The organism is Terrabacter sp. C0L_2, assembly GCF_036352015.1.
GTDB classification, from domain to species: Bacteria; Actinomycetota; Actinomycetes; order Actinomycetales; family Dermatophilaceae; genus Terrabacter; species Terrabacter tumescens.
The window spans coordinates 1,298,210-1,410,549 of sequence record NZ_CP143557.1 but is presented as its reverse complement, the minus strand read 5'-3'; the positions used below and the strand labels follow the sequence as shown (position 1 = coordinate 1,410,549).

Annotated in this window: 106 protein-coding genes, 1 pseudogene and 3 riboswitches (1 of these 110 cut by a window edge); of the genes and pseudogenes, 53 read left to right on the top strand and 54 right to left on the bottom strand. The window is 72.6% G+C overall.

Features of this window, described 5'->3' with window-relative positions:
- Window positions 1-39 precede the first annotated feature (39 nt).
- Window positions 40-825 carry an Ltp family lipoprotein gene (locus U5C87_RS06585; protein WP_330475821.1) on the top strand — a complete coding sequence of 262 codons (786 nt, stop codon included), beginning with the start codon at window positions 40-42 and terminating at the stop codon, window positions 823-825.
- A gap of 75 nt (window positions 826-900) precedes the next feature.
- Here the strand turns inward: U5C87_RS06585 and U5C87_RS06580 are convergent, their stop codons facing one another.
- The 7 genes from U5C87_RS06580 to U5C87_RS06550 form a co-directional block, all read right to left on the bottom strand.
- A complete protein-coding gene (locus U5C87_RS06580) occupies window positions 901-2,259 on the bottom strand; it encodes an MFS transporter (RefSeq protein WP_330475820.1) in 1,359 nt (452 codons plus the stop codon).
- 130 nt (window positions 2,260-2,389) lie between these two features.
- Window positions 2,390-3,394 carry a Gfo/Idh/MocA family protein gene (locus tag U5C87_RS06575; protein WP_330475819.1) on the bottom strand — a complete coding sequence of 335 codons (1,005 nt, stop codon included), beginning with the start codon at window positions 3,392-3,394 and terminating at the stop codon, window positions 2,390-2,392.
- Entirely contained in the window at window positions 3,391-5,343 is a 1,953-nt protein-coding gene (iolD, locus tag U5C87_RS06570) for a 3D-(3,5/4)-trihydroxycyclohexane-1,2-dione acylhydrolase (decyclizing) (protein ID WP_330475818.1), read from the bottom strand. Before iolD ends, U5C87_RS06575 begins: the two co-directional genes overlap by 4 nt.
- On the bottom strand, window positions 5,340-6,251 hold the full coding sequence (gene iolB / locus U5C87_RS06565; RefSeq protein WP_330475817.1) for a 5-deoxy-glucuronate isomerase: 912 nt from the start codon (window positions 6,249-6,251) through the stop codon (window positions 5,340-5,342). Before iolB ends, iolD begins: the two co-directional genes overlap by 4 nt.
- Window positions 6,248-7,150, bottom strand: a complete 903-nt coding sequence (locus U5C87_RS06560; RefSeq protein WP_330475816.1) for a Cgl0159 family (beta/alpha)8-fold protein — start codon at window positions 7,148-7,150, stop codon at window positions 6,248-6,250. The genes iolB and U5C87_RS06560 overlap by 4 nt, the downstream gene beginning before the upstream one ends.
- On the bottom strand, window positions 7,147-8,178 hold the full coding sequence (iolC, locus tag U5C87_RS06555; protein WP_330475815.1) for a 5-dehydro-2-deoxygluconokinase: 1,032 nt from the start codon (window positions 8,176-8,178) through the stop codon (window positions 7,147-7,149). Before iolC ends, U5C87_RS06560 begins: the two co-directional genes overlap by 4 nt.
- Window positions 8,178-10,151, bottom strand: coding sequence for a TIM barrel protein (locus tag U5C87_RS06550; RefSeq protein WP_330475814.1), 1,974 nt, complete (start codon window positions 10,149-10,151; stop codon window positions 8,178-8,180). The genes iolC and U5C87_RS06550 overlap by 1 nt, the downstream gene beginning before the upstream one ends.
- 131 nt (window positions 10,152-10,282) lie before the next feature.
- Between U5C87_RS06550 and U5C87_RS06545 the strand changes: the two genes are divergently transcribed.
- Window positions 10,283-11,020, top strand: coding sequence for a GntR family transcriptional regulator (locus U5C87_RS06545; protein ID WP_330475813.1), 738 nt, complete (start codon window positions 10,283-10,285; stop codon window positions 11,018-11,020).
- Window positions 11,021-11,042: 22 nt separating this feature from the next.
- Here the strand turns inward: U5C87_RS06545 and serS are convergent, their stop codons facing one another.
- Entirely contained in the window at window positions 11,043-12,368 is a 1,326-nt protein-coding gene (serS, locus tag U5C87_RS06540; protein WP_330475812.1) for a serine--tRNA ligase, read from the bottom strand.
- 65 nt (window positions 12,369-12,433) lie between these two features.
- Window positions 12,434-12,982 (bottom strand): hypothetical protein, encoded by a 549-nt coding sequence (locus tag U5C87_RS06535; protein ID WP_330475811.1) that lies wholly within the window; start codon window positions 12,980-12,982, stop codon window positions 12,434-12,436.
- A 67-nt stretch (window positions 12,983-13,049) separates the two neighbouring features.
- On the opposite strand from U5C87_RS06535, the gene U5C87_RS06530 reads away from it, so the two are divergent.
- On the top strand, window positions 13,050-14,636 hold the full coding sequence (locus tag U5C87_RS06530) for a catalase (protein ID WP_330475810.1): 1,587 nt from the start codon (window positions 13,050-13,052) through the stop codon (window positions 14,634-14,636).
- 85 nt (window positions 14,637-14,721) lie between these two features.
- On the opposite strand, the gene U5C87_RS06525 is transcribed toward U5C87_RS06530, so the two are convergent.
- Window positions 14,722-15,588 (bottom strand): ABC transporter permease, encoded by an 867-nt coding sequence (locus U5C87_RS06525; RefSeq protein WP_330475809.1) that lies wholly within the window; start codon window positions 15,586-15,588, stop codon window positions 14,722-14,724.
- Window positions 15,585-16,484, bottom strand: coding sequence for an ABC transporter ATP-binding protein (locus U5C87_RS06520; protein WP_030202693.1), 900 nt, complete (start codon window positions 16,482-16,484; stop codon window positions 15,585-15,587). The genes U5C87_RS06525 and U5C87_RS06520 overlap by 4 nt, the downstream gene beginning before the upstream one ends.
- A 186-nt stretch (window positions 16,485-16,670) precedes the next feature.
- Between U5C87_RS06520 and U5C87_RS06515 the strand changes: the two genes are divergently transcribed.
- From U5C87_RS06515 to U5C87_RS06505, 3 genes are all read left to right on the top strand, one after another.
- Window positions 16,671-17,906, top strand: coding sequence for a sensor histidine kinase (locus tag U5C87_RS06515; protein ID WP_330475808.1), 1,236 nt, complete (start codon window positions 16,671-16,673; stop codon window positions 17,904-17,906).
- The gene (locus U5C87_RS06510) at window positions 17,903-18,613 is read left to right on the top strand and encodes a response regulator transcription factor (RefSeq protein WP_330475807.1); all 711 of its coding nucleotides are present in this window, start codon (window positions 17,903-17,905) and stop codon (window positions 18,611-18,613) included. The genes U5C87_RS06515 and U5C87_RS06510 overlap by 4 nt, the downstream gene beginning before the upstream one ends.
- Before the next feature lie 154 nt (window positions 18,614-18,767).
- Window positions 18,768-20,426, top strand: coding sequence for an ABC-F family ATP-binding cassette domain-containing protein (locus U5C87_RS06505; protein WP_330475806.1), 1,659 nt, complete (start codon window positions 18,768-18,770; stop codon window positions 20,424-20,426).
- 7 nt (window positions 20,427-20,433) lie between these two features.
- Here the strand turns inward: U5C87_RS06505 and U5C87_RS06500 are convergent, their stop codons facing one another.
- Window positions 20,434-20,697 carry a GlsB/YeaQ/YmgE family stress response membrane protein gene (locus tag U5C87_RS06500; RefSeq protein WP_330475805.1) on the bottom strand — a complete coding sequence of 88 codons (264 nt, stop codon included), beginning with the start codon at window positions 20,695-20,697 and terminating at the stop codon, window positions 20,434-20,436.
- A gap of 27 nt (window positions 20,698-20,724) precedes the next feature.
- The gene (locus U5C87_RS06495) at window positions 20,725-21,705 is read right to left on the bottom strand and encodes a YihY/virulence factor BrkB family protein (protein WP_330475804.1); all 981 of its coding nucleotides are present in this window, start codon (window positions 21,703-21,705) and stop codon (window positions 20,725-20,727) included.
- 97 nt (window positions 21,706-21,802) lie between these two features.
- Between U5C87_RS06495 and zwf the strand changes: the two genes are divergently transcribed.
- Together zwf and U5C87_RS06485 are read left to right on the top strand one after the other, a co-directional pair.
- Window positions 21,803-23,236 (top strand): glucose-6-phosphate dehydrogenase, encoded by a 1,434-nt coding sequence (gene zwf, locus U5C87_RS06490; RefSeq protein WP_330475803.1) that lies wholly within the window; start codon window positions 21,803-21,805, stop codon window positions 23,234-23,236.
- Between the two features lie 217 nt (window positions 23,237-23,453).
- Window positions 23,454-24,365, top strand: a pseudogene (locus tag U5C87_RS06485) (IS5 family transposase).
- A gap of 69 nt (window positions 24,366-24,434) precedes the next feature.
- Here U5C87_RS06485 and U5C87_RS06480 read toward each other — a convergent pair.
- Window positions 24,435-25,766, bottom strand: a complete 1,332-nt coding sequence (locus tag U5C87_RS06480) for a hypothetical protein (RefSeq protein WP_330475802.1) — start codon at window positions 25,764-25,766, stop codon at window positions 24,435-24,437.
- Window positions 25,767-26,335: 569 nt separating this feature from the next.
- Here U5C87_RS06480 and U5C87_RS06475 point away from each other — a divergent pair.
- The 3 genes from U5C87_RS06475 (at window position 26,336) to U5C87_RS06465 (ending at window position 28,578) form a co-directional block, all read left to right on the top strand.
- Window positions 26,336-27,121, top strand: a complete 786-nt coding sequence (locus U5C87_RS06475; RefSeq protein WP_330475801.1) for a helix-turn-helix domain-containing protein — start codon at window positions 26,336-26,338, stop codon at window positions 27,119-27,121.
- Complete coding sequence (locus U5C87_RS06470; protein ID WP_330475800.1) at window positions 27,118-27,855, top strand: hypothetical protein; 738 nt, start codon at window positions 27,118-27,120, stop codon at window positions 27,853-27,855. Before U5C87_RS06475 ends, U5C87_RS06470 begins: the two co-directional genes overlap by 4 nt.
- A gap of 258 nt (window positions 27,856-28,113) precedes the next feature.
- The gene (locus U5C87_RS06465; RefSeq protein ID WP_330475799.1) at window positions 28,114-28,578 is read left to right on the top strand and encodes a cupin domain-containing protein; all 465 of its coding nucleotides are present in this window, start codon (window positions 28,114-28,116) and stop codon (window positions 28,576-28,578) included.
- Window positions 28,579-28,590: 12 nt separating this feature from the next.
- Here the strand turns inward: U5C87_RS06465 and U5C87_RS06460 are convergent, their stop codons facing one another.
- Together U5C87_RS06460 and U5C87_RS06455 are read right to left on the bottom strand one after the other, a co-directional pair.
- Entirely contained in the window at window positions 28,591-28,974 is a 384-nt protein-coding gene (locus U5C87_RS06460; RefSeq protein WP_330475798.1) for a hypothetical protein, read from the bottom strand.
- Window positions 28,971-29,513, bottom strand: coding sequence for a hypothetical protein (locus U5C87_RS06455; protein WP_330475797.1), 543 nt, complete (start codon window positions 29,511-29,513; stop codon window positions 28,971-28,973). The genes U5C87_RS06460 and U5C87_RS06455 overlap by 4 nt, the downstream gene beginning before the upstream one ends.
- Window positions 29,514-29,724: 211 nt before the next feature.
- Between U5C87_RS06455 and U5C87_RS06450 the strand changes: the two genes are divergently transcribed.
- Window positions 29,725-29,901, top strand: a complete 177-nt coding sequence (locus U5C87_RS06450) for a hypothetical protein (protein ID WP_330475796.1) — start codon at window positions 29,725-29,727, stop codon at window positions 29,899-29,901.
- A 45-nt stretch (window positions 29,902-29,946) separates the two neighbouring features.
- Window positions 29,947-30,912, top strand: coding sequence for an ATP-grasp domain-containing protein (locus tag U5C87_RS06445; protein WP_330475795.1), 966 nt, complete (start codon window positions 29,947-29,949; stop codon window positions 30,910-30,912).
- A gap of 96 nt (window positions 30,913-31,008) precedes the next feature.
- On the opposite strand, the gene U5C87_RS06440 is transcribed toward U5C87_RS06445, so the two are convergent.
- From U5C87_RS06440 to U5C87_RS06430, 3 genes are all read right to left on the bottom strand, one after another.
- A complete protein-coding gene (locus U5C87_RS06440; RefSeq protein ID WP_330475794.1) occupies window positions 31,009-31,506 on the bottom strand; it encodes a hypothetical protein in 498 nt (165 codons plus the stop codon).
- 86 nt (window positions 31,507-31,592) lie between these two features.
- Window positions 31,593-32,648 (bottom strand): Gfo/Idh/MocA family protein, encoded by a 1,056-nt coding sequence (locus tag U5C87_RS06435; protein WP_330475793.1) that lies wholly within the window; start codon window positions 32,646-32,648, stop codon window positions 31,593-31,595.
- Window positions 32,645-33,193, bottom strand: coding sequence for a DinB family protein (locus U5C87_RS06430; protein WP_330475792.1), 549 nt, complete (start codon window positions 33,191-33,193; stop codon window positions 32,645-32,647). The genes U5C87_RS06435 and U5C87_RS06430 overlap by 4 nt, the downstream gene beginning before the upstream one ends.
- 79 nt (window positions 33,194-33,272) lie before the next feature.
- On the opposite strand from U5C87_RS06430, the gene U5C87_RS06425 reads away from it, so the two are divergent.
- Window positions 33,273-34,373, top strand: coding sequence for a diacylglycerol/lipid kinase family protein (locus U5C87_RS06425; protein WP_330475791.1), 1,101 nt, complete (start codon window positions 33,273-33,275; stop codon window positions 34,371-34,373).
- 16 nt (window positions 34,374-34,389) lie between these two features.
- On the opposite strand, the gene efeB is transcribed toward U5C87_RS06425, so the two are convergent.
- The 3 genes from efeB to efeU are packed head-to-tail and all read right to left on the bottom strand — an operon-like array spanning window position 34,390 to window position 37,766.
- Window positions 34,390-35,685: an iron uptake transporter deferrochelatase/peroxidase subunit gene (gene efeB, locus U5C87_RS06420; RefSeq protein ID WP_330475790.1), complete on the bottom strand. Its 1,296-nt coding sequence runs from the start codon at window positions 35,683-35,685 to the stop codon at window positions 34,390-34,392.
- On the bottom strand, window positions 35,682-36,848 hold the full coding sequence (gene efeO / locus U5C87_RS06415; protein WP_330475789.1) for an iron uptake system protein EfeO: 1,167 nt from the start codon (window positions 36,846-36,848) through the stop codon (window positions 35,682-35,684). Before efeO ends, efeB begins: the two co-directional genes overlap by 4 nt.
- Before the next feature lie 54 nt (window positions 36,849-36,902).
- On the bottom strand, window positions 36,903-37,766 hold the full coding sequence (gene efeU / locus U5C87_RS06410; RefSeq protein WP_330475788.1) for an iron uptake transporter permease EfeU: 864 nt from the start codon (window positions 37,764-37,766) through the stop codon (window positions 36,903-36,905).
- Window positions 37,767-37,878: 112 nt separating this feature from the next.
- Between efeU and U5C87_RS06405 the strand changes: the two genes are divergently transcribed.
- Window positions 37,879-38,562, top strand: a complete 684-nt coding sequence (locus U5C87_RS06405; protein ID WP_330475787.1) for a DUF2461 domain-containing protein — start codon at window positions 37,879-37,881, stop codon at window positions 38,560-38,562.
- A gap of 34 nt (window positions 38,563-38,596) precedes the next feature.
- On the opposite strand, the gene U5C87_RS06400 is transcribed toward U5C87_RS06405, so the two are convergent.
- Window positions 38,597-39,484 carry a methyltransferase domain-containing protein gene (locus U5C87_RS06400; protein ID WP_330475786.1) on the bottom strand — a complete coding sequence of 296 codons (888 nt, stop codon included), beginning with the start codon at window positions 39,482-39,484 and terminating at the stop codon, window positions 38,597-38,599.
- A gap of 79 nt (window positions 39,485-39,563) precedes the next feature.
- On the opposite strand from U5C87_RS06400, the gene U5C87_RS06395 reads away from it, so the two are divergent.
- Window positions 39,564-40,745, top strand: coding sequence for a flavin-containing monooxygenase (locus U5C87_RS06395; protein ID WP_330475785.1), 1,182 nt, complete (start codon window positions 39,564-39,566; stop codon window positions 40,743-40,745).
- A 132-nt stretch (window positions 40,746-40,877) separates the two neighbouring features.
- On the opposite strand, the gene U5C87_RS06390 is transcribed toward U5C87_RS06395, so the two are convergent.
- The 4 genes from U5C87_RS06390 to U5C87_RS06375 form a co-directional block, all read right to left on the bottom strand.
- A complete protein-coding gene (locus U5C87_RS06390) occupies window positions 40,878-43,451 on the bottom strand; it encodes a CHAT domain-containing protein (protein WP_330475784.1) in 2,574 nt (857 codons plus the stop codon).
- A 106-nt stretch (window positions 43,452-43,557) separates the two neighbouring features.
- Entirely contained in the window at window positions 43,558-44,055 is a 498-nt protein-coding gene (locus U5C87_RS06385) for a hypothetical protein (RefSeq protein ID WP_330475783.1), read from the bottom strand.
- A gap of 1 nt (window position 44,056) precedes the next feature.
- Window positions 44,057-44,638, bottom strand: a complete 582-nt coding sequence (locus U5C87_RS06380; protein WP_030202604.1) for an RNA polymerase sigma factor — start codon at window positions 44,636-44,638, stop codon at window positions 44,057-44,059.
- Complete coding sequence (locus tag U5C87_RS06375; RefSeq protein WP_330475782.1) at window positions 44,635-46,215, bottom strand: S8/S53 family peptidase; 1,581 nt, start codon at window positions 46,213-46,215, stop codon at window positions 44,635-44,637. The genes U5C87_RS06380 and U5C87_RS06375 overlap by 4 nt, the downstream gene beginning before the upstream one ends.
- Window positions 46,216-46,674: 459 nt before the next feature.
- Here U5C87_RS06375 and U5C87_RS06370 point away from each other — a divergent pair, with 459 nt between their 5' ends.
- The gene (locus tag U5C87_RS06370) at window positions 46,675-47,469 is read left to right on the top strand and encodes a peptidoglycan-binding domain-containing protein (RefSeq protein ID WP_330475781.1); all 795 of its coding nucleotides are present in this window, start codon (window positions 46,675-46,677) and stop codon (window positions 47,467-47,469) included.
- Window positions 47,470-47,496: 27 nt separating this feature from the next.
- On the opposite strand, the gene pheA is transcribed toward U5C87_RS06370, so the two are convergent.
- Window positions 47,497-48,372: a prephenate dehydratase gene (pheA, locus tag U5C87_RS06365; protein WP_443082125.1), complete on the bottom strand. Its 876-nt coding sequence runs from the start codon at window positions 48,370-48,372 to the stop codon at window positions 47,497-47,499.
- A gap of 68 nt (window positions 48,373-48,440) precedes the next feature.
- A complete protein-coding gene (locus U5C87_RS06360) occupies window positions 48,441-48,941 on the bottom strand; it encodes a DUF4446 family protein (protein ID WP_330475779.1) in 501 nt (166 codons plus the stop codon).
- 97 nt (window positions 48,942-49,038) lie between these two features.
- On the opposite strand from U5C87_RS06360, the gene U5C87_RS06355 reads away from it, so the two are divergent.
- Complete coding sequence (locus tag U5C87_RS06355; protein WP_330475778.1) at window positions 49,039-51,231, top strand: hypothetical protein; 2,193 nt, start codon at window positions 49,039-49,041, stop codon at window positions 51,229-51,231.
- 10 nt (window positions 51,232-51,241) lie between these two features.
- Complete coding sequence (locus U5C87_RS06350; RefSeq protein WP_330475777.1) at window positions 51,242-51,814, top strand: orotate phosphoribosyltransferase; 573 nt, start codon at window positions 51,242-51,244, stop codon at window positions 51,812-51,814.
- A 137-nt stretch (window positions 51,815-51,951) separates the two neighbouring features.
- Here U5C87_RS06350 and U5C87_RS06345 read toward each other — a convergent pair whose 3' ends face one another.
- From U5C87_RS06345 to U5C87_RS06330, 4 genes are read right to left on the bottom strand one after another with little or no spacing between them, the layout of a single operon-like run.
- Window positions 51,952-52,686 carry a glycosyltransferase family 2 protein gene (locus U5C87_RS06345; protein WP_330475776.1) on the bottom strand — a complete coding sequence of 245 codons (735 nt, stop codon included), beginning with the start codon at window positions 52,684-52,686 and terminating at the stop codon, window positions 51,952-51,954.
- 14 nt (window positions 52,687-52,700) lie between these two features.
- Window positions 52,701-53,588 (bottom strand): DUF5926 family protein, encoded by an 888-nt coding sequence (locus U5C87_RS06340; RefSeq protein ID WP_330475775.1) that lies wholly within the window; start codon window positions 53,586-53,588, stop codon window positions 52,701-52,703.
- A 28-nt stretch (window positions 53,589-53,616) separates the two neighbouring features.
- Window positions 53,617-55,122 (bottom strand): LLM class flavin-dependent oxidoreductase, encoded by a 1,506-nt coding sequence (locus U5C87_RS06335; RefSeq protein ID WP_330475774.1) that lies wholly within the window; start codon window positions 55,120-55,122, stop codon window positions 53,617-53,619.
- Window positions 55,123-55,143: 21 nt separating this feature from the next.
- A complete protein-coding gene (locus tag U5C87_RS06330) occupies window positions 55,144-55,578 on the bottom strand; it encodes an ATP-binding protein (protein WP_330475773.1) in 435 nt (144 codons plus the stop codon).
- 384 nt (window positions 55,579-55,962) lie between these two features.
- Here U5C87_RS06330 and U5C87_RS06325 point away from each other — a divergent pair, with 384 nt between their 5' ends.
- Window positions 55,963-56,682, top strand: coding sequence for a PadR family transcriptional regulator (locus tag U5C87_RS06325; protein WP_330475772.1), 720 nt, complete (start codon window positions 55,963-55,965; stop codon window positions 56,680-56,682).
- A 42-nt stretch (window positions 56,683-56,724) separates the two neighbouring features.
- Here the strand turns inward: U5C87_RS06325 and U5C87_RS06320 are convergent, their stop codons facing one another.
- Window positions 56,725-57,231: a nitroreductase/quinone reductase family protein gene (locus U5C87_RS06320; RefSeq protein ID WP_330475771.1), complete on the bottom strand. Its 507-nt coding sequence runs from the start codon at window positions 57,229-57,231 to the stop codon at window positions 56,725-56,727.
- A gap of 167 nt (window positions 57,232-57,398) precedes the next feature.
- Between U5C87_RS06320 and U5C87_RS06315 the strand changes: the two genes are divergently transcribed.
- On the top strand, window positions 57,399-58,847 hold the full coding sequence (locus tag U5C87_RS06315; RefSeq protein WP_443082124.1) for a cobyric acid synthase: 1,449 nt from the start codon (window positions 57,399-57,401) through the stop codon (window positions 58,845-58,847).
- Complete coding sequence (cobF, locus tag U5C87_RS06310) at window positions 58,844-60,226, top strand: precorrin-6A synthase (deacetylating) (RefSeq protein ID WP_330475769.1); 1,383 nt, start codon at window positions 58,844-58,846, stop codon at window positions 60,224-60,226. Before U5C87_RS06315 ends, cobF begins: the two co-directional genes overlap by 4 nt.
- A gap of 242 nt (window positions 60,227-60,468) precedes the next feature.
- On the opposite strand, the gene U5C87_RS06305 is transcribed toward cobF, so the two are convergent.
- Complete coding sequence (locus U5C87_RS06305) at window positions 60,469-61,044, bottom strand: dienelactone hydrolase family protein (protein ID WP_330475768.1); 576 nt, start codon at window positions 61,042-61,044, stop codon at window positions 60,469-60,471.
- Between the two features lie 61 nt (window positions 61,045-61,105).
- Here U5C87_RS06305 and U5C87_RS06300 point away from each other — a divergent pair, with 61 nt between their 5' ends.
- The gene (locus U5C87_RS06300; RefSeq protein WP_330475767.1) at window positions 61,106-61,699 is read left to right on the top strand and encodes a helix-turn-helix domain-containing protein; all 594 of its coding nucleotides are present in this window, start codon (window positions 61,106-61,108) and stop codon (window positions 61,697-61,699) included.
- A gap of 160 nt (window positions 61,700-61,859) precedes the next feature.
- Window positions 61,860-62,312, top strand: a complete 453-nt coding sequence (locus U5C87_RS06295; protein ID WP_330475766.1) for a DUF2510 domain-containing protein — start codon at window positions 61,860-61,862, stop codon at window positions 62,310-62,312.
- Between the two features lie 6 nt (window positions 62,313-62,318).
- Here U5C87_RS06295 and cobN read toward each other — a convergent pair whose 3' ends face one another.
- On the bottom strand, window positions 62,319-65,987 hold the full coding sequence (gene cobN, locus U5C87_RS06290; RefSeq protein ID WP_330475765.1) for a cobaltochelatase subunit CobN: 3,669 nt from the start codon (window positions 65,985-65,987) through the stop codon (window positions 62,319-62,321).
- A gap of 40 nt (window positions 65,988-66,027) precedes the next feature.
- Window positions 66,028-66,161: riboswitch (cobalamin riboswitch) on the bottom strand.
- Window positions 66,162-66,200: 39 nt separating this feature from the next.
- On the opposite strand from cobN, the gene U5C87_RS06285 reads away from it, so the two are divergent.
- Genes U5C87_RS06285 through U5C87_RS06275 form a run of 3 tightly spaced genes read left to right on the top strand, consistent with a single transcriptional unit; the run spans window position 66,201 to window position 69,501 of the window.
- Window positions 66,201-67,331, top strand: a complete 1,131-nt coding sequence (locus U5C87_RS06285) for a precorrin-3B synthase (protein WP_330475764.1) — start codon at window positions 66,201-66,203, stop codon at window positions 67,329-67,331.
- A complete protein-coding gene (locus U5C87_RS06280) occupies window positions 67,328-67,978 on the top strand; it encodes a precorrin-8X methylmutase (RefSeq protein WP_330475763.1) in 651 nt (216 codons plus the stop codon). Before U5C87_RS06285 ends, U5C87_RS06280 begins: the two co-directional genes overlap by 4 nt.
- Complete coding sequence (locus U5C87_RS06275) at window positions 67,975-69,501, top strand: precorrin-2 C(20)-methyltransferase (RefSeq protein ID WP_330475762.1); 1,527 nt, start codon at window positions 67,975-67,977, stop codon at window positions 69,499-69,501. The genes U5C87_RS06280 and U5C87_RS06275 overlap by 4 nt, the downstream gene beginning before the upstream one ends.
- Before the next feature lie 19 nt (window positions 69,502-69,520).
- Here the strand turns inward: U5C87_RS06275 and U5C87_RS06270 are convergent, their stop codons facing one another.
- A complete protein-coding gene (locus U5C87_RS06270; protein WP_330475761.1) occupies window positions 69,521-69,898 on the bottom strand; it encodes a hypothetical protein in 378 nt (125 codons plus the stop codon).
- A gap of 29 nt (window positions 69,899-69,927) precedes the next feature.
- Between U5C87_RS06270 and U5C87_RS06265 the strand changes: the two genes are divergently transcribed.
- Complete coding sequence (locus U5C87_RS06265) at window positions 69,928-70,218, top strand: DUF1905 domain-containing protein (RefSeq protein WP_030202545.1); 291 nt, start codon at window positions 69,928-69,930, stop codon at window positions 70,216-70,218.
- Between the two features lie 9 nt (window positions 70,219-70,227).
- Here the strand turns inward: U5C87_RS06265 and U5C87_RS06260 are convergent, their stop codons facing one another.
- From U5C87_RS06260 to cbiE, 5 genes are all read right to left on the bottom strand, one after another.
- The gene (locus U5C87_RS06260; RefSeq protein WP_330475760.1) at window positions 70,228-70,635 is read right to left on the bottom strand and encodes a hypothetical protein; all 408 of its coding nucleotides are present in this window, start codon (window positions 70,633-70,635) and stop codon (window positions 70,228-70,230) included.
- The gene (locus U5C87_RS06255) at window positions 70,632-71,396 is read right to left on the bottom strand and encodes a CbtA family protein (protein WP_330475759.1); all 765 of its coding nucleotides are present in this window, start codon (window positions 71,394-71,396) and stop codon (window positions 70,632-70,634) included. Before U5C87_RS06255 ends, U5C87_RS06260 begins: the two co-directional genes overlap by 4 nt.
- Before the next feature lie 22 nt (window positions 71,397-71,418).
- Window positions 71,419-71,625: a CbtB domain-containing protein gene (locus tag U5C87_RS06250; protein ID WP_330475758.1), complete on the bottom strand. Its 207-nt coding sequence runs from the start codon at window positions 71,623-71,625 to the stop codon at window positions 71,419-71,421.
- Window positions 71,626-71,656: 31 nt separating this feature from the next.
- Window positions 71,657-71,832: riboswitch (cobalamin riboswitch) on the bottom strand.
- A gap of 50 nt (window positions 71,833-71,882) precedes the next feature.
- The gene (locus tag U5C87_RS06245; protein ID WP_330475757.1) at window positions 71,883-72,656 is read right to left on the bottom strand and encodes a cobalt-precorrin-4/precorrin-4 C(11)-methyltransferase; all 774 of its coding nucleotides are present in this window, start codon (window positions 72,654-72,656) and stop codon (window positions 71,883-71,885) included.
- Window positions 72,653-73,942 (bottom strand): precorrin-6y C5,15-methyltransferase (decarboxylating) subunit CbiE, encoded by a 1,290-nt coding sequence (gene cbiE / locus U5C87_RS06240; RefSeq protein ID WP_330475756.1) that lies wholly within the window; start codon window positions 73,940-73,942, stop codon window positions 72,653-72,655. Before cbiE ends, U5C87_RS06245 begins: the two co-directional genes overlap by 4 nt.
- A 178-nt stretch (window positions 73,943-74,120) precedes the next feature.
- On the opposite strand from cbiE, the gene U5C87_RS06235 reads away from it, so the two are divergent.
- From U5C87_RS06235 to U5C87_RS06200, 8 genes are all read left to right on the top strand, one after another.
- On the top strand, window positions 74,121-74,783 hold the full coding sequence (locus tag U5C87_RS06235; protein WP_330475755.1) for a hypothetical protein: 663 nt from the start codon (window positions 74,121-74,123) through the stop codon (window positions 74,781-74,783).
- A 31-nt stretch (window positions 74,784-74,814) separates the two neighbouring features.
- Entirely contained in the window at window positions 74,815-75,261 is a 447-nt protein-coding gene (locus tag U5C87_RS06230) for a hypothetical protein (RefSeq protein WP_330475754.1), read from the top strand.
- A gap of 25 nt (window positions 75,262-75,286) precedes the next feature.
- Window positions 75,287-75,412, top strand: a riboswitch (cobalamin riboswitch).
- A 57-nt stretch (window positions 75,413-75,469) separates the two neighbouring features.
- Entirely contained in the window at window positions 75,470-77,524 is a 2,055-nt protein-coding gene (locus tag U5C87_RS06225; protein ID WP_330475753.1) for a VWA domain-containing protein, read from the top strand.
- Window positions 77,524-78,135: a cob(I)yrinic acid a,c-diamide adenosyltransferase gene (gene cobO, locus U5C87_RS06220; protein ID WP_229675090.1), complete on the top strand. Its 612-nt coding sequence runs from the start codon at window positions 77,524-77,526 to the stop codon at window positions 78,133-78,135. Before U5C87_RS06225 ends, cobO begins: the two co-directional genes overlap by 1 nt.
- Window positions 78,132-79,556, top strand: coding sequence for a cobyrinate a,c-diamide synthase (locus U5C87_RS06215; protein WP_330475752.1), 1,425 nt, complete (start codon window positions 78,132-78,134; stop codon window positions 79,554-79,556). Before cobO ends, U5C87_RS06215 begins: the two co-directional genes overlap by 4 nt.
- The gene (cobC, locus tag U5C87_RS06210; protein WP_330475751.1) at window positions 79,553-80,623 is read left to right on the top strand and encodes an Rv2231c family pyridoxal phosphate-dependent protein CobC; all 1,071 of its coding nucleotides are present in this window, start codon (window positions 79,553-79,555) and stop codon (window positions 80,621-80,623) included. The genes U5C87_RS06215 and cobC overlap by 4 nt, the downstream gene beginning before the upstream one ends.
- Window positions 80,613-81,623 carry a uroporphyrinogen-III C-methyltransferase gene (gene cobA, locus U5C87_RS06205; RefSeq protein ID WP_330475750.1) on the top strand — a complete coding sequence of 337 codons (1,011 nt, stop codon included), beginning with the start codon at window positions 80,613-80,615 and terminating at the stop codon, window positions 81,621-81,623. Before cobC ends, cobA begins: the two co-directional genes overlap by 11 nt.
- On the top strand, window positions 81,620-82,579 hold the full coding sequence (locus U5C87_RS06200; RefSeq protein WP_330475749.1) for a cobalamin biosynthesis protein: 960 nt from the start codon (window positions 81,620-81,622) through the stop codon (window positions 82,577-82,579). The genes cobA and U5C87_RS06200 overlap by 4 nt, the downstream gene beginning before the upstream one ends.
- Here the strand turns inward: U5C87_RS06200 and U5C87_RS06195 are convergent.
- The 5 genes from U5C87_RS06195 to U5C87_RS06175 are packed head-to-tail and all read right to left on the bottom strand — an operon-like array spanning window position 82,545 to window position 87,000.
- A complete protein-coding gene (locus U5C87_RS06195) occupies window positions 82,545-83,009 on the bottom strand; it encodes an MOSC domain-containing protein (RefSeq protein ID WP_330475748.1) in 465 nt (154 codons plus the stop codon). The genes U5C87_RS06200 and U5C87_RS06195 overlap by 35 nt on opposite strands.
- Window positions 83,010-83,018: 9 nt before the next feature.
- Complete coding sequence (locus U5C87_RS06190; protein WP_330475747.1) at window positions 83,019-84,827, bottom strand: SulP family inorganic anion transporter; 1,809 nt, start codon at window positions 84,825-84,827, stop codon at window positions 83,019-83,021.
- A 29-nt stretch (window positions 84,828-84,856) separates the two neighbouring features.
- Window positions 84,857-85,594, bottom strand: a complete 738-nt coding sequence (locus U5C87_RS06185; protein ID WP_330475746.1) for a cobalt-precorrin-6A reductase — start codon at window positions 85,592-85,594, stop codon at window positions 84,857-84,859.
- Between the two features lie 2 nt (window positions 85,595-85,596).
- Window positions 85,597-86,532 carry a MerR family transcriptional regulator gene (locus U5C87_RS06180; RefSeq protein WP_330475745.1) on the bottom strand — a complete coding sequence of 312 codons (936 nt, stop codon included), beginning with the start codon at window positions 86,530-86,532 and terminating at the stop codon, window positions 85,597-85,599.
- Window positions 86,533-86,535: 3 nt separating this feature from the next.
- Complete coding sequence (locus tag U5C87_RS06175; protein WP_330475744.1) at window positions 86,536-87,000, bottom strand: SRPBCC family protein; 465 nt, start codon at window positions 86,998-87,000, stop codon at window positions 86,536-86,538.
- A gap of 147 nt (window positions 87,001-87,147) precedes the next feature.
- On the opposite strand from U5C87_RS06175, the gene U5C87_RS06170 reads away from it, so the two are divergent.
- The 6 genes from U5C87_RS06170 to U5C87_RS06145 are packed head-to-tail and all read left to right on the top strand — an operon-like array spanning window position 87,148 to window position 93,989.
- Window positions 87,148-88,428, top strand: coding sequence for an NAD(P)/FAD-dependent oxidoreductase (locus U5C87_RS06170; protein WP_330475743.1), 1,281 nt, complete (start codon window positions 87,148-87,150; stop codon window positions 88,426-88,428).
- A complete protein-coding gene (locus U5C87_RS06165) occupies window positions 88,425-89,180 on the top strand; it encodes a DUF1365 domain-containing protein (RefSeq protein ID WP_330475742.1) in 756 nt (251 codons plus the stop codon). Before U5C87_RS06170 ends, U5C87_RS06165 begins: the two co-directional genes overlap by 4 nt.
- A complete protein-coding gene (locus U5C87_RS06160; protein ID WP_330475741.1) occupies window positions 89,177-90,487 on the top strand; it encodes a cyclopropane-fatty-acyl-phospholipid synthase family protein in 1,311 nt (436 codons plus the stop codon). Before U5C87_RS06165 ends, U5C87_RS06160 begins: the two co-directional genes overlap by 4 nt.
- Complete coding sequence (locus U5C87_RS06155) at window positions 90,487-91,848, top strand: cryptochrome/photolyase family protein (RefSeq protein ID WP_330475740.1); 1,362 nt, start codon at window positions 90,487-90,489, stop codon at window positions 91,846-91,848. Before U5C87_RS06160 ends, U5C87_RS06155 begins: the two co-directional genes overlap by 1 nt.
- A gap of 19 nt (window positions 91,849-91,867) precedes the next feature.
- Window positions 91,868-92,587: a CPBP family intramembrane glutamic endopeptidase gene (locus U5C87_RS06150; RefSeq protein ID WP_330475739.1), complete on the top strand. Its 720-nt coding sequence runs from the start codon at window positions 91,868-91,870 to the stop codon at window positions 92,585-92,587.
- Between the two features lie 4 nt (window positions 92,588-92,591).
- Window positions 92,592-93,989 carry a tryptophan-rich sensory protein gene (locus U5C87_RS06145; protein ID WP_330475738.1) on the top strand — a complete coding sequence of 466 codons (1,398 nt, stop codon included), beginning with the start codon at window positions 92,592-92,594 and terminating at the stop codon, window positions 93,987-93,989.
- Window positions 93,990-93,998: 9 nt separating this feature from the next.
- On the opposite strand, the gene U5C87_RS06140 is transcribed toward U5C87_RS06145, so the two are convergent.
- Window positions 93,999-95,228 (bottom strand): lipase family protein, encoded by a 1,230-nt coding sequence (locus U5C87_RS06140; protein WP_330475737.1) that lies wholly within the window; start codon window positions 95,226-95,228, stop codon window positions 93,999-94,001.
- A 178-nt stretch (window positions 95,229-95,406) separates the two neighbouring features.
- Window positions 95,407-96,369, bottom strand: a complete 963-nt coding sequence (locus tag U5C87_RS06135) for a GlxA family transcriptional regulator (protein ID WP_330475736.1) — start codon at window positions 96,367-96,369, stop codon at window positions 95,407-95,409.
- Between the two features lie 91 nt (window positions 96,370-96,460).
- On the opposite strand from U5C87_RS06135, the gene U5C87_RS06130 reads away from it, so the two are divergent.
- Window positions 96,461-96,640: a hypothetical protein gene (locus U5C87_RS06130; protein ID WP_330475735.1), complete on the top strand. Its 180-nt coding sequence runs from the start codon at window positions 96,461-96,463 to the stop codon at window positions 96,638-96,640.
- Between the two features lie 71 nt (window positions 96,641-96,711).
- Window positions 96,712-97,104 (top strand): VOC family protein, encoded by a 393-nt coding sequence (locus U5C87_RS06125; RefSeq protein ID WP_330475734.1) that lies wholly within the window; start codon window positions 96,712-96,714, stop codon window positions 97,102-97,104.
- A 10-nt stretch (window positions 97,105-97,114) separates the two neighbouring features.
- Here U5C87_RS06125 and U5C87_RS06120 read toward each other — a convergent pair whose 3' ends face one another.
- Together U5C87_RS06120 and U5C87_RS06115 are read right to left on the bottom strand one after the other, a co-directional pair.
- Window positions 97,115-97,696, bottom strand: coding sequence for an HNH endonuclease signature motif containing protein (locus tag U5C87_RS06120; RefSeq protein WP_330475733.1), 582 nt, complete (start codon window positions 97,694-97,696; stop codon window positions 97,115-97,117).
- The gene (locus U5C87_RS06115; protein ID WP_330475732.1) at window positions 97,636-98,706 is read right to left on the bottom strand and encodes a hypothetical protein; all 1,071 of its coding nucleotides are present in this window, start codon (window positions 98,704-98,706) and stop codon (window positions 97,636-97,638) included. The genes U5C87_RS06120 and U5C87_RS06115 overlap by 61 nt, the downstream gene beginning before the upstream one ends.
- A gap of 85 nt (window positions 98,707-98,791) precedes the next feature.
- Here U5C87_RS06115 and U5C87_RS06110 point away from each other — a divergent pair, with 85 nt between their 5' ends.
- Window positions 98,792-99,751, top strand: coding sequence for an IS1595 family transposase (locus tag U5C87_RS06110; RefSeq protein ID WP_330475731.1), 960 nt, complete (start codon window positions 98,792-98,794; stop codon window positions 99,749-99,751).
- 90 nt (window positions 99,752-99,841) lie between these two features.
- Here U5C87_RS06110 and U5C87_RS06105 read toward each other — a convergent pair whose 3' ends face one another.
- Window positions 99,842-100,780, bottom strand: coding sequence for a DMT family transporter (locus U5C87_RS06105; RefSeq protein WP_330475730.1), 939 nt, complete (start codon window positions 100,778-100,780; stop codon window positions 99,842-99,844).
- A gap of 256 nt (window positions 100,781-101,036) precedes the next feature.
- On the opposite strand from U5C87_RS06105, the gene U5C87_RS06100 reads away from it, so the two are divergent.
- Both U5C87_RS06100 and U5C87_RS06095 read left to right on the top strand, forming a co-directional pair.
- Entirely contained in the window at window positions 101,037-101,534 is a 498-nt protein-coding gene (locus U5C87_RS06100; RefSeq protein WP_330475729.1) for a cysteine dioxygenase, read from the top strand.
- Window positions 101,531-101,956 carry a rhodanese-like domain-containing protein gene (locus tag U5C87_RS06095; protein ID WP_330475728.1) on the top strand — a complete coding sequence of 142 codons (426 nt, stop codon included), beginning with the start codon at window positions 101,531-101,533 and terminating at the stop codon, window positions 101,954-101,956. Before U5C87_RS06100 ends, U5C87_RS06095 begins: the two co-directional genes overlap by 4 nt.
- Here U5C87_RS06095 and U5C87_RS06090 read toward each other — a convergent pair.
- A complete protein-coding gene (locus U5C87_RS06090; protein ID WP_330475727.1) occupies window positions 101,874-102,800 on the bottom strand; it encodes a LysR family transcriptional regulator ArgP in 927 nt (308 codons plus the stop codon). The genes U5C87_RS06095 and U5C87_RS06090 overlap by 83 nt on opposite strands.
- 69 nt (window positions 102,801-102,869) lie before the next feature.
- Here U5C87_RS06090 and U5C87_RS06085 point away from each other — a divergent pair, with 69 nt between their 5' ends.
- The 4 genes from U5C87_RS06085 to mgtA all read left to right on the top strand — a co-directional run bounded on the left by U5C87_RS06085 (window position 102,870) and on the right by mgtA (window position 109,715).
- The gene (locus tag U5C87_RS06085; RefSeq protein WP_330475726.1) at window positions 102,870-103,466 is read left to right on the top strand and encodes a LysE/ArgO family amino acid transporter; all 597 of its coding nucleotides are present in this window, start codon (window positions 102,870-102,872) and stop codon (window positions 103,464-103,466) included.
- Between the two features lie 210 nt (window positions 103,467-103,676).
- A complete protein-coding gene (locus tag U5C87_RS06080; RefSeq protein ID WP_156035468.1) occupies window positions 103,677-103,835 on the top strand; it encodes a hypothetical protein in 159 nt (52 codons plus the stop codon).
- A complete protein-coding gene (locus tag U5C87_RS06075) occupies window positions 103,832-106,906 on the top strand; it encodes a helix-turn-helix transcriptional regulator (protein ID WP_330475725.1) in 3,075 nt (1,024 codons plus the stop codon). The genes U5C87_RS06080 and U5C87_RS06075 overlap by 4 nt, the downstream gene beginning before the upstream one ends.
- A gap of 88 nt (window positions 106,907-106,994) precedes the next feature.
- A complete protein-coding gene (gene mgtA, locus U5C87_RS06070; RefSeq protein ID WP_330475724.1) occupies window positions 106,995-109,715 on the top strand; it encodes a magnesium-translocating P-type ATPase in 2,721 nt (906 codons plus the stop codon).
- Here mgtA and U5C87_RS06065 read toward each other — a convergent pair.
- On the bottom strand, window positions 109,642-110,862 hold the full coding sequence (locus U5C87_RS06065; RefSeq protein WP_330475723.1) for a hypothetical protein: 1,221 nt from the start codon (window positions 110,860-110,862) through the stop codon (window positions 109,642-109,644). The two genes, mgtA and U5C87_RS06065, sit on opposite strands and share 74 nt — an antisense overlap.
- 57 nt (window positions 110,863-110,919) lie before the next feature.
- On the opposite strand from U5C87_RS06065, the gene U5C87_RS06060 reads away from it, so the two are divergent.
- Both U5C87_RS06060 and U5C87_RS06055 read left to right on the top strand, forming a co-directional pair.
- Entirely contained in the window at window positions 110,920-111,915 is a 996-nt protein-coding gene (locus tag U5C87_RS06060) for an ArsR/SmtB family transcription factor (RefSeq protein WP_330475722.1), read from the top strand.
- 57 nt (window positions 111,916-111,972) lie between these two features.
- A protein-coding gene (locus U5C87_RS06055) for a peptidoglycan-binding protein (protein WP_330475721.1) crosses the window boundary here: on the top strand, window positions 111,973-112,340 show its start. The gene runs 631 nt beyond the window's last position; the window shows 368 of its 999 coding nt (coding positions 1-368); the start codon lies at window positions 111,973-111,975; its stop codon lies beyond the right edge, outside the window.

The window sequence follows — 112,340 nt, the reverse complement described above, 5'->3', positions numbered from 1 at the left end:
TCATGAGCAGTCACAGGGAACTCAAAGGAAGAACCGCGCATGAGCGACAACAGTTACCAGTACCCCGCAGCAGAGGGTGATCCAGCCGCATCTCCGACATGGGGGCCGCCTCAGGGCGCGCCCTTCACCTCCCCTCCTGCGGGACCGGTCAAGCCGAAGATGGGCAAGGGCAAGAAGGCCGGCCTGTGGGGCGGCGGCATCCTCGTCGCGTTCATCGCCATCGGCGCCATCGGTGGTGATCCGAAAACGGCACCGACGGCTGCTCCCGTCGTGAGCTCGAGCGCAGCGACCGTGGACCCGACGCCGACGGCGGCCGTCGACACCGCCGCCCCGGACAAGGCCGCTGCCGACAAGGCCGCTGCCGACAAGGCCGCCGCGGACAAGGCAGCCGCCGACAAGGCAGCCGCCGACAAGAAGGCGACTGATGCAAAGGCCGCTGCCGCGAAGGCTGCCGCCGCCAAGGCAGCTGCTGCAAAGGCGGCCGCCGCCAAGGCAGCTGCGGCCAAGGCCGCCGCAGAGGAGGCTGCCAACGCGATGACCGTCTCGCAGGAGCAGGCCGTCTCGAAGGCGGAGTCCTACCTCGAGTTCACGGCCTTCTCCCGCAAGGGCCTGATCAAACAGTTGCAGTACGAGCAGTTCTCCAAGGCCGACGCGACGTTCGCCGTGGACCACATCTCGGTCAACTGGAACGAGCAGGCGGCCAAGAAGGCCCAGTCCTACCTCGACATGATGGCCTTCTCGCGCGGCAGCCTGATCAACCAGCTGACGTTCGAAGGCTTCACGAGCGCGCAGGCGAAGTACGGCGTCAAGTCCGTCGGTCTCTGACCGACGGTCACAGGGCGTATGCCGGGTCGCCAGCCTCATGGCGATGGGCACCACCCGGCATACGCCCTCACGACCTCAGCGGATCGGGTCGGGATCGGGGACGGGCTCGTCGGCGTCGATGAGTGACGGCGGGCCGACGACCAGCTCGTCCTCCGGCTTCGGCGCCGACGCCCGGGCGTCGACGAGCACGTCGGCCGGCACGTGCCGCTCGAGGAACCGGCGCGCGAGCTGCGTCGAGGGATGGATGCCGATGGTCGCGGCGACGATGATCGCAGCGATGATGAGCCAGCCTGTGGCTCCCCAGTCCAGCGCGAGGAACGTGAACACCGCTGGGGCCCAGACCTTCCCGAGGGTCATGCTCAGCTGCGATGCTCCCTGGTAGGCACCACGCTGCCGCGGGTCCATCAGCTCCGCCTCGAAGGACCAGCTCGCGGCCGACACGTAGAGCTCGGCGCCGGTCACCGTCACGTGCCCGAGCCAGACGAGCGCGATCGTGACCCAGCCGAGGGTGTCGTGCGTGGCTAGGGTGATGAGGCACGAGACGACGAAGAGGACCGACGAGATCCGGATGGCGCGCAGCGCGGTGTGGACGTCCTTGACGCCGCGCGAGGTGATCATCGGCAGGAAGATGCACATCACCGTGTTGGTGCCGAAGAGGAACGCGAGCAGCACCCGGGGCGCGTCCGTCTTCTGCACGAGCCACAGCGGGATGACGACGTTGAGCAGCACCTGGTTGGTCCAGAACACGCCGGTGAAGAAGGTCGTGAGCAGCCAGCCGACGTTGCGCAGCGGCCCGGGCCCCGGGACGCGGACCTCTCGCTCCTCCGGCGTGCGCTCGTCGTGCGAGGCGTTGGGCAGGCGCAGGATGGCTGCGGCGTTGACGAGGAAGGCGAGCGCCGTGAACCACGGCAGCGCGTGCAGGACGTCGTTGGAGTGGAACGCCAGCGCGACGCCACCGACGACCGAGCCCAGCGTGAAGCCGAGGTTGAGCGCGGAGTACATGTAGGCCCGCGACCGCACGCGCTCCTCCGGCGGGAGGACGTCGATCGTGTACGCGCCGTACGCCGCACCACCGAGCGCGCCGATGACCTCCATGCCGACGGCCATCGACACGTAGCCCTGGAAGCCGGTGATGAACGGCCAGAACGCGAACATCGCAGCCTGGCCGGCCGCGCTGACGGCCCACATCTTGCGCGGCCCGAAGCGGTCGACGAGCCTGCCCATCGGCAGCGCGGCGAGGAACGCCGCGACCCCCGCGATGGTCAGGCCGAGGCCGACCTGCGCGGCGGACAGCCCGACGATCTGGGTGAAGAAGACCGCCGAGCCCGTCATGAACGTGCCCTCGCCCAGCGCGAAGAGCATCGACTGCGCGGAGAGCCGGCCCGCCAAGGGGGACGGAGGGCGGGTGTGGCGGAGCACGGCGTCGAGGATCACCCGGAGATTCTCCGGATCGAGGCGCCGGCTGTCGTCCGATTTATCCGGATGCCCCGTCCGCGGTGGATCACCGGCGCGTGGTGCCGGCGATCCACCGCGTTGCGTCGTCCCTGCCCGTCCCCGACGAGCGTCAGGCGTAGAAGTCGGGCTTGGCGATCATCTCCACCTTGACGACACCCTCGTCGGTGAGCGCTCGCACACCGGCGTCGCAGACGCACGCCGCCGCATACCCGTCCCACGACGTCGAGCCCGTGTGGTCACCGCGGGCGACGGCCGAGATCCACTCCTGCACCTCGGTGACGAACGCGCCCCGGAAGCGGTCGTTGTGGTCACGGGCGATGGCGTTGCGGTGACCCGAGCCGTCCCGCACCTCGACCGCGTTCTGGTCGGCGAGGCTCACGGTGCCCTTCTCGGCGACGGCCTCGCAGCGGATGTCGTAGCCGAACTGGCAGTTGACGAAGATCTCGTCGTCGACCCGCACGCCGGACTCGGTCTCGAGGACGAGCACCAGCGGGTCCTGGAGGTGCTCGAAGCGCAGCGACGTCTTCTTCGGCCTGTCGACCCGCGCCGAGACGAACTCCTCGCCGAGCAGCCAGCGCATGGTGTCGATCTCGTGGATCGCGGTGTCGTTGATGGCCATGTCCCACGTGTAGTGCTCGGGGGCTGTCGCGTTGCGGTGCGCGCAGTGGACCATGAGCGTCTCGCCGAGGTCGCCCGAGTCGAGCAGCGCCTTCATCTGCCGGTAGCTGCGGTCGAAGCGCCGCATGAACCCCACCGTCACGAGGCGCCGCCCGGCGGCCTGCTCGGCCTGCATGATCCGCAGCGCGGCGTCGGCCGTCGGTGTCAGCGGCTTCTCGCAGAAGACGGGCTTGCCTGCGGCGATCGCGGCGAGGACGTCGACCTCGTGCGCCGGTCCGTGGCTGCAGATCATGACGGCGTCGACCTCGTCGGACGCGATGAGCTCGGCGGAGGTGGCGTATGCCGTCCCGTCGATCCGCGCGGCCACCTCGTCCGCTCGGGCCGGGTCGACGTCCGAGACCGCGACGACGCGGCCGCCCGCGATGACGGTGTGGACGCGGTCGATGTGGGCCTGGCCCATGGCGCCGGGCCCGATCATCCCGATGCGTACGGTCACGGTCGGATCTCCTTGGGAGTCAGGAGGGCCCGCTGACGGGCCTTGTGGTCGACGTAGCCGGCGTATGCCGTCCGCGTCGTGTGGAGGTTGCTGACCTCCGAGACCGGCACGTCCCACCACGACGCGCTCTCGGGCGCCTGCACGAGGGGGTCCGTCTCGACGTGGATGACGACGGGGCCACCGTCGGACGGCCACGCCTTGGCCTCCCTGATCGCCCGGTGCAGCTCTTCGACCGAGTGGACCTCGATGACATGGGCGCCGAGCGAGCGCGCGTTGGCCGCGAGGTCGACGGGCAGCACGTCGCCGTCGAGCCGGCCCGACGACTCGCCCCGGAACCGGTACGAGGTGCCGAATCGCTGCGACCCCAACGACTCCGACAGCGAGCCGATCGAGTGGAACCCGTGGTTCTGCACGAGCACGACGATGACCTTGACGCGCTCCTGCAGTGCGGTGACGAGCTCGGTCGGCATCATCAGGTAGCCACCGTCACCGACCATCGCGAAGACGTCGCGCGACGCGTCGGCGAGGCGGATGCCGATGGACGCCGGCACCTCGTAGCCCATGCAGGAGTAGCCGTACTCGACGTGGTAGGCCTTGCGGTCGCGCACCCGCCACAGCTTGTGGATGTCGCCGGGCATCGAGCCGGCCGCGCAGAGCACGACGTCTCTCGGGTCGCTGAGCTCGTTGACGGCACCGAGCACCTGGCCCTGCGTCAGCAGTCCCTCGGCCAGCCGGTCGGTGACCTCGGCCGGCGGGTGGAAGGCTCCCTCGACAGCGGCATCCCACTCCGCCCACAGCGCGGCCTGGCGCGACCGGTAGTCGTCGTCGACGGCATACCCCTGCAGTGCCGCCGTCAGGGCGGTGAGGGCCTCGCGGGCATCGGCGACGACCGAGAGGCCGGAGTGCTTGCCTGCGTCGAAACGCGCGACGTTGATGTTGACGAAACGGACCCCGTTGTCCTGGAAGGCCGTTCGCGACGCCGTCGTGAAGTCGCTCCAGCGCGTTCCGATCCCGATGACGACGTCGGCCTCGGCGGCGAGCGCATTGGCTGCCGTCGTCCCCGTCGAGCCGACCGCCCCCATGAGCTGCGGGTGACCGTGCGGCAGCGACCCCTTGCCCCCCTGCGACTCCGCGACGGGGATGCCGGTCGACTCGCAGAAGGTCCGCAGCGTCTCCTCGGCCCGTGAGTAGTGCACGCCACCACCGGCGACCACGAGCGGCCGCCTCGCCGAGCCGATGACGGCGGCAGCGTCCTCGACGTCGACCGCCTCCGGTGCGGGGCGGGCCACGCGCCACACCCTCGGCGCGAAGAGCTCCACGGGCCAGTCGTGCGCCTCCGCCTGCACGTCCTGCGGCAGCGAGATCGTCACGGCGCCCGTCTCGACGGGGTCGGTGAGCACCCGCATCGCGCCGAGAAGGGCAGACGGCAGCTGCTCCGGACGCTGCACCTCGTCGAAGAAGCGCGACAGCGGCCGGAAGGCGTCGTTGACGGTCACGTCACCGGCAGACGGCTGCTCGAGCTCCTGCAGCACCGGGGCGCTGACGCGCGTCGCGAAGGTGCTGGACGGCAGCAGCAGCACGGGGATCCGGTTGACCGTCGCGAGCGCAGCACCGGTCAGCATGTTCGTCGACCCGGGGCCGATGGATGCCGTGCACGCCCACGTCTGCAGGCGGTCCTTCTGACGCGCGTAGGCCACGGACGTGTGGACCATCGCCTGCTCGTTGCGGGCCAGCACGTAGGGCAGACGCCCCTCGCCGTCGGCGAGCTCGTTCTCCAGCAGTGCCTGGCCGAGCCCGGCGACGTTGCCGTGGCCGAAGATGCCGAGGCAGCCGGCGAAGAGCCTCTGCCGCTCGCCGTCGCGCTCGCTCCACTGGTGCGCGAGGAAGCGCACCACGGCCTGGGCGACGGTGAGTCGCACGGTCGCAGCCGGTGGGGTGTCGCTCGTCATCGAGCACCTCCGAAGGGGAGTCGGGGATCGACCGGTCGGTCCGTCCAGGTGTCGCGCACCCAGCCGTGCGCGGGGTCGTCGCGGATGAGCCAGGCCCGCTCCTCGCCGGGACCGGCCATGACGTTGAGGTAGTAGAGGTCGTAGCCGGGCGCAGCCATGGCGGGCCCGTGCCAGCCGTGCGGCACGAGCACGACGTCGCCGGGACGCACCTCGGCGAGCACCTCGATGGGGCGGTGCTCGGTGCCGTACACGCGTTGGTAGCCCACCGGGTCGGTGCCGGCGACCTTCGGGGAGCCGGCCTCGGGTGCCACCTCGAAGTAGTAGATCTCCTCGAGCTGGGTCTCCTCCCCCGGCCGCTCCTCGTCGTGCTTGTGGGGCGGCCAGGAGCTCCAGTTGCCCGCGGGGGTGACAACCTCGCAGGCGATGATCGACTCGGCCTCCAGCACTCCGGGGATGCCGAAGTTGCGCACCTCGCGTGACGCGATGCCGGAGCCGCGCAGCTCGACGGGGACCTCCGCGGCTGCGACGTGGCGGAACGGGACGTCCGCGCCGGCGGTCCCGGCCCGGGTCACGGCGAAGCACACGGCGACCCGGGCGTCACCGAGCGCCGTGACCGTGAGGCCCGACCCGGCCGGGACGTAGGCGACGTCGGTGGGACCGGCGAAGACGGACGCTCGGCCGGCGAGGGTCACCTCGTGCTCCCCCGCCGCGCCGTCGACGCTGACGGTGACGGAGCCCGAGAGCGGCACGACGACGTGCTCGCGGTGGCCGGCCCCGAGGCGGCGCGACTCCCCCGCGGCGAGGCGGCCGACATGGAGCCCCGTGTGCTCCCACCCCGCGGCGTCGGGCTCGACGACGACGTCCCAGCCGTCGCGTGACGCGGTGCCGATGGGCCGGTGCCACGTCATGCGACACCTCGGCCGTGCACGAGCCCGGCTGCGATGTCGACCGCGGCGGCGACGTCCCCGTCGGGCGGGAAGAGCAGGGCACGACCGACGATGAGACCGCGCACGGCGGGCAGGTCGAGGGCGTGGCCCCACGCGGCGTAGGTGTCCTGCGGGTCTCCCTGCGGGTCACCGCCGAGGAGCAGCGTCGGCAGGGTCGTCGCGTCCATGACGCGGTCGAGCTCGTCGACGACGGGCAGCTTGAGCCAGGTGTAGGCGCTCGAGGCGCCGAGCCCGGCGGCGATGTGGACCGACGTGACGACCGAGTCCGGGTCGAGGTGGTTGACCACCCGCGGCCCCTCGCGCGTCGACAGGAACGGCTCGACCATGGCCATCAACCCGTGCCCGGCGAGCTCGGTCACGGCGTCGGCACTCGCCTCGAGCGTCGCCACCGTGCCGGGGTCCTCGAGGCAGATCCGGGTCAGCATCTTGCCGCCGTCGAGGCCACGGGCCGCGATCTCCGCGGCCGTGTAGGCCGTGAAGCGGTCGTCGAGCTCGAAGCTCGCGCCCTGGAGTCCGCCGCGGTTCATCGACCCGACGGCGACCTTGCCGTCCAGGGCGCCGAGGAGGAGCAGGTCGTCCAGCACGTCCGGCGTGCCGAGCACACCGTCGACCCCCGGCCGCTGCAGCGCGGTCACGAGGCGCTCGAGCAGGTCGCTGCGGCTCGCCATGGCCGCCTGCGCCCCGCGGACCCCGAGGACACCGCGCGCCGGGTGGTCGGCGGCGACGAGGAGCATCCGGCCGTCCTCACCCACGAGCGGGCGTCGGCGTCGCGCGGCCCAGGCTGCGGCGATCCGGCCCGGCTCGCGCGCCCGGACGTCGGTGAGGTCGGCGACGGCGGCCACCGGCCCGACGGCGGTCACGAGACCTCCTCCCCGACCGGTGCGGGTCCGCGTGAGGGGACACCCGCCGCTGCGGCTGCGGCTGCGGCCGAGCGCCGCTCCTCGACCTCGGCCGTCGTCGGCATGGCGGTCGAGCACTCGAGCCTCCCTGCGACGATCGCTCCCGCGACGTTGGCGAACTCGACGATGCGCCTCAGTCCCCAGCCCTCGAGGAGGCCGTGGCACAGCGCTCCCCCGAAGGCGTCACCGGCGCCGAGGCCGTTGACGACCTCGACCGGGAAGGGCGGCACCTCGACGCGCTCCTCGCGCGTGGCCGCGAGCACGCCCTTCGGGCCCTGCTTGACGACGGCGAGCTCGACGCCGCGGTCGAGCAGCGCGTCGGCAGCCCGCTGCGGGTCGGTCTCGCCGACCGCGACCTCGCACTCCTCGCGGTTGCCGACCGCGACGGTCACGTGCTCGAGCGCCCGCGAGACCTGCTCGCTCGCCTCGGCGGGGTGGGACCAGAACATCGGCCGGTAGTCGAGGTCGAGCACCGTGTGGCGGCGACGACCGCGCGCCTCCCAGCCGCGGAAGTGCGCGGCGCGGCTCGGCTCCTGGGAGAGCCCGGTGACGGTCGACCAGTAGACGCCCGCGTCGCGCACCGCGTCGAGCGGCATCTCGTCGGCCTCGATCATGAGGTCGGGCGCCGTCGGGTAGCGGTAGAACCACAGTGGGAAGTCGTCGGGCGGGAAGACCTCGCAGAACGTGACGGGCGTCGGCGGCCCTGTGACGGCTGCGACGAACGCGTCGTCGACGCCGAAGTCGCGCAGCGCCTCGTGGACGTAGCGACCGAACGCGTCCTGCCCCGTGCGCGTCACGAGGGCGACGCGGTGCCCGTGCCGGGCCGCGGCCACGGCGACGTTCGTCGCGCTGCCACCGAGGAACTTCTCGAAGGTGCGCACCTTCTCCAGACCCACGCCGTGCTGGAGCGGGTAGATGTCGACGCCGGTGCGCCCGATGGCGACGACGTCGTATGCCGTCTGGTCCCCTGGGGTCGCGGGCGCGGTCATCAGATCCCGACCCCCGAGCGCTGCGCGGCGATGCCGAGCAGGTGGTTGAGGCTCTCGACGACGTCTCCCCGGGGGCCCTCGCCCGTCGGCGCCGCGTCGAGGACGGTGTCCTGCTCGAGGACGTACCACCCGGCATACCCGGCGTCCTCGAGCGCGGTGACGATGGCGGTCACGTCGACGTCGCCCCGACCGAGCGGCACGTAGAGGCCGGCGCGGACGGCGTCGGTGTAGGGCAGCGCGCCGGAGCGCACCTGCTCCGCGAGGTCGAGGCGCACGTCCTTGAGGTGGACGTGCGCGATGCGGTCGGGGTGGTGGCGGGCCAGCGCCACCGGGTCACCGCCACCGATGAGCAGGTGGCCGGTGTCGAGGCAGAGCCCGACGTGGGAGCCGGCGAGGACCCGTTCCACGTCTGCACCTGACTCGACCAGGGTGCCGACGTGCGGGTGCAGGGTCGGGGTCAGGCCGCGCCCGCGGATCACGTCGGCCAGCCGGTCGAGGTTGTCGAGCAGGCGCGCCCAGCCGGCGTCGTCGAGGACCGGTCGGTCGTCGTAGCCGTCGGCCCCCGTCGCCGCCGCGAGCACGACCGTCGACGCGCCGGCTGCCACCAGACCCTCGAGCGCCCAATGGACGTCGGGCAGCGGGTCGTGCGACGGGTCGTGGAGCACGACGGGGACGAACTGGCCGACAGCGCGCAGACCGTGCGAGGCCAGCACCTCGGCCTTGGCCGAGGGCTCGTCGGGGAGGAAGCCCTCAGGACCGAACTCCGTTGCCACGAGGCCCGACTCGGCCATCTCGCGCAGTACGGTCTCGACGTCGTACTGCCACCCCCATCCGGGCACCTCGCAGACCCCCCACGAGATCGGCGCTCCGGCGACCCGCTCGTCGAGGGGTGGGACGACGTCGTCGGAGGCGTGGCCGGGCGTCAGGCCGACGGGTCGGTTGGGCGGTGTCGGTGCAGTGGTCATCGGGTGTCGATCTCCTCCAGGCGCACGGGGCGCCCCTCGGTGCGGGAGCGCTTCGCACGCCTCCGCGATGCGAAAGGCTTCCAGGGCGTCGTCGACCGTGCACGGTGACGGCCGCCGGCCCATGACGACGTCGATGAAGGCCCGCAGCTCGTCGCGGTAGGCGCCGGCGAACCGCTGCATGAACGAGTCGTGGGTCGGTCCGGGCGGGAACGTGGCACCGGGCTCGGCCGAGCGGAAGGCGAGGGAGTCGTCGAGTCCCGCGCAGATGGCACCGTCGCTGCCGTGCACCTCGAGCCGCACGTCGTGGCCGCCGCCGTTGTAGCGCGTCGACGACACGAGGGCGAGGGTGCCGTCGTCGAGCGTCAGGACGGCCGCCGCCGTGTCGACGTCGCCGGCCTCGGCGAAGAAGGGCGCACCCTTGGCGCCCCCGACCGCACAGGCCGAGACGACCTCGCGCCCGGTGACGAAGCGGAGCGCGTCGAAGTCGTGGACGTTGCAGTCCCGGAAGATGCCCCCGGACGTCGGGACGTAGGCGGCAGGTGGTGGTGTCCGGTCGTGCGTCGAAGCGCGCACGAGGTGGACGACACCGAGCTCGCCGCTCGCCACGGCCCGGGCAGCACGCGCGTAGCCGGCGTCGAAGCGCCGCTGGAAGCCGACCTGCACGGGGACCCCGGACGACCCGACGAGGCCCGCCAGCTCGACGGTCTCCGCGAGGGTCGTCGCCACGGGCTTCTCGCAGAACGTCGGCAGTCCACGGGCGACGCTTGCGCGCACGAGGTCGGCGTGCGCTGTCGTCGCCGTCGCGACGACCAGCCCGTCGAGGCCGCGGTCGAGCAGGCTCTCGACGTCCGGCGCCTGGTCGGTGCCGAGCTCGACCGCCACCCGCGCCGCCCGGTCGGGGTCGAGGTCGGCCACCACGAGCGAGTCGCCGGCCGGGTCGAGGAGGCCTCGCAGGGTGGCGGCGTGGAAGGCGCCGATGCGCCCGACACCTGCCAGGCCGATCCTCATCGATGCCGTCCGTCCGTCGTCGCGCCTCGGGTCACGGCCCAGCCTCGCCCGCCCCGCGCACCCTGTCAAGCAAATGTCAGGACATTAGGATGGCCTGATGTGAAGGGCCACCGCGGGGCTAGGATCCGGCCATGGCCAAGCAGGTGCGCGTCGTCGTCGACCGCACCTCACCCGTGCCGCTCTACCACCAGCTGGCCGAGCAGCTCGGCGCCGCCATCGGCTCCGGCGAGCTTCAGCCCGGCGACCCCTTCGAGAACGAGCTGGCCCTCGCCGAGCGCCTCGGCGTGTCACGGCCGACGGTCCGCCAGGCCATCCAGGAGCTGGTCGCCCAGGGTCTGCTGCTGCGCCGACGCGGGCTCGGCACGACCGTCGCGAACCGGCGCGTCCACCGCCGGGCGGAGCTGACGAGCCTCTGGGACGACCTCGAGCGCAGCGGGAGCCGCCCTCGCACGCTGCTCCTCTCGCACGGGCTGGTCGTCGACGCCGTCGCCGCGGCCGCGCTCGACCTGCCACCGGACACCGAGCTGCTCGCCGTCGAGCGCATCCGCCTCTCCGGCGACCAGCCGCTGGCCGTCCTGCGCAACTGGCTGCCGCCGCCGCTGACCACCGTGAGCCGCGAGGACCTCGAGACCCGCGGCCTCTACGCCGTGCTGCGCGCACGAGGGGTGCGTCCGACCGTGGCGCACCAGACGATCGGCGCCCGGATGCCCACGGCGGCCGAGCGCCGTCACCTCGCCATGAAGGGCGGCGAGCCGGTCCTGACGATGACCCGCAGCGCCTTCGACCCCACCGGGGCGCCCGTCGAGCACGGCGACCACTGCTACCGCGCCTCGGCGTACACGATCGAGGTCATGCTCGACGAGCGCTGACCCCGACCCCGGGTTGGTCGGCTCAGGCGAGGGGCTCGAGCACGTCCTTGCCGAGGAACGGGCGCAGCGCCTCGGGCACGCGCACCGAGCCGTCGGGCTGCTGGTGGTTCTCAAGGATCGCGACAAGCCAGCGCGTCGTGCCAAGCGTGCCGTTGAGCGTCGCGACGGCGCGGGTCCCCGAGCCGTTCGGGTCGCGCTCCCGGGTGTTCAGTCGGCGCGCCTGGTACGTCGTGCAGTTCGAGGTGGAGGTCAGCTCGCGGTACTTGCCCTGCGTCGGCACCCACGCCTCGCAGTCGAACTTGCGGGCCGCGGGGCCACCGAGGTCACCGGCCGCGGTGTCGATGATGCGGTAGGGCACCTCGATCTTGGCGAGCATCTCGCGCTCCCACGCCAGCAGGCGCTGGTGCTCGGCCTCGGCGTCCTCGGGACGGCAGTAGCTGAACATCTCGACCTTGTGGAACTGGTGCACGCGGATGATGCCGCGGGTGTCCTTGCCGTGCGACCCGGCCTCGCGGCGGTAGCAGGCCGACCACCCGGCATACCTCTTCGGGCCGTTCGTCAGGTCGATGATCTCGTCCGAGTGGTAGCCGGCGAGGGCGACCTCCGAGGTGCCGGTGAGGTAGAGGTCGTCGGCCTCGAGGCGGTAGACCTCCTCGGCGTGCGCGTCCATGAAGCCGGCGCCGACCATGATCTCCGGGCGCGCGAGCGTCGGGGTGATCATCGGCGTGAAGCCGGCCGCGGTGGCCTGGGCCATCGCCATGTTGAGCAGCGCCAGCTCGAGCAGCGCGCCGACGCCGGTGAGGTAGTAGAAGCGCGCGCCGCCGACCTTCGCGCCGCGCTCCATGTCGATGGCGCCGAGCTTCTCGCCGAGCGCGAGGTGGTCGAGCGGCTCGAAGCCCTCGGCCGCGAAGTCGCGCGGGGTGCCGACGGTCTCGAGCACGACGTAGTCGTCCTCGCCGCCGACGGGCACGCCGTCGATGATGACGTTGCCGACCCGGCGCAGCAGCCGCTCCAGCTCGGCCCCGGCCTCGTCGGCGTCGCTCTCGAGCGCCTTGACCTGCTCGCTCAGCGTGCCGGCGTGGGCACGGGCCTCGTGCGCGACCTTCTCGAGGTGGTCGGCGTCGGCGGCTCCCGACTTCTTCGCCTTCTGGAAGGCGCCCATCGCGGCGCCGACCGACTTGCTGACGGTCTTCTGCTCGGCGCGCAGCCTCTCGAAGTCGCCGAGGGACGATCGACGGCGCTCGTCGGCAGCGAGGATCTCGTCCACGATCCCCGGGTCCTCACCACGGGCCTGTTGCGAGGCGCGGACCCGGTCGGGTTCGTCGCGCACGAGCTTGATGTCGATCACGCGGGCCAGCCTATCCGCGCGCCCGAGCCGACCACGACCGACTTCCGCCGCCCCCTCCCACTCGGCTACTCGGGGCGGATGAGGGCGTATGCCGTCACGGCGTCCCCGGGGAGGCCGCGGACGTCGATCTGGACCTTGCCTGCCGGCAGGCCGAGGTGGACGGTCCGCTGGACGGCGCCGTCGCAGGTGAAGGGTCGGGAGTAGAGCGGCTCGCCGTGACCCCACGTGCCGGGCGCCGCGTCGTAGACGGCATAGCTCGTGCCGCTCGACGGGCGGCCCGCCGCGCACGCGACCTCGACGGTGTAGGTCCGGCCCTCGGCCACCGGCACCCCGGGCACGTTGCGGAACGCCTTGCCCGCGCCCTGCTTCGTCACGACGACGCGCGCCACCTCACCGGCCACGGGCGCCGGGACCGTCACGACCGGCGGCGGCCCGGGGTCGATCGGCGTCAGCGAGACCTCGGGGGTGGCCGGCGAGGGCGCCGGACCCGGCGAGAGCCGCTCCGTCACGGCGGGCGGCTCGCTCGTGCACCCGGCGGCGGACGCCATGCACGCCGCACCGAGCAGGAGGATCGCGAGCGCCCGGACGGTGCCCTCGGCGACGCGCTGCCTCATGCTCCCGACTCTAGGTCGCGGGAGCGCAAGTGGGTATGGGCCCTACTCAGACGTCGAAGGAGCAGGCATGAGCGAAAGCACGCAGTCACGCGAGTCGATCGAGACGGCACCGAGCAAGGAGGCCGAGCTCGGCTCCCACACCGAGACGGGCGCGCCCGCCCCGAGCGACCGCAACTCGCTCACCGTCGGCCCGGACGGCCCGATCCTGCTGCACGACCACCACTTCCTCAACCAGATGGCGCACTTCAACCGCGAGCGCATCCCGGAGCGCAACGTGCACGCGAAGGGCTCGGGCGCCTTCGGCACGTTCGAGACCACCGAGGACGTCACGGCATACACCAAGGCCGCGCTCTTCCAGCCGGGCGTCACCACCGAGATGCTTGCCCGCTTCTCGACCGTCGCCGGCGAGCAGGGCAGCCCCGACACGTGGCGCGACCCCCGCGGCTTCGCGCTGAAGTTCTACACGACCGAGGGCAACTACGACCTCGTCGGCAACAACACCCCGGTCTTCTTCGTCCGCGACACGATGAAGTTCCCGCACTTCATCCGAAGCCAGAAGCGTCGCGGCGGCTCGGGCCTGCGCGACAACCACATGCAGTGGGACTTCTGGAGCCTCAACCCCGAGTCGGCGCACCAGGTCACCTACCTCATGGGCGACCGGGGCATCCCCAAGACGTTCCGCCACATGAACGGCTACGGCAGCCACACCTACCTCTGGATCAACGAGGCCGGCGAGAAGCACTGGGTGAAGTACCACTTCCACTCCGACCAGGGTGTCGAGGGCCTGACCGGCGCCGAGGCCGAGCGCATCGCCGGCCAGGACGCCGACCACCACCGCCGCGACCTCCACGACGCCATCGAGGCGGGCGACTTCCCGAGCTGGACGCTGTCGGTGCAGCTCATGCCCTACGAGGACGCGAAGACCTACCACCTCAACCCGTTCGACCTGACGAAGGTGTGGCCGCACAGCGACTACCCGCTCGTGAAGGTCGGCACGATGACCCTGAACCGCAACCCCGACAACTTCTTCGCGCAGATCGAGCAGGCCGCCTTCGAGCCGTCTGCGGTCGTGCCGGGCATCGGCTTCTCGCCGGACAAGATGCTGCTCGGCCGGGTCTTCGCCTACAGCGACACCCACCGCTACCGCATCGGCCCGAACTACCTCCAGCTGCCGGTCAACCGCCCCCACGTGGACAACGTCAACACCTACACGCAGGACGGACCGATGGCCTACGACCACCGCGGCGACGCCCCGGTCTACGCCCCCAACAGCGAGGGCCGCGGCTACGCCGACAACGTCGGCGAGGTCGAGGAGGGCTGGGAGACAGACGGAGCCATGGTGCGCCAGGCCTACACGCTCCGTGAGGACGACGACGACTTCGGGCAGGCCGGCCGGCTCGTCCGCGAAGTGTGGGACGCCGCGCAGCGCGAGACGTTCACCCAGACGGTCGCCGGGCACCTGCTCGGCGGGGTGAAGTCGCCGGTGCTCGAGCGCGCCTTCGACTACTGGAAGAGCGTCGACGCCGAGACCGGCACGCAGATCGAGGAGCTCGTCCGCGCGGGGCTCGGCGCCGAGAACCCGGGCGGCGACGCCGACGACGCCAAGGTCGTCGAGGAGCCCATCGTCGAGTCGGCGACGAACGCCGCTCACTGACAAGGGTTTTCAACCCGAACAACACGAAGAGGTATGCCGTGTGCCCCCGTCAGGCACACGGCATACCTCTCGTTCGTGGTGCCGGCTACTTCACCTCGGCGCGGGTGAGGCGCCAGATGCCGACGGCGAGGGGTGCGACGACCCAGAGGCCGACCGAGGTGGCGAGGTGCGCCCACTGCTGGCCGGTCAGCGAGCCCTCGAAGAGGGGCTGCATCGTCTGGTTCATGTCGAGCCACGTGGCAGCGTCGCGCAGCCACGAGACCATCGAGCCGAGGATCGACCACGCGGTCGGCAGGACGAAGAAGACGACGACCGCGGCCGGCGTGTTCTTGAAGAGCATGCCGAAGCCGACGCCCTGGGCGATACCGAGCAGCACGTAGCCGCCGGCGCCGAGGAGCACGAGCGCGTCCGTCGACCAGTCGCCGTTGATGCCGCGGAAGGTGATCGCGGCCTGGTGGGCGATGCCGGCGAGGACGAGCGCGAGCGCGAAGGCGCAGACGCCGACGACGAGCGCCGACAGCAGCTTGGCCCACGCGATGCGCATGCGCCGCGGCTCGAGACCGAAGGTGACGAGGCCGGTGCGCTGGCTCCACTCGGACGTCACGGCGAGGATGCCGACAACGGGGAGGATGAGCGCCATCGGCATCGTGGTGGCCTGGAGGTACTCGCCGAAGGCGTGCTGCCCGCCCTCGTTGAAGAACATGATCGTCAGGGCGATCGCGATGATCGCGCCGATGCCGATGATGAGCCACCGGCCGGCGCGGGTGTCGAGCATCTTGCGCAGCTCGACGTGGATGAGGCGGCCGAAGGGCACCCCGGTCGTCGGGCGCGGGCCGTCGATGCGGCTCGGCACCTTGGCGTGGGTCGGGAGCGCCGACTCGGCGTTCTTGGAGACCGGCGCGGTGGGCGACGCGGTCGCGGGGGTCGTGGGGGTCGTGGTCGCGGTGGTCATGCCGCCACCTCCTCTCGTGCGGCGTCGGCGGTGAGGTCGAGGAACATCTCCTCGAGACCCCGGCTGTCGGCGCCGCGCAGCTCGGTCAGGACGATCTGGTGGGCGACGGCGACGCGGCCGACGGCGATCGGCTCGGCCTCGACCTGCAGGCCGCCGGTGGGCGTGCGCTGCGCGACGATCGACTGCTCGGCCAGGGCGGCCATGAGGGCGTCGTCGTCGGTGGAGCGGGTGAACGTGCCTGCGCCGGCGAGCAGCTCGTCCTTGGTGCCCTGGGCGACGATCTTGCCGTGGCCGATGACGATGATCTCGTCGGCGACGCGCTCGATCTCGTTGAGCAGGTGCGAGGACAGCAGCACCGTGCCGCCCTCGTTGGCGTAGCCGCGCAGCAGGTCGCGCATCCAGCGGATGCCCGCCGGGTCGAGGCCGTTGGCCGGCTCGTCGAGGATGAGCACCTCGGGGTCGCCGAGCAGCGCGTGGGCGATGCCGAGGCGCTGGCGCATGCCGAGGGAGTAGTTGCGGACCCGGCGGTTCGCCTCCTTCTCGGTGAGGCCGACGAGCTCGACCATCTCGTCGACGCGGTGCCTGCCGACGCCCATGAGGATCGCGCCGAGGGTCAGCACCTCGCGGCCGGTGCGACCGGCGTGCTGTGCGGAGGCGTCGAGCAGCAGGCCGACGTGGCGGCCCGGGTTCGGCAGGGCGGCATACGGCTTGCCGAGCACCGTGGCCCGTCCCGACGTGGCGGGCGTCAGGCCGGCCATGACGCGCATGGCGGTGGTCTTGCCGGCACCGTTGGGGCCGAGGAAGCCGGTGACGAGGCCCGGCTTGACGTCGAAGGAGACGTCGTCGACGGCCGTGAAGGGGCCGTAGCGCTTGGTGAGTCGTTCCACTGTGATCATGGGCTCCACCCTCCCCGGCCCGGGTGGGGTCGCACATCCGTCACAAGCCTGATTTCGACCCCTACCTAGGTCGTAGCCGACCCTGACCGGAGTCAGGGTCCGTGCTCAGGGTCCGCCCCTGCGCGGGGTGCAGGAGCAGACCTTGGTCGTATGCCGTGACGCGCCGCCCGCACCTAGGCTGGCGGAGTGCCGCTGCCCAGGATCGCCCGCACCCGACGCGGTCACGTGTGGGGCGAGTCGTGGCGGCTCGGCGTTGGCTTCCTCTTCGGGCTCGCCATCTGGGGCGTCGTCCAGGCACAGCTCGACCAGCGTGGCGTCGACCCGACGTTCGGCAAGGACTGGCTCCTCGTCGACCTCGCCCTCGGGGTCGGGTCCACCGTGCTGCTGCTGTGGCGGCGGCGGTGGCCGCTCGCCGTGGCACTCGCCACGACGGTGCTCTCGGGCGTCTCGTCCGTCAGCGTCGGGGCGTCCCTCGTCGCACTCGTGTCGCTCTCGACGCGGCAGCGCTGGCGCGAGATCGCGATCGTCGCCGTGCCGTGGATGCTCGCCGGGGTGTCGCACTCCCTCGTCTACCCGACCGAGCCCGAGGCGATCACGCTGCCCAACATCATCATCGGGCTGCTCACCCTCGCCGTGGGCGTCGCGATCGGGTGGGCCGTCGGCGAGCGCCGGGCCTTCGTCGCCTCGCTGCACGACCGCGCCCTCACTGCAGAACGGGAGCAGGCGATGCGGGTCGTGCAGGCGCAGGTGGCCGAGCGGGCCCGCATCGCCCGCGAGATGCACGACGTGCTCGCGCACCGGATCTCCTTGGTGGCCATGCACTCCGGGGCCCTCGCCTATCGCACCGACCTCTCCCGTGACCAGGTCGCCGAGACGGCCGAGATCGTCCGCGAGAGCGCCAACCAGGCCCTGACCGAGCTGCGCGCCGTCCTCGGGGTGCTCCGCGACGTGCCGGGCGCCGGCCCCTCGGAGCACGGCTCGCCCGAGGCGCCGCAACCGACACTCAGCGACCTCGACGACCTTGTGGCAGAGGCCCGCTCGGGTGGCGCGATGGTGCTGCTCGATCGTGCGGGTGACCTCGACGCCGTGCCCGAGCAGGTCTCGCGCAGCGCCTACCGCATCGTCCAGGAGGGCCTGACCAACGCCCGCAAGCACGCCCCCGGCGCGGCCGTCCGCGTCACCGTCTCGACGGCACACGAGCGCGGGCTCGACGACGAGGCGGTGCAGGTCACGGTGCGCAACGCGGTACCGCGCCGGGGCACCGACGCAGCGGACGGCATACGCCAGGGTCCGACCGTCGGCGCCGGGCTGGGACTGCTCGGGCTCACCGAGCGCGCCGTCCTCGCCGGCGGCGAGCTGACCTACGGCCCTGACCGGGCAGGCGATTTCGTCCTCACGGCTCGGCTACCGTGGTCGCGATGAACGGGGACCAGGGGCGCACGCGGGTCGTCATCGTCGACGACGATGCGCTCGTACGCGCCGGGCTCCGGATGATCCTCGGCGGCGCGGCCGACCTCGAGGTGGTCGCCGAGGCCGGCGACGGTGTCGATGCTGAGCAGGTCGTCGACGAGCACCGGCCCGACGTCGTCCTCATGGACATCCGCATGCCGCGGCGTGACGGGCTCGAGACGACGAGATCGCTTCTGTCCGAGGCTGCCCGGGCCGTCCGCGCTGCGCGCGGCGTCGACCTCAAGGTCATCGTGCTGACGACCTTCGACGCCGACGACATGGTGGTTCAGGCGCTCCGGGCGGGAGCGCACGGCTTCCTGCTCAAGGACACCGAGCCGCGTCGGCTCGTCGAGGCCGTGCAGCTCGTCGCCGCCGGCGAGCCCATCCTCTCCCCCAGCGTCACCGCGACCCTCATCGCCCACGTCGCGACCGGCGGTGTCGCCGTCGATGCAGTCGATCGGCGGCGCACCGATGCGGAGGCCCTCCTCGCCACGCTGACCGAGCGGGAGCGCGAGGTCGCCCTCGCCATCGGGCGCGGCCTGTCCAACGCCGACATCTCGCGCGAGCTCTACCTCTCGGTGCCGACCGTCAAGGCGCACGTGTCGCGCGTGCTCGACAAGCTCGGCGCCGACAACCGCGTCCAGATCGCCATCGTCGTCCACGACGCCGCCCTCGCCTGACCCACTGCGGAAAAGTCGCTGGACGCGGCGGGGCCGCGCCCCCTACGGTCTCTCCCGTGTGGATCTCCTGATGCCTCGAGCCCGCCCGCGCGCTTCCTCCCGATGAACGGTTGAGGTGACGCCGCGGGGCCCCGCCGACCATCAAGGACCCCACATGTCTGCCACCCTCACCATCTCCGGGCTCGACGTCGCCTTCGGCGCCCGCACCCTCTTCTCCGGCCTCGACCTGACCCTCGCCGACGGCGACGTCACGGCCGTCGTCGGCCCCAACGGCTCGGGCAAGTCCACGCTGATGCGCACCATCATCGGCGAGCTGCCCGTCGAGGCCGGCACGATCCAGCTCGCCCCGCGCGACGCGACGATCGGCTGGCTGCCGCAGGTCGTGCCCGACCCGTCGGAGACGCTGCTGGCGTATGCCCGTCGCCGCACGGGCGTCCTGGCCGCTGACACCGAGCTCGAGGCGGCGTCCGCAGCGATCGCCGCCGGCGACGAGGGCAGCGAGGACCGCTATGCCGCGGCGCTCGAGCGCTGGCTCGCCCTCGGCGCAGCCGACCTCGACGAGCGGCTCCCCGAGGTCGCCGCCCGCGTCGGCCTCGACGTCGACCGGGACCGGCCGCTCGGCACGCTCTCCGGCGGGCAGGCGGCTCGCGCCTGCCTCGTCGCCGTGCTGCTCAGCCAGTACGACGTGCTCCTGCTCGACGAGCCGACCAACGACCTCGACGCACGCGGTCTCACCCTCATGGCCGACTACGTCGCCGCCCACGAGGGCCCGATCCTCATCGCCAGCCACGACCGCACCTTCCTCGACGCTGTCGCCACGAGCGTCGTCGAGCTCGACGTCAAGCAGCAGCGCATCGGCCACTACACCGGCGGCTGGAGCAGCTTCGTCGCGCAGCGCGCGGTCGCCCGCGCCCACGCGTGGGAGGCGTACGAGGGGTATGCCGCGGAGCGGGACTCGCTGCTCGCGCAGTCCCGGCAGCGTCACGACTGGGCCGACAAGGGCCGCCGCAACGTCGCCCTGGGCAAGGAGCCGGACAAGCACATCCGCGAGAAGCACAAGGCGCGGGCCGACCGGCAGGCCGCGAAGGGCGGACGGCTCGAGCGGGCCGCCGACCGGCTCGATGCCGTGGAGCAGCCGCGCAAGGAGTGGCAGCTGCGCTATGCCATCACCGAGGGCCGCCCGTCCGCCGACGTCGTGGCGACCCTGTCGGACGCGGTCGTCGAGCGGCACGACTTCCGGCTGGGTCCGGTCAACCTGACCGTCGGACGGGGCGACCGGGTCGCCCTCGTCGGTGACAACGGCTCGGGCAAGACGACCCTGCTCGGGGCGCTCCTCGGTCGACTCCCGCTCACGTCGGGCCGGCAGTCCCTCGGCACGCGCGTCGCCGTCGGTGTCATCGACCAGCGACGGCACCTGCTCGACGACGACGCGACGGTCCTCGACGTCGTGCGCCGCGAGCTCGGCCCCGACCTGAAGACGTCGCGGGAGTGTCCGATCGCCGAGGTGCGCACGCTGCTCGCGAAGTTCGGTCTCGGCTCCGAGCACGTGTCACGGCCGGCGCGGAGCCTGTCGATGGGCGAGCGGACCCGTGCCCTCATGGCGCTCTTCCAGGGCCGGGAGGTCAACGTCCTGGTGCTCGACGAGCCGACGAACCACCTCGACGTCGACGCCATCGAGCAGCTCGAGGCCGCCGTGGCGGCCTTCGGGGGGACGGTGCTCGTCGTCAGCCACGACGAGAGCCTGCTGGACGGCATACGCCTCACCCACCGGTGGACGGTCGCCCGCGGACGCGTGCGGGTCGAAGCCCTCTAGGCGGGCGTCAGCGGGTGACGCTGCGGGTGCGGCTCCAACGCCACACCGCGGTGACGATCACGGCCCCGACGATGGAGCCGATGATGCCGCTGGGGCGCAGCTGGATGCCGTCGCCCGCGATGAGGCTCGCGAGCAGGCCACCGACGAACGAGCCGACGAGGCCCGCGACGATCGCCATCGTCCAGTCGATGCTCTTGCCCTCGCGGCCCAGGATGAGCTGGGCGGCGGCGCCGACGAGCATGCCGAAGAGGATCATGCCGATGATGAGCATGGCCCGAGCATAGGACGCTCGGCCCCCTCAGGCGCCGCTCTCGGCGGAATGACCTGCGCGCGCCGCGGCCTCGGCGTCGAACGTCGGGTCGAGGTGTCGCAGCACCACCCGGTTGAGGATGGCGCAGCCGACGACGACCTGGCCCGCGATGAGCAGCCAGAGCAGGACCGCACCGGCGACACCGAGCGAGCCGTAGAGGGCGGCCGAGTGCTCGATGCGCGCCGGGAGCATGACGCGGCTGACGAGGTGCAGCGCGGACAGCCCGACGCCGAAGAGGGCCGCACCGGGCAGCAGGTCCGTCCACGAGGTGCGCCGGTCGGGCAGGTAGGAGGAGACGAAGAGCCAGCCGGCGCCCGAGACCACCGCCTGGCCGAAGAACGACAGGACGATGCCGCCCGGGAAGAGCCGGTCGACGTGCGAGACGAGCGCCGCGCCGGCGAAGATGGCGACCCACGCGCCACCGAAGACGAGCGTGCCGCGCAGCACCTCCCGCTGCGTGCGCCTCGGGACGGCAGCGTCCCACAGGTGCGCGTTGGCGATGACGAGGTTGCGCAGCAGTGTCCGCGTCGTCCACAGCGACAGGACGAGCCCGACGAGGACGGCCACCCACCACGAGCCGCGCGACTCGAGGAGGGCCGCCGTGATCTGCCCACGGATGGTGCCTGTCACCCCGGTCGCGGCCAGCACCCCCGAGCCTGCGGAGGGTGACGCGACCCCGATGCCCGCCAGGACGCCGGCGGCGACGAGCGCGAGCGGCAGCAGCCACAGGAACGTCCGGAAGGCAACGGCGCTGGCGAGCAGCATCCTCTGGCGCGCGACGTAGAGCGAGACCATCTGGAGGGGGACGCGCAACAGCGGGACCCGGCGGGCGAGCTCGCTGTAGCGGGCGGCATACCGCATCGCCCGTTCCTCGCCGCGCAACCGCAGCCGGGTGAGCCGCCCCGCGGTGACGTCCGCCGGGTCGTGCTCGCCGGGGAGGTCGACGTCGGGCGCGGCCTCGGGTGCCATGGCTGAGGTTCCCACACGGTCACGCCGCGCGGGGCGGGATCGAGCCTCACCGGGCGCGCACCTCCCGCTGGCGCCCGATATGCGCCACGCTGGACCCATGCCAGCCACCACGGTCGTCCTCTTCGGCGCCACCGGAGACCTCGCCAAGCGCAAGCTGCTCCCGGGCATGCTGCACCTGCACGAGTCGCAGCTGCTCGAGGGCCTGCGCGTCGTCGCGACCTCCCTCGACGAGCTGAGTCGTGACGAGTTCCTCGAGCTCGTCTTCGCCTCGATCCGTGAGCACTCGAGCCACGACGTCACCGACGACGACCTGCGCGAGTTCGCCGAACGCATCCACTGGGTGCCGGGCAGCCTTGGGCCACAGGGCATCCGGGCCGCGGTCGACGAGTCCGAGCAGATCCTCGGCGAGGGCGCGCGACGGCTGCACTACCTGTCGGTGCCGCCCAAGGCGGCGCTGACGGTCGTGCACCAGCTCGCCGAGGCCGGGCTCGTCGAGCGCAGCCGGATCATCATGGAGAAGCCCTTCGGCACCGACCTCGCGAGCGCGCGGGCGCTCAACGCCGAGCTGCACGAGGTGTTCGACGAGGAGCAGATCTTCCGCATCGACCACTTCCTCGGCAAGGAGGCGGCGCAGAACATCCTCGCGTTCCGCTTCGCCAACGGGCTCTTCGAGCCGATCTGGCACCGCAACCACATCGACCACATCCAGATCGACGTGCCCGAGACGCTGGGGCTCGCCCAGCGGGCCGACTTCTACGAGAGCACCGGCGCCTACCGCGACATGGTCGTGACCCACCTCTTCCAGGTGCTCGCGTTCACCGCGATGGAGCCGCCGACCGCGCTCGAGCCGGCCGCGATCAGCGAGGAGAAGAACAAGGTCTTCCGGTCGATGTCGCCGATCGAGCCCCACGACGTCGTGCGCGGCCAGTACGTCGGCTACCGCGACGTGCCGGGCGTCAAGCCCGAGAGCCAGACGGAGACGTTCGTCGCTCTCAAGTGCTTCGTCGACAACTGGCGCTGGGCCGGCGTCCCCTTCTACCTCCGCACCGGCAAGCGGCTGGCCGAGGGCGCCCGCATCATCTCCATCGCCTTCAAGGAGCCGCCGCGCTCGATGTTCCCCGCGGGATCCGGGGTCGGCGACAACGGCCCGGACCACCTGACGTTCGACCTCGCCGACAAGGCCCGGATGTCGCTGTCGTTCTACGGCAAGCGGCCCGGCCCCGGCATGAAGCTCGACAAGCTGTCGATGCAGTTCTCGATGCAGGAGACCCACTGGGCCGGCGCCGTGCTCGAGGCCTACGAGCGCCTCATCTACGACGCGGCCCGCGGCGACCGCACCCTTTTCACGTCGGCGGAGGGCATCGAGCGCCTCTGGGAGATCAGCCAGCCACTCCTCGACAACCCGCCGATCGTGCGCCCCTACGACCCCGGCACGTGGGGCCCCAACCAGATCCACCAGCTCGTCGCGCCCTTCACGTGGCGCCTGCCGTTCGAGCGTCGCTGGCGCGACCCCAACGCGATGGGCGCCTGACCGTCACCGATGGCGTATGCCCGTCCGCCCGCCTCTGCGCGTCGCGTGGGGTGCGTCAGCGGGGACCGTCGACGACCGTCGCCGACCTGCCCTTCGAAAGCACGCCTCTCGACGGCGGCACCCCCGCTCAACGCCCCGATAGGCGACCCACACCGCCGCCAGTGTGTCTAGGGCGTGTCTCGTGAATGTGGGCACAGTCGGCTGTGATGGTTGATGCATGTCGCGTTCTGCCGTGCTGACCGATGCTCAGTGGGAGCTGATCGAACCGTTAATGCCGTCCTCGGATGGCAAGCGCGGCAACCGATTTCGTGACCACCGCACGATCGTGGAGGCCGTGGTGTACCGGTTCCGGATCGGGATCGCGTGGCGTGACCTGCCGGAGCGGTTCGGACCCTGGCAGACGGTCTGGAAACGCCCCCGCCGGTTCTCCGGGGACGGCACATGGGACCGGATCCACACCGCGCGGCTCGCGCACGCCGACGCGGTCGGGGAGATCGACTGGAACGTGAGCGTGGACTCCACGATCAACCGGGCCCACCAGCACGGCCGAACCTGACCCGCGTCACCCCGGCCATCGGGAGCACAGGGGGCTCTGTCGAATCACAAGAAACTGCTCCTCGAGCCGGCTGAACACGCGGTCGGCCGCTCCCGCGGCGGACTGAGCACCAAGATCCACCACCTCTGCGACGGCAAAGGCCGCCCGCTCGTGCTGCTCCTGGGCCCGGTCAAGCGAACGACTCGCCCATGTTTCCGAACCTGCTCAATGCGATTCGGGTGCCGCGCCTCGGCCCGGGACGCCCGCGGACCCGGCCCGACGCGGTGCTGGGCGATAAGGCGTACTCCTCGCGTGGCAACCGGGCTCTGCTTCGCTCGCGCGGCATCACGGCGGTCATCGCCGAACCGTCCGATCAGGTCGGGAACCGCAGACGCAAAGGGTCCAAGGGCGGCCGGCCTCGGGGCTTCGACATCGAGGCGTACAAGGGCCGCATTCATCGAGCGCTCCTTCAACGTCCTGAAGCAGTGGCGCGGGCTGGCCACCAGGTACGACAAGCTCGCGCTGACCTACCGCGGCGGCGTCGTCCTCGGCGCGATCATCACCTGGCTACGCGAACTGGGAGACACGCCCTAGTAGCGCCGCGTGCTGAGCAACATTTATCTAGCTATCGACCGGTTTTGCGGGCCGCTCCGTGAAGGACGTCTAGGGTTTCTCATCACCGCCGTGGCTTAATGCCGATCCCGGCGCCTGTTGCTCGGAAGCCAACCTACGCAATGCCTCGATCGCTGGTGGAATGACGATATCGGCATCGATAATGTCCATGATTGAGTTGATGGAGGAACGCTCGGAACGAACGCCTTGCCAAGCCAGTACCAGGGGACCGACCATTGTAAGAATGGCCCACGGGGTCCAGGTTAAGGTGCCAATCAAACTGATGAGCGTGAGCGGCGGCACGATGCTATAGCGCAGCTCGGCTTCAGACCGTAGCTGATCATATTCGTCCCAGAGCGCTGGATAGCGCACTCGTACGGTGGCAGCTACTCGCCCGATCTCACCGGGGAGAACTGCTAAGAACCCCTTTAAGAGAGCGTCTGCGTGAACCGCTTCGTCGCCAACTAGAGCGGAGCGTCCGTAGGGATAAAGCGTCGCCATCTCCTCGTCTACCTGGTGGCGTTGCACGGGAGTTGGATTTGGGGGCGGCGCTGGCGGCATGGCAGATACTCGTGGAGACCGCCGCTCACTGCCTAGCGCGCTTGGCCTACCACCTTCAACGCCCGACGGGGGGAGGCCTTTATTGGGATCATTTTCGGCCTCCTCCTCGCCGACATGCTGAAGTCTCGGAGCTGGCCCGGTCCAGGGCCAGAGCGGAGTCGAGCGGCCATCTGCCTCCATTTTCGCCCGTACCAGCTCCTCCCTCTTTCCATCCCTGGCTTCTTGCTCAAGAATCTGGCGCGCCTCCACATAGAAGGAAAATGGAACCTCTTTAGAGCTCGCCAGTCCGCGCAAAGTGACGGACTCGTCCAGAGATAGAAGTAGGCGCTCGATCGACTGTTCGTGACTCGCGAGATAGGGGAGCAGAGCCCAGCCGACTGACTCTCGTTCATCCAAGTCATGAGCCTCCAGGTCTCTGTCACTGATGTCCGAGTTGTGATTCTCAGGCAAGAAGGGCCGACGACGGATATCGAACCACCTTCGGTTCTGGCCGCGGAGATACTCGGGTTGGCGGTAGTAGACAACCGGCAAGGTCGGCTCCAGGCCTTCGCGCCTGCCTCCCCCACGCGCGGTCCTTGCAAAGGGCCAGCCGGTGATGATCAGGGTTGATCCCATCAGGTAGGCGGTAACAGAGAGGGCAGCGGTGACCGCGGTTGGTCCGAGGCGTTCGAAGAGTTCGGCGATCTTTCCTGTGAACCCGTGGTCCCGGCCGTCCGGGATCAGCTCACTTCCGAAGATCAGCCAAAGAACGGCGCAGTAGAGGTACCCAGTGACCAGGGGCGTCCGGACTTTACGAAAGCCCGGTAGGACACTCGTGAGCATGCGCCAATTCTAAGACTGGCGGACCGATACCGCTCTTGGACGAGAACTCCTTCGCCTGACAATGCAATTCGCTCGCGAGACCGCCTCGTGTTTGCTCTGCGGTTTGGACGCAGGCCGACGAACTGCGCTGGGAGCAGGCCCACTTGCGTGCCTGGTTCGAGCGGGGCCGGCTCCCGAACTACCTGGCTCCTATTGGCACCGCTGAAGTCGAACCCGAGGCCTTCGTGCCTCACACCGCCGCCTGCCGGGCGCCCGGGGGCCCCGATCCGCTGATGTGCCCGGACGCTCACTTGGCACGTTCCGGGCTGGGCTACTTCCTTCTCGTCTTCGTCTTGCTCTTCTTCTTCGGCAGTCCTCAGCGGGGTAGTGGGCGTTGGAATGCCCTTCACCCGGCATCGGTCACCTTGTTGCGTCTACGGCGTCTCTTGGATCGCCCCAAGCGCGTCCACCCCTCTTGGCCTGTCGATCTCGTGCCATGGGATGGCAGTGGACCGGGCGCCCACCACCGGCGAGCTTGTGCGACCCCGTCGGCAGCAACACAAACCTACGTGTACGCGTAGGATTGTGTTATGGCACGGATCAGCGTGGCGGAGGCCGCCCGGCGGCTAGGCGTGGGCGAGCGGCGAGTGCAACAGCGCATCGCCGATGGATCTCTCCCCGCGGAGCGTATTGGCCAGCGGTGGGCGATCGATGAACGGGACCTATTGCCCGTGCAGAATCAACGAGACCCAGGGAGGCCTATCTCGGAGCGGTCGGCGTGGGCAGTCATCGCCGCCTCACTCGTGCTCCTCAGCGCTCCGGACGAACGCAGAGCCGAGGGGGCATCGCACTGGCTGTCCAACTTGGCCTCCTCTGAGAGGATCCGCGCTCGCAACCGTCTCCGAGACATCTTGGTACGCAATCCGAAAGCCGCCGCCGAGGTGGACATCGCGCAAGTGGCAGGCGAGTTGCGGATGCTACTCGGCAACCGCGCAAACCGGCTCGCACTACGCGCCTCACCGCGAGACCTGGCCGACTTGCGGGCCGACGACCGCTTGGCGCTTGCCGGCCTATCCAGCCGAGACTCTGCCATCGCCGCCGGAGAACTCGTGGAGGGCTACATCGACGCGGCCGGGTTCGACGCAGTCGTCGATGACTACCTGCTTGAGCAAGTTCAGCGTGAGGATGACGCCAATGTCATCCTGCATGTTGTTCCTGAGGAGGTGGCTAAGCGATCCCCGGAGCTGTGGCGAGACGCCGTCGCCATGGTGCCGCTGGTACTGGCTGTCGACCTTGCGGAGCATCGCCGGCCACGCGAGCAAGCACGCGCCGCTGACATTGTGGCCGACATGCACAGCCGAGTCATCGACCCATGATCGAACCCATCGTCCTGCCACCGATGACCGGTGCGCAGGCTGCGTCCTGGCACGCACTCATGGACTTGCACGAGCGCCTCCCGGATTACTGGACTCTGGTGGGCGGCCAGATGGTGCACCTCCACTGCGCCGAACAGGGCGTCAGTCCTGAACGGCCAACCGAGGACGCCGATACGGTCCTCGACGTCAGGGCAGCCCATGACATGCTGGCCCAGTTCACCGGCGTCCTCTCAGACCTGGGCTTCACACCGGACACTTCCGGCGAAGGGCTGCAACACCGCTGGAGGCGGCAGTCTGACGGCGCCCAGATCGACGTCTTGCTGCCAGACGGCGTAGGCCAGCGGTCCGCCGCCCGCCGAGGAGCCGGTGGCGCAGCGACGCTCGAGACCCCAGGCGGGTCACAAGCGCTTGCCCGTAGCGAATCTGTCACGGTCACAATTGAAGGTCGCACCGGCCATGTGCGTCGACCCAATCTGATCGGGGCACTGGTGATGAAGGCTGCCGCGCATTCGGCTGTCGGAGACGCCGGAAGGGCGCGCCACAGGCGTGACTTCGTCACGCTATCTGCCCTCGTCGCGGCCCGCGACTTCCGAGGCGCGGACCTGCGACCCAAAGATCGGCAGCGGTTGCGAGCGATCATCGCCTCTGCACGCGAGGACCAGTCCCTCATGCTTGGTCAGCCAAACGCTGAGCAAAACCTCAGTCGCGTCGAACGTGGCGCTAGCCTGCTTTGACGGGAATCGCTCGAGCGCTTTTCAAATTTTTCGTGCACTTACACACCAAGCCGCGAGGGCGTTGCTCTTACCGTAGTCTGCGGCCTCGGCACATGCGTCACACCGCCCCCGAGCCGGGCGCAAAGCCTCCGGGCTGCCCGGGTGAACACTCAACTCTGCAGAGCCCCCGAGCCGCGACCAGGCGGCGTCAGGTCTCGTTGCCGTCCTCGTCCTCGGCGAAGCCCCTCGGCCACGACCCGGCGAGGCTACGGTCGAAGTATGAGCATCGAAGATGTGGGACCCGCCCCTCAGGCGTTCGACCTCGAGGGCGAGACGCTCGAGAACCCCAACTACCGCACCGTGGCCTGGAGCGGGAAGTACCTGCAGGTCACTCTCATGTCGATCCCGGTCGGTGGCGAGATCGGGCTCGAGCAGCACCCCGACACGGACCAGTTCATCCGACTCGACCGCGGGCGCGGTCGAGCCCAGATGGGACCCGGCAAGGACGAGCTGACCTTCGACCAGGAGGTGGGCGACGGCTGGGGCGTCATCGTGCCGGCCGGGAGCTGGCACAACGTGACCAACACGGGCGACGAGCCGATGCAGCTCTACACCGTCTATGCGCCACAGCACCACACCCCCGGGAAGGTCCACGAGACCAAGCAGGTCGCCGACGCCGACGCGGACGACGATCCCGCAGCCTGGTCCGTGCAGCCCGCATCCGCTCCGGACCAGCACGCCTGACCCGTCACGGCGTCAGCGACGCAGGGCCTCCGCCAGTCCCTCGGGGTCGGCGACGGTCATCGTCGCGCCCGGATGACGGAGCGCGCCGGTGGGCTCGATCGCTCGGACGGGCTCGACGAACGACACGCAGAGGCCCCGACGCGAGTTCGTCGCGAAGGTGACGCCGCGGTCGGTCAGCGAGAGATGGGCCGGCCCCGCGGTGCGGTACCACGCGTAGTCCCCGGTGATCTGGGTGCCGCCGACGTTGGCGAGCGGGGTGCGCAGTCGCCAGAGGCCGAAGCGCACGAGCAGCTCGGTGTCGGTGACGACGACCTTCGCCGTCGCCGGGGTGATCCCGAACGCCAGGGCGGCCAAGCGGTAACGGCCTTCGAATTCGAACTCGAACTCGCGCGTCACGACCGGCGTCCGAGGCGCGACGGCTGGTCGAGCAGGCCCGCGACGCCGCGCTGCTGCTCGCCGAGATAGGCGTCGAGGACGAGCAGCCCGGCCGTGGTCGCCGGCGTGGCCCACTGGAGCCAGCCCATCCGCTTGGTCAGGTCCCTCGCCCGCTTGCCGGCCGCGGGGTCCGCGTCCGCGCTCTCCAGCGCGTCGCCCAGCTCGGCGCCCGACCGGTAGGCCTCGGCGCTCACGGCGATGGCCGTCGCGGTGAGCGCCGTCTTGAGGATGACGGCGGCCGTCGTGGGTCGGTGCTCGACGACGCGACGACGGTTGTCGACGAGGATGGCGATGCCGCTCAGCAGGTGCAGCCCGACCGCGGCGCCCTGGACCGGCCCCCACCGCCGCCAGCCCGCATCGGCGATCTCGGCCCGGTCGCGGGCGTCCTCCCCCTCGCGTGCCGCTGGGTTGAGCGCCGCGGCCCCGGCCAGGGAGCCCCCGAACCAGGCCGCGTTGGTGAGCAGGTGCGTCGCGCGAACGATGGTGCTGTATGCCGTCATGCCGAGTCCCAGCTGCCGTGGCGCCCCGTGAGGGGCGCGTGGAGTGTGGGACTGGCCGTACCCGCTTCGGGCGTTGACACACCGGTGGGCCGTCGGCCCCTGAGTACGCGATACCAATTCGACGGCGTCCCGGTATCACCTGCGGGCGCCCTCCCTCCGACCATCGGTGCCGGACGACAGGCGTCCGGCCGATCCACGGAAGGGAAGCATCATGAAGCAGCTCGCTCCCATGGCGGCACGGTTCACGCGCAGCCACAAGGGATACCAGCACCCCGCCCGTCTCGACGCCTGGGAGAAGGCCGTCATGGGCCCGGAGCCGGAGGCCATGCGCTGGCCCGGCGGCTCCATCTCCGGCTCCGACGACGGCTGGGACGACTGCGACGAGTGACCCCGGGACCCCCGGCGACCGACAGACGACAGGAGAACACACAGCATGAGCACCGTTGCCATCGTCACCCTCGCGGGTGACCTGCACGCACGCGTCATCCGCAGGCAGCTGCAGGAGGAGCACGGCATCGAGGTGGCCGTCGTGGCCTCTGACACCCTCTCGGCCGCCGGGGGACTCACCTGGTCCAACACGGACGGCCCCGGCCCGACCCTGCCGACGGAGGACGGCGGGACCGTCGACGTCGCCGGCCTCGACCTCGTCTGGTGGCGGCGGTGCCATGGACGACCCACCGTGCCCGACGCCGTCACCGACGCGCAGATGCGCAAGCTCGTCGTCAAGGACAACCGCGCCGGCCTGCGCGGGCTGCTCCTGGCCGGCTTCGGCGGCACCTGGATCAGCGACCCCTACGCGACCGAGCGCGCGCAGAACAAGATCCTCCAGCTCAGCGTCGCCCGCAGCGTCGGCCTCACCGTGCCGCGCACGCTGGTCAGCACCGACCCGAAGGCCGTCCGCGACTTCACCCGAGCCCACGGCGGCACCGTCATCGCCAAGACGATGACCGGGCTGCTCGGCACGTCGCTCGAGGCCGGCCGCGTCACCCTCGAGTCGCTGGACGACGAGGACGAGATCATGCTATCGGCGACGGTCTACCAGGAGGAGATCCCGGGCACCGACCACCTGCGCGTCATGGTCTTCGGCGATACCGTCCACGCGGCGCGCATCCGCAGTCGCGAGCTGGACTGGCGGCTCGCCAACGACATGGAGGTCGAGCCCGTCGTCATCGACGACCGCCTCGGCGACCGGCTCCGCCAGGTGACGACAAACCTCGGTCTGCGCATGGGCGTCTTCGACGTCAAGCTGCGGCCCGACGGCGAGCCCGTCTTCCTCGAGGTCAACCCGCAGGGCCAGTTCCTCTTCGTCGAGGGCATGTCGGACATGCCGCTCGCGGCGGCCTTCGCCGACTTCGTCGTCGACGAGCTGGACGCCGTCCGTGGACGTGCCCTCGTCTGAGACCGTGCCACGTCGTCGGTCGGATGGCGTATGCCGTCAGGCCGGCGGGACGTGAGCCGTGACCTCGGTGCACGCGGGCGTCCCGACCGCCTCCCCTCAGCGGGAGTCCTTGCGGGCCTGGCGGCGCGCGCCCTGCGACTGCGACGAGGCGTCGCGCTTCAGGCCGCCGGTCGTCTTGGTGGCACGCCGCTTCGCGGAAGGCACCGACCCCGACCCCGCGACGGACGCCACCGAGCCCGGACCCGTCCCCGCCTTGACCTCGCGGGCCGCGGCGAGGCGCTCGGCCTTGAGCTCCGCGGCGGCCGCCCGGGCGACGACTCCGAGCCGTGCGCTGACCCGGGCGAGCGCCAGCTCGAAGACCTCGGCGCGGTCGGCGTTGAGCCGGTTGGCTGGTCGCGCGGCACCGCGGGCCCCCTTGGCCGGGACGCGGGCGCTGGCCTGCCGGCGGTAGAGGCCCACGTGCTTGTTGCGGGCCCGACGCACCCTCTGGTGCAGCTCGATGAGCTCGTCCTCGGTCAGCTCGGCGAGCCGCGCGGGCTCGGTCTCACGGACGAGGTCGGCCTGCGGCGTGGTCAACGATGTCGTCGTCGTCATGACACTCGATCCTCGCCGCCGGCGCCAGCCCGGGCATCACCTCAGCAGGGTGATGCCCGGGCTGCGCCAGACCCAGGGAGAACGTGTCACTCGCCGGGGTAGACGACCCCGACCTGGCGGCGCACGGCGTCCATCGTCTCCATGACGCGCAGCGTCGTCGCGTGCGGCAGGATCGGCGACTCGGTCTCGCCGGCGATGAGGCAGCGCGCGAACTCGGCCGCCTCGTAGGAGAAGCCGCGCACGTCGTCGGTGAGGCCTCCGACGCGCTCGTCGACGACCTCGTTGTGCCGGTTGACGAGCCGGATGCTCGAGCCGGGGGCGTAGAACGTGCCGGACAGCTCGAGGCGCGCCTCGGTGCCCGCGACGACGGCGCTGCACGGCGTCACGCCGGCCATCGTGCACGACAGCACGCCGTGCGCGCCGCCGGCACCCGCCACCGTGACGGTCGTCGTGGCGTCGACGCCGAGGTCGGTCAGCGTGCCGTGCGCCGACACGGATGCGGGCGCCCCGAGCACCATGTCGGCGAACGAGACGGGATAGACGCCGAGGTCGAGCAGCGCGCCTCCGGCGAGCTCGGGCTGCGAGAGCCGGGCCGGCCCGTCGGGGTAGAGCCGCTGACCGTGGTCGGCGAAGACCGTGACGAGCTCGCCGATGAGGCCCGTCTCGACGACGTGGCGCACGACGTCGTAGTGCGGCAGGAACCGGCTCCACATCGCCTCGACGACGAGCAGTCCCCGCTCGTCCGCGGCGGCGAGGACCTCGCGGGCCTCGGCGGCGCTGCGGGTGAACGCCTTCTCCACGAGCACCGGCTTGCCTGCCTCGATGGCGAGCAGCGCGTGGTCGCGGTGCTCGGAGTGCGGCGACGCGACGTAGACCGCGTCGACCTCCGGGTCGGCGACGAGCTCCTCGTAGGAGCCGTACGCCCGCGGGATCGCGAACTCGTCCGCGAAGTCCTGGGCGCGCTCGCGGCTGCGCGAGCCGACGGCGACGACCGACGACGCGGTGCCGACCGCGACGGCGTCGGCGAAGGTGTGCGCGATGCCGCCGGGCGCGAGGATCCCCCAGCGGATGGCCGGTGCGTCGTGCGGGTCGGGCGTTCGTGCTTCGGGCAGGTGGAGGGGCACGTCGATGGGCAGGGTCAAGAGGTCACGTCCCAGAGGTGGTGGTGGATGTCGTGGACGAAGTAGAGCGCAAGGGTGCGGGCCGTGAACTGGGAGCCGTTGCTACGCAGGGCCGGCCACTCCCACTGCGTACCCGACGGGAGGGCGTATGCCGTCGCCGCCCTCTCGAACGCGTCGCCGAGCTCGCGCGCCACGACGTCCGGATCGGAGCGCCAGTACTGCGCCTCGACGGCGGTCTCGTCCTGGTCCCAGTTCGCGAACTGCACGAGAGAGCCCTCGCCCGCGAGGATCTGCTCGAGTCGGCGCCGCATGACGTCACAGACGTCACGGACGTGGCAGGCGTACTCGAGCGGTGACCAGACCCCCTCGGCCGGGCGGGTGCGCACGTCCTCGCGACCCAGCGCGACGGCATACGACCGCGCAGCGTCGCGGAGGATCCCGGGGACGGCGGCAGGGTCGGTGGCCGCGGCGTCGAAGCCGCAGTCGGGGCACGGGCGCGTCAGCACCCACGTCCAGTCCGCGTCGTCCGGCGTCGACGGGCCGGGGTCGGTGACGGGCTCGCTCATGCGGCCAGCCTAGGGCCGCGGGGCCACGTGGCCTCGGCGATTCGGGGAGCGCCCGGCCAGCGGGATAGCGTATGTCTTCGTGCTCAAGGACTATCTGCCGTGGATCATCGCCGGCCTCGTCGTGCTGGCGCTGGTCATCGGGGGCCTCGTCCTGACCCGCGTCGTGCCCGAGGTCGCGGCGACGCGTCGTCGCCGCCCGCGCCCTCCACGTGACCACTTCCGCAACGGGGACGAGGCGCCGGCACCGCTCAAGCGCGCGGGCGTCGTCGTCAACCCGACGAAGTACGCCGACGTGCCGGCCGTGCGCGACCGCATCACGGCCGCGTGCCTGGCGAACGGCTGGGGCGAGCCGCTCTTCTACGAGACGACGGTCGAGGATCCGGGCCAGGGTCAGGCCGCGCAGGCCGTCCGGGACGGCGCCGACATCGTCTGCACCCTCGGCGGCGACGGCACGGTGCGCAACGTCGCGAGCGCGCTCGTCGGCACCGAGACGGCCCTCGGCATCCTGCCCGCCGGCACCGGCAACCTGCTCGCTCGCAACCTCGACCTGCCCGTCGCCCTCGAGGCGGCCGTCGCCGTCGCCCTCACGGGCCGCAACCGGCGCATCGACGTCGGCGAGCTCGTCATCGGGGCGGCGCCGATGGACGACGCCCCCGACGAGTCCGGCGACCCCGAGACGCACTACTTCCTCGTCATGAGCGGGGTCGGCATGGACGCGCAGATCATGGCCGGCACCAACGAGAACCTCAAGGCCAAGGTGGGCTGGCCGGCCTACATGGTCTCGGGCCTCAAGCACCTCGTCTCGCCGGAGTTCCGCATCGCCGTCAAGGTCGACGACGAGCTCGAGTTCCGCCGTCGCGCGCGGATGGTCGTCATCGGCAACTGCGGGCGGCTGCTCGGCGGGCTCGTGCTCATGCCCAACGCCCGCGTCGACGACGGCCAGCTCGACACCGTCATCGCGTCGCCGCGCGGTGTCGTCGGCTGGGTGCCCGTCGCGACCCGGGTCGCGACGCGTCAGCGCAAGGGTCACCCGACGCTGGACCACAAGACGTGCAAGGAGATCCGCGTCCGCACCGACCGTCCCGTGCCGGTGCAGATCGACGGCGACGTCATCGGTGAGGCCAGCGAGGTCAGCGCGACCGTGCGTCCCGGCTGCCTCACGGTCCGCGTCAGCCTGTAGCGCGTTCGGCTCGGTGTCAGCCGAACAGCGCCTGACCCCAGTGCTCCCCGTCCTTCAGGCCTGGTGGGCACGCGAAGACGGCCGACCCGTTGTGCTCGATGTACTCGTTGAGCCCGTCGGCCTTGGCGAGCGCCCGCTGCATCGGGACGAACTGCTTGCCGGGGTCGCGCATGTACGCGATGAAGAAGAGGCCCGCGTCGAGGTGGCCGACACCGTCGGAGCCGTCGGTGAAGTTGTAGCCGCGACGCAGCAGGCGTATGCCGCCGAGCTGGCTCTCGTGGGCCAGGCGCACGTGCGCGGTCATGGGGATCGAGGGCGCGCCGTCGGGCCCCTTCTTCGCGAAGTCGGGCCGGTCGAACTCCTTGGCGGCGCCGAGCGGGGCGCCCTCCTTCTTGTCCCGGCCGATGACGTCCTCCTGCTCCTGCAGGCTCGTCCGGTCCCAGACCTCGATGTGCATGCGGATGCGGCGCACGACGAGGTAGGAGCCGCCGGCCATCCAGGCGCCGCCACCCGTGTCGTCGGCGTCGGCGACCCACACGTGCTGCGCGAGGCTCTCGGGCTCCTCGGCCTTGAGGTTGTTGGTGCCGTCCTTGAAGCCGAACATGTTGCGGGGCGTCGCCTGCGCCGTCGAGGTCGAGGACGTGCGGCCGAAGCCGAGCTGCGACCAGCGCACCGCGACGACCCCGAAGCCGAGCCGGACGAGGTTGCGCACGGCGTGGACCGCGACCTGCGGGTCGTTGGCGCAGGCCTGGATGCAGAGGTCGCCGCCGGTGCGGCGCGGGTCGAGCTGGTCGCCGGTGAAGGCGGGGAGGTCCTGCAGCGCGGCCGGCCGCTTCGACGCGAGGCCGAAGCGGTCGTCGAAGAGCGACGGGCCGTAGCCGATCGTGATCGTCAGGCCGGATGCCGGCAGGCCGTACGCCTCGCCGGTGTCCTCGGGTGCCCGGTTGGGGCCGCCACCGACCAGGCCGCCAGGAGCGGCCTCGGCGCCGGCCGTCATCCGCTCGGCCGCCCGGGTCCAGTCCTCGAGCAGCCGGCGCAGCTGCTCGCGGTCCTTCGTCACGACGTCGAGCGCGACGAAGTGGAGCCGGTCCTGGGCCGGCGTCACGATGCCGGCCTGGTGCTCGCCGCGGAACGGGATCGCGGCGTCGAGCGCCCGCGCGCCGGACGTCGTGGACGACGGGGCACCTGCCGCGGCGGCGGCGTCACCGCGCGACACTGCATACGACCCCGCAACGCCCGCGACCACGCCGGCGACGGCCGTCGTCCCGGAGACGCCGAGGAGCCGGCGGCGGCTCAGACCCTCGTCGGTCACTTGGCCTCCACGACCCCGGGGACCTTCGACACCTGCTCCGAGAGCGCGTCGAGCGAGACGGTCAGCTCCTTGAGGTCCGCAGCGGTCAGCGCGGTGTAGCTCTTGTAGTCGGCGCCGGCCTTGTGCTTGGCGAGCAAGCCGGACAGCTCGGTGAAGTCGGCGTCGAGGGCCTTCTGCAGGGCAGGGTCCCTCTCGGCGATGACCGGGCGCAGCGCGGCGAGCGCCTGGCGCGAGCCCTCAAGGTTGCCGTCGAAGTCCCAGAGGTCGGTGTGCGAGTAGCGCTCCTCCTCGCCGGTGATCTTGCCGGTCGCGACCTCGTCGAGCAGGGCCTTGGCGCCGTTCGCGATGGACAGGGCGGTCGGCTCGACGGTCTTGCTCTTCGCGGCGATCTCGGTGACGTCGGCGAGGAGCTGGTCGGCGATCGCACCGGAGTCCTTCTGGAGGCCGTCCTTCCAGAGGTCCTTCTCGAGGCGGTGGTAGCCGGTGAAGGCCATGCCGTCGGCGATGACGTCCTCACGGCCGTCGATCTTGGGGTCGAGGTCGCCGAAGCTCTCGGCGACGGGCTCGATGGCCTCCCACGGGTGGCGCGCCTGGGCGTAGAGCGACTTGGCCTTCACGACGTCGCCGGCCTTGACCGCGGCGACGAAACCCTTGGTGTTCTCGACGAACTCGTCGGCCTCGGAGGCGACGAACGCCTTGTAGTCCGCGATGGCCTTGGCGACCTTGGCGTCGGTGCTGCCCTTGGCGGCCGTGCCCGTCACGGTGAAGGTGCCGCGGATGCCGTCGCCGACCATGCCGGGCTTGCACGACGTCGTGAACGTGCCGGGCTCGGTGAGCTCGACCTTGAGCTCGCGACTCAGGCCGGGCGTGATGTTCTCGACCTCGGAGACGATGCGGTCGCCCTCGGCGTAGAGGTAGAACTCGTTGACCTTGCTGCCCGAGTTGGTGACCTTGAAGGTCACGGTGCCGGCCTTGGCGGTCGTGGTGCTCAGCGTGCACGCGGTGTCGGTCGCGTTGACCGTGATCGGGCCGCCGGCACCGGCCGCGGTCGAGCCGGCCGTGGTGGCGGGCTTGTCGGCGCAGCCGGCGAGGGCGAGCGCGGCGGCGAGGGACACCGCGACGGGCGCGACGCGCAGGGCAGGGCGCAGGGCAGGGCGGGGCATGGGGGTTCTCCTGGAGGGGTTCGGCGAGTGAGGAGCGTCGGGGGCGAGACCTGCTCAGGCGGCGACGGTGGGACGCGCGTCGCTCGAGGGGGTCACGGCCGGGGCCTGCGGCGCCGTGCGAGCCGGGCGCAGGAAGAGCGTCAGGACGATGCCGACGTAGAGCACCCAGGCGATCGCCTGGAGCACCGTGGTGGCCGGCGTGAAGTTGAAGATGCCCTTGAGCAGGGTGGCGTACCAGCTGCCCGGGTCGACGGTCGCGCTGACGTCGAAGGCAAGGGCCGTGAGGCCCGGGAGGAAGCCGGCCTCCTGCAGGTCGTGGATGCCGTAGGCGAGGATGCCGGCCGCGACGAGCACGAGCAGGATGCCGGTCCAGCGGAAGAACTTCGTGAGGTTGATCTTCACGGCGCCGCGGTAGATGAGCCAGCCGAGCAGGACCGCGCCGCCGAGGCCGATGACCCAGCCGATGAGCGGCTGGTTGTTGCCCTGGCCGGCGGCCTCGGTCGTGGCGTAGAAGAAGATCGCCGTCTCGAGGCCCTCGCGGCCGACGCCGAGGAAGGCGACGAGCGCGATGGCGAAGGGACCCATGTCGAGCGCCTTGTCGAGCTTGCCCTTGAGCTCGCCCGAGATGGTGCGCGAGGCGGACTTCATCCAGAAGACCATGAAGGTGACGAAGACGACCGCGATGATCGAGGCGGTGCCGCCGATGAGCTCCTGGGCCTCGAAGGTCAGCTGCTTCGTGCCGTAGGTGAGCAGCGCACCGAGGGCGACCGAGAGCGCGACGGCCACGCCGACGCCGGTCCACACGTGGCGCAGCGCCCAGCGGCGGTCGGTCTTGACGAGGAAGGCCACGAGGATGACCACCACGAGGGCGGCCTCGAGCCCCTCCCGGAGGCCGATGAGCGCGTTGCTCGCGAGCACGGTGCCTTCTCTCAGGTTGCTTGCAGGAATTACGCCACACTCACGTGACTGAAATCAGGAAAGCACAGGCAAGGCTTGCCTAACAAGTCCGTCGGGATGTCAGAGTCGCCACATGAGCACTCCCCCGACGGCACCGGCCCCGCCGACCTTCACCGGCTTCCCGCCCGGCGCCCTGTCCTTCTACGCCGAGCTCGAGGACCGCAACTCCCGCGACTGGTGGCTCGCCCACAAGGAGGTCTACGAGCGCGACGTGCGTGAGCCGATGCTCGCCCTGCTCGACGGGCTCGAGGAGGAGTTCGGCGAGGCGAAGCTCTTCCGCCCCAACCGGGACGTGCGCTTCAGCGCCGACAAGTCGCCCTACAAGACCCACCAGGGCGCGCTCGTCGGTTCGGGGACGGTCCTCGGCTACTACGTCCAGGTGAGCGCGGACGGGCTACGCGCCGGAGGTGGCTTCCGCGCCGCGAGCACCGCACAGACGGCCCGCTTCCGCGCCGCCGTCGACGCCCCGTCGAGCGGGCTCGAGCTCGAGGCGATCCTGGCCGCCCTGCGCGGCAAGGGTTTCGAGCTGCTCGGCGAGCAGGTCAAGACGGCACCGCGGGGGTATGCCGTCGACCACCCTCGCATCGCGACGCTGCGTCACAAGGAGCTCATGGTCACCCGCGACTTCGGCGCCCCGGCCTGGCTGTCGACGCGACGCGCGCTCACGACGGTGCGCGACACGTGGCGGGCCGTGCGGCCCCTCACCGAGTGGCTGGACGAGCACGTCGGCTCGGAGGGTGGGGAGGGGCGGCGCTGAGGGGGCGCTGCGCTGGGAGGTCGGGCGCGGTGGGTCAGCCGGCCGACGACCCGAGGCCACGGTCGGGCTTGCGGGCGATGACGGCATACATCGTCACCGAGAAGAAGGCCGTGCCGTTGCGGGCGGCGGCCATCGCGTCGGCGAGGAGCTCGTCGGCCTCCTCGCGGGTCAGCGCGCCCTCCTCGACCGCCGCGTCGGCGTTGCGGTGCACGACGCCGCTGCCGAGCAGGGCGCGCGGCGGCATGATCAGCGCGGCCGAGCCGATGTCGTGGTCGACGACCAGGCCTGCGGTCCGCAGCTGGGCCGGGAGTTGCCGGGCCGAGAAGGGGTTGGGCATGCGCCGCTGGTTGGCCTCGGTGTAGCGGCGCACGAGGTCGGGGTCGCCGGGGTGGCTGATGACGGTGCCCCAGTCGCTGTCGAGGACCGCCACCCGCCCGTCCGGCGCGAGGACGCGGGCGAACTCGTGGGCCGCGGCCTGCGGGTCGGCGAGGTGCTGGAAGACGCGCTCGCACCGGAGCACGTGCACGGCGCCGTCGGCGAAGGGCAGGTCGGCCGCGTCGCCGTCGACGAAGGTCGCCGCGGACCCCATCAGGGCGGCCCGCTTCGCCGCCTCCTCGCGCAGCCCGGGGTTCGGCTCGACGCCCACGGCGCGGCCGTTGGGGGCGACGGCCTGGGCGAGGCGGCGCAGCTCGGTGCCGGTGCCGGCCCCGACGTCGACGACCGACTCCCCCGGCTGCGGCGCGAGGGCCTCGAACGCCCAGTCCCGCAGGCGCCGGACGGCCGGCTGCTGCTCCTGCGCGTCGAGCAGCGCGACGAGGGTGGCGACGCGGGCCGCGCCGCCCTCACCGATCCGCTCCCGCGTGAACATGTTCGGGGCGGCACCCGACTCCCCGGAGGGGGTCGCGACCGGGTCAGGGGTCACCCGTCCAGCATGCTGCCCGAGCGGTGGTCGGGCCACGGTTTCCCGAGAACTGTCGAGGGTGGGCCGCTACGTTGTCCCGGTGACCCAGCGCAGCGTCCCGGTCGACGCATACATCATCGGTGCCGGCCCGGGCGGGCTGGCCACGGCCGCCGCCCTGAAGGCGCGTGGCCTGCACGCCGTCGTCCTCGAGCGCAGCACCGGCGTCGGCACGTCGTGGCGCGGCCACTACGACCGCCTGCACCTGCACACGCCCCGCGAGCTGTCCGGCCTCCCGGGCTTCCCGATCCCCAAGGAGATGGGGCGCTGGGTCTCGCGCGACGACGTCGTGCGCTATCTCGAGCTGTATGCCGCCCACCACCGTCTCGACGTGCGCCTGGGCACGGAGGTGAGCCGCATCGACCGCTCGGCCGACGGGGCCTCGTGGACCCTGACGCTCGCCGACGGGTCGACCCTCACTGCCCCCTACGCCGTGGTGGCGACGGGCTTCAACCACACGCCACGTGAGCCGGATGTGCCTGGGCTGCAGGGCTATTCAGGTGACGTCGTGCTGGCGCGCGACTACCGCAACGGCGCCTCCCACGCGGGCAAGGACGTGCTCGTCGTGGGCTCGGGCAACACCGGCACCGAGCTCGCCGTCGACCTCGTCGAGCACGGGGCAGCGCGGGTGCGCCTGTCCGTCCGCACCGTGCCGCACATCCTGCGCCGCAACACGGGGCCGTATGCCGCGCAGTACACCGGCATCGCCGTGCGGCACCTGCCCACCGCCCTCGTCGACCGCGTCGCCCCGATCGTGGAGCGCCTCCAGACGCCCGACCTCTCCGCCCACGGACTGCCACGCCCGACCACCGGACTGCTGACCCGTGTCGAGCGCGACAACGCGATCCCGGTGCAGGACGTCGGCATCATCGACGCGATCCGGTCCGGGACGGTCGAGCCCGTCGTCGCGGTGCGTGAGTTCGACGGTGACAGCGTCGTGCTCGCCGACGGCAGCCGGATCCAGCCGGACCTCGTCGTCCTCGCCACCGGCTACGGTCAGGGCCTCGAGCCGCTCCTCGGCCACCTCGGCGTGCTCGACGAGAAGGGCCGCCCGGTCGAGCGGGGCGGCCGCACCGCGCGCGGCGCCAAGGGGCTGTGGTTCACCGGCTACACCAACCCGATCTCCGGCATGCTCCGCGAGCTGTCGATCGACGCCCGCAAGATCGCCCTGGCCATGGCGCTGCGCAAGCGCCGCGAGACCAAGGCGTACCGCAAGGCCGCCTGACACTCCGTCGCGGCGATCCCCGACCCCGGTTTCCCCGACTGAACGCAGCGTTCAGTCTCGAACTCAGTGTTCTAACAGTGAGTTCGGGACCGAACGCTGCGTTCGGTGAGAGAGCCCGGGTTGGGGCCGGGGTCAGGGGCGGTGCTGGCCGCCGATGTTGAGGAAGGCTGCGGCCACGTCCTCGGTCTCGGCGACCGCTCTGGCCAGCGCCTCGTCGCTCGGAAGCCCCGAGGCGAGCAGCTCGTGGTGGCGGGTCATCGTCGTCGCGGCCACGTCGTCCGGCACCGGTGAGACCGCCGCGACGACCGATCGGGCCCCGAGCGAGAGCAGCGACAGCGCGAGCCCCAGGGACTCGTGGCCGGGCCTCGCCGAGGCGAGACCCACCTCGCACGCCGACAGCACGACGTGGTCGGCGCGCACGCCGGTCGGCTGCAGCTCGTGGGCGAAGACGGGTCCGTCGTGGAGCATGAGCGAGGAGAAGAGCGGCGACTCGAGCTGGTGCGTGCCGTGGGCGGCGACGTGGACGACGCCGGGCCGGGCGAGGGCTCCGACGAGCTCGTCGCGCCGGGAGGGCTCGGCGAGCCGGGCCCGTGCGCCCCAGGTCCCGACGATGGTGCGGCCCTCGCTCGAGGCCCGAGGCACGGACGGGCCGACGCTGACGTGCACGCCGGGCGCACCTGGCCCGTCTGGGGGAGCGGGTGCGCCCGGACGCGGCGCCCCCCGCCGCGCGAAGGACGTCAGCGACAGCGCCACGGTGAACGGCCGCCCGGACATCGAGGGCAGCAGCGCCCACGGCAGGGCCGAGAGCTCGGGGCAGGTCACGACGACGAGGCCGCGGCTCGAGCGCCACGGCCGCAGCAGGACGTCGTCGAGCTCGGTCGCGCTGGCCCGGAGCGAGGACCAGACGGCTCCGGCGAGCGGACCGAGGTGGTGGGTGGCAGCGGTGCGCAGGTCCACGCGGATGCGCTGGGCGAGCTCTGCCGCGCGGTCGGCGGCCACGAGGTCGCGCATCATCGCCCGGCCGCCGATCACCCCCACCGCGCCGATGCGCCCCTGGTGCCGGAAGAACCACACGAGGTCGCGGTCGACCTGCCGCAGGTGCTCACGGGCCTCGCGCACGCGCACGGGCACGGTCTGCGCCGAGCCGCCGCTGCGGCTCAGCGCCCAGTCACGGTCGCGGATCTGGCGCTCGAGGCGCGAGGCATGGTCGTGCAGCTCGCGCAGCTGGGCGGGGTCGCTCTCGCCGCGGAGATGGCCGCGCACGGCACGCAGCTGCTCGGTGAGCTGGGCGAGCTGTTCGTCGTCGGGCCGGCCGAGCGACGGCAGCCGGTCGGTGGCACTGCGCCAGCGCTCGAGCGCTTCGAGCACGGAGGAGCTGCCGCGCGGGACCGCGAGCTCGAGGTCGAGCTCAGAGAGCCGGGCGCCGTGGACGGCACGGGCCGTGCGCAGGTCGAGGCTCGCGCTGCCCTGCTGGCCCGCGGCGAGGCGACGGGACGCCCGCACGAGGATGCGCCGCGCCGGAGCCAGGTCACCGGTGGCCACGAGCGTCATCGCCGTGACGACCGCCGCGTCGAGCTCGTCGGACAGCGACCCGGTCGAGACCCGCTCGAGGCTCAGCAGCCGGGTGTTGGCGCCGGCCGCGTCACCGGCGAGCAGCAGCGCCTGCGCGGCCACGACCCGGGCGCTGTCGGCCAGCTCGGGGTCCCCGAGCTCCGTCGCGATCTCGGTGAGCTCGTCGGCGGTCGCGGCTGCCGCGAGCGCCACGGTGGCGTCACCGACGCCCACGACGCGGCGGACCAGGTCGGACTCGGGCGTCCCGTCCTCCTGCGCCTGGCGCGTCCGGCGCGTCCGACGCTGCCGGTCGAGGTCGACGAGCAGCTCGACGAGCATCGCCTTGGCGGCCCACGCGGTCGCCCCGATGCGGCCGTACGTCTCGCGCGCCGACGCCGCCGCCCCTGCCGCGAGGTCGAGGTGCCCGAGGAGCCGGTGGGCGCGTGCCAGTGCGAGCTCGAACTCGGCCCGCATCTGGTCGTGCCCGTCTCCCTCGAGGGACTCGAGCCCGGCATGCAGGGCCTCGACGGCCTCCTTGACGAGGCCGGCCTCGAGCAGGACCTGGGCCCGGTCGAGGCGCGCCGGCCCGGTGAAGACGTCGGACTCGAGCTCCTCGGCGCGGGCCATGCCGGCGAGCGAGCGCGGGATGTCGCCGAGGAGGTAGGCGGCATACCCCTCGTTGTGGCGGGCCATGAACTCCTGCGCGGGACCGCCCAGGGCGTGCGCGAGCCGGGCCGCCTCGGCGAAGGACTCGAGGGCCTCCTGCGGACGCAGCAGCTCGAAGGCGAGCATCCCGCGGCTCAGGTGGACCGAGCACTGCTCGGGCTCGGTGAAGGCGTCGAGCCGGCGCACGGCGCCCTCGATGCCGTCCCACGCCGAGGCGAGGTCACCGACGCGCCCGTGGATGTTGGCGCGCTGGTAGTCCAGGCGCGCCCGGAGCCGGTCGTCGCCGAGGTCGTCCACGACCTCCTCGGCCTCGGCGAGCCGCGCCGACGCCGCCTCGACGCCGGAGAGCATGAACTCCGTCAGGGCCAGGGTGATCAACGTCTTGCAGCGCAGCTCGAGCCGCTCGCGCGAGGGCGCCGCGCCGGCCCGGTCGATCTCGTCCAGCGCCGCGGTCAGCGAGCGCGCCGCGTCGACGGGCCGGCCGGCCACGTTGTCCGCGGCGCCCTGCTCGCGCAGGGTGCGTGCACTCTCGAGCAGATCGATGGCTGCCGCCCGGCCTCTCGCTCAGGGCCGGTCACCACGGGTGTCGGGATCGTCAGATCTGGATCGTGGGGGTGATGACCGGTCGCGTGTCGTCGTTGCCCGGGTCGGTCACGACGAAGTGGACCGGCCCATGGGGTAGATCATCCAGAACGAAGCGGCCGTTCGCATCCGAAATCACCGAGCTGCTGCCCTCGCTCGTCACGGCCTCGACGCGGGCGCCGGGCGTGGTCACCCAGCCGTCGACGCGCACGCGGTCCTCGGTCTCGTCGGAGTCCATCGGTGCCGCGGTGACCATGAGGCTCATCGAGGCGGCGGTGAAGGTGACGGACTCGGTGGGCGTGGGCTCGACCTTGGCCTCGGCGCCGCGCGTCGTCAGCAGGGCGGAGTCCATGAGCTCGGCGACCTCGGCGTGCAGGGCGTGCACGGTGATGGCGAACTTGACCCGCTCGGCGAGGTCGCTCGGCACGGGGTCGGCGTGGGCGAACAGGTCACGCACGTGGCCCAGGTTGGCGATGTCGCGGGCATCGATGGCGTCAGTGTGAGATGTCATGTCAGACCGCCCATCCGGGATCGGTGCCGAGGGTGGTCCTCAGCTTCTGGAGGCAGCGGCCGCGGGTCGGGCCGATGCTGCCGACGGGCATGCCCAGCGACTCCGCGATGGCGGCGTAGTCGGGGCGGTCGGCGAACGCGATGACCCGGAGCAGCTCCTGGCACCGCGGGGAGAGGGTGGAGACGTGCTTCCAGAGCACGCGCTGGCGCTCGGAGAGGATCGACTGGGCCTCGGGGTCGAGCTGCTGGGCCGGAGCCTCGGGCACCTCGTCGACGCCGAACTCGCGCCGGGCGCCCCGCGCGAGGCGCCAGACCTCGCGCTTGACGACGACGACGAGCCAGCCAAGCACCGCTGCCGGCTCCTGGATCGAGTCGGCCCGGTCGACGAGCTGGAGGAAGGCCGTCTGGACGGCGTCCTCGCACATGGCCGGCGCGCCGCCCTGCGACCGCGCGGCGTTCCACAGCACGGGCGTCACGAGGTCGACAAGCTCGGAGAGCCGCTCGCGCTCACCGGCACGGTAGGCGGCGAACGCCCGTCCGGCGAGCGTCCCGAGACCGTCGGGGGCGGTGGGGGTCGGGGTCATGACCGCGTCCTTCCGGTGCAGGTGCGCAGCGCGCGGATGGCGCGGCTGCGCATGGCGCGGGCGGAGACGTCGGTCAGGTCGCCCTTCGAGATGGTGATGAGCTCGGCCGCGAGCTCGGCGGCGAAGACCGGGGTCGCGAACGAGGTGCCGCTCCAGATCCCGAAGCCGCCGGTGTAGTCGTCGGGGTCGACGGTGCAGCGCACGGTCCCGTCCTTGCTGACCTCGGCCGACGGCTGGCCCATGCCGTTGGTGAGCGGCATGGTGCTGACGACGGAGACACCGGACCGGACGGCGCTGACGACGCTGAGGTTGTTGGAGAAGAGGGCGACGGTCGTGCCGTCAGGGTTGGTCGCCCCGACGCTCGCGAGCGGAGGCACGGCCGTGGGGGTGATCCGCTTCGGTGGTGCGGCCGCGAGCGCCGCGGGCACGAACGGGGCGTCGGTGCCGTCGTTGCCGACGCCGGCGGTGACGAGGACGCCGCGCTCGGCGAGCCGGTCGAGCAGGTCGGCGACGGGGCCGGAGAGGTACTTGCTGTCCTCCGCGTAGTAGCCGAGCGAGAGCGACAGCACGTCGACGACCTCCGAGGGGTCGTTGTGCTCCTGCCCGTGCACGTGCCGGTCGAGCAGCGCCTGCAGGACGTCGAGCATGACGCTCTCGTCGACGATGCCGTCGTCGTCCATGACGGGGATCGACAGGATCGTGGCCTCGGGGCAGCCCTGGCGCACGAGCCCGGCGATGAACGTCGCGTGCCCCTGCAGCAGGCCCACCGGCTCGGCCGGGGCCGGCGCCCCCGAGATCGGTGGACCTCCCGGCGACGTCAGGAGCGGCACGAGCCGGCCGCCCTCGAGCTTCATCCGAACGATGCCCGAGTCCGCCTTGAACCACTGGTGCGGGGCGATGGCGGTGTCGGGCAGCACGACGACGGGCGGGCGGTCGAGGGAGCGGGCACGCAGCCGCGGGTCGGGCAGGGCCAGCGCCACCGGCATACGACCTCCGCGGCCCGGCACGGAGTACTCCTGCAGCGCGGTCCCCCCGACGCCGCCCCAGTAGCCACCCACGCCACCCCAGTAGCCCCCGACGCCGCCCCAGTAGCCACCCACGCCACCCCAGTAGCCGCCGACCCCGCCCCAGTAGCCGTCGGCCGGCCGGAGCACGTGCTCGAGGCTCAACTGGTCGGCGATCGGGTCGTGGTCGGCGCGCAGCCGCTGGAGCACGCTCCACGCGTCGACGGGGTCGATCGACCGCTTCGGGGTCAGCGTGATGCTCGTGCCCCAGGTGGAGCCCTCGAGGTCACGCGTCGAGCCGTCGGGCCGCGGCGTGAGCCGGTAGTCGAGGTCGTACTTCTCGAGCGAGGTGCGCAGGTCGGTGAGACCGCGCGGCTTGCCCCCGCTCGTGACGGTGCGCACGAGCAGCCGCTCCGAGAGGTAGAGCGCGGGCAGCGGCGTCCGACCGTCGGTCAGGCGCATCGCCGTGGCCGGGTCGAGGGCGCGGACGGGCGGGCGTTCGGCCCGGCGGGAACCGCCGGCCGCGCTGTCGTCGTTCGCGCCCTGGGGGGCGTCGGGACCCGACTCTGACATCGACTGCCTCCTGCTGGTGGTGGAGCGGCGGATGGTGTTGGAAAGACCCTTACACCCGACTGAGTGTGCGTACTCGGTTTCCTGATACATCGGTCGCGGTCGGACCGTCGAGAACTTCGCCGAAAAATGTTCGTCCGAGGACGTATCAGGGCGCCGGCCGCCGACTCTGGGTGGGCAGGGGGAACGGTCACCGGGCTGCTACGGGGCGCTGCGGAGGGGCAGCTGGCCCGGTGACCTCGCAGGGGTTCGGGACTACCAGGGGGCAGTCCCGTCCGTGGGGCGTCGGGCCTGGCAGCACCGGCGCCCCCTCCCCTGCCCGTCGGTGCGCGGCGCCGGCGCACAGGGACGAGCGGGCGTATGCCGTGCCGCGCGTCGCGCTCGCGCGCTCGCTCGCGTCGGCGCATACTTCACCAACGTGAGCGGTCGTCAGGGCCCGCCACGTGAGCTCAGGGGAGTCAGATGCAGGTCAGCACGCGCGTTCGCGACAGTGGCAGCCGAAGAGGTGGGTTCGTCTCTGCGGCAACGGCTCTCGTCCTGGGCCTCACCCTGACCGCCTGCACCAGCGGCGCCGCACGCACCTCCACCGAGGAGCCGTCGACCCCGTCGGTCACCGCCTCGGCGGTCAGCGCGGTCGACCCGGGCCCCACCGACCCGAAGGCGACCGACGGCCCGATCCCGACGGTGACGGCCGACCCGCTCACCCCGACCAAGCCGACGCTGACCGCTCCGGCCACGACGACGACCGCGCCGCCCACCCCGCAGGCGACGGCCGCCGACCCGGGGAGCGTCGCGGGCTCGTGCGAGCGGACGCTCCCGGCATACCCCGTCCTCCAGCCCGGCGCGAAGGGCCCGGCCGTGCGCGCCCTGCAGTGCTTCCTCAACGACGGCGACTACGGCCCGGTCGTCGTCGACGGCGTCTACGGCGCCCAGACGCGAGCGGCCGTCAAGAAGGTCGAGGCGAGCTTCGAGGGGCCGGCGCCCAAGCCGGGTCGTATCGACGCCGGCATGTGGGTGCTGCTCATCTCGCGCTCCCTCGGCGACGGCACGCTCAAGGTCGGCGCCAAGGGCCCCGACGTCGTGACGCTCCAGCGTGCGCTGCGGGCGGCGGGCGGCACCATCACGATCGACGGCAGCTTCGGCGCCCAGACGAAGAAGGTCGTCCAGCGCTTCCAGCAGGCCAACCGCGTCGGTGACGACGGCGTCGTCGGCGAGGAGACGCTCTTCCTGCTCAAGATGGGCGCGACGATCGGCTGACCCGGCACCGTCCGTGCCGGTGCGCTCTCAGGCGCGCAGGTCGTCGAGCCAGGCGCGCGCCCGGTCGAAGTCCTCGTCGGCGGTGCCGGGCCGCGCGTCAGGCCGGCCGCCGTCGGCGCGGGGGTAGGACCCGAGGAAGCGCACCTCGGCGCAGACCCGCCGCAGGCCCATCAGGGTCTCGCCGACGCGGGCATCGAGGACGTGCCCCTCGAAGTCGATGGAGAAGCAGTACGAGCCCATGGCCTCGCCGGTCGGTCGCGACTCGAGGCGGGTCATGTTGACGCCGCGGACCGCGAACTGCTCGAGCAGCTCGAGCAGGCCGCCCGCGTGGTCGTCGCGCTGGAAGAGCACGACGGTCGTCTTGTCGGCGCCGGTCGGCTCGGGGAGCGTGCCGGGACGGGCGACGAGGACGAAGCGCGTGACCGCCGAGGCGTTGTCGCCGATGTCCTCGGCGAGCACCTCGAGCCCCTCGTTGCGCGCGGCGACGGGCGCGCACACTCCGGCGTCGAACATCACGTCACCCGGCTGGGCCAGCGCGGCTGCGCTCGCGGCCGTAGACAGCGTCGGGACGTAGGCCGCGTCGGGGAGGTTGCGGCCCATCCAGCCGCGGACCTGGGCCCACGCGTGCGAGTGGGTGCCGACCGTGCGGACGTCGGCCAACGGCATACCCGGCCTCGCGCAGAGCACGAAGGTGATCGGCACGAGCACCTCGCCGATGACGACGAGCGGCTCGCCCGTCGCCAGCGAGTCGAGCGTCGCGGAGACCCCGCCCTCGACGGAGTTCTCGATGGGCACCATGGCCGCGTCGATGTCGCCGGCGCGCAGGGCCGACAGCGCGGCGTCGACCGACCCGAAGGGCACTTGCTCCCGGCCCTCGGCCGCGTCCCACGCGTCGAGGGCCATCTGGGTGAAGGTGCCGCGCGGACCGAGGTAGCCGAAGCGGTGCAGCTGGTCCGGGGTGCGGGGTGGGGTCACGACGCGTCCTTCGTGCGGTCGGGCAGGCCGGTGGCCGAGGCGAGCGCCTGCTGCTCCTCGGGGGTCAGGGTGATGCTCGACCGGCCGCCGACGATGCCCTTGGCGTAGGTGCGGGACTCCCCGCGGGCGTGGATCGAGCTGAGCACGATGCCGTCGCCGAGGTCGTCGACGATGGCGGCGGAGAAGGAGAGCCGGCCGCCCATGTCGCCGAACGCGTCGTAGCGCACGACCGCGACGTTGCGCAGGCTCTGGCGCACGTCCTCCTCGGCGCTCTCGACGTGCTCGCGCAGCCTCGTCAGCTCGGCCGTCAGCCGGTCGATGCGGTGGTTCTGGGTGGCGGCGACGCGGGCGATGTCGGTCTGGCCGTCGTCGTCGAGCGCCGCGAAGTCGCGCCGCACACCCGCGAGACGCAGCTGGGCGCCGACGGCGAGGACGAGGGCGAGCAGCGCGACGACGACGGCCGCGATGGCCAGGGTCGTCAGCGTCGAGGCGTCCACGATCGGCAAGGGTAGCCGTGCGGGTGCCGCCCAGCCCTTCGATTCCAGCCCGTGACCGCGGCGCCCACGGACAGCCCCGGTTTGTAGTCTGTCCCCCGTGATCCGCCGCCACCCCGTCAAGACGCTCGTCGTCCTGCTCCTGGTGATGGTGGCCGCGCTCACGCTCGCCTACGTGGGGCGCACCACCGTCCCCGTCCCGCCCACGACGCAGCCCCAGCCGGGTGAGTCTCTCGTCGTCGTCGGGCTCGGCGGCCTCTCCTGGGACGACGTCTCCGCCGAGGACACCCCCATCCTGTGGGGGCTGCTCCGCGACGGGTCGGCCGCCTCGGTGTCGGTCAAGAGCCTGCGCCTGACCACCTGCCCCACCGACGGCTGGGCCACGGTCTCGGCGGGCGAGGCGGCCGGTCCGGACACGGCCGAGTCCCGCCCCCAGTGCTCGCCCCTGCCGTCGATCGCGGGGAGCGCAGCGACCGGCTTCCGGGTCATCGGCTTCGACGCGCTGGCGACGGCGTCCCGCGACGCCGAGTTCCGGGCGCAGCTCGGCCTGCTCGGCGACAGCTTCACGGCGGGCAAGACGTGCATCCAGGCCATCGGGCCGGGCGCCGGCCTCGCGGCCGCCACCTCCGACGGCAAGGTCGCGAAGTACTCCCCCTTCCAGGCGACGACGCTCGTCTCCGACCTCGCGCAGTGCCCGGTGAGCATCGTCGACGTCGGTGGCATCGACGCGACCGACCCGAACCCGACCCGCCACCTGGAGAAGATCAACGGCATCGAGCGGCGCATCGAGCTCGTCATGGACGCGATGCCCAACGGCGCCGACCTCGTCGTCGCGGGCCTGGCCGACCGCGACCAGCAGGAGCGGCTGCGGCTGCTGACGGCGAGCGGGCCGCACTACGGGCCGGGTCTGCTCGCCTCGGCGTCGACGCGCCTGACCGGGGTCGCGCAGCTGTCCGACATCACCGCGACGATCCTCCAGCGCGGCGGCGTCGAGCCGACGTCGGCCATCGGCGGGCGGGCCCTGAGCGTCGTCCCGTCGGCCAACAACAGCGAGTCCACGGCCGCGAGCAAGCTGACCGTGCTCACCGACATCGACACCAAGGCCGACGCGATGCACCGCATCGTCGCGCCCTTCCTGCTCATCTGGCTCGTCGGCACAGCCCTGGCGATGCTCGTGCTGTGGGTCGTCATCCGGCGCGCGCGCCCGTGGAACCGCCGCTTCACCCGGGCCCGCGTGCTGCGCCTGGTCCGCCTCATCGGGCTCGTCTCGGCCGCGATGCCGGCCGCGACGTTCCTCGCCAACCTCGTGCCGTGGTGGCGGTGGTCGACCAACACGATCGTGCTCGTGGCGATGCTGATGGTCCTCGTGCTCGTCATCAGCGTCGCGCTCACCCTCGCCAGCCTCAAGGGCCCGTGGAGCAGCTCGGCGCTCGGCCCGCTGTCGGCGATGTCGGCCATCGCCGCGGGCGTCATCGGCATCGACCTGCTCACCGGGTCGCACCTGCAGATCTCGTCGATCTTCGGCCTCCAGCCGCTCGTCGGCGGCCGCTTCTACGGCATGGGCAACGTCGCCTTCGCGTTGTATGCCGCCGCCGTCCTGCTGCTCTGCGCCGCCCTCGCGCACGCGCTCGTCAGGCGGGACGCACCGCGCCTCGCGGTCTTCGCCGTCGTCGTCGTGGGCGGCGTCGCCCTGGCCGTCGACGTGCTGCCGGCGTGGGGCGCGGACTTCGGGGGTCCCATCGCCCTCGTGCCCGCCCTCGGCTTCCTCCTCATGGGCGTCATGGGCTGGCGCACGTCCGTGCGCAACGTGTCCATCGTGCTGCTCGTCGCCGGCATCGTCGTCGGGCTCGTCTGCTACCTCGACTGGCGCCGGCCCGAGTCCGAGCGCTCTCACCCGGGCCGGTTCCTCCAGACCGTCATCGACGGCGGCGCGTGGGACGTCATGTCGCGCAAGCTGTGGGCCAACGTCTCCCTCGCGGTCCACCTGCCGGTGCTGCTCGTCATCGTCGTCGTGCTCATGGTCCTCGCGGTCATGGTCGTGCTGCGCCCCGGCATCTTCGGCACCGAGCCGCTCCGCCGCCTGCTCGACGAGGCCCCGCTCATGCGGCGCGGCCTGCTCTCGATCATCGTCATGGCCGTCATCGGTTTCCTCACCAACGACTCTGGCGCCGCGATCCCGCCGGTCGCGGCGATCTTCACCGTGCCGCTCGTCGTGTCCGCCGTCATGCACTTCCTGGCCATCGAGGCGCGCAAGGCCCCGGTCCGCCGCCGCCGCGACCGCCACCACATCTGAGGAGCGACCCATGGAGCAGCCCGACGTGCTCGCCGAGCTGGCGCGGGACATGGACCGGGTCTGCCGTCTCGAGGGCGAGTTCGTCGTCCGCTCGGGGGCCGTGGTGACGGAGTACTTCGACAAGTACCTCTTCGAGTCCGACCCGCTGCTGCTGCGCCGCGTCGCCGCGGCCATGGTGCCCCTGGTGCCCGCCGACACCGAGCTGCTCGGCGGTCTGGAGCTGGGCGGCGTCCCGATCGCGACGATGATGAGCAGCCTGACCGGCCTGCCCGCGCTCTTCGTGCGCAAGGCACCCAAGGCATACGGCACGCGCCGCCTCGCCGAGGGAGCCGACGTCGACGGCCGCCGCATCACGCTCGTCGAGGACATCGTCACGACGGGCGGAGCCGCGCGGGACGCGACCGTCGCGCTGCGCGAGCAGGGGGCCACCGTCGAGGTCGTCGTGTGCACCATCGACCGCAGCGAGCCTGGCGCCAACCGGCTCCACGAGCTAGGGCTCGAGACCCGCTCCGTCCTGACCCGCGCCGACCTCGACGCCGCCCGAGCCGCCGCCACAGCCGCCAGGACCTCCGACCAGCCCTGACCCCGTCGAGTGCCCACGAGCCCACCGCCGCACCCGTCGAGAACTGAGCACTCGACCATCAAGTGCCCACGAACCCACGGCCCCGCCGGTCGAGTGCCCACGAACCCACGGGGCCCGGCCGTCGGGTCAGCCCGGGGTCAGTCGGCGCCGAGGCGCCGACGCAGCCGGCGCACCCCGAGCGCGAGGGCGACGTCGCGGTACTGGGCGGCACGGTGCACCTGCGAGCGCCAGTCGGTGCCGGTGACCCGGTGCTGCAGGTCGCAGGGCACCTCGCGGATCGTCAGGCCGGCGTCCAGCACGTCGACCGTCATGCCGACCTCGACGCCCCACCCTCGCGCGAAGGGGGTCGCCGCCTCGATGGCGGCCGGTGACAGGCAGCGCATGCCCGAGAGCGGCTGCTGCGGCGACCAGCCGGTCAGCTCCTCGATGCCGCGGCGGGCGAGGCCGACGACGAGGCCGTGACCACCGGCGCTGCCCTGCTGCCGGGGCAGGGTCGCGATGGTGAGGTCGGCCTCGCGGCGCGCGACCGGGCCGACGAGGGCGCCGACGGCCTGGGCCGACGCCTCGAGGTCGGCGTCGACGAAGAGCACCGACGTGCTGTCGTCGAGCCGCCCGACGCGGCGCAGGCCGTTGACCCGCCCCAGCCCGCTCATCATCGCGTCGGCCTTGCCGTGGTTGCGGGCGTGGCGCACCACCTCGGCGCCCTCGCGGGCGGCGATGGCGGCGGTGCCGTCGGTCGACCCGTCGTCGACGACGACGACCGCGGAGACGCCCGGGATGGTGCGCACCCCGCGGATCGTCTCGGCGATGCGGGCCGACTCGTCCTTGGCCGGGATGACGACGGCGACGGACATCGGCGGGGTCGTCGTCATCGTCGCCCGTCCTCTCAGCGCAGGGTGACCTGGCGGTTGGTCAGGCCGGCCTTGGCGCCGCGCTCGGCCGCGGTGAGCGGCTCGGTGGAAGCGGCGGCCGCGTCGATCTTCGTCTTCATGGCGGCGACGGCGTCCTCGAAGTCGGCGGCCTCGGAGGCGGGGTCGACCTCCCACACCGGGATGAGCAGGCCGCTCGAGCGGAAGCAGCCGAGCAGGCGGCCGTCCTCGCCGAGGTGGCTCTCGCCGGCGGCGTGCAGGCGCGCCAGGGCGTTGGTGGCCTCGTCCTCGGCGAAGGGCAGCACCCAGCGCACGTACGTGCGCTCGCCGATGCGGCACCAGAAGGCGGACGGCGCGGCGTCGAGCTTGACGGTCGGGATGGCCGACTCGTTGGCGCGGTCGAGCGACTCCTTGCCGTCGGCGTCGAGGTCGGCGTCGGCGACCCAGAAGTCGAAGCCCTCGTGCAGCTGCATCTCGAAGGGCGCGTCGGTGTCGAGGATGTCCTGCAGGCGCGCGGTGTCGGCCATCGAGACGGGCAGCGTCGCGACCGGCGAGCCGGGCTCGGCGACCGACGCGAGCGCGATGGCCTGGGCGATGTCGCGGCTCGTGTCGCCGCTGCCGTTGCCGGACTGGATGCCGACGACGACCTCGCCGCCCTCGCGGTGCAGGCCGGGCCACGCGAGCGGGAGCACCGTCGCGATCGTCACCTCGTCGGGCGCACCCTCGGGCGCCTTGCCCTTGGCGAAGCGCACCGTCGCGGTCGCGGCCGGGACGATCTCGCGCATGGCGACCCAGTCGGTCTCGTTGGGCAGGCCCTCGAAGGGGCGCGCCACGAAGGGGGCCGGAAGCGGACGTGCGGAACGGTCAGCGCGCTCGCCGCGCGGTCGACGTGATGCCTTACCCATGCGCGCCACCCTAGTGGCCGGGGCAGGCTCAGCCGAACGCGGTCGCGAGCGGGGCGAGGGCCAGCACGTCGTCGGGGCCTTCAAGCCCGACGGGGGCGACGAAGGCGGTCGTGACGCCCTGCCGGATGAGGCCCGCGAGCCGGTCGGCGTGCTCGCTCGGCGTGCCGGCGTGGTGCCGTGCGGCGAAGGTGGCTGCGGCGACGCGTCCGCGGTGCCGCTCGACGCGGGACCAGACGTCGTCGCGGTCGCGGCCGACGAGGGGCAGGTCGAGCACCGTCGCGTGGACCGTGGCCCGGTCGCGCCCCGCCTCCTCGACGAGCTCGAGGTAGCGGGCGACCTTGGCCAGCCCGGCGTCGTCGGACGGCACGTTGCACCCGTCGCCGAGCCGGGCGGCGATGCGCAGCGTGCGGTCGCCGCCGCCACCGACGACGATCGGGAGCTCGCCGACCGGGCGGGGGTAGCAGGTCGTCTCGGGCAGCGAGACCAACCGTCCGGCATACGGCTTCGTGCCGGGCGCCCAGAGCGCCTTCATCGTCTCGATCCCCCGCTCGAGCGCGTCGAGTCGCTCTCTCGCAGAAGGGAACCCGAGGCCGTATGCCGTGTGCTCGCGTTCCCACCAGCCCGCACCGACCCCGACGAACGCCCTTCCACCCGTCAGCGCCGAGAGGGTCGCCGCAGCCTTGGCCGTGACTCCCGGGGCCCGGAACGTCACCGGTGTCACGAGGGTGCCGAGCTGCAGCCGCGTCGTCGACGCCGCGAGCGCCCCGAGCGTGACCCACGGCTCGGGGATCGGGTCCCACGCGCGGCCGACCTGCGGGATCTGCACGAGGTGGTCCATCAGGGCGATGCCGGCGAGCCCCGCCTCCTCGGCGGCGGCCGCCATGTCGCGCACCCACCTGAGCAGGTCGCCCTCGGCAGGGAAGTGCGAGAGCTGGAGCACGACGCCGCGCAGGCCCGCGCCCTTGGCCGGCGACGTCGTGGCCCTCGCGGTGGCCTCGTCCTCGTCCGCGGCGGCCGGCACGTCGTCCGGCACGTCGTCCGGCACGTCGTCCGGCACGTCGTCCGGCACGTCGTCCGGGGCGACCCGGACGACGTGCCACCCCTCCCCCTCGAGCAGGTCGACCGTCGACGCGACTGCGGCGAGCTGGCTCGTGAGGACGCGGGCAGGGACCGGGCGGTCCCGGGCCGAGTTGCGCGAACGGCATACGCCAGCAGGGGTGTCGAGGACGACGACGACGGCCGGCAGTCCGGCGGCACGGGCGGCGGCCAGCCAGCCCCGGCGACGTGCCACGTCGGTGCCGAGCGTGTCGACGACGGTGGTCAGGCGACGGCCCAGGCGGGCGGCGACGACCTGCTCGAGGAGCGCGAAGGCGTCGGTGGAGGCGTCGAGGTCGTGCTCGCCGCTGCCGACGACCTCGCGCAGAGCGTCGGACGAGACGATCTCGGCGTTGCGGTAGCGCGACGCGGCCCACGTCGACTTGCCCGAGCCGGAGGCGCCGACGAGGACGACGAGCGCCGGGTCCGGGAGGCGCACCGCGGCGTCAGACCGATCGGCTCAGTGCGAGCGGCGGCGGGACGGGCCGCCGAGCGAGGCCCACACGGTGCGGCCGTTGGGGTCGTCGATGACGCCCCACTCGTGGGCGAGGGAACGGACGATGCGCAGGCCACGGCCACCCGGCGCCCAGGTCGTCGGCGGGGCCGGACGTGGCGCGGTCGGGCCTCCTCCGTCGGACACCTCGACCTCGACGACGTTGTTCTTGACCTTCCAGTGGATCCGGATGGCGCCGTCGGACAGGGGGCGGGCGTGGCGGATCGCGTTGGCGACGAGCTCGCTCACCACGATCTCGGCCTCGTCGATCACCTGGGGCGTGACCGCCCTGGACAGGAGGTCCTCGACGAGCTCCTTGCGGATGCGCGGTGCGGCTGACGGGGCCCACTGGATGCGGACCGTGCGCTTCTCGCCCAGCGGTGCAGCCGGGACGTTGCTCATGGATCTCCTCGCGATTGCGTCGGCTCGTCTGGCATCCACACCGGCGTGGGACGCCGAGCCGCTCCCCTGTGTGCTCGCCACGTCAAGTCCTCCTCACGGGCGATTCGCCTGCCCCCGTCGTCGAACGCTAACGAAACCTGCGCCGTACCTCAACGGGGTGTGAGTTTTTACCGGCCCGCTGACCTGCGAATTCTTCGGTCTTCGACGTTCTAGCCGAATCGCTAGACGGTGACAGACGACGCCATCGTGACGATCTGCGGTGGGTGACCTGTCCACCCGGGCCGCGCTTACCCACTTTTCCGTCCCTTGCACAGCGAACAGTCGCGATATATCGTCGACCTATCGCGACTGTTCGTGAGCCGCGTTCGTAGAAGGAGAACCACCATGCACGGACACCACCATCACCACACCCGACGTGAGTCCGGCTGGGACGGCAGCTGGGGCGGCGGCTGGGGAGGTCAGGGCAACGGCCCCGGCTTCGGACCCGGCCGAGGCCCCTGGGGCGGTCCCGGAGGACCCGGCCCCGGCGGCCGCGGCCGCCCCGGTCCGCCCCCGTGGGTCACCGACCTCGTCCGCCACTTCGGCGGCCCCGGCTTCGGCCCCGACTTCGGCGGCCCGCGCCGCGGGCCCCGCGCGCGTCGCGGCGACGTCCGCGCCGCCATCCTCGATGTCCTCGCGGGCGACGAGATGAACGGCTACCAGCTCATCCAGCAGATCTCCGAGCGCACCGGCGGCGCGTGGAAGCCGAGCCCCGGTTCGGTCTACCCCACCGTCCAGCAGCTCGAGGACGAAGGCCTCGTCGAGGGCCGCGACGTCGACGGACGGCGCCTGCTGCGCCTGACCGATGCGGGTCGCGCCTACGTCGAGGAGAACGCCGAGGAGATGGCTGCCACCTGGCGGCCCTTCGAGGAGCAGGCCGAGGAGGAGGCGCCCCGGCCCTCCGGCGGCGCGAACGACCTCATGCCGCTCGTCGGCCAGGTCATGGGCGGCATGTGGCAGGTCGTCACGACCGGCACCTCGCAGCAGCGCGCCGAGGCGGCTGAGATCCTCACGGAGACCCGACGCAAGCTCTACCGGCTGCTCGCCGACGGCGACCCGGAGTAGGAGCCGACGTCAGCAGCCGGCACCACCTGCACCCCGGGCGCGTCAGTCGCGCTCGGGGTGCAGCACGAAGTAGCCGAGGTCGCGGCCGCCGGCGCGCTCCTCGTAGGCCGTGTAGCCGCGGTAGTACTCCAGCGCCGCCTCGCGCACCCGCTCCTTGTCGGGGCCCTGCACCTGCTCGGCCCGGACCCGGTGCACGACGCCGTCGACCTCGAGGGAGGCCCGCGGGTGGGCGCGGAGGTTGAAGTACCACGCCGGCGGTCGCTCGGAGCCGTAGTGCGAGGCGATGACGCCCCACCCGTCCTCGAGCGGGGCGAGCATGAGCGGCACGGTGCGCGGCTGCCCCGACCGGGCGCCGGTCGTCGTCAGCATCCCGACCGGGACGGCGGCGAGCCACTGGCTCGGCAGGGTGCGACCTGGTGCGAGCCGATGCCCGAGCCCGTCGAGCCGGTGCAGCACGCGCTTGGACACCCAGGCCCCGGGGCGCGATGCGACCAGCCTGCGCAGCGATCGCTGGACCGGGTTGGCCTCGTCGACAGGGCGCAGCTGCATGCCTGCAGCGTAGGACCGACCCGGGCGCGGCGGGGCTCGTCCGGCAGGATGGCCCGGTGCCCTCGTCCGCGCCCTCCGACCGCCCCGGCCGCCCCGGCCGCACCGACCGCCCCGGCCCGTCCGGCCTCCTCGTCGCCGGCACCTCGTCCGATGCGGGCAAGTCCGTCATCGTCGCGGGCCTGTGCCGCGCCCTCGCGCGCCGCGGGGTGAAGGTGGCGCCGTTCAAGGCGCAGAACATGTCGAACAACTCGATGGTCTGCCTCGACGGCGGTGAGATCGGCCGCGCGCAGTACCTCCAGGCGCAGGCCGCCCGCCTCGAGCCGACGACGGCGATGAACCCCATTCTGCTCAAGCCCGGCACCGACCGGCGGTCGTTCGTCGTCGTGCGCGGCGAGCCGGCCGGGACGCTCGAGGCGGGGCAGTATGCCGTGGGGCGCGCCCACCTGGCCGACGCGGCCTTCGCGGCCTACCGGGAGCTCGCGGACGAGTACGAGCTCGTCGTCTGCGAGGGTGCCGGCTCACCGGCGGAGATCAACCTGCGCACGGGTGACTACGTCAACATGGGGCTGGCTCGCGAGTTCGGGCTGCCGGTGGTCGTCGTCGGCGACATCGACCGCGGGGGCATCCTCGCCTCGCTCTACGGCACGTGGGCCCTGCTCGGCGAGGAGGACCGGGCCCTGCTGAAGTCCTTCGTCATCAACAAGTTCCGTGGCGACGCCTCGGTGCTCGAGCCCGGGCTCGACGAGATCACCGACCGCACCGGCGTGCCCTTCCACGGGGTCATCCCGTGGCTGCTCGACGTCTGGCTCGACAGCGAGGACACCCTCGAGGTCGGTCACTGGCGCGCCTCGACCGCGCTGTCCGCGACGTCCCGCGACCGGCTCAAGGTGGCCGTCATCCGGCTGCCTCGCATCTCCAACGCGACCGACGTCGACGCCCTTGCCGCCGAGCCGGGTGTCGACGTCCTCGTCACGGTCGACGCGGCGGTCGCCGAGTCCGCCGACCTGCTCGTGCTGCCCGGATCGCGTTCGACGGCAAGTGATCTCGCGTGGTTGCGCGAGCGGGGGCTGGCCGATGTCGTCGCCGCGCGCGTGGCTGCCGGCCGTCCAGTCCTGGGAGTCTGTGGGGGCTACCAGATGCTCGGTCACGAGATCGAGGACGACGTCGAGGGGCAGGTCGGCGTCGTGCCGGGGCTCGGGCACCTGCCCGTGCGCACCGAGTTCGGCCGGGCCAAGGTGCTCGCGCGCCCGGTCGGGACGTGGGACGGGCACGCGGTCGACACGGCCTACGAGATCCACCACGGCATCGCCCGACCCCTCGGTCCCGGTGATGACGAGAGCGCGGATCCGACTGCGGCGCAAGGCTTCCTGGACGGCTGGAGCGTCGGCTCGGTCTGGGGGACGATGTGGCACGGCGCGTTCGAGAGCGACGGCTTCCGTCGCGCCTGGCTCGCGCAGGTCGCCCGGGCGGCGGGGTCCCACTGGCAGCCCCACGCCGACGCCCCGGGATTTGCGGAGCGGCGCGAGCGCATGCTCGACACCCTCGCCGACGCCCTCGAGGAGCACGTCGACATCGACGCCCTCCTCGCGCTGACCCGGGTCGGAGCCCCGACGTGATCGACCGGATCCGCATCATCGGCATCGGGATGGGTGACCCGCTGCAGGTCACCGGCGAGGCCGCCCGCGCGCTCGGCACGGTCGACGTCTTCCTCGTCGCCGACAAGGGCGACGCGAAGTCCGACCTCGTCGCGGCGCGCCAGGCCGTCTGCGAGGCCCTCATCCCCGCCGACCACGCCTACCGGGTCGTCGAGGTCCCCGACCCGAGGCGCGGGCCCGACGCGGAACGCGACGACACGGCATACGGCCGCGGGGTGCGGGACTGGCACGCGGCGCGCGTGGACGCCTACGCCGACGTCATCGAGTCCCTCGGCGACGGGGAGACGACGGTCGGCTTCCTCGTGTGGGGCGACCCGGCCTTCTACGACTCGACGATCCGGGTCGTCGACGCCCTCGTGCAGCGTTGGGCCGCAGAGGGACTCGACGTCGACCACGACGTCATCGCCGGCATCAGCGCACCGCAGCTGCTCGCGGCCCGCCACCGCATCCCGCTCAACCGCATCGGTGCCCCGATCCACATCACGACCGGACGGCGCCTCGTCGACGAGTACGACCCGGCCCTCGGCGACGTCGTCGTCATGCTCGACGGGCAGCTCGCCTGCGCGGAGCTCGCCGACGCCTTCCCCGACGTCGAGCTCTACTGGGGTGCCTATCTCGGCACGCCCGACGAGCTGCTCGTGCAGGGCCGGCTCGCCGACGTCGTCGACGAGGTGCGCCGGCTGCGTGCGGAGGCCCGCGAGCGCCACGGGTGGGTGATGGACACCTACCTGCTGCGGCCCCCGGTCGGAGCTGCGGAGAGCTCGGGCCCGAGCGGCTTCCCGGACACCGAGCCGCTGGGCGACGGTGTCGTCACGGTGCGGCCGGTCACCGCCGCCGACTGGGAGGTCGTGCGCGACGAGCACAACAACGAGGAGTCGCTGCGCTGGGACTTCGTCGGCCGGCCGCACACCGACGAGCGGGCCAGACGGCTCGCGGCCCAGGCGCGGCGCGAGTGGCGGCTCGGCCGGGCCGCGCGGTTCGTCATCGTCGACGCGGCCACAGGCCAGGGGGCCGGCGTCATCAACGTCATGCGGATGGGGCCGCCCGGCCTCGGACTCATCGGCTACGGCGTGCTGCCCGCCTTCCGGGGACGCGGCTTCACGACGCGGGCGCTGCGGCTGGTGTCCCGGTGGGCGTTCGACGAGGCCGGCATCGACCGGCTCGAGCTCGGGCACAAGGCGGACAACGTCGCCTCGGGCCGGGCGGCCGCCAAGGCCGGCTTCACGCCCGAGGGTCGGCTGCGTCAGCGCCTGCCCAACCCGGACGGCACCCGCTCCGACGAGATCTACTACGCCTTCGTGCGGGGCGATGCCCAGGACCGGACGCCTCCCACGGGCTAGGGTCCCGGCATGGACGATCGGGGCCACAGCTTCGCCGACGGCGCGAGCCCGGTCGGCGTCGTCGTGCCCGACGACCGGCCGAGGCGTCTGGAGCTGCCGCGGCTGAGGCGCCCGGCGCGGTGGTCGCTGGGGCTCGGCGCGGCGTCCGTGGTCCCACCCTCTGGTGCACGACCGTCGTGCGGCGCACCCGGGGTGCGGAGGTCGTGGCCCACGAGACGGGCGTCGACGGGTAGACCCTCCCGCTACACCCGGGCGAGGAAGTCGAGGACGCGCCGCTGCACCAGGGCGGCGGCGTCCGCGTCGTGGGCCGGCGCGCTGGCATCGGCGAAGAGGTGCCCGCAGCCGGGATAGAGGAACAGCTCGCCGTCGCCGGCGGCTCCGACGACGGCGCGCGCCGCGTCGACGTCGCCCTCGTCCATGAAGAACTCGTCAGCCTCGCCCCCGTGCACCTGCACGGGCACGCCGGCCGGCCAGTCGGGCGCGAACTCCCCCAGCGGGATCGCCGAGTCGAGCAGGACGGCGCCACGCGCACCCGCTCTGGTCTGCGCCAGACGCTGGGCGGGCATGACGCCCAGGGAGAACCCGGCATACACCAGGTCGTCGGGAAGGCCCTCGGCAGCGGCGACACCCTGCTCGAGCAGCGCGCCGAAACCGATGGAGCGCGCGTTGGCCATGCCCTCGTCGAGGGTCGCGAAGCTCTTGCCCGTGTAGAGGTCCGGCGCGTGGACGGTGTGGCCCGCGGAGCGCAGGGCGTCGGCGAAGGCGAGGAACCCGTCGGTCTGGCCCAGCGCGTGGTGGAAGAGGAGGACGTCGGCCATGCTTGCTCCTGTGCTCGAGGTTTCCCGCGGCTTTGATCCAACAATCTAGACTGATCCAACAATGTCGATCAATAGCCAGCAGCTCCCCGACTACGACCTCCCCGACGCGGTCGAGCTGACGACCCCTGCCCAGCTGCGGGCGATCGCCGACCCGCTCCGCGCGTCGCTGCTCGACCTCGTGCTCGAGCGCGCGGCCACCGTGGCCGAGCTGGCCGCGGCCGTCGGTCGCCCCAGGAGCACGGTCGCCCACCACGTGGGCGTGCTCGTCGACGCCGGCATGCTCCGCGTCGTGCGGACGCGCCGGGTGCGCGCCATCGAGGAGCGCTACTACGGCCGCACCGGCCGCACGATCACCATCGCCATCGCCCGCCACCCCGGCGACCCGACGGTCCCCGTCTGCGTCAACAGCCTCTCGGTGGCCGCCGCCGAGTCGGTCCCGGCGCACGAGGAGGACACGCTCTACTCGACGCTGCGCCACGTCCGGATCCCGCGCGAGCAGGCGTCGGAGTTCTGGCGGCGCGTCGAGGGTCTGGTCCGCGAGTTCACGGCCCTCCCCCGGTCGGGCGACACCGTCTACGGCCTGGCCGTCGGGCTCTACCCCACCGACCAGCCCGTCCTCCCCGAGCCGACGGACACCGGGGACGAGCCCGCCTGATCGGGCCGCTGATGGGGCGTCTGATCGCGCAGGAGCTGCTGCTGGGCGACACCGGGCGCGCGATCTCGCGCCGGATCTGGGCGCGGAACGACGCAAAACACCGAGACCGGTCTGCTTCGCGGCATACCCTCGTGCCCTGTCACGCAACGAGGAGTCGGGCATGGATGACGCACCTTCGGCGCCCCCGGGCTGGTACCCGGCGGGCGAGGGCGAACGCTACTGGGACGGTCGCGCCTGGACCCCGCACGTGCGCCCGCCCATGGCCCCGCCCGTCGCGGCGCGAGACACGCACGGGCTCCCCCACCAGGTGTCCGGTGCGTCGTGGCCGCCGCCGGGCGGTGGACCGCCGCCGGTGAACGCCCCCGTCTACATCACCCAGGTCGCCCCCAAGAGTCCCGCCCTGTCCGTGCTCGCGTCGTTCTTCCTGCCCGGCCTCGGCAGCATGATCAACGGCGACGTCGCCAAGGGCATCGGGATCCTCGTGGGCTACTTCATCAGCTGGGTGCTCGTCCTCGTCGGGATCGTCGGCGTCTTCGGCTTCTGGGTGTGGGGGATGGTCGATGCCGCCGAGGGCGCGAGGCGCTGGAACGCGCGCCACGGCATCATCAGCTAGCTCCGGTCAGTCCTCGAGGTCGCCCTCGACGTCGAGGTAGACCTGCTGGAGGTCGGCGAGCAGCTGCGGGTCCGGCTCGGCCCAGAGGCCGCGGTCGACGGCCTCGTGCAGCCGCTCGACCATGCCGTGCAGCGCCCAGGGGTTGGCGTGCTGGAGGAAGTCGCGGTTCTCCTTGTCGAGCACGTACGTCTGTGCGAGCTGCTCGTACATCCAGTCGGTGACGACGCCGGCCGTCGCGTCGAACCCGAAGAGGTAGTCGACGGTGGCGGCCAGCTCGAAGGCGCCCTTGTAGCCGTGCCGGCGCATCGCCGCGATCCACCGGGGGTTGACGACGCGGGCGCGGAAGACGCGGGCCGTCTCCTCGGTGAGGCTGCGGGTGCGCACGGCGTCGGGTGTCGTCGAGTCGCCGACGTACGCCTTGGGCTCGCGCCCGGTCAGCGCACGGACCGTCGCGACCATGCCGCCGTGGTACTGGAAGTAGTCGTCGCTGTCGGCGATGTCGTGCTCGCGGGTGTCGATGTTCTTGGCTGCGACGTCCATGCGCGCGTAGGTGCGCTCCATGTCGGCCCGAGCAGGTATGCCGTCCAGCTCGCGCCCGTAGGCGAAGCCGCCCCACGTGGCGTAGACCTCCGCGAGGTCGGCGTCGGAGCGCCAGGTGCCCGACTCGATGAGCGGGAGGATGCCGGCGCCGTAGGAGCCGGGCTTGCTGCCGAAGATGCGGGTCGTCGCGCGGCGGGCGTCGCCGTGGTCGGCGAGGTCGCCGGCGACGTGGGCGCGCAGGTAGTTCTCGTCGGGTGACTCGTCGAGGTCGGCGACGAGCTGGACGGCGTCGTCGAGCATCGCGATGACGTGGGGGAAGGCGTCGCGGAAGAAGCCGGAGATGCGGACCGTGACGTCGATACGAGGGTGGCCGAGCTCGGCGAGCGGCACGACGTCGAGCCCGACGACGCGGCGCGACATCTCGTCCCAGCGAGGCCGGACGCCGAGCAGCGCCAGCACCTCGGCGATGTCGTCGCCCGACGTGCGCATCGCCGACGTGCCCCAGACCGACAGGCCCACCGAGCGCGGCCACTCGCCGGTGTCGGCGCGGTGCCGGGCGAGCAGGTCGTCGGCGAGCCGCTGTCCGGTCTCCCAGGCGAGCCGGCTCGGGATCGCCTTGGGGTCGACGGAGTAGAAGTTGCGGCCGGTGGGCAGCACGTTGACGAGGCCGCGCAGGGGCGAGCCGGACGGACCGGCCGGCACGTAGCCCCCGTCGAGGGCGTGCAGCACCGCGTCGATCTCGCCTGTCGTCGCCCGCAGCCGCGGGACGACCTCGCGACACGCGAAGGCCAGCGAACGGCATACGCCCTCGGTGTCGACCTGCGGGAGGTCACTCAGCTGGTCGGCGACGATCCCGGAGACGGCGCTCTCCTGCCAGCCGGCCTCGGCGAGGGCCGCGACGAGCGCGACGGCCTGCTCCTCGGCGTCGTCGACGGACGAGCGCTCGGACTGCCCCTCACTCAGCCCGAGCGCCGTCCGGAGTCCAGGCACCGCGCCGACGGCGCCGGCGAAGACCTGGTTGGCCCGCAGGATCGCGAGCACGAGGTTGGCGAGGCCCTCCCCCTCGGGGGCCTCGCCGAGGACGTGGAGGCCGTCGCGGATCTGGACGTCCTTGACCTCGCAGAGCCAGCCGTCGACGTGCATGACGAACTCGTCGAAGGCGTCGTCGTCGGGACGCTCGTCGAGCCCGAGGTCGTGGTGCATCTGCGCGGCCTGGATGAGCGTCCAGATCTCCGCGCGCAGGGCCGGCGCCTTGGCCGGGTCCATGACCGAGACGTTGCCGTACTCGTCGAGCAGCTGCTCGAGGCGCGCGATGTCGCCGTAGGACTCGGCGCGCGCCATCGGCGGCACGAGGTGGTCGACGATCGTCGCGTGGGCGCGGCGCTTGGCCTGGCTGCCCTCGCCGGGGTCGTTGACGAGGAACGGGTAGACGAGCGGGATGGAGCCGATCGTCGCGTCGGGTCCGCACGCTGCGGAGAGTGCGAGGTTCTTGCCCGGGAGCCACTCGAGGTTGCCGTGCTTGCCCATGTGGACGATCGCGTGGGCGCCGAACTCCGCCTCGAGCCAGTCGTAGACGGCGAGGTAGTGGTGGGTCGGCGGGAGGTCGGGGTCGTGGTAGATCGCGATGGGGTTCTCGCCGAAGCCGCGCGGCGGCTGCACGAGGATGACGACGTTGCCGGCGCGCAGGCTCGCGGCGACGAGCTCGCCCTCGGCGTCCGTGTGCCGGTCGACGAAGACCTCGCCCGGCGCCTCGCCCCAGTGCTTCGTGACGGCGTCGCGCAGCGCGGCAGGCAGCGCGGCGAAGTGCTCGCGGTAGCGGGCGGCGGGGATCCGCACCGGCTGGCCGGTCAGCTGCTCCTGCGTCAGCCAGTCCTCGTCCTGGCCGCCGGCCTCGATGAGCGCGTGGATCAGGGCGTTGCCGGCCGTGGTGTCGGCGGTCTCGCCGTCGACGGGCTCGAGCGGCCCGGTGCCGGGGATGTCGCCCGGGGCGCCGAGGTCGTAGCCGGCGTCGCGCATGGCGCGGAGCAGCCGGACGATCGAGACCGGGGTGTCGAGGCCCACGGCGTTGCCGATGCGCGAGTGCTTCGAGGGGTACGCCGACAGCACGATCGCGATGCGACGCTCACGGGTCGGGGTGTGCCGGAGGCGGGCGTGGTTCACGGCGAGCGTCGCCAGTCGCGCGCAGCGCTCAGGGTCGGGGACATAGTGCGGCAGTCCGTCGCCGTCGATCTCCTTGAAGGAGAACGCGCCCCCGATGATCCGACCGTCGAACTCGGGCACCGCGACCTGCGTCGCGACGTCGAGCGGGCTCATCCCGTCGTCGCTCGCGGCCCACTGCTCGCGGCTCCACGTCAGGCACAGCCCCTGGATGATCGGCACGTCGAGGGCCGCGAGGGCCTGCACGTCCCAGGCCTCGTCGTCCTCGCCGGCACTCGCAGTGCCGGGCTTCGTGCCGCCGGCGGCGAGCACGGTCGTGACGAGGACGTCGTATGCCGTGAGGTGCTCGAGCAGGTCGGCCGGCGCCTCGCGCAGCGACGACACGTGCACCGGCACGCCGATGCCACCGGCGACGTCGACCGCGTCGGCGAGCGCGTGGACGTAGGCGGTGTTCTCTGCCGCGAACTGGGCGCGGTAGAAGAGGATCCCGACGCGCGGGCGGGGAGTGTCGCCCGCGGCGTCGGAAATCTGGGTGGCCGCGGGCTCGGGGCGGTCGAGCACGCCCCAGGCCGGCAGCGGGGCCGGCGGCTCGAAGCCCTCGCCGGTCATGAGCAGCGTGTCGCCGAGGAAGGCGTGCAGCTCGCGCAGGTTCGCGGCCCCGCCCTCGGCGAGGTAGCGGTGGGCCTCGGCGACGACACCGGGCGCGACGGTCGAGAGGTCCATGAGCGAGGCGTTCGGGGTCTGCTCCCCGCCGAGCACCACCATCGGCTTGCCGGCGCCCCGGATCCGGCGGAAGCCGTCGCAGAGGTCCTGGGGGCCGCCGAGGATGCGGGCCACGACGATGTCGGCAGCCTCGATCGCCTCGGCCATCGAGGTGTGGCCGGGTCGCGACGGGTTGGCGAGCAGGTAGTCGGCACCGCTGCCGCGGGCACACAGCAGGTCGGTGTCAGACGTCGAGAGCAGCGCGATGCGCGTCACTGGAACTCCTCGGCGGGGTATCCGCGCCCCGCGGTCGAAAGGAAACGAAGCGCTGCCGGCAGTTCCTGACTCACCGCCTCCCTCACGGGTGGCGGCTCACAGTGGCGGGACCGTCCCGGATTCTCACCGGGTTCCTGGGTCGACGACGCTGGGCCCACCATAGCCCGAGACGGGCGCCTTGACGACGCGAGGTCCGGGCCTATCCTGTGCCGCGTGACCGCCCCGACGAGCCGACCGCGCCCGGCAGCCGACGCCTGCCCGGGTGTCGCTCGACCGTTCTCGGCGGCTGACGGCTCCATCGTGAGGCTGCGTCCGGCGGCCCGACCGGTGCCAGTGACGGCCCTGCGGTCACTTATCGATCTCGTTGCAGGAGAGGCAGATCCGGCGATCCAGCTGACGTCGCGCGCCGCGCTGCAGCTGCGTGGTCTGCCTGACCCGCTGCCGCCTGTGACCGTCGCCGCGATCCGGGCCACGGGGCTCGTCCCGTCGGACACCCACGAGCTCGTCCGCAACGTCGTCGCGTCCCCGCTCTCGGGCCTCGACGGTGTCGGTCGGTGCGACGTGCGGCCCCTCGTGACCGACCTCGACCACGCCGTGTGCTCCGATCCCCGGCTGTCGGGCCTGGGCGGACGCTTCCTCTTCATCGTCGACGACGGACGTGGCGACGTCAGCGGCATGACCGCCGACCTCGCCTTCGTCGCCACCGGGCCGGACCGCGGCGTCGTCCTCGCCGGCGGCAGCGGCCACGGCTGGGACGTGTCGCTCGACGAGACGGTGGACCTGATCGTCCGCCTGGCGCGCGAGTTCGTCGACCGCGCCGGCGGCGACGAGTCGGTCTGGCACGTCGACGATCTCGCCGACCCGCTCGGTCCCGAGCGCACCGCCGTGGCGACACGCAGCCCCGCTTCCCCGCCCCCGTTGGGAGCGGTCGGTGAGCACGCGGTGGTCGGCGTGCCACTGGGGCTGCTCCGGCCCGACCACGTCGACGCCCTCGCCCGCGCGACCGATGCCGTACGCGTGACGCCGTGGCGCTCGCTCGTCGTCGAGCGGGGCGCAGCCCTCCTCCCCGAGCTCGAGACGGCGGGCTTCGCGACGCACAGCGGGTCGCCGTGGCACCGGCTGCACGCCTGCACCGGCCTGCCCGGCTGCTCGCGCTCGACCCTCGACACCCGAGCGCTCGCTCGTGAGCTCGCCCCCGTGCTGCCCGCGGGGCGCCTTCCCGTCCACATCAGCGGGTGCGAGCGCCGGTGCGGGACGCCCGCGACGGCCTACGTCGACCTGCTCGCGCCGCCCTCGCTCGAGGCAGCCCTGACCACGATCCACGCCATCCCGGAGCCCAGATGAGCACGCCACCGACCCGGCGCTACGACTACGAGACGGACGGGGCGGAGATCTACCGCAGGTCGTTCGCGACGATCCGCGCCGAGGCCCGCCTCGACCACCTCGCCGAGGACGCTCGCGTCGTCGCCGTGCGCATGGTGCACGCGAGCGGCGACGTCGACCTGACCGAGCACATCGCCGTGCACCCCGGCCTCGTGGCCGCGGCCCGCTCCGCCCTGCGGTCCGGCGCACCTGTCTTCACGGACGCCCACATGATCGCCTCGGGCATCACCCGCGCCCGCCTGCCGCGCGACAACGAGGTCATCTGCACGTTGCGCGACGAGCGGGTGCCCGCCCTCGCAAAGGCTTGGGGCACGACGCGATCCGCGGCAGCGGTGTCGCTGTGGGGCGATCGCGTCGAGGGCGCCGTCGTCGCGATCGGCAACGCCCCCACCGCCCTGTTCCACCTGCTCGAGTCGATCGCCGACGGCGGCCCACGGCCTGCTGCGATCGTCGGCATCCCGGTCGGCTTCATCGGGTCGGCCGAGTCCAAGGTCGCTCTCGCCGAGAACCCTTTCGACGTCCCGTGGCTCGTCGTCCACGGCCGCCGTGGCGGCTCCGCGCTGGCGGCCTCGGCCGTCAACGCCCTGGCCCGCGAGGAGGAGCTGTGACCGGCTGGCTGCGTGGGGTCGGTGTCGGCCCCGGCGATCCCGAGCTCGTCACCGTCAAGGCGGCCCGGCTCATCGGACAGGCCGACGTCGTCGCCTTCCACAGCGGCCCGCGAGGCGACTCGATCGCACGGCGCATCGCGGCGTCGTACTTCGCCGAAGGCGTCGTCGAGGAGCTGCTCGCCTACCCCGTCACGACCGGCACGACGGACCACCCGCTCGGCTACCACGGGCTCATGGCCGACTTCTACGACGCGTCCGCGGATCGCCTTGCAGCGCACCTGGACTCGGGCCGCAACGTCGTCGTGCTGGCCGAGGGCGACCCCCTCTTCTACGGCACGTACATGTATCTCCACGACCGTCTCGCGGACCGCTACGACGCGGCCGTCGTCCCCGGGGTCACGTCGGTGAGCGGGTCGGCGGCCGCCGTCGCGACGGGGCTGTGCCGACACGAGGACGTGCTCACGATCCTGCCCGGCACGCTGCCGGTGCCCGAGCTCGCCCGCCGCCTCGCCGACACGGAGGCTGCGGTCGTCATGAAGCTCGGCCGGACCTTCGAGAACGTGCGGGAGGCGCTGCGCCAGGCCGGCCGGCTCGACGAGGCCCGCTACGTCGAGCGGGCCAGCTCGGACACGGAGCGCGTGCTGCCGGTCGCAGAGGTCGATGCGTCGACCGTGCCCTACATGTCGATGGTCGTCGTGCCGGGCAAGGACCTGCGCGCCGACGCTGCCGGCCGCGCGCGGCCTGCGACCACGGAATCGCCCGCCACCCAGCAGGACCCATGGCGTATGCCGTCCGGCGAGGTCGTCGTCATCGGCCTGGGACCGGGTCCCGACCGTTGGCTGACGCCCGAGGCGTCGGCCGCCCTCACCGAGGTGTCGCACGTCGTCGGCTACGCGCCCTACGTCGCCCGGGTGCCGCAGAGGGAGGGGCTGACCCGGCACGCCTCCGGCAACACCGTCGAGGTGGACCGGGCCCGCGTCGCGCTCGAGCTGGCCCGCAAGGGCGAGAGCGTCGCCGTCGTGTCCGGCGGGGACGCCGGGGTCTTCGGCATGGCGTCGGCGGTGTTCGAGGCAGCCGAGACCCACGGCTACGCCGGCGTGCCGGTGCGCGTGCTCCCGGGGCTGACGGCAGCCCAGGCGGTCGCCGCCCGTGCGGGTGCGCCGCTCGGCGGCGACTTTGCCGTCATCTCGCTCTCGGACCGGCTCAAGCCGTGGGCCGTCATCGAGCGGCGGCTCCGCGCGGCCGCCGCAGCCGACCTCGTCGTGGCGCTCTACAACCCGGCCTCACGCTCGCGCACCGAGCAGATCGCCCGCGCCCGGGAGGTCTTCCTCGAGGAGCGCGACCCCGAAACGATCGTCGTCGTCGGCCGTGACGTCGGCCGGGCCGAGGAGTCGTTGACGGTGACGACCCTGGCCGGCCTCGACCCCGCCACGATCGACATGCTGTGCCTCGTCATGGTCTGTGCCTCCGGCACCCGCGTCACCGACGCCGGCCAGGTGTGGACGCCACGCTTCGTGCCGTGACGGTCTCACCGGCTGACGGTCACGGCCCCCCGTAGGCGATCTGGATGAAGAAGAGGACGAAGAGGGCGACCACGACCAGCACGCTGCCCACGAGCACCGCGACGAGGTAGCCGCGCGCGAGCGGCCGCGCCCGAGGCCGGCCGAGCGCGACGAGCGCGACCACGACCCCGACGAGCAGCGTCGCGAGGGGCACCTCCCTGCCGATCCGCACGAAGAGACTCAGACCCACCACCCAGACGAGATGGGCGACACCGACGAGCCTCCCCGTCCGGGACGCCCGCCGACGGTCCGCCGCGGAGAGGGGCCGCGTCGACGTCTGCCTCGCGCCCGCCGGCGCTGTCGGCCAGCGGTAGCCGTCATGCGCCGGCGGCAGGGCCGGCTCGTCGCTGCTGCTCATCGACGCAGTGTGCCTGCCATCCTGTCGGCATGGAGCTGGATTTCGAAGGATCCGTCTACCAGTGGCGGGGACCATCGCCCTACTTCTTCGTGCGCGTCCCGGAGCCCGAGGCCGAGGCACTGCACGACGTCGCCCACGTCAGCTACGGCTGGGGCATGATCCCCGTGACCGCACGCGTGGGTCGCACCGAGTGGACGACATCCCTGTGGCCCAAGGACGGCGGCTACATCGTCCCCCTCAAGGACGCCGTGCGCCGAGCCGAGGACATCGAGGACGGCGACGTCATCGGCATCGGGCTCGACGTGCGCGCCGACCTGTGACGCGACGCGTCAGACCGCCGACCAGGTCAGCGACAGCCCGCTCGGCGCGAACGCACGCTCCGCGACCTCCGCACCGGGCTCGGCGACACCCGGTCCACCCTGCCTGACCCAGCCGCTGATCGCGTCGACCGACCCGTCGTCGAGGACGGCGCGCACCCACACGGGGCGACCTCCCGCCCGGCGCCCCACGGCGGACGGCGTCACGACGACGACGTTCGACTCGTCGCACGCGAGCAGGCACCCGCTGCGCAGCACCCGAGCGCGTCCCCGGGTGCCGACCTCGAGGCGGGCGAGCAGCCCGTCGTGGTCGACCCCGGGGTGTTTGCTCTCCGTGCCGCAGCAGCAGTCCCGGCACACGCGCACGATGCACGTGCGCTCGGGATCGTCGTCAGGACAAGGGCTTTCGTATGCCGTCACGCCGGCACGGGCGCGCCAGTGTCCGCACGCACGTCGTCGGGTCGGGCGGCACCGGCCCGCTCCAAGAGCAGCCCGAACGCGAGTCCGAGCGTCAGCCACAGGGCAGCGAGCTGCGCGAGGGATGCGAGACGGAAGTCCCAGACCAGGTCGGCCGGCACGTCGGGGGGCACCTGGTCCGGCGTCCCTGGCACGAAGGCCATCACGAGTCCGACGAGGAGGACTACGGCCGCGATGTCGAGGGCCCAGCGCGTCGACGGCGCCGTCACGCGTCCGGCCAGCCACCTGTCGAGAGCCGGCACGACGACCGTGATCGCCACTCCGAGAAGGAGGGTGACGGCATACAGCATCGTGCGTCGTCCGACGGTCGACGGGTCACCGACGGCGGGTGGGTTGGCCGGGATCTTCAGCGCCGGAAGGAGACTCACCGCTGCGAAGCCGATAGCGGCCAGCACGAGCGCGCGACCGAAGTCACCGCTCCCCGGCAGCCGGTCCCGCATCCGGGCGAAGACGACGGCGAACACGACACCGACGGCCACGCCGACGACGACTGCGGTGACGGCGCCGCCGACGACCTGCGCGGCACGCGACACGAGGGGCTCGTCGCCGCCGTGCATCGGCAGGCCGGCGGACTGTCCCCCGTGCATCCCGCGCCGGTCCTCGATGACGAGGGCCCGACGGATGACCGGTTCGACGACGAGCCAGATGACGACCGCGGCCGCGAGGCCGGCGAGCACGCCGGCAAGGACCCCGCGCCGAAGCACGGAGCCGAAGCTCAGACCCACCTCAGTGGCAGGGGACGCCGAGAGCGTGACGCGCGTCGTGCGTCAGCTCGTGGAGCATCTGCGCAGCAGGTGCACTGAGCAGCGCACCGTTCTCCTGCGAGACGAAGTAGAGGGCGAAGACCGCGAACGCGAGCAGGGCCCATGCCCAGACGGGGACGCGGACGGCGGAGACGGACTGGGTGGCGGGAGCCGATGCAACGGTGGTCATGGCGAATTGACCCTTTCTTTCCATGCCTCGTGGACAGATCATCGCCGCAGCCGGTCTCCTGGCTTCCAGATCGTCACGCCTCCCCAGCCTTCCCGGCGACCTGAGGTCACCAGTGGCGAACGATGGGGTCTTGCTCCCTGGTCACAGTGGCGAGGACCACGTCGGAATCACACCGACTTCCCGTGCACTGCGGCACTCGCATCCTGACACAGCCGATGGCCCGGCGCCATGGGGACCCGCCGCCCGGGCCGAAACCCTCACTCTCGCGGCGTGTTTCGCGCAAGGCCCCTGATGCGTGTGCCGTAGAGGTGCGACTCGACGAAGTCGTCGCTGTCGCGCGCGCCCAGGGCGTGGCCCACGAGGATGACCGCCGCCTGGCGCAGACCGGCGTCCTCGACCCGGTCCGCGATGTCGCCGACCCTGCCCCGCAGGACGAGCTGGTCGGGCTGCTCGGCGTTGGCGACGACGACCACGGGGCAGTCGTCTCCGTAGTCCTCGACGAGGGTGGCCATGAGCTCGCGCGTGCGGCGGATCGCGAGGTGCAGCACCAGGGTGGCCCGCGACCGGGCGAAGTGCGCCAGCGACTCCGTCTCGGGCATCTGCGTGGAGTCGCGGTGCGCGCGCGTCAGCACCACCGACTGGGCCACCTCGGGCACGGTGAGCTCGCGCCCGACGAGCGCCGCCGCGGCGGCGTAGGCAGGCACGCCCGGCGTGACGTCCCACGGCACACCGGCCCGGTCGAGCCTCCGCGTCTGCTCGGCGATCGCGGAGTAGAGCGACGGGTCGCCGGAGCACAGACGGGCGACGTCGTGACCGGCCTCGTGCGCGCGCACGCAGCGCTCGGTGATGGCGTCGAGGTCGAGGTGCTGCGTGTCGACGAGCTCGGCCCCGTCGGGGCAGTGCGCCAGCACCTCGGCCCCGATGTACGTGCCGGCGTAGAGACAGACCTGCGACTCGCTGACCATCCGGACGGCACGAAGGGTGAGCAGGTCGGCGGCACCCGGGCCGGCTCCGATGAAGTGCACGGTCACGACTGGTCCTCCGGATCCGATTGGGGCACAGGCTTCTCCACCGACCACTGCACGATCGATCGGGCTGGCTTCCAGCCGTGGAGGTTCCCGATGGTGTCGAGGTCCTCGACGGCGATCCTCGTCATCGACCCGCCGAGGCGGCCGCGCGCCTCGTGCAGCAGCACCTCGGTCTCGACGGTGACGCCGTGGACGACGAGCCGCCCTCCCGGCGCCAGCGCCTGCCAGCAGGCGTCGATGAGGTCGGCGCTCGCCCCGCCACCGACGAAGACGGCGTCGGGCCGCGGCAGCGTCGCCACGGCGTCCGCGGACGCGCTCTCGACAACGCGCAGCCCCGGCACCCCGAGAGCTCGTGCGTTGCGGCGCACCCGCTCGGCCCGGACGGGGTCGCGCTCGACGGCGTGCACCTCGTTGCGCGGGTGCTGGCGGGCGAACTCGATGCCGACCGACCCGGCACCCGCCCCGAGGTCCCACAGCACGTCGCCCGGCTGGGGCGCCAGGTGCGCCAGCGCGGCGGCCCGCACCACCCGCTTGGTCAGCTGCCCGTCGTGGTCGTATGCCGTCTCGCCAAGTCCCGGGACGAGCGACCTCGCGCTCCTGCCGGGGTGCGCCTCGCACTCGACGCAGACGAGGTGCAGCCGCGGCGCCGGGCCGCCGTCCCACGAGGCGGCCAGCCCGTCGGCCCGCGACTCGTCCGGGGACCCGAGGTCACCGAGCACCGTGAGGCGGCTGCCGGCATACCCCTCCTCGACGAGCAGGGAGGCGACGCGGGCCGGGGCGTCGGCACCGGACGTCAGGACGACGAGCCGGGCGCGTGGCGCGAGGTCGCGTCGCAACCGGTCGAGGTCCCGACCGACGAGGGTGACGACGTCGGACTCCTCTGCGGCCCAACCCATCCGGGCTCTGGCCAGGGCGACCGACGAGACGCCGGGGTGGATGCGCACGGCGTCCGCGCCGAGCTCGCGCAGGAGGGTGGAGCCGATCCCCGACACGAGCGGGTCACCGCTCGCGAGCACCACGACGCGCTGGGAGCCGAGCTCGGCGAGCAGGCCGCTCAGCCGAGGGAGGAGGGGTGACGGCCACGGCACGAGCCGACGGTCGGGCCGCGCCTCGAGCATGGCGAGGTGCCGCTCGCCCCCGATGACGACTTGGGCCTCGTCGACCAGCCGCCGGCACGTGGCATCCAGCGAGTCGACCCCCGACGCGCCGACCCCGACCACCTCGAGCACCGGTGGACGGCCCGCCGTCACCGCACCGTCGATGCTGCTCGCGTCCTGGATCGAAGCCACGCCGGTGACCCTAGCCGGGTGTTGCGGACGCTGCTCCTGCCGTCCCGGCGTGAACCTCTCGGCAAAACGAGATGTCCGTTTCGCGCCGCAGGGGCGACTACATCCTCCATGATGGGCTCCGGGTCCACTGGGGGGTGGGCCGTCACGGAGATATCCCTGGGGGACGGGGCCAGTCAGCATGCACACGAACTTCTCGACCACGGCTGCGCGCGAGTCAGGCGCGCCGCACTGCGACGCGTCCCCGGGACGCCGCGGCCTCGGCACGCAAGCCGACGTGGCGGACGCGCTCGCGCGCCTCGACTCCGGCGCGGACCCCCATGCCCAGGTGGCGGTCGAGGTCGGCACCCCGGCCTCGGTCCTGCTGCACCACGGCTGGGTCGACCGCACCAGCACGATCGTCGTCGACCTCGGGGCGCAGGGGATCGACCTCGTCGACGTCGACGTCGCGTTCCTGCCCGCGACCGTCGCCCGGCTCACGATGCTGCAGCCGCGCCCCCTGCTCGAAGGCCGTGCAGGCCCCGTCGACCGCAGCGACCTGGACGCGCTCGTGGGTCCCGCGCCGTCGGACCGCCCGAGGCCCGCGGCCGACGTCGCGAGGGCGGCCGGTCGGTGGCCGGACGTCGCGCAGAGCCTCCTGACGGGGGCGTGGCGACTGTGCGTCGTCGACGTCGCGGACAGCCGGACGGGCAGCACGCAGACCGAGCAGCTCAGCTGGCTCGACACCCCGGCGGGCCTGCTGCGGGTCGACGGCTACCCCCACGCGCCGGTCCTGACCGGCACGTCGGCGGAGAGCATCTGGGAGTCGCTCGTCGCGACGCTGCCCGCGCACCGCCGCGCGTAGGATCGCCCTCGCCGACGACACGACAGGGGCGATGGTCATGCACCGCACGGGCGTCGTCCCTGGTGCACTCGACCGGTCCGCAGGGCTCCTCGTGGACTACGCCCTCGTGGTCGTCGCCGTGGCCCTGCTCGGACTCGTCGTCTGGTCGCGCCTGGGCCGCACCGACGCGGCCCGCTGGTGGGTGAACGACCGCCTCCAGGAGTCCGCGATCCTCTTCTGGCTGCCGGGCGTCGCGCTCGTGCTCGCAGCGACCGCCGGGCTGCGCGGCTACGACGACGGGGCCCAGAAGGGCGCGCTCGCGTTCGTCCCGCTCCTGCTCGTCGGGCTCGTCATCAGCCTGTGGGGCGGCCTCTTCCTCCCTGCGCCGCGCTGGTACGTGCCCCGGTGGTCGCTGGAGGCCCGGTCGCCGCGCCTGCAGGTCCGCATCATCGGCGACCGCCGTGGACCCGACCGCCCTCGACCCGACCGCCAGGGCTGACACCGCCGCGCCGCGCCGCCCGTCGTCTGGCAGACTGCGCGATGGCGACTGGAGAGGAATCCGGTGCAAATCCGGAGCGGTCCCGCCACTGTGAACCTCAGACCACCCGGTCGGGGGAAGCCAGGGCATCTCCCGTCGCTGGTCGCGCCCGCCGGGCGCGTCCGGTCCACCGACGCGGGCGAGGCACCCGCAGGAGGCTCGCAGTCCTATGCGCGACGGCTCGAACGACTCGAAAACCCTTGTCCGGCAGGACTCCCCACCTGACACCTTCCCCTTCTCGGCGGTCGTCGGCTCGGAAGACCTGGCCCTGGCGCTCGTCCTGACCGCGGTCTCGCCGGATGTCGGCGGCGTCCTCGTGCGCGGCGAGAAGGGCACGGCGAAGTCGACCATGGTGCGCGGCCTCGCTGCCGTGCTGCCGCACCAGCAGGTCGTGGCCGGCTGCCGTTTCGGCTGCGCGCCGGGTGACGGCGCCGGGTGCCCCGACGGTCCCCACGCCGACGACTCCGGGATCGACCGGCGCCCCGCACGCCTGGTCGAGCTGCCGATCGGCGCGACCGAGGACCGCGTCGTCGGGTCGCTCGACCTCGAGCGGGCGCTGGGACGCGGCGAGACGGCCTACCAGCCCGGCCTGCTGGCGGCCGCGAACCGTGGCATCCTCTACGTCGACGAGGTGAACCTGCTCCACGACCACCTCGTCGACCTGCTGCTCGACGCCGCGGCGATGGGCCGCAACACCGTCGAGCGCGACGGCGTCTCGGTGTCGCACGCGGCCCGCATCGTGCTCGTCGGCACGATGAACCCCGAGGAGGGCGAGCTGCGCCCGCAGCTGCTCGACCGGTTCGGGCTGACCGTCGAGGTCGCCGCCCCTCGGGAGCCCGCGCTGCGCGCCGAGGTCGTACGCCGTCGGCTGGCCTTCGACGGCGACCCGGCTGCCTTCGTGGCCCGGTTCGAGGACGACCAGGAGGCACTGCGCCGACGCATCGCCGACGCGCGCTCACGCGTGGGCGCCGTGACCCTGACCGACGCGATGCTGACGAAGATCGCCACCGTCTGCGCCGGGTTCGAGGTGGACGGACTGCGCGCCGACATCGTCACCGCTCGCGCCGCCGTCGCCCACGCCGCCTGGTCCGGGCGCACGAGCGTCACCGTCGCCGACGTCCGCGCCGCGGCGCGCCTGGCCCTGCCGCACCGCCGCCGGCGCAACCCCTTCGACTCCCCCGGCCTCGACGAGGACCTCCTCGACCAGCTGCTCGGCGACGACGAGCCGGAGCCCGACCCCGATCCCGACCTTGATCGCGATCCGGGCGACGACAAGGGCGACGGCGAAGGCGGGACCGACGGCGAGGCGCAGCCGAGCACGTCGGACGAGCAGCCGCAGCGGGCCGACGGAGGCGACCGGGGCGACGACGGTGGGACAGCGCCGACGGAGGCTCCCGCCGGCGCGCCCGCGACGGCCGGCGTCAGTGCCGCGGACGATCCCTACCGCGCGAGGCTGCTGCGCGCCAAGGGCATCGGCCACGGCGACCCCGGTCGCCGCTCGGCAGCCCTGACGAGCACCGGGCGGCGGGTCGGCTCGACGAGCGCCCGCACCGGACCGGTCCACCTGCCGGCGACGATCCGTGCCGCCGCCTCGCGCCGGCGGGACACGCACCGGCTGCGCGTGCTCCCCGGCGACCTGCGCCGGTCGGTGCTCCAGGGCCGCGAGTCCAACCTCGTGCTGCTCTGCGTCGACGCGTCCGGCTCGATGGCCGCGCGCAAGCGCATGGAGGCGGTGAAGTCAGCCGTGCTCTCGTTGCTCCTCGACGCCTACCAGCGCCGCGACAAGGTGGGCCTCGTGACGTTCCGCGGCGCGGGCGCCGAGCTCACCCTGCCCCCGACCGGCTCAATCGACATCGCGGCCCGGCGGCTGCGCGACCTCGCCCACGGCGGACGCACGCCGCTCGCGGAAGGGCTCGAGACGGCATACGACACGTTGCGGGTGGAGCGGCTGCGCGACCCGAACCGGCGGGCGCTGCTCGTCGTCGTCACCGACGGCCGGGCCACGAGCGGCCCCGATGCGCTGGCGCGGGCTGCTCGCACCGCGGGGGTGCTGCGGCACGAGGGCGTGGAGAGCGTCGTCGTCGACTGCGAGTCGGGGCGCTTCCGCCTCGGGCTCGCCGCCCGTCTCGCCGAGCACCTCGGTGCCGAGCACCTGGCCGTCGGCGAGCTCGCGGCCTCCGCCATCGTCGACGCGGCGCGGGCGAGCACCGGGCGGGCCGCCTGATGCGCGGGCAGCCGACGACCGTCCCCGAGGACGGCCTGACCACCCGCCAGCGACGCAACCGGCCGCTGGTCATCGTCAACACCGGCGACGGCAAGGGCAAGTCGACCGCGGCCTTCGGTCTCGCGCTGCGCGGCTGGAACCAGGGCTGGTCGGTCGGGGTGTTCCAGTTCGTCAAGAGCGCGAAGTGGCGCATCGGCGAGCAGACCGCGGTCGAGACCCTCGCCGAGCTGCACCGCGAGACCGGCAGGGGCGGCCCGATGGAGTGGCACAAGATGGGCGCCGGCTGGTCGTGGACCCGCAAGGAGGGCACCGAGGACGACCACGCCGAGGCGGCTCGCGAGGGGTGGGCCGAGATCAAGCGCCGGCTCGCCGCCGAGACGCACGGCGTCTACGTCCTCGACGAGTTCACCTACCCGATGGCGTGGGGCTGGATCGACGTCGACGACGTCGTCACGACCCTGCGGGACCGCCCGGGGCACCAGCACGTCGTCATCACCGGGCGCCGTTGCCCTCAGGCCGTGCTCGACCTCGCCGACCTCGTCACGGAGATGACGAAGGTCAAGCACCCGTTCGACGCGGGCCAGAAGGGCCAGCGGGGGATCGAGTGGTGAGCACCTCTCTCCCCCGCCTCGTCGTGGCCGCCCCCGGCTCGGGACACGGCAAGACCACCGTCGCGACCGGACTCATGGCGGCCCTGCGCGCCCGCGGTCTGGGCGTTTCGGGCTTCAAGGTGGGACCGGACTTCATCGACCCCGGCTACCACTCGCTCGCGACCGGACGCCCTGGCCGCAACCTCGACCCGTTCCTCTGCGGGCACGACCGGGTGGCACCCCTGCTCGCCCACGGCGCCGCTGCCGACGGCCCGACCGACGTCGCCGTCGTCGAGGGAGTCATGGGCCTGTTCGACGGGCGCATCGGGGGCGACGGCTACGCGTCGACGGCGCACGTCGCCACGTTGACGCGCACTCCCGTCGTGCTCGCGCTCGACGTCAGCCACATGACGCGCACGGCGGCGGCGATCGTCCACGGCCTCGCGACGTTCGAGCCCGGCGTGCGCGTCGCCGGGGTCGTGCTCAACAAGCCGGCGTCCGGTCGGCACACGCGCGAGGTGTGGTCGGCGCTCGAGGCCACCGGCGTCCCAGTGCTCGGCGTGCTGCCGCGCGATGCGGGGATCGAGGCGCCCTCGCGGCACCTCGGGCTCGTCCCGGCGGCGGAGCGCGACGAGGCAGCCCGCTCGGTGCGCCTGCTCGCCGAGCGGGTGGCCGAGCACGTCGACCTCGACCACGTGCTCGCGATCGCGCGGTCGGCCCCCGACCTCGCCGAGGCCGCGTGGGACCCGGCAGCCGCTCTCGGGGACGCCGCGCGACCTGCGACGGGCGCCCACCGCCCCGTCGTCGCCGTGGCCGGTGGGCGCGCCTTCACCTTCCGCTACGCCGAGACCGACGAGCTGCTGCGGGCGGCCGGGCTCGACCCCGTCGTCTTCGACCCGCTGCACGCGCGGTCACTCCCGGCCGGCACCGCGGGCCTCTACCTCGGCGGCGGCTTCCCCGAGGTGCACGCGGCCGAGCTCTCGGCGAACGCCGCTCTGCGACAGGACATCCTGGCCGCCGTCCAAGCGGGCCTGCCCACCGTCGCCGAGTGCGCCGGCCTGCTCTACCTCTCCCAGTCGGTCGACGGCCACGAGATGGTCGGGGCCGTCCCGACGGTGGGGACGATGGGACCGCGCCTCACGCTCGGCTACCGCACCGCCATCGCGCCGGCTGACTCGCTGCTCGGCCCGGCCGGCACCCGCGTGACGGGCCACGAGTTCCACCGGACGACAGTCGAGTCCGACGACCGCTCGGGCTCGGCGGCGTGGCTGCTCGACGGCACCCCCGACGGCTTCGCGCTCGACCCCGCCGGCACCGGCCGCGCGACGCTGCACGCCTCCTACCTCCACACCCACTGGGCGGGCCACCCGCAGCTCGCAGTGCGCTTCACCGAGGCCGTGCACGCGTATGCCGTGTCGACCCACCACAGGAGGGCGTCGTGAGCGCGGCGTCGGGTCTCGTCGACCTGCACCACCACGGCGACCGCGACACCGCCCCGGGGCTCGTCGACCTCGCGGTCAACGTGCGGCTGCCCGCTCCCCCGCCGTGGCTGGCCGACGTCGTGGCCGACTCGCTGCGCGACCTCGGTCGCTATCCCGACCCGGCCCCGGCCACCCTCGCCATCGCGCGGCGGCACGGGGTCGACCCCGCGTGCGTGCTCCCGACGGCCGGTGGGGCCGAGGCGTTCACCCTCGTCGCCCGCGCCGTGCCCGGGGCAGAGCCGGTGGTCGTCCACCCCCAGTTCACCGAGCCCGAGGCCGCCCTCGGCGCGGCCGGTCGAGCGGTGTCCCGGCACGTGCTCCGGCGCGAGGACGGCTTCCGCCTAGACCCTGCCGTTTTCGGACCTGGGGGTGAGCACGCCGGCGCCGACCTCGTCGTCGTCGGCAACCCGACCAACCCGACGGGCGTGCTGCACCGGGCCGACGACCTGCGCGCGCTGCGCCGGCCGGGACGCGTCGTCGTCGTCGACGAGGCCTTCATGGACGCCGTGCCCGGTGAGCCCGAGTCGCTCGTCGCTCCCGACCTCGACGGGCTGCTCGTCATCCGGTCGCTGACCAAGACGTGGGGGCTGGCCGGGCTGCGGGCGGGCTACGTCGTCGGCGACCCGACCCTCCTGGCGAGGCTGCGCGCCGTGCAGCCGCCGTGGTCGGTGTCGAGCCCGGCGGTGGCGGCCACGGTCGCCTGCCTGTCGGCCCGTGCCGTCGCGGAGGCGGAGGCCGCGGCCCTGGCGTACGCCGCCGACCGGGACGTCCTCGTCCGCGAGCTCGCGGCCGCCGGGCTGACCACGGCGGCACCGTCGCACGCTCCCTTCGTCCTCGTCGACACGAGCCCGCTCGGCACCGGATCGGTTCGGGAGGACCTCGCCCGGCTGGGGTTCGCCGTCCGGCGGGGTGAGACCTTCCCCGGGCTCGGGCCCACCTGGGTCAGGATGGCCGTCAGGGACCCCGAGACCTCGAGAGCCGTCGTCGCGGCCCTCGCCGACCTGAGGAGACGTCGCCGTGTCGCCTGAGCTGAGCTTCTCCGGACTGTCGGTCCTCATCGCGCGCGTCGCACCCCACTCGGTCGCGACCGTGCACGCGCTGCTCCGGGACGGTGCGCGCGTCACCGTGGCCGCCACGCTCGAGGGCCTGCCCACCTCGCTGCGCGACCTCGCCGAGCGCGGGCTCGTCACCCTCGACCCGGCAGCCGACCCGACGGGCCACGACGTCGTCCTGCGTGGCGACGTGTCGACCGCACCCGTGCCGACCCCGGAGACCGCTGCAGCTCAGGGCGGCTCCGCCGTGGGCACCGTGACCCTGCTCGGCGGGGGCCTCGGCGACCCCGGGCTGATGACCGTGGCCGGCATCGAGGCCGTCCGGGTCGCCGACGTCATCGTCCACGACCGACTCGCACCCCTGAGCGTGCTGCGTCACGCCCGGGACGACGTGCAGGTTGTCGACGTCGGCAAGATCCCTCGCGGGGACTTCACACCACAGGAGCGCATCAACGAGATCCTCGTCGAGCACGCCCTCGCCGGCCGGAACGTGCTGCGCCTCAAGGGTGGTGACAACTTCGTCTTCGGTCGCGGTGGCGAGGAGGCGGAGGCCTGCGCGGCGCACGGCGTCCCCGTCGTCGTCGTCCCGGGCATCTCGTCGAGCATCGCGGCCCCCGCCCTGGCCGGCATCCCGGTGACGCACCGCGCCCTCGTGCAGGGCTTCACCGTCGTCAGCGGTCACGTGCCTCCGGGCGACCCCCGCAGCACGCTCGACTGGGGCGCCGTCGCGCGCAGCCGCACGACGATCGTCGTCCTCATGGGGGTCGCCACGCTCGGGGCCGTCGCCGAGACGCTCGTGGCCGAGGGCCTCCCGCCCGGGACCCCCGCGGCGGTCGTCGCCGACGCCGGGCTGCCGAGCATGCGCACGGCCCGCGGCACGCTCGCCGACATCGACGCCACGTCCCGCCGTGAGGGCCTCGGCGCCCCGGCGGTCGTCGTCATCGGCGAGGTCGCGGCACTCGACGTCCTCCGATGAGCCGCGCCCTGGGCCTGGCGCTGGGCTGGGCGCTGGACCAGGCGATCGGCGACCCACGGCACTGGCACCCGGTGGCCGGGTTCGGCTCTGTCGCAATGGCGCTCGAGCGGAGGACGTATGCCGCCTCGCGCGCCGCCGGCGTCGCCCACGTGGCGCTTTTGGTGACGTCGACGGCCGCCCTCGGCGTCGTGGCCGAGCGGGCGACGCGGCGCCGTGGGCCGGCCCGCACCCTCGTCACCGCGGCCGCGACGTGGGCGGTGCTCGGAGGCCGCTCGCTGACCCGTGAGGCAGCCACCATCGACGGGCAGCTGCGCCGCGGAGACCTCGACGCAGCCCGCGTGCAGGTGCGCAACCTCGTCGGCCGCGAGACCTCGACGCTCGACGCCGACGAGGTCGCCCGCGCCTGCGTCGAGTCGCTGGCCGAGAACACGTCCGACGCCGTCGTCGCGCCGCTGCTCTGGGGTGGCCTGCTCGGCGTCCCGGGACTGCTCGCCTACCGCGCCGTCAACACCCTCGACGCGATGGTCGGCCACCGCAACGAGCGGTACCGCGAGTTCGGCTGGGCGGCAGCCAGGCTCGATGACGTCGTCAACTGGGTCCCGGCCAGGGTCGCAGCGGCCCTGACCCTCGCGAGCAGCGGCTCCCGAGAGCGTGCAGCGCAGGCGCGGGACACCATCCGGCGTGACGCCCCGGCCCACCCGAGCCCCAACGGCGGTGTCGTCGAGGCCGCCTTCGCCGGGGTGCTGGGGGTGCGCCTCGGCGGGTCCAACACCTACGACGGACGCACCGAGGACCGCGGCACGCTGGGCACTGGCCCGGCGGCGGGCGTGCTGGAGATCGACCGTGCCAGCAGCCTCGCGCGACGTGTGTCGGCCGGCTCGCTCGCCGTGGCGGTCGCAGTGGCAGTGGCCGTCGAGGCGCTCAGCCCGAGAGGTCGACCTCGTCGCCGACGCTGATCGTCCCCGAGGTCAGCAGCCGGAACACCGTCCCGGCCCGTGCGTGCAGCGCTCGCGCGGCGCCCGGCCCGAGGTTGTCGTCGAGCAGCCGGCACGGCGCGGCGATGCGCACGACCTCGAGCTCGACGTCGCCGATGGTGATGCGCTCCCCCGGCCTCGTCGGGATCGTCCCGCCAGAGATCGTCAGGTTGCGCCGCGTCAGGCCCGGGTCGACGGGCCGCCCGAGGTCCGCGGCGGCCGCCTCGAGCTCGGGCAGCGCCTGGATCGTCACGTGCCGGTGCTTGCTGCCGTGGTAGCGGTCGCCGACGAGCCCGGCCCCCGCCTCGGCCTCGACGCTCGGCACCGAGCGCGTCGGCAGGCGGCGCCCCTTGGCGACGTGGATCGCGACGACGGTCGGCGTCGGGTCGCCTGACTCACGCTCGGTGTCCATGCCGCAAGGCTAGGCGTCGGGCTCCGGCGGGGTGGGCTCGGGCTGCGCCGGCACGGGCGGGATGCGCAGCCCCGGCGGCCCCGAGCCGTGCTCGCGCTCGTACCACGCGGCATACGCGGCGACGGCGGTCGGCAGGGTCGGGAAGATGAGGTCGGCACCGACCTTCTCGACGAAGCCGCCGGCCTCGAGCGAGATCCGCATGTCCTCCTTGACCCGGGCCATCGCGAAGCGGATGCCCCGCGCGGCCAGCGTCGAGCGCAGGGTCTCGAGGGCGTCCACGGCCGTCAGGTCTACCTCGGTGTTGGCCTCGGCGTTGAGCAGGAACCACTCGACCTGCCCATGCCCCGAGGCCGTGTCGACGACCTCGAGCGCGCGCTTGACGAAGTCGTCGGAGTTGGCGAAGAAGAGCGGTGAGTCGTAGCGGTAGACGACGAGCCCGGGCACCTGGACGGCGTTCGGGTGGTCGTCGATGTCGTGCATGCCGGCGACGTCGGGCACGTAGCCGAGCACGCCGTCGTGCGGGTGGACGATGCGTCGCAGCAGGTCGAGGACCGACAGCGCGATCGCGGCGCCGATCCCGGGCAGCACCCCGAAGAGCAGCACGGCCGCCGTCGTCGCGAGCGCCAGCACGAGCTCGCTGCGCCGGAACGCCGCGATCCGCCGCAGCTCGGCGACGTCGACGAGCCGCACCGCGGCGAAGACGACGACCGCACCCAGCGCCGCGGTGGGGAAGGCGCCGATGACGGGCCCGAGCCAGAGCAGGGTCGCGACGACGAGGACGAGCGAGACGAGCGAGTGCAGCTGGGTGCGCGCCCCCATCGCGTCGGCGATGACGGTGCGGCTGCCGCTCGAGCTGATCGGGAAGCCCTGGAGCAGACCGGAGGCGACGTTGGCGCCGCCGAGCGCGAGGAACTCCTGGTTGCTGTCGATGCTCTCGCGGTGGCGCGCGCCGAACGCCCGGCCGGTCAGGACGTTGTCGGAGTAGGCGACGACGGCGACCCCGAGCGCCGCCGGCAGCAGGGCCCAGACGTCGACGTCGGCGACGTCCGGCAGCCTGACGGCCGGCAGCCCCTGCGGCACCGCACCGACGACGTGCACGCCGGCTCGCTCGACGAGTCCGCCCGCCCAGACGACGACGGTCGCTCCGAGCATGGCGATGAGCGGCCCGGGCCAGCGCGGCGCGAAGCGCTGGAACGCGAAGAGCACCGCGAGCACGCCGAGCGCCAGCCACAGCGTCGGGAGGTGGACGTCGCCGAGATGCGTGACGGCATACCTCAGCTCCTGGAGGAAGGAGTCGCCCACGACCTTCAGCCCGGTCACCTTGCCGATCTGGCTGACGATCATCAGCGCGGCGATGCCGGCCATGTAGCCGACGAGGACGGGCTTGGACAGCAGGTCGGACAGGAAGCCGAGCCGCGTCACGAAGCCGACGACGCAGAGGAGCCCGACGGCGATCGCGAGTAGCGCGGCCATCTCCTGGCGCATCGCGAGCCCGCCGCCCGCGGTGACGAGGGCGCCGACGCCGGCCGCGGTCATGAGCGCCGTCGTCGACTCGGGACCGACGGACAGCTGCCGCGAGGAGCCGAGCACGGCGTAGACGAGCAGCCCCGGCCCGACCGCCCACAGGCCGGTGACGGCCGGGAGCCCGGCCACCTCGGCGTACGCGAGCACCTGCGGCACGAGGTAGGCGGCGACGGTGATCCCGCCGAGCACGTCGCCGCGCAGCCACACGCGGTCGTAGTGGCGCAGCACGGCTATGCCGGGGAGCAGCCGCTCCCACCGCGCGCGTTCGTCGTGTCCCGCCGGCCCCGCCGTCACGCGACGAACGTACGTGACGACGTATGCCGTCAGGCGGGTTTCGCGCCCACCGCTCCGAGTGCGTCGTCCACCGTCGCGACGACGCGGATCCCCTCGGGGACCGGCGGGCGGCGGACGACGACGACGGGGACGCCGAGGTCGTGCGCGGCAGTGAGCTTGGCCTCGGTGAGCGCACCGCCCGAGTCCTTGGTCAGGAGCACGTCGATGCGGCGGCTCTCGAGCAGGTCGCGCTCGCCGGCGTAGGGGTAGGGGCCGCGGGCTCGGAGCACCTCCCACGACGCCGGGACCTCCCACTCGGGCGGGTCGACGACGCGCGCCAGGACGTAGCGGTCGTCCCACCCGGCGAAGGCGTCGAGCTGCTGGCGCCCCGTCGTGACGAACGGCCGGACCCCGAGGCCCTCGGCGGCGACGCGGGCGGCCTCGATGTCCTCGACCCACGTGAACGAGCCCGCCAGGGGGTGCATCTCCCAGCCGGGACGCTGGAGCCGGACGATCGGCACGCCGACCCGGTCGCACGCGGCGACGGCGTTGCCGGTGATCTGGGCGGCGAAGGGGTGGGTCGCGTCGACGACGTGGTCGAAGGAGCCGTCGACGTAGGCGGCCAAGCCGTCGACGCCGCCGAAGCCCCCGGTGCGCACCTCGCCGACGGGCAGGGCCGGAGCACTGACCCGCCCGGCCAGGCTCGACACGACGACGTCGCCGCGCTCGACGAGCCGGGCCGCGAGGTCCCGGGCCTCTCCCGTGCCCCCGAGGACGAGGACCCGCACGCTCAGGCGGGGATGCGCAGGCGGCGCGTCATCTCGCCGACGGCGACGGTGATGGAGTGGCCGAGGTGCACGCAGGTGCCGGTGATCTCGTTCTGCTGGCTGCCGCCGAGCCCGATGACGACCTCGGGGTGCGCGCGGCTCACGGTGTCGACGATCTCCTGGGCCATGGCGATGTCGATGTTGCGCGGCACGGCCATGACCATTCCGGCCGCCCGTCGGGCCTCGATGGCGCGCAGCCAGTCCTCGGCAGGCAGGTCGGCGCCGACGTAGACGGTGGCGAAGCCGGCCCGGCGGGCCGCCACGGCGAAGGCGAGCAGCCCGAGCTCGTGGCGCGAGCCCGGCGGCAGGCCGATGAGCAGGGTCGGGCCGTCGACCCGGCCGGACGCGGCCTCGTAGGCGGCCGCGAGACGTCGCTGCACGGCATACGACACGAGGTGCTCGCCGGCCACGGTGAGCCGGCCGTGCGCCCACGCGTCACCGACGAGGGCCAGGGTGGGCATGAGCCAGTCGTCGACGACGTGCTCGAACGTGCCGAGCGCGAACCGGGCGTCGAGGACGGCGGTCGCCGACGCGGAGTCGAGCCGCTCGGCCGCCCGGATGAAGGCCTCGGCGTCCTCGGACTGGTAGCGGCCACCCGGGCGCAGCGGGGCCACGCGCGAGCTGCGGCTCTCGCGGTCGCCGCGACCGAAGGGCACCTCGCGACCGGCGGCGTCGCGGCTCGAGAGCCGGCGGATGGTCTCGGCGGCGGCCTCGCGGGCCGACCACCCCTCGTTGACGAGGGAGTTCATGATGGCGAGGGCGCGGACGTCCTCGGGGCCGTAGAGGCGGTAGCCGCCGTCGGACCGCTGCGGGCTGACGACGCCGTAGCGACGCTCCCACGCGCGGAGGGTGGCGACGCTGATCCCGGTCAGCTCCGCGGCACGTTTGATGGTGTACATCGGCTACCCCAACCTGTTCAAGGCGTCTCGCATGCCCTGCTCGGCCTCGTCGCCGAGCTTCTTGAAGGCCGGCGCGAGCAGGGGGGCGGCGAGCTTGGCCACGCCCTTGAACTCGAAGTCGGCGCGATAGGTGACGGTCGTGCCCTCGGCGGCGGCCCCGCCGTCGCCGGCGCCGCCCGTCACGGTGCGCACGAAGGTCATCGTGTCGTTCGCGACGACCGTGGCGTTCTCTCCCCGGAGCGCGAACCGCTCGCCCGGCACGTGCTCGATGACGAGGTAGTCGAGCTCGGTCTCGCGGCCCAAGAACTTCGACACGTTGCGGTAGCGCGTGCCGAGGCCGCCGTCACCGGAGACCCGTTCGGTGCTCACGGTGCCCGGGTCCCACTCGGTCGTGTTGGTGAAGTCGCTGAGGTAGGCGAAGACGCGATCCACGGGCACTCCCACGGTGACGCTGCGCTCGATCTCCATGCCTTCTCCAACCTTTGACAGACCTTGAACAGCCACTCTACGGTGTGGACGAAGGATGGACAACGCGCGCCGCGCATACTGTTCTCCTCCAATCCGGTCGGGGCATCGCGCCGAACCACACGGGACCACATCAGCCAGGAGGCCTCGGTGACTCGACCGAACCGATCCGACAGCACCCGACCCACCGCCGCCGTCATCGGCGCGGGCGTCTCGGGACTGACCGCAGCCCATGTGCTGAGCAGGACCCACGACGTCACGCTGTACGAGAGCGACAGCCGCATCGGCGGTCACGCGCACACCCACGACGTCGCCGGGCGCGACGGCAGCCTGCGCATCGACAGCGGTTTCATCGTCCACAACGAGAAGACGTACCCGCACCTGCTCCGTCTCTTCGCCGAGCTCGACGTGCCGACCCAGCCCACCGAGATGAGCATGAGCATCACGTGCCAGGGGTGCGGGCTGTCGTATGCCGGGGGCCGCGGTCCCAAGGGCATGTTCGCCCAGAAGCGCCGCCTCGCCGACCCGCGGTTCGTCAAGATGCTGAGCGACGTGCCGCGCTTCCACAAGGCCGCGCACGCCCTCCTCGCCGACGAGTCGCAGAACCCCACGTGGGGCGAGTTCCTTGCGACGCAGGGCTTCTCCGACTACTTCGTGCGCCACTTCGCGATCCCGCTCGTCGCCTGCGTGTGGTCGTGCGGCGACCTCGACGCGTCGTCCTACCCGGCCCGCCACCTCTTCCGGTTCCTCGACCACCACGGCATGCTGACGGTGACGGGTTCGCCGACCTGGCGCACCGTCACCGGCGGGTCGGCCACCTACGTCGACCGGCTCGTCGCGCGACTGCCCGACGTGCGCAAGGAGAGCCCGGTGACCGCGGTGACGAGGCACGACGACGGTGTCGACGTGCTCGTGCGCGACGGGCAGACCGCGACCTTCGACCGCGCGGTGGTGGCCACCCACGCCGACTCGGCCCTCGACCTGCTGGCCGACGCGACGCCCGACGAGAAGCGGGACCTGTCGGCGATCCGCTACTCCCGCAACGAGACCTGGCTGCACCGCGACTCCTCGGTGCTGCCGAAGCCGCGCCAGGCCAAGGCGTCGTGGAACTACCGCATGCACGCGTGCGACGCCCCGGCGCCCGACGTCACCGTCAGCTACTGGATGAACCGCCTGCACGGCATCACCGACGCCGACGACCACGTCGTGACGCTCAACCCGGCCGGCACCGTCGACGAGTCGCTCGTGACGGCGCGGATGTCCTACGACCACCCGATCTTCACCCAGGAGGCGGTCGAGGCCGCGGGCCGCCTGCGGGGCGCGGGTGGCGACCGCCTGGCCTTCGCCGGCGCGCACCTCGGCTGGGGCTTCCACGAGGACGGATGCCGCTCGGGCGTGGAAGCCGCCGAGTCGTTCGGGGTGCGCTGGTGACGGCCGTCCTCACGCCGCCGCAGGTGCCTGCCCTCGTCGACGGCACCGTGGCGCACTCGCGCCGCACGCCGCTGCACCACAGCTTCACCTACGGCCACTACCAGTGGCTCGTCGACCTAGACGAGCTGCCCCGACTCGCTTGGCCGGCAAGGCTGCTCGCCCGGTTCGATGCGCGCGACCACCTTGATGGCGGTCGGCTGGGCGGCGGCATCCGTGGTGACGTCGAGCGGTTCCTCGCCGCCCGTGGCGTGACCTTGGCCGCCGACGACCGCGTGCTCATGCTCGCCAACGCGCGCGTGCTCGGCCACACCTTCGACCCGCTCAGCGTCTTCTGGTGCCTGCGCCCCGACAGCTCGCTGCTCGCCGTCGTCTTCGAGGTGCACAACACCTACGGGGAGCGCCACGCCTACCTCCTCGACGTCGAGGACGACGGCACGGCGTCCGTCGCCAAGGCCTTCTACGTCTCGCCCTTCAACGACACGAGCGGGGAGTATGCCGTCCGCCTCGTCCTGCGACCCGACGCCGTCGCCGTGACGGTGGGCCTCGACCGCGGTGGCGAGCGCATCATGACCGCCGTCACCCGTGGCGCTCCGGAGCCCGCCACGACCCGCTCCCTGCTCCGACTCGTCCGCCGTCACGGCCTCATGACCCAGAGGGTGACGGCCCTGATCCGGGTACACGGCATACGACTGTGGTTGCGTCGCCTGCCCGTGATGCCCCGCCCCCACCACCCCGAGGAGGCCGTCCGATGACCGCCCAGTCCACCCAGCCCGTCCCGTCGCCCGTCTCGCCGACGCTCTCGATGGCCCAGCCGATCTGCCTGCGCCGGCCCAGCCTGCGGGTCCTCTGCGTCCGTGCCCGCTTGGCCCGCACCATCCTGGCGCAGGTCGCCAAGCGCGTGCCGGTCGACGTGGTCATGCCCGACGGGTCCCTGCTCGGCGGCGGCATGCGCCAGGCCGGCCGCCCGGGCCTGCAGATCGTGCGCCCGACGGCCCTCTTCGAGCGCCTCGCCCACCACCCGAAGATCGGGATCGGCGAGGCCTACATGGCCGGCGACTGGAAGGCCGCCGAGGGCACCGACCTCGCCGAGCTGCTCATGCCGTTCGCCGAGCGGATGACGACGGCCGTGCCGGCCGGCTGGCTGCGGCTGCGCGGCTTCGTCGACCGTCGCATCCCGACGATCCAGAACAACTCGCTGCTCGGCTCGCGTCGCAACATCGAGGCGCACTACGACCTGTCCAACGACCTCTTCGCGACCTTCCTCGACGAGACGATGAGCTACAGCTCGGCGATCTTCGACGAGGACCAGCCGCTACGCACGCAGTCCTTCGAGGAGGCCCAGCTGCGCAAGGTGCACGCGATCCTCGACATGGCCAAGGTCGGCCAGGACAGCCGCGTCCTCGAGATCGGCACCGGCTGGGGCACGCTCGCCCTCGAGGCCGCCCGCCGCGGCGCCACGGTCACGAGCGTCACGCTCTCCAAGGAGCAGGCGGCGCTGGCCCGTCAGCGCGTCGCCGACGCCGGCTTCACCGACACGGTCGACATCCGCATCCAGGACTACCGCGAGGTCGAGGGCGTCTACGACGCCGTCGTCAGCGTCGAGATGATCGAGGCCGTCGGCGAGGAGTACTGGGAGACCTACTTCCGCACCATCGACGAGCGCCTGGCGCCCGGGGGCATCGCCGCGATCCAGGCGATCCTCATGTCGCACGAGCGGCTCATGGCCACGAAGCACTCGTACGGCTGGATCCAGAAGCACATCTTCCCCGGCGGGCTCATCCCGAGCCTGCAGGCGATGAGCGAGACGACCGACGCCGCGACGACACTGCGCATGTCGGCCGTCGAGGCCTTCGGCACCGACTACGCCGAGACCTTGCGCCGCTGGCGCGAGACGTTCCTCGCGCGCTGGCCCGAGGTCAACGCCCTCGGCTTCGACGAGACGTTCCGTCGCAAGTGGGAGTTCTACCTCGCCTACTGCGAGGCGGGCTTCGCGACGGGCTACCTCGACGTGGCGCAGGTGCGCTTCGAGCGGGAGGGCGCCGCGGTCGCGGCCTCCTGATGGCTCCGGCGACGACGTCGATCCTGTGGTTCCGGCGCGACCTGCGCCTGAACGACCATCCGGCGCTGCTCGCCGCCGTCGACTCGGCCTCGCACGTGCTGCCGGTCTTCGTGCTCGACCCGCGCCTGCTCGAGCACGAGACCCCGCGCACGCGGCGGCTGCTCGCCTCGGTGGCGTCGCTGTCCAAGGACACGCGCGGCGCCCTCGTCGTCCGCCGCGGTGACCCGGTCGAGGTCATCCCGAAGCTGGCGAAGCAGGTCGGCGCGACGCAGGTCCACGTCTCGCGCGAGACGACGCCCTACGGCCGTCGCCGCGACGAGGCCGTCGAGAAGGCCCTCGCCGACGACGGACGCGAGCTCGTCGCGACCGGCACGCCGTATGCCGTGGGGCCGGGTCGCATCGTCAACCAGTCCGGCTCGCCCTACAAGGTCTTCACGCCGTTCTCCAAGGCGTGGCACCAGCACGGCCGGCCGGCACCGGCCGACCGGCCCAAGCGCATCCCGTGGCTGCGCGACGAGGTGCACAGCGACCCGCTGCCGAAGACGCCCTCGGGGATCGAGGCCGGCGAGGCAGCCGCGCTCAAGCGGTGGGAGAGCTTCCTGCGCGACGGGCTGACGGCATACGACAAGCAACGCGACCGACCCGACCTCGACACGACCTCGCGACTGTCGGCGCCGCTGAAGTACGGCGAGATCCACCCGCGCACGATCCTCGCCGACATCGCCGCGCACTCGGCCGGGCGGTCGCAGGCGGCGGGCACCTTCGTCACCGAGCTGATCTGGCGCGAGTTCTACGCCGACGTGCTGTGGCACCAGCCGGACTCGGCGTGGCACGACCTGCGGGGCGAGCTCGCCAAGCTGCCCTACGACTCCGGCGCCGAGACCGACCGGCTCGTCGACGCGTGGCGCGAGGGTCGCACGGGCTACCCGATCGTCGACGCGGGCATGCGCCAGCTCCTCGAGGAGGGCTGGATGCACAACCGGGTGCGGATGATCACCGCCAGCTTCCTGACCAAGGACCTCCACGTGTGGTGGCCCGTCGGGGCGCAGCACTTCCTCGACCACCTCATCGACGGCGACATCGCCAGCAACAACCACGGCTGGCAGTGGGTCGCGGGCACCGGTACCGACGCCTCGCCCTACTTCCGCGTCTTCAACCCGGTGACGCAGGGCAAGAAGTTCGACCCGGACGGGGAGTACGTCCGGCGCTGGGTGCCCGAGCTGCGCCACCTGAAGGGCAGCGCCGCGCACGAGCCGTGGAAGCACGACAACGGGTACGACGAGAAGTATCCCCAGCCGGTCGTCGACCACGACGACGAGCGCAAGGAGACCCTGGCCCGCTACGAGCGCGCCCGACGCTGACGACCGGAGGAGACGAGACATGCGGGGCCCCGTGGCCGAGCTGCGCGCGTTCGTCAACGCGGCGCTCATCGAGAAGGTGGACCGCGACCACCACGACCCCGACGACGTCTTCCAGCGCCGCCAGGTGGTCGTCGCGATCACGTTCGTCGTCGGCACCGCCGTGCTCGCGTGGGCGCTCCGGATCACGCCGGGCGACCCGCTCTTCTACGTCGCGACCCTGGCGCTGGCGGCCGTGTGGCTCGTCGGCGCGCTGCTGTCCGGGCCGCTGCACGCCGGCTGGGGGCACACGCGTCGTGGCGAGCCGGCCCGGCCCATCGTCCAGTCGCTCGTGCTCGGCGTGCTGCTCCTCCTCGTCTTCCTCGTCGGGGCGCTCGTCGTCGCGCGGATCCCCGTGCTGCGCGAGCCGGTCGACCAGCTGCTCGACCACGCCCGGTTCGGCGCCTTCGCCGCGGTGCTGGCCATCACGTTCGTCAACGGTGTCGTCGAGGAGCTCTACTTTCGCGGCGCCCTGTATGCCGCGCTCCCCCGCCACCAGGTGACCCTGACGACGGTGCTCTACGCGCTGACCACCGTGGGCAGCGGCATCCCGCTGCTCGTCCTCGCCGCCGCCGTGATCGGCCTCGTGACCGCGCTGCAGCGCCGCGTCACCGGTGGCTTCCTCGGCCCGATCATCACGCACGTCGTGTGGTCGACCGGGATGCTCGTCCTCCTCCCACCCGCCCTCGAGCTGACCAGGTGATCCGATGACCTCCTCCCGCACCGCCCTCGTGACCGGAGCCTCCGGCTACATCGGGGGGCAGGTCGTGCCACGGCTGCTCGACGAGGGCTGGACGGTGCGCGTGCTGACCCGCCACCGCAGCTCGATGGACGGCAAGCCGTGGGCCGACCGGGTCGAGGTCGCCGAGGGCGACGTCGGCTCGGCCGACGACATGCGCCGGGTCCTCGAGGGGATCGACGCCGCCTGGTACCTCGTGCACTCGATGGACGACAAGCCCGACTTCGCCGAGCGGGACCGCGACGCGGCGACGATCTTCTCCGAGGCGGCCAAAGATGCCGGGGTCTCGCGCATCGTCTACCTCGGCGGCCTGCACCCCGACGACGACGTCCTCTCGCCGCACCTCGCCTCGCGCGTCGAGGTCGGGCGCATCCTGCTCGACTCGGGCGTGCCCACGGCGGTGCTCCAGGCCGCGGTCGTGCTCGGTGACGGGTCGGCGTCGTTCGACATGCTGCGCTACCTCACGACTCGGCTGCCCGCGATGGTCGCGCCGAAGTGGCTCGACAACAAGATCCAGCCGATCGCGATCGACGACGTCGTGACGCTGCTCGTCGGCGCCGGCAGCCTGCCTCCCGACGTCAACCGCACCTTCGACATCGGCGGTCCCGAGGTGCTGACCTACCGCGAGATGATCGGGCGCTTCTCCGACGCGACGGGGCGCCGTCGTCCCATCGTCGTGACCGTGCCGGTGCTGACGCCGCGCCTCGCGAGCCACTGGGTCGGGCTCGTCACGCCGATCTCGGCCGGGCTGGCCAAGCCGCTCGTCGGCAGCCTCGTCCACGAGGTCGTCGCCAAGGAGAACGATCTCGTGAACTACGTCGACGTGCCCGGCGGCTTCATCGACTTCGACACCGCCGTGCGGTCGGCGATGCGCACCGCGAAGCCCGACACGGCCATGCGCAACCTCGCCCTGACGAGTGCCGCGACCGTGGCGACCGTCGTCGTGGGCAGCCTTGCCACCAAGCCCGACTCGACGTGGTACCGCTCGCTCGACCTGCCCGACTGGCAGCCGCCGACGATCGCCTTCCCGGTCGTGTGGACCGCGCTCTACACCGACATCGCGGCGAGCTCGGCGACCGCGCTCAACGCGTACGACAAGGCCGGCGACACCAAGGGCCGCGACGCCTACCTCAAGGCGTTCGGCACCAACCTCGCGCTCAACGCGGCGTGGAGCGTCCTCTTCTGGCGCTCCCGCAGGCCGTGGGTCGCCGCGGCCGAGGCCGCCCTGCTCACGGCGAGCTCCGCCGACCTGGCGCGGCGCGCCGGCACCGCCAGCAAGGGGGCCGGGATCGCCCTGTCGCCGTATGCCGCGTGGTGCGGTTTCGCGACCGCCCTCTCGACCGCGATCGCTCGCCGGAACGCCTGACGCCGCCGCTCAGAGCCACCAGCAGTCGGAGACCTGCGGGAGACCGGCGACCCGAGCCTCGAGGAAGGCGTACTCCTTCGCGAACGACGGCACCGCTCCCCCGACGTGGGTCGGGGTGACGTTGGCGGAGAAGGCGACATTCGCGCCGCGGGCGCACCAGTCGTGGGCGAGACCTCGCCCCACGGCATACGGGATGACGTCGTCGAGGACCGAGTGCGTGAGCAGGACGGGCACGGCGGGCTTGAGCCGGCCGATGCGCTGGTCGGCGATGATCGAGCGGAAGGGCTCGGCGGCCGCGAGCTCGGTCAGGGAGCGACCGTCCTTGGTGAGGTCGCTCGAGCGCGTGAAGGCGTGCAGGGCGATGGACTGACCGACGCACTCGCCCTTGACGGCGTCGATGACCGACGTGCCGCGGGCGTTCAGGAAGCTGTCGAGGTCGAGGCCGTAGGCGGCGGACTGGCCGGCGACGGCGTAGAGCGCGAAGGCGGAGTAGAGGCTGCCGTCCAGGTGCGCGGCCACGGCGCCCAGCTCCGCCGGGACGGCTCCGGCCACGGCGCCCCTGAGCTTGAGCTCGGGCGCGTAGGTGGGCGCGAGCTCGGCGGCGGCAGCGCTCGCGCCACCGCCCTGGCTGTAGCCCGCGAGCATGACGGGTCCGGCGGTGGGCAGGCCCGTGCCGGGGAGCCGCTGGGCCGCACGCACCATGTCGAGGACGGCGTGGGCCTGCGCCTCACGGACCATGTAGGTGTGGGTGCCGGGTGTGCCGAGGCCCTGGTAGTCCGTCATGGCGACGGCATAGCCACGCGCGAGCAGGCCTGAGACGAAAGCGCCTTCGTACTCCGAGCCGGCGGCGAGCTGGCGGCTCGGTGCGCACTGGTCGCCCATGCCCTGGGTGCCTGCCGCGTAGCCGATGACGGGACGCTGACCTACGCCGATCCACGGGACGGTCGGGACGAGGACCGTGCCGGTGACGGCGACGGCGACGCCGCTGCGGTCGCGGGTCGCGTACATGACGCGGGTCGCCCGAGCGGTCGAGCGGATGGTGCGGAGCGGGTCGAGGTAGAAGGTCATCGACTCCGCCTTGAGCACCGTGCCGGGCGCAGCGGAGACGGACGACGGCGGGTCGTAGAACCCGTCCGCCCGGGCCGTCGTGAACGGTGCCATGACCGCGGCGACGAGGGCGAGGACGACGACACCGACGATGCGGCGGGTCCGGGGCAGGCGGAGGGTCGATCGAGGCATGACGGCAGGCTCCTCGGGCAGCGGGACGGCGTCGGTGGCGTCCACTGGCCAGTAACCTACTGGCGGTAACCACGCCTGTCGCGGCGAGATCCGCGCGCCCGCGAACGCTCTTGGTGTTGCTAGGGGTGTCTAGCGCTGGTCCGATAGAGGCCCAGAATCCGCTCGCGAGCGCGTGGTCCTATGCCGTAACGGGCTGCCGGGCGAAGGCGCGACGGTAGGCGACGGGCGGGATGCCGATCTGGCGCTGGAAGTGGTGGCGCAGGACGGCGGCCGTCGCGAAGCCGCTCTCACGGGCGATGCGCTCGATGTCGAGGTCGGTGGACTCGAGCAGGTGGCGGGCCCGGAGCACGCGCTGGCTCGTCAGCCACTTGTGCGGCGTGGTACCGACCTCGGCCGTGAACCGGCGGGCGAAGGTGCGCTCGGACATCGCGGCCCGGCGCGCCAGGGACGGGATCGAGTGCTCCTCGTCGAGGCGCTCGGCCACCCACTCCATGACGTCCTGCAGCCCCTCGCACGGCTCGGTCGGCACCGGCGTCTCGACGAACTGTCGCTGCCCGCCGGACCGGTGCGGCGGCACGACCATGCGGCGGGCGATGCGGGTCGCGACCTCCGAGCCGAGCTCGGTGCGCACGAGGTGCAGGCACGCGTCGATGCCGGCAGCCGTGCCCGCGCTCGTCAGGACCGGGCCGTCCTCGACGTAGAGGACGTCGAGGTCCACACAGGCGCGCGGGTGCTTCTCGGCCAGTCGGGCGGCATGCCTCCAGTGGGTGGTGCACTCACGTCCGTCGAGCAGGCCTGCCGCGGCGAGCTGGAAGGCGCCGGAGCAGACCGAGAGGACGCGACCCCCGCGCGCCGCGGTGTCGCGCAGGAGGTCGAGGACCTCGGGGTCGTAGGGGCCGTCGACGGCGCCACCGGGGATGGCGACGAGGTCGGCTCCGCGGGCGGCCTCCAGCGGGTGGGGCGCGATGACACTCAGGCCCGTCGTCGTGCGGAGCGGCTCCCCCGGGCGGGCCGAGCAGACGCGGAAGTCGAAGGCGGGGACGCCGTCGTCGGTGCGGTCGATGCCGAAGACCTCGCAGAGCACCCCGAGCTCGAACGTCGCGACGGGTTCCTGGGCGATGACGGCGATGGTGCGCAGCATCCGGTCAGCATGACACTCATGGCAGGATCTTGTCGATCATCGACAGTTCTGCCACTCGTGGCGGGATCCTGATGAGCGCAGACTTTCTGCCATGGACATCATCTTCTTCATCGCCATGATCGTTGCTCTCGTCGCGGCCGCCGGGCCGCACCACCGCCGGACGTTCTCACTGCCGCGCGCCCCCTTCGGCGCCGACGCCGAGCTCGATCGCGACATCGACCGCGTGCTGCACGACGCGCCCCTAGCGCACGACACCCGCGTCGCCCACTGAACCCCGGGAACCAGACCTCGGACCGGACCTCCCCGGCGTGGACGTCAGAGCCGGATGCAAGGGTTGAGCGCATGACGACCTCACCCGCACCCGCCGTCGGCCGCCTCGCCTCCGTGTCCCTCGACTGCCCGGACCCGTCCGCGCTCGCCGACTTCTACGGCGCACTGCTCGGCCTGCCGCGCGCCTACGAGAGCCCGAACGGGGGCGTCGTGTCACTGTCCGACGGCGGCATGGCCGTCACGATGATGCGCGCGGCCAACCACGTGCGACCGACCTGGCCGGAGCCGGGTCAGCAGCAGCAGCTCCACCTCGACATCCTCGTCACCGACCTCGACGACGCGGTCGAGCGGTCGATCGCCCTGGGAGCGAGCGAAGCAGCACACCAGCCGGCCCCGACGGCGTGGCGAGTGCTGCTCGACCCCGTCGGTCACCCCTTCTGCCTGACGACCGTCACCGGCGACTGACTGACCTCGCTCAGAACGGGGGCGGGTCATCCAGCGCCGCTGGGTCCGGCACGTCGTGCGGCCGATCCTCGCCGGAGGCGTCCGGTGAGGCGCCCCGCCCCGGTGGCCCCGAGCCCCGGTCGCGCAGCGGCTCACGCCAGTCCTTCGGGTAGGTGATGTACTCCCGGCCGGCCAGCGAGGTCCACGAGATCCCCTCGTCGGCCGCTTGGCGAACGCGCCAGACCCTCGCGGTCTTGCCGTTGTGGCAGCCGCGACTCAGCGAGTCGAGGTTGGAGACGTGGGTGCGGCCGGCCGGCCACGGTTGCAGATGGTCGACGTCGCACCGGTCGGCCGGGACCTCACACCCCGGGCCGCGACAGACTCCATCGACCGCCTTGACGTGCTCGACCATCTCGGGCGTCGGGGTGTAGCGGTCGGTCGAGAGCTCGAGGGCACGGCCGGTGTCGACATCGGCCGCGAGACGCTGCCACACCGAGCCGGGGGCGGTGATGATCCGGCGGGCGTGCGCTGCCGTGACCCAGCCGTGGCCGGTCAGCTCGCACGGGGCGTCGGACAGGCCGACAGCCACCTCGAAGGGGACGACGATGCGCACCGCCGCGGGCGGGGCGTCCGACAGGCCGGACCAGCCCACGCCGCCCATGGACGATTCGCTCCCGGACGGGGCACTGCCGGACGGGCACTGCCGGACGGGCCACTGCCGGACGGGCCACTCCCGAACGGGCCCTTGTCGAACGAGCCGCCCTCGGAGGCCTGTCCCTCGGGGCCCAGGACGACGCCGAAGAGGACGAGGTCGCAGAGGAGGTCGCTGCGCAGCTGGTCGAGGGTGCGGGCGTCGCCGGCCGCACGGGCAGCCCGTGCCATCGCGTCCACCCGGTCGAGCACGCCGACGACCCTCTCGGCCGGCGCCACGACGGTGAACGTGCCCATGCCGTCCTCGACCAGACGGCCGAAGACGGTGCGCCTGGCCTTGGCAGCCTGTCGACGCTCCTCGTGCCCGCGCGGGTCCGCCGCTCGCACGCACCGCCGCAGCCGCTCACCGAAGAGACGGTGCGAGGGGATCGACCCGTCGCGGGCCGGCGCGAGGACGGTCGCCTCGAGATCGGGGAGGGCGCCGTCGGCGAGCATCCTCGTCTCCACGACGATGCGCAGCGCCCGCTGGAGGCTGACCGAGCCGGCACGCAGCCGCTCGCGCAGCACTCGGTGCCGCCGGGGCGCCGTCGCCAGCTCGAGCCGGCGCGCGACCTCCGACGCGCCCACCCCGGTCGCACACGCGATCTCCTGCGTCACGACCTGGTCGGCCGTGATGGGCACCGGCGAGCTCGTGACCAGTTGGGCGAGGTGCTGCTCCTCGACGGAGTGCAGCGCGGCGTAGGCATCGACGATCCGGCCCTCGAGGCGGGCCTTGTGGACCTCGAGGCGCTCGATCTGCGACAGCACCGCCTCGGCCTCGTCGAGCAGCGAGCGCGGTGGACGCGGCTCTGGCCGCACCCTCGGAACGTGTCCCGACGCCGACTTCGCGTGCTTCAGCAGCCAGACGACACGCGGGTTGAGTCCGCCGTCGGTCGCGTCGGGAGCCGAGCGCCCGGAGTCGAGGAATGGCACGAACTCACTCCTCCCACCCGGGTCGCCGACTCCTCAATTAGAACACATGTTCTGCATATCTGCTTGGGTGAAGTAGCATCTGTGGATGACCACGAATCCGGTTCGGGGAGTGGACTACCCGGCGACGTACCAGCAGCTGCTGGAGTGGTTCCCGGACAACCAGTCGTGCCTGGACTACCTCGCGGGCCTGCGGTGGCCGGACGGGTTCATCTGCCCCAAGTGTGGGGCGCGGGAGTTCTGGCGCACCGGGGCCGGGTTGTGGATGTGCCGCTCGTGCGGGCGGCGCACGTCGGTGACTGCCGGCACGATCTTCGACCGGACCCGGACGCCGCTGTCGACCTGGTTCGCCGCGATCTGGTTCCTGACCTCGCAGAAGAACGGCATGTCAGCCCTCGGGCTGCAACGCGTCCTCGGGTTCGGCTCCTACGAGACCGCGTGGGCCTGGATGCACAAGCTGCGCCGGGCCATGGTCCGCCCCGAACGCGACAAGCTGTCCGGGATCGTCGAGCTCGACGAGACGATGATCGGCGGTGTCACCGCGAACAGTCATGGCGGCTACGGCGACAAGGTCGCCGTCATGATCGCCATAGAGCACAACGAAACCCGCCGCCTGGGCCGGGTCCGGCTCGCTGTCGCCGACCACCCCGGCACGTCCCAGCTCGTCGACTTCGCCACCACCGTCATCGAGCCCGGCTCAACGGTCCGCACCGACGGAGCCCGCACCCTGCGCCGGCTCGCCGACCTCGGCTACACCCACGAGTTCACCCTCGGCTACTCCGCCCCCGACAAGGCCAGCGTCCTGCCTGGCGTGCACCTGGTCGCCTCACTGCTCAAGCGCTGGCTCATCGGCACCCTGCACTTCCGCGTCGAGGAGCAGCACCTGCCCTACTACCTCGACGAGTACACCTTCCGCTTCAACCGGCGGAACGCGAAGTCCCGCGGCCTGCTCTTCTACCGGCTGCTCGAGCAGGCCGTCGACACCGACCCCCACCGACTCAAGGACCTCCTCAAGCCCACAGAAACCGGCATACCGAACTTCACCTAAGCAGATATGCAGAACACATGTTCGAACGGAGCGGAAGGCTTGCCCACACCCCGTTGGCAGCCGATTCGCTTGGACCGCAGCGGGATCCGCTCAGCCGTCGACCGCAGGCCGCTGCCTGTTCGGGGACTTGCGCCTCGTCAGCAGCACGCCGGCGATGCACAGGGCGCCGCCGACGAAGGTGAGCGGCGGCGGCACCTCGGAGAGCAGCGCCCAGGCGATGAGAGTCGCGATGAACGGGACGAGGAACGTCGTCAGCGTCAGCTTGCCGGCATCGCTCCGCGCCAGCACGTAGGCCCACGTCGAGAAGGCGATGGCCGTCGGGAAGATGCCGAGGTAGGCGATCCACCACAAGGTGCTCGCGTCGCTGTCGCGCACGACGGTCACGAGCTCACCGCTCCACGGCAGGCAGACGACCGCGCCGATGATGCACGCGATCCACGTGACCTCGGGCCCGGGCAACCGCCCGAGGAGCCGCTTCTGCGCCAGGACGCCCACGGCATACGTGATCGCGGCGAGGACGGCGAGCCACACGCCCACCATGTCGCCCGAGTCCCCGGACGAGAAGCCGCGGGCGATGACGACGACTCCGGCGAAGCCGACGGCCATGCCGATGAGGAGCCAGCGGCTCATCTTCTCGCCGAGGAAGACGGTGGCGAGCAGGGCCACGATGATCGGGCCGATCTGCACGATGAGCGCCGACGTGCCGGCGTCGATGCGGCGCTCGGCCTCGTTGAGGGCGAGGTTGTAGACGCCGAACCAGCCCACGCCGCAGAGCAGCAGCAGCGGCCAGTCCCGCCGGGCGGGCCACGTGCGCGGCCGGCGGAGGACCAGGACTCCCAGCGCGACCGAGGCCACGAGGAGGCGACCGAGCGACAGCGCACCGGGCGGCACGTCGTGCCCGAGGTGGCGGATCGCGACGAAGGCCGACGCCCAGAGCAGCAGCGTGACGGCCACCGCCCCGAGCACGAGCCACCGGGTGCGGCGGGCGGTCGTCGGGGCGTCACTGGCAGTACGGCTGTCCACGGTCACCCCCAAACCCTAGGCGTGGGGCCGACACCGCGCCGCGCCCTTTTCGGCCAGAACCCCGCGACTTCCCGCCACCGCGGACCCTCCGTTGTCGACCACGACCCACATAAGTTAACGTTTGTCTTATGGCAATGCATGGTTATGTCTTGGTCGGGCTCCGGTGTCGACTGCTCGGGACGATGCGCGCGCACTGAGCGCCCCGCTCCCGAGCGGCCCTGACACCCCAGACCAGATCAAGCCCGACCTGAAAGGCACGACCATGTCCCGCGGCGCCCAGCGCACCTCCGTCGACCTCGCCGACACCGCCCGACGACTCTCCCGCCAGCGCACGCTCTGGCAGGGCCTCGTCGACTTCGACCCCATCACCCGCTACTACGCGCGACTGCTCGCCGACCGCGACCACGAGGCGTGGCTGCTCACCTGGCTGCCGGGCCAGGGCACGCCGTGGCACGACCACGGTGGCAGCGCCGGCTCGTTCGTCGTGCTCCAGGGGGTGCTCACCGAGGAGGTCGCCGGCTACCGCACGGCCGTCGACCTCGACGACGTCCGGCGGGTCACGGGGCCCGGCGTGCTGCTCAGCCCGGGCGACCAGCGGACCTTCGGCACCCGTCACCTGCACCGGGTGACCAACGCCGGCTCCGACCCGGCCGTGAGCCTGCACGTCTATGCGCCCAAGCTGACGGCCATGACGAACTACCGCGCCGTCGACGGCGTGCTCGAGGTCGAGGAGCAGGCCGAGGTCGGGGTCGACTGGTGACGCCGCCTGCTGATCGTCCCCGCACGATCGACGAGGTGCTGGCCGAAGCGCGCAGCCGTCTGCACCGTCTCACCCCTGAGGAGGCCGAGCAGGCCCGTGGCAGAGGCGCCTTCGTCGTCGACATCCGCCCGGCCGCGCAGCGCGACGCCGAGGGCGAGCTGCCCTTCGCGACGGTGATCGAGCGCAACGTCCTCGAGTGGCGCCTCGACCCCTCGAGCGACGCCGCGCTGCCGAACGCCAGCCACGACCTCGAGGTCGTCGTCCTCTGCCAGGAGGGCTACACGTCGAGTCTCGCGGCAGCAGCCTTGCAGGAGCTGGGGATCCACCGTGCGACCGACGTCATCGGGGGGTATGCCGCGTGGCGCGCCCTGCTGGACGACGCACCGTCGAGCGCGGGGCCGCCGACGACGCCGCCGTCCTGACAGTCTCGCTCAGCCGGTCCAGGTGCGCGGACGGCAGCCGCCAGCGCTGCCAGTAGAGCTGGACGTCGACGTGGTCCCGGGAGCCGAGGCGCACGACGTCGCCCGACTCGAGGAGCGGGGCGAGCTGTGTGGTGAGCAGGGCACCCCAGCCTAGGCCGGCACGGACGGCGGCCACGAAGCCCGCGCCGTCGGGCACCTCGTGCGTCGGGGGCGCACTGGTCACCGCGTGCCGGTCGAGGATGCGCTGCTGGATGTCGTCCTTGTCGTTGAACCGGACCAGCGGCGCTGTGGCCCAGTCGAACCCGCGGCCGACACGGTGACGGTCGAGCAGCGCCGGCGTCGCGGCCGGCAGGTAGCGCATCGTCACGAGCGGCTCGGTCGAGCAGCCCTGGACCGGGGTGGGGTCCGAGGTGACCGCACCGAGCACCTCACCCGAACGCAGCAGCCGGGCCGAGTGGTCCTGGTCCTCGACACGGACGCGCAGCACCACGTCGTCCCAGCCGGCCGCGTCGGTCAGCACGCCGGCGAACCACGTCGACATCGAGTCGGCGTTGACGACGATCGGCAGGTCAACCCGGTCCCCCTCGCCGGTGGCGAGGCCTGCGAGCGCCTCGGACTCGAGCAGGCTCTGCTGCCGGGCCAGCCGGACGAGCGCCTCGCCGGCCGGAGTCGCGCGGCAGGGCGCGGTGCGCACGACGACGACCTGACCCACCTCCGCCTCGAGCGCCTTGACGCGCTGGCTCACGGCTGACGGCGTCACGTGGAGCCGCCGGGCGGCCGCGTCGAAGGTGCCGGCATCGACGATGGCGAGCAGGGTGGCGAGGTGCTCGGGCTGCAACCGCATGAAGCCATGCTAATGATGCTGTAGGAACCTTCGCTTCACTGAAGCCGCGTCCGCCCGTACCGTCGACGGGTGACCTCCCTGCTGCCCGGCTTCCTCACCATGGCCTCACTCATCGTGGCCATCGGGGCCCAGAACGCCTACGTGCTGCGGACCGGGCTGGCGCGTCACCACGTCGGGCTCGTCGTCGCCGTCTGTGCCGTCAGCGACGCGGTGCTCGTCATGGCCGGGGTGCTCGGCGTCGGTGGTCTGGTCACGGCGCACCCGGGACTGCTCACGGTCGTCCGGTGGGTCGGCGCGGCATACCTCATCGGCTACGGCGTGCTCTGCCTGCGAAACGCCCGCCACCCCAAGGCACTCCAGGCGGAGGGCGCCCAGGCGTCCCGGAGCGGCGTGCTCGCCACCGTCGTCGCGCTGACGTGGCTCAACCCGCACGTCTACCTCGACACGGTGCTGCTCGTCGGGTCGCTCGCCAACCAGCACGGCCCCGACGGACGCTGGTGGTTCGCAGCCGGGGCCGCTGCCGCGAGCCTCGCCTGGTTCGCCTCCCTCGGCTACGGTGCGCGGCTGCTGGCGCCGCTCTTCGCCCGCCCCGCCACGTGGCGCGTCCTCGACGTCGCCATCGCGGTGGTCATGTTCACCATCGCCGCCACCCTCGTCCTCGGCTAGGACCGACTTGAGCCGTTGGCCTGCGGAGCCCCGCCGGTCCTTCCACCCGCCTGAGGCGGCGGCGAGCGCCTACCTCAGACGCGCCACACGGCATACGCCATCGGATCTGAGGTAGGTGGTGCGCGCGGATAGGGAGGTCGTCCGATGTGGGGACCCACCTCAGCGGCCGAGTCTGGAGGAGTCCAGAAAGGCACGAGCAGAGGAAAGACCATGATCGAGCACTACAGCGACCTCCGGGCAGTCCAGGCCGAGATCGAGTCCCGCTACCCCCAGCGCCGTCGCACCCGTCGCGACTCGTCGCTGGAGGTCATCCGCCGCACGATGGCACGCAACACCCGGGAGGAGAACGGCCAGGGTCGCCGGAGGTGACCACGGCGACGGAGGCCGTGTCCCCGCCAGCCGCACCGATGTGGGTGGAGTACGCGATGATGCCGCGTATGCCGTTGCGCACCGGCCCCATCATCGGGCGGGACACCGACCTGTCCCGACTCGCCGACGCCATCGGACTGCGCCCCACCGGGGGCGCCCAGCCCGGTGGCGTCGTCGTGCTGTCGGGCGACGCGGGCATCGGCAAGTCGCGCATCGTCGGCCAGCTCGTCACCGACGCCACGGACGCCGGGTGGTTCACCGCGATCGGCCACTGCGTCGGGCAGGCCGGCAGCAGCCTCGCCTACCTCCCCTTCGTCGAGCTCGTCGGCACCATCGACGCCGGGCATCCCGACGTCGTCGAGCGGGTGCTCGACACCCACCCCAGCCTCGGGCACCTGCTGCCGGCACGCGCCGACGCGCACGACCCCGAGCGGGCCGGACGCGCCACCGACCCCGGGCAGGTCGCCGAGGCCGTGCACGCGCTCCTGTCGGCGCTCGGTGACGAGCAGCCCTCCCTCGTCGTCGTCGAGGACGTGCACTGGGCCGACCACTCGTCGCGCGACCTCATCACCCTCCTGCTGACGCGCGGTTTCACCAGGGCCGTCGGGCTCGTCGTGACCTACCGCTCCGACGACCTCTTCCGCCGCCACCCCCTCCACGACACCCTCGCCGTCTGGGCGCGCATCGCGGGGCTCGAGCACGTCGAGCTCGCCCCGCTCACCGACGACGCCGTCCGAGAGCTCGTCTCCGGCGTCGAGGGCGCCCCCACCGACGCCGCCACGAACGCCGAGATCGCGCGCCGTGCCGAGGGCAACCCGTTCTTCGCCGAGGAGCTCGTCGCCAGCGCCGCGGCGGGCCAGGCGCTGACGGGCGGCCTCAGCCGCGTCCTCCGCGCGCGTGTCGAGCAGCTCGACGACACCGCCCAGCGCGTGCTGCGCGCCATCGCCCTCAAGGGCGGCCAGTTCATCGGCCACGACCTGCTCTCGCGCGTGCTCGACCTGCCCGACGAGACCCTCGAGACGGCCCTCGCCGCCGCCGTCGAGCACCACGTCCTCGAGGCGCGCTGGCCCCCGGCCTACACCTTCCGCCACGCCCTGCTCGGCGAGACGGTCGCCGACAGCCTGCTCCCGGGCGAGCGCCTGCGCCTCCACCGGGCGTATGCCGCCGTGCTGGCCGAGCGCCCCGACCTCGCGCCCGCGTCCGAGCTCGCCCGCCACGCCGCCGCGGTGGGCGACCTGCCGACGGCGGTCCGGGCCAGCCGCACGGCAGCCGAGTCGGCGATGGCCGTCGGTGGCCCCCAGGAGGCCCTGCTCCACCTCGAGCGGGCCCTGGCGTGGCTCGGCGAGGACGACCCCGAGCGCGACGAGGTGACGCTCGGCGCCTCGCGCGCGGCGATGGTCGCGGGCGACTCCATCCGCGCGATCGACCTGCTGCGCGACCGGCTCGACCACCCCGGCACGTCCCAGCACCCGGGTGCGCGCGCCGACCTGCTCGCGACGCTCGTCATCCGCTCGCGCATCCTCGACCTGCCCGTCGACTCGATCGCCCTCACCGACGAGGCACTCTCGCTCATCGGTGAGGAGGCCGACGAGCGCCGCGTCCGGGTGCTCGTCGCCCGCGTGCAGGCCCTCGTCGACAACGGCTCGTTCGTCGAGGCGGCCGTCGTCGGCAACGAGGTGTCGCTGCTCGCCGAGCGGCTCGGCCTCGGGGTCGCGCTAGCCGAGGTGCGCACCATCCTCGCCCGGGTGCTCGAGGCGCAGGAGGACCTGGAGTCGGTCGAGGCGCACCTGCACGCCGTCGTCGCCGACATCCCGCCCGACGACCCGCTCCTGCTGCGGGCCCTGCACCAGCTCGCGTCGCTCGCCCACCGCCGGGGCGACCTGCCCGGGTCACTCGCGCTCTACGACCGCGGCGCCAACGTGGCCCGACACCTGCACCGCGAGTGGGCACCCTGGGGACAGGAGTGCCGCCTGCTCGGCGGCCTCACGGCATACGAGCTCGGTGACTGGGACGGCGCCGTGCGCCGACTCGACCTCGCAGGGCGACCCGCGCCCCAGCCGGGACGCACGATCTTCACGGCGGCCGCGCTGTCCGTGCGGGCCGGGCGCGGGGAGCCCGTGGACCCCGACCTCATCGCCGCGCTGCGCGAGTGGTGGCACGTCGACGGCCTCTGTGTCGTGCTCACGGTCATGCCGGGCGTCGACGTGCACGGGCAGGCCGGCGACCTCGCCGCCGTGCTCGACCTGGCCGAGGCCGCCGTGCGCGTCCTCGACGCCGCCTGGGGCGAGTACCACGCCGTCGCGCGGCTCGCCGCCGTCGTCGCAGGGCAGGCCGCAGCGCTCGTGCCCCACGCCGACCCTGATCTGCGTGCGCGCGCCGTGGCGCTCGTCGACGACCTCGCCGACCGGGCCCGCCGCATCGGCCAGCTGCGACCGGCACTGGAGAAGGCGAGCCGGCCCAAGTTCGAGCGCTCGGCCCCGCAGTCCCTCGAGGACACGAGCCGCGAGACGTGGGCGTGGATCGCCCGGCTCGAGGCCGAGGTGCTGCGCCTGCAGCGGGTCGCCGGGCTCGAGGACCCACCACCCGTCGAGGAGCTCGTCGATGCCTGGCGCGAGAGCGTCGCGGCCTTCGAGCGCTACGGGCACGTCTTCGAGACCGCCAGGTCGCGGGCCCGGCTGGCCGCTGCGCTGCGGGCCGCCGGAGACGTCGCCGCGTCACGAGAGATCGCCGACCAGGCCCGCGAGATCGCGGTCCGCCTCGAGGCCAAGCCGCTGCTCGCCGAGCTCGACGGCGTGCAGCCGGGCCCGGGCGCCGGCCGTGCGGGCACGGGTCGGGCGGGCGTGGGTCGGGCGGACGCCGGTGACGACGTGGGCGTGGCCGAGCTCACGCCGCGCGAGCTCGAGGTGCTGGCGCTGCTCGCCCAGGGCCTGACCAACGGCCAGATCGGCAAGCAGCTCTACATCAGCACCAAGACCGTGAGCGTCCACGTGTCCAACCTGCTCGCCAAGCTCGGCGCCTCCGGTCGCACCGAGGCGGCGGCCATCGCCCGCCGGCGCGGCCTCGTGAGCTGACGTGCGGCCGTGATGTCCTGGCGTGACCTCGCCCTCGGTGTGGCGCAGATCGTGAGCCACGCACCGGTCCGAGGAGCACCATGAAGGTGTGAGCTCCGGGGTGCTGGCACCGAGCAGCGCGGCGGCGTCCGTCCGGGCCGCCGCGGGCCGGCCCGCACCCGAGGTGCTGCGCTCCCTCGGGGTCGACCCAGCTGTCGGTCTCAGCACGGACGAGGCGGGTCGACGGCGGGTCACCTACGGCCCCAACGCGATCGCCACGCACCACGCGCGAGTCCTCACCGTGCTGTGGCACCAGCTCAACTCGCCGCTGCTCGGCCTGCTGCTCGTCGCGGCGACGGCGTCCTACTTCGTCGGGGAGGAGAGCGACGCCGTCATCATCGGGGTCATCGTCGTCGTCTCGGTCGGGCTCGGCTTCGTCAACGAGTACCGCGCCGAGCAGGCAGCCGCGTCGCTGCACTCCCAGGTCAGCCACGAGGCGGTCGTGCTGCGCGGCGGGGTCTTCGGCCGCGTCGACGTGACCTCGCTCGTGCCCGGCGACGTCGTGGAGCTGAGCCTCGGCGAGGTCGTGCCGGCCGACATCCGTCTCGTGTCCGTCGTGCGGCTCGAGTGCGACGAGTCGGTGCTGACCGGCGAGTCCCAGCCGGTCGAGAAGTCCACCGAGGTGGTCGACGGGACGGCCACGCTCGCCGACCTCACCGGGTGCGCGCTGATGGGGACCGTCGTGCACGCCGGGAGCGGGCGCGGCGTCGTCGTGGCCACGGGCTCGCGGACCGAGTTCGGCGCCATCGCCACCGGCCTCAGCACCCACCAGCTCGACACCGAGTTCCAGGTCGGGCTGCGCCGCTTCTCGATGCTGCTCGTCAGGGTCGCCGGCGCCCTGACGACCTCGATCTTCGTCATCAACGTGCTGCTCCACAAACCCTTCCTCGACGCCCTGCTGTTCTCGCTGGCCATCGCCGTCGGCATCACCCCGCAGCTGCTGCCGGCCGTCGTCTCGACGAGCCTGGCCGCGGGCTCGCGCCAGATGAGCAGGCGCAAGGTCCTCGTCAAGCGGCTCGTCTGCATCGAGGACCTCGGCGACATCGACCTGCTCTTCACCGACAAGACCGGCACCCTGACGGCCGGCCGCATCGACTACGCACGTGCCGTGCCCGCGGCCGGGCAGCGCTCGGACGACGTGCTGCGGTGGGGCCTGCTCTGCGCCGAGAGCGCTCCGGCAGGCGCCGGCGGCACGGTGGCCGTCGGGAGCAACCCCCTGGACGAGGCCCTGTGGGAGTCTCCCGCCACGGCCGCGGTCCGGGAGTCGCTGACCGCCCACGAGGTGCTCGGCGCGCTGCCCTTCGACCACGAGCGCCGGATGCTCTCCGTCGTCGTCCGCGACGGGGCCGGGGACCTGCACCTCGTCACGAAGGTTGCACCAGAGACAGTGCTCGAACGCTGCGTCGACGTCGCGCCCGAGACACGTGCCGCCCTCGACGCGGAGTTCGCGGCCGGCAACCGCGTCGTCGCCGTCGCGAGTCGCCCGGTCAGCTCACCCCGAGCCCCCGAGCCCGCCGACGAGCACGACCTGCGGCTACGGGGACTGCTCGTCTTCCTCGACCCACCCAAGCCGGACGCCGCGGCGGCGCTCGGCCGGCTCGCCGCCCTCGGCATCCGGGTCAAGGTGGTGACCGGCGACAACGCCGTCGTCGCGGCCAAGGTGTGCCGGGACCTGGGCCTGCCCGGCGACGCGGTCCTCACCGGGAGCGACCTCGACGCCCTCGACGACGAGCACCTCATCGACGCAGTCACCGCCACGACCGTCTTCGCCCGGGTCAGCCCGGAGCACAAGGCGCGCATCGTCCGGGCGCACCGGCACGGCGGCGGGGGCGTCGCGTTCCTCGGCGACGGGGTCAACGACGCCCTCGCGCTCCACGCCGCCGACGTGGGGATCTCGGTCGACTCGGGCACCGACGTCGCCAAGGACGCCGCCGACGTCATCCTGCTCGAGAAGAGCCTCGACGTGCTCGCCGACGGCGTCGTCGAGGGCCGGCGCATCTTCGCGAACACGCTGAAGTACGTCCTCATGGGCACGTCGAGCAACTTCGGCAACATGGCCTCGGCCGCCGGTGCCTCGCTCTTCCTGCCGTTCCTGCCGATGCTGCCCTCGCAGATCCTGCTGGGCAACCTGCTCTACGACACCGGCCAGCTCGCCATCCCGACGGACCACGTCGACCCGGAGCAGCTGCGACGGCCCTCGCACTGGGACATCGCCTTCATCCGGCACTTCATGCTGCTCTTCGGACCGCTCAGCTCGCTCTTCGACTTCCTCACCTTCGGCGTCATGCTCTGGGCCTTCCAGGCCGGCCCCGACCTCTTCCGGTCAGGCTGGTTCGTCGAGTCGCTCGCGACGCAGACGCTCGTCATCTTCGCGATCCGCACGCGTGCGGTCCCCTTCTTCCGCAGCCACCCGAGCCTCCCGCTGACCCTCGCGGCCCTCGGCGTCGTCCTCGTCGGGGCGGTGCTGCCGGCGACCCCGCTGGCGGCGACCCTGGGCTTCGCGCCCCTGCCCGGCGGCTTCTTCGCGGCGCTCGTCGTCATGGTCGTCGCCTACCTCGTGCTCGTCGAGCTCGGCAAGCGGTGGTTCTACCGGCCCGCCGCGCCACCGCGTGCGGGCGTGCCGACCGACCTGGGCAACCGGTTCGTCCGGCGCCGCGCCGCACGCTTCAGCGTCGCCGCCACCTCGACCCGACCGCTCACCCGACCGCTGAGGTCGAGGCACCCACGAGGACCCCGACCCCCGGGCGCGAACGACGCAGCCCGGGCGTGACGGCGAGAGACACGACGACGGACGCCACCGCCATGACCCCCATCGCGTGCGAGGCAGCGACAGGGCCGACCCCCAGGGCACTCGCCACCGTGCCACCCAGCAGGCCCCCCAGGGCCTGGCCCACCATGAGACCGGTGCCCTGCAGACCGAAGACCTGGCCTCGGGCCTGAGCGTCGGTGTGCGACACGAGCCGCTCCTGCAGGGGCAGGCTCGCCGAGTAGCCCACGGACGCCACGAAGGCGAGCGACGCGGCATACGGAAGCGACGGGACGAGGAAGAACGCGAGGTAGGGTACGGCGAGCAGCAGGCGCAACGGGCCGATGAGTCGGTCGCGCACCCCGACGTCGAGGAAGCGGCCGACGACGACGTCGCCGAGGAGCATGCCGGCTGCGGTCACGGCGAAGAGGTAGCCGGCGCGCTCCCCCGCGAACGGCACGAAGAGCGCCTCGCAGCCGACGATCAGGCCGTTGGGGACCCACATCGTCAGCAGGAGCGGACGGACCACGCGCGAGCCGAGCAGGGCGCGGTTCACCTCGCGCGTTCGGCGGACGAGGGAGGCTCCCGCGTGGCGCGGAGGGTGGTCCGAGAGGCCGAGGCGCAGCAGGAGCACCGCGACGAAGAGGGCTGCGCCCGCACCGAGGAAGAGCTGGGTCGTCGTGAAGGTGATGAGGAGCAGGCCGCCGATGCCGTAGCCGACGATCTGCATGCCTCCGACCGCGATGTTCATCGTGGCTCGGCCGAGGATGAAGCCGTCCGGCGGGAGGATGTCGGAGACGAGAGCCATCATGCTGCCGCCGAGCGCCGAGGTGATGAGCGGACCGACCGCGAGCAGCGCGAAACGCCAGCCCCATCCGAGCCCGGGAAGTGCCTGGAGCAGGTCGGTCACCATCGTCGTGCTGGCGACGAGGACGAGGGCGGTGCGCGGCCGCACGAGGTCGGACCCGGAGCCGAAGAGCGTCTGCCCGACGAGGCGCATGAGGGGCGCGCCGAACATCGCGAGCGCCGTCAGGACGGGCGACGCGGTGGCCGCGAAGGTGATGGTGCCCAGCGCGAGGGACGCGACGGCATACGACCCGACGTTGAGGCACTGGACGACGAAGAGGACCCGGAACTCACGGACGGCGAACAGCTGGCGGTAGGTCTTCACCCGGTCACCCTGACGGCCTGACGTCACCCACGCTAATGTTTCGGACGGAGGCGAAACATGGGGACGTGGCGGATTTCGGCCGACCTGCTGGCGCGGAGCCGCTTCGTCGTGTCCCCACGCATCGAGACCGTGGCCGCCCTCAACGACCTCGTGCGACCCAGCGACGCGGCCGGACGCGCCTTCGCCGCTGCACACCGGGAGTCCTTCGAGGCGATGCTCGCCGAGCACCCTCTACGGCGTGCCGTGCTCGAGCACAGCTGGCGCCCCGGCTGGATCTCCGACTGGCTCGCGCTGCCGCCCGACGGTCCGGGACGCACCTTCGCCGAGGAGATCGAGGACGTGCGGGCGTTGGGGGACAAGCAGGTTCGTGCCCACCTGAGGGAGAGCACACCCGAGCACGCCCTGCCGCACAGCCTGACCCGGTCGGGCGTCGCAGAGCACGCGGCTCAGCTCCTCGAGTGGGTGTGGACGCACGCGCTCGCCACCGACTGGGCCCGCCGCGAACGTATCCTGCGGGCCGACATCGTCTCTCGCACAGCGAGACTCGCCACCCACGGTTGGGCGGCGGTGCTGCGCGACCTCGGTCGCGACCGTGAGTGGCTCGGCGACGGGCAGCTGCGGATCAACCGCTACGACCTGCCCTCGCGCGTGCTCGACGACGACGCCGACCTCTACTTCGTGCCCGCCCATGGCACCGCGACGTGGGTCGGCTGGCACCTGCCGAGCCGCTACGCCATCTACTACCCCGTCACCGGGGCACTCGCCGAGGTCGACGGGCAGGCCGACGACGGCCTCGAGCGGCTCGTCGGGAACGCCAGGGCCACCCTGCTGCGCACGATCGACGGACCGTCGAGCACCAGCGCCCTCGTCGCCCGCACGGGTATGCCGCTGGGCTCGGTCGGCGACCACCTCAAGGTGCTCCTCGCGGCTGGCACGGTGCTGCGCCGGCGCTCGGGACGCGAGGTGCTCTACTGGCGGACCGCGCTCGGCGACGCCCTCGTGGCGTCGGGCCGGGGAGTTCTCCCCATGTACCGGGGCGGCACCCGGCCCTAGCGTCGGCGCTGCGGACGCGCCCGCGTCCACGCCATCGACACGCGATCAGGGGTCGTCATGTGTGAGCTCCACGAAACCACCAGTCCCGCCGTCGGCCGCCGCACGCTGATCCGCGGCGCGAGCGGCCTGCTCATCGGGGGCGGTCTCGTCGCCGCTACCGCCACCGCCGCCCAGGCCGCCACGTCGCAGAACGGCTGGTCCGCCGGCTCGTCGTCCGTCGTGCCGCTCAGCACCCTGTCCGTCGGTGCGGCAACGTTCCCGGCCGGCGTGCGCCGCGGCGACGTCCACATCGTCCTCGGCTACGTCGCCCGCCGCTTCGACCGGGAGGTCGAGGCCCTCGTCAAGGGATGGTGCTGGGGCCACAGCTACCGCGTCATCTCGGGCAGCACCTCGCTGTCGAACCACTCGAGCGGCACCGCCATCGA

Excerpts from the sequence above, each read along its gene's own strand:
- U5C87_RS06330 (WP_330475773.1), bottom strand. The coding sequence starts at position 55,578 with ATGAGCAACGTCCCGGCTGCACCGCTGGGCGAGAAGCGCACGGTCCGC.
- U5C87_RS06280 (WP_330475763.1), top strand. The coding sequence starts at position 67,328 with ATGAGCACGCCACCGACCCGGCGCTACGACTACGAGACGGACGGGGCG.
- U5C87_RS06345 (WP_330475776.1), bottom strand. The coding sequence starts at position 52,686 with ATGACGACGACCCCGCCGATGTCCGTCGCCGTCGTCATCCCGGCCAAG.
- zwf (WP_330475803.1), top strand. The coding sequence starts at position 21,803 with ATGCCAGCCACCACGGTCGTCCTCTTCGGCGCCACCGGAGACCTCGCC.
- U5C87_RS06230 (WP_330475754.1), top strand. The coding sequence starts at position 74,815 with ATGGTCATGCACCGCACGGGCGTCGTCCCTGGTGCACTCGACCGGTCC.
- U5C87_RS06500 (WP_330475805.1), bottom strand. The coding sequence starts at position 20,697 with ATGCTCATCATCGGCATGATCCTCTTCGGCATGCTCGTCGGCGCCGCC.
- U5C87_RS06150 (WP_330475739.1), top strand. The coding sequence starts at position 91,868 with ATGCGGGGCCCCGTGGCCGAGCTGCGCGCGTTCGTCAACGCGGCGCTC.
- U5C87_RS06350 (WP_330475777.1), top strand. The coding sequence starts at position 51,242 with ATGGAGCAGCCCGACGTGCTCGCCGAGCTGGCGCGGGACATGGACCGG.
- U5C87_RS06300 (WP_330475767.1), top strand. The coding sequence starts at position 61,106 with ATGTCGATCAATAGCCAGCAGCTCCCCGACTACGACCTCCCCGACGCG.
- iolC (WP_330475815.1), bottom strand. The coding sequence starts at position 8,178 with ATGACCGCGCCCGCGACCCCAGGGGACCAGACGGCATACGACGTCGTC.
- U5C87_RS06470 (WP_330475800.1), top strand. The coding sequence starts at position 27,118 with ATGATCGAACCCATCGTCCTGCCACCGATGACCGGTGCGCAGGCTGCG.
- U5C87_RS06445 (WP_330475795.1), top strand. The coding sequence starts at position 29,947 with ATGAGCACCGTTGCCATCGTCACCCTCGCGGGTGACCTGCACGCACGC.
- U5C87_RS06100 (WP_330475729.1), top strand. The coding sequence starts at position 101,037 with ATGTCCCGCGGCGCCCAGCGCACCTCCGTCGACCTCGCCGACACCGCC.
- U5C87_RS06585 (WP_330475821.1), top strand. The coding sequence starts at position 40 with ATGAGCGACAACAGTTACCAGTACCCCGCAGCAGAGGGTGATCCAGCC.
- U5C87_RS06195 (WP_330475748.1), bottom strand. The coding sequence starts at position 83,009 with ATGGACACCGAGCGTGAGTCAGGCGACCCGACGCCGACCGTCGTCGCG.
- U5C87_RS06325 (WP_330475772.1), top strand. The coding sequence starts at position 55,963 with ATGCACGGACACCACCATCACCACACCCGACGTGAGTCCGGCTGGGAC.
- U5C87_RS06295 (WP_330475766.1), top strand. The coding sequence starts at position 61,860 with ATGGATGACGCACCTTCGGCGCCCCCGGGCTGGTACCCGGCGGGCGAG.
- U5C87_RS06375 (WP_330475782.1), bottom strand. The coding sequence starts at position 46,215 with ATGTCAGAGTCGGGTCCCGACGCCCCCCAGGGCGCGAACGACGACAGC.
- U5C87_RS06235 (WP_330475755.1), top strand. The coding sequence starts at position 74,121 with ATGCACACGAACTTCTCGACCACGGCTGCGCGCGAGTCAGGCGCGCCG.
- U5C87_RS06135 (WP_330475736.1), bottom strand. The coding sequence starts at position 96,369 with ATGCTGCGCACCATCGCCGTCATCGCCCAGGAACCCGTCGCGACGTTC.
- U5C87_RS06250 (WP_330475758.1), bottom strand. The coding sequence starts at position 71,625 with ATGACCACCGTTGCATCGGCTCCCGCCACCCAGTCCGTCTCCGCCGTC.
- U5C87_RS06455 (WP_330475797.1), bottom strand. The coding sequence starts at position 29,513 with ATGACGGCATACAGCACCATCGTTCGCGCGACGCACCTGCTCACCAAC.
- U5C87_RS06155 (WP_330475740.1), top strand. The coding sequence starts at position 90,487 with ATGGCTCCGGCGACGACGTCGATCCTGTGGTTCCGGCGCGACCTGCGC.
- U5C87_RS06525 (WP_330475809.1), bottom strand. The coding sequence starts at position 15,588 with ATGACCACCGCGACCACGACCCCCACGACCCCCGCGACCGCGTCGCCC.
- U5C87_RS06125 (WP_330475734.1), top strand. The coding sequence starts at position 96,712 with ATGACGACCTCACCCGCACCCGCCGTCGGCCGCCTCGCCTCCGTGTCC.
- U5C87_RS06550 (WP_330475814.1), bottom strand. The coding sequence starts at position 10,151 with ATGAGGATCGGCCTGGCAGGTGTCGGGCGCATCGGCGCCTTCCACGCC.
- U5C87_RS06130 (WP_330475735.1), top strand. The coding sequence starts at position 96,461 with ATGGACATCATCTTCTTCATCGCCATGATCGTTGCTCTCGTCGCGGCC.
- iolB (WP_330475817.1), bottom strand. The coding sequence starts at position 6,251 with ATGACGTGGCACCGGCCCATCGGCACCGCGTCACGCGACGGCTGGGAC.
- U5C87_RS06385 (WP_330475783.1), bottom strand. The coding sequence starts at position 44,055 with ATGACATCTCACACTGACGCCATCGATGCCCGCGACATCGCCAACCTG.
- U5C87_RS06265 (WP_030202545.1), top strand. The coding sequence starts at position 69,928 with ATGGAGCTGGATTTCGAAGGATCCGTCTACCAGTGGCGGGGACCATCG.
- U5C87_RS06430 (WP_330475792.1), bottom strand. The coding sequence starts at position 33,193 with ATGAGCGAGCCCGTCACCGACCCCGGCCCGTCGACGCCGGACGACGCG.
- iolD (WP_330475818.1), bottom strand. The coding sequence starts at position 5,343 with ATGACGAGCGACACCCCACCGGCTGCGACCGTGCGACTCACCGTCGCC.
- U5C87_RS06505 (WP_330475806.1), top strand. The coding sequence starts at position 18,768 with ATGTCTGCCACCCTCACCATCTCCGGGCTCGACGTCGCCTTCGGCGCC.
- U5C87_RS06475 (WP_330475801.1), top strand. The coding sequence starts at position 26,336 with ATGGCACGGATCAGCGTGGCGGAGGCCGCCCGGCGGCTAGGCGTGGGC.
- U5C87_RS06520 (WP_030202693.1), bottom strand. The coding sequence starts at position 16,484 with ATGATCACAGTGGAACGACTCACCAAGCGCTACGGCCCCTTCACGGCC.
- U5C87_RS06305 (WP_330475768.1), bottom strand. The coding sequence starts at position 61,044 with ATGGCCGACGTCCTCCTCTTCCACCACGCGCTGGGCCAGACCGACGGG.
- U5C87_RS06225 (WP_330475753.1), top strand. The coding sequence starts at position 75,470 with ATGCGCGACGGCTCGAACGACTCGAAAACCCTTGTCCGGCAGGACTCC.
- U5C87_RS06090 (WP_330475727.1), bottom strand. The coding sequence starts at position 102,800 with ATGCGGTTGCAGCCCGAGCACCTCGCCACCCTGCTCGCCATCGTCGAT.
- cobO (WP_229675090.1), top strand. The coding sequence starts at position 77,524 with ATGCGCGGGCAGCCGACGACCGTCCCCGAGGACGGCCTGACCACCCGC.
- U5C87_RS06175 (WP_330475744.1), bottom strand. The coding sequence starts at position 87,000 with ATGGAGATCGAGCGCAGCGTCACCGTGGGAGTGCCCGTGGATCGCGTC.
- U5C87_RS06200 (WP_330475749.1), top strand. The coding sequence starts at position 81,620 with ATGAGCCGCGCCCTGGGCCTGGCGCTGGGCTGGGCGCTGGACCAGGCG.
- U5C87_RS06110 (WP_330475731.1), top strand. The coding sequence starts at position 98,792 with ATGACCACGAATCCGGTTCGGGGAGTGGACTACCCGGCGACGTACCAG.
- U5C87_RS06160 (WP_330475741.1), top strand. The coding sequence starts at position 89,177 with ATGACCGCCCAGTCCACCCAGCCCGTCCCGTCGCCCGTCTCGCCGACG.
- efeO (WP_330475789.1), bottom strand. The coding sequence starts at position 36,848 with ATGCCCCGCCCTGCCCTGCGCCCTGCCCTGCGCGTCGCGCCCGTCGCG.
- U5C87_RS06140 (WP_330475737.1), bottom strand. The coding sequence starts at position 95,228 with ATGCCTCGATCGACCCTCCGCCTGCCCCGGACCCGCCGCATCGTCGGT.
- U5C87_RS06370 (WP_330475781.1), top strand. The coding sequence starts at position 46,675 with ATGCAGGTCAGCACGCGCGTTCGCGACAGTGGCAGCCGAAGAGGTGGG.
- U5C87_RS06480 (WP_330475802.1), bottom strand. The coding sequence starts at position 25,766 with ATGCTCACGAGTGTCCTACCGGGCTTTCGTAAAGTCCGGACGCCCCTG.
- U5C87_RS06060 (WP_330475722.1), top strand. The coding sequence starts at position 110,920 with ATGGGGACGTGGCGGATTTCGGCCGACCTGCTGGCGCGGAGCCGCTTC.
- U5C87_RS06270 (WP_330475761.1), bottom strand. The coding sequence starts at position 69,898 with ATGAGCAGCAGCGACGAGCCGGCCCTGCCGCCGGCGCATGACGGCTAC.
- U5C87_RS06440 (WP_330475794.1), bottom strand. The coding sequence starts at position 31,506 with ATGACGACGACGACATCGTTGACCACGCCGCAGGCCGACCTCGTCCGT.
- U5C87_RS06495 (WP_330475804.1), bottom strand. The coding sequence starts at position 21,705 with ATGGCACCCGAGGCCGCGCCCGACGTCGACCTCCCCGGCGAGCACGAC.
- U5C87_RS06405 (WP_330475787.1), top strand. The coding sequence starts at position 37,879 with ATGAGCACTCCCCCGACGGCACCGGCCCCGCCGACCTTCACCGGCTTC.
- U5C87_RS06340 (WP_330475775.1), bottom strand. The coding sequence starts at position 53,588 with ATGGGTAAGGCATCACGTCGACCGCGCGGCGAGCGCGCTGACCGTTCC.
- U5C87_RS06465 (WP_330475799.1), top strand. The coding sequence starts at position 28,114 with ATGAGCATCGAAGATGTGGGACCCGCCCCTCAGGCGTTCGACCTCGAG.
- pheA (WP_443082125.1), bottom strand. The coding sequence starts at position 48,372 with ATGGCCCTCGACGCGTGGGACGCGGCCGAGGGCCGGGAGCAAGTGCCC.
- U5C87_RS06145 (WP_330475738.1), top strand. The coding sequence starts at position 92,592 with ATGACCTCCTCCCGCACCGCCCTCGTGACCGGAGCCTCCGGCTACATC.
- U5C87_RS06450 (WP_330475796.1), top strand. The coding sequence starts at position 29,725 with ATGAAGCAGCTCGCTCCCATGGCGGCACGGTTCACGCGCAGCCACAAG.
- U5C87_RS06545 (WP_330475813.1), top strand. The coding sequence starts at position 10,283 with ATGGCCAAGCAGGTGCGCGTCGTCGTCGACCGCACCTCACCCGTGCCG.
- U5C87_RS06380 (WP_030202604.1), bottom strand. The coding sequence starts at position 44,638 with ATGACCCCGACCCCCACCGCCCCCGACGGTCTCGGGACGCTCGCCGGA.
- U5C87_RS06510 (WP_330475807.1), top strand. The coding sequence starts at position 17,903 with ATGAACGGGGACCAGGGGCGCACGCGGGTCGTCATCGTCGACGACGAT.
- U5C87_RS06530 (WP_330475810.1), top strand. The coding sequence starts at position 13,050 with ATGAGCGAAAGCACGCAGTCACGCGAGTCGATCGAGACGGCACCGAGC.
- U5C87_RS06080 (WP_156035468.1), top strand. The coding sequence starts at position 103,677 with ATGATCGAGCACTACAGCGACCTCCGGGCAGTCCAGGCCGAGATCGAG.
- U5C87_RS06320 (WP_330475771.1), bottom strand. The coding sequence starts at position 57,231 with ATGCAGCTGCGCCCTGTCGACGAGGCCAACCCGGTCCAGCGATCGCTG.
- U5C87_RS06535 (WP_330475811.1), bottom strand. The coding sequence starts at position 12,982 with ATGAGGCAGCGCGTCGCCGAGGGCACCGTCCGGGCGCTCGCGATCCTC.
- U5C87_RS06180 (WP_330475745.1), bottom strand. The coding sequence starts at position 86,532 with ATGTACACCATCAAACGTGCCGCGGAGCTGACCGGGATCAGCGTCGCC.